113 protein-coding genes, 3 tRNA genes, 1 pseudogene and 1 riboswitch (2 of these 118 running past the window's edge) are annotated in these 110,603 nt (G+C 72.1%); of the genes and pseudogenes, 78 read left to right on the top strand and 39 right to left on the bottom strand.

Annotated elements, in window-relative coordinates; all coding sequences use genetic code 11:
* The 3 genes from IE251_RS19510 to IE251_RS19500 all read left to right on the top strand — a co-directional run.
* Window positions 1-395, top strand: the 3' end of a protein-coding gene (locus tag IE251_RS19510) for a HelD family protein (protein ID WP_189754255.1). Its footprint begins 1,957 nt before the window's first position; only the last 395 of its 2,352 coding nucleotides appear in the window; its start codon lies off the left edge, out of view; its stop codon occupies window positions 393-395.
* A 418-nt stretch (window positions 396-813) separates the two neighbouring features.
* Window positions 814-2,229, top strand: a complete 1,416-nt coding sequence (locus IE251_RS19505) for an NAD-dependent malic enzyme (RefSeq protein WP_189754254.1) — start codon at window positions 814-816, stop codon at window positions 2,227-2,229.
* A gap of 324 nt (window positions 2,230-2,553) precedes the next feature.
* Entirely contained in the window at window positions 2,554-2,835 is a 282-nt protein-coding gene (locus IE251_RS19500; protein ID WP_023550134.1) for an HU family DNA-binding protein, read from the top strand.
* Window positions 2,836-3,024: 189 nt separating this feature from the next.
* Here IE251_RS19500 and murA read toward each other — a convergent pair whose 3' ends face one another.
* Window positions 3,025-4,365 (bottom strand): UDP-N-acetylglucosamine 1-carboxyvinyltransferase, encoded by a 1,341-nt coding sequence (gene murA / locus IE251_RS19495; RefSeq protein WP_189754253.1) that lies wholly within the window; start codon window positions 4,363-4,365, stop codon window positions 3,025-3,027.
* Between the two features lie 275 nt (window positions 4,366-4,640).
* Between murA and IE251_RS19490 the strand changes: the two genes are divergently transcribed.
* The 8 genes from IE251_RS19490 (at window position 4,641) to IE251_RS19455 (ending at window position 15,044) form a co-directional block, all read left to right on the top strand.
* A complete protein-coding gene (locus IE251_RS19490; RefSeq protein WP_030610520.1) occupies window positions 4,641-5,213 on the top strand; it encodes a YqgE/AlgH family protein in 573 nt (190 codons plus the stop codon).
* Window positions 5,214-5,242: 29 nt separating this feature from the next.
* The gene (locus tag IE251_RS19485) at window positions 5,243-5,527 is read left to right on the top strand and encodes a DUF3039 domain-containing protein (RefSeq protein WP_030610517.1); all 285 of its coding nucleotides are present in this window, start codon (window positions 5,243-5,245) and stop codon (window positions 5,525-5,527) included.
* A gap of 191 nt (window positions 5,528-5,718) precedes the next feature.
* The gene (locus IE251_RS19480; RefSeq protein WP_189754252.1) at window positions 5,719-7,356 is read left to right on the top strand and encodes a beta-N-acetylhexosaminidase; all 1,638 of its coding nucleotides are present in this window, start codon (window positions 5,719-5,721) and stop codon (window positions 7,354-7,356) included.
* A 282-nt stretch (window positions 7,357-7,638) separates the two neighbouring features.
* Entirely contained in the window at window positions 7,639-8,532 is an 894-nt protein-coding gene (locus IE251_RS19475) for an FAD binding domain-containing protein (RefSeq protein ID WP_189754251.1), read from the top strand.
* On the top strand, window positions 8,529-11,165 hold the full coding sequence (locus IE251_RS19470; protein WP_189754250.1) for a 2Fe-2S iron-sulfur cluster-binding protein: 2,637 nt from the start codon (window positions 8,529-8,531) through the stop codon (window positions 11,163-11,165). Before IE251_RS19475 ends, IE251_RS19470 begins: the two co-directional genes overlap by 4 nt.
* On the top strand, window positions 11,162-13,471 hold the full coding sequence (locus IE251_RS19465; RefSeq protein ID WP_189754249.1) for a xanthine dehydrogenase family protein molybdopterin-binding subunit: 2,310 nt from the start codon (window positions 11,162-11,164) through the stop codon (window positions 13,469-13,471). The genes IE251_RS19470 and IE251_RS19465 overlap by 4 nt, the downstream gene beginning before the upstream one ends.
* A 65-nt stretch (window positions 13,472-13,536) precedes the next feature.
* Window positions 13,537-13,692, top strand: coding sequence for a hypothetical protein (locus tag IE251_RS19460; RefSeq protein ID WP_189754248.1), 156 nt, complete (start codon window positions 13,537-13,539; stop codon window positions 13,690-13,692).
* A gap of 194 nt (window positions 13,693-13,886) precedes the next feature.
* Complete coding sequence (locus IE251_RS19455; RefSeq protein WP_189754247.1) at window positions 13,887-15,044, top strand: SUKH-4 family immunity protein; 1,158 nt, start codon at window positions 13,887-13,889, stop codon at window positions 15,042-15,044.
* 72 nt (window positions 15,045-15,116) lie between these two features.
* Here IE251_RS19455 and IE251_RS19450 read toward each other — a convergent pair whose 3' ends face one another.
* On the bottom strand, window positions 15,117-16,487 hold the full coding sequence (locus IE251_RS19450; protein ID WP_189754246.1) for an NsdA family TPR-like regulatory protein: 1,371 nt from the start codon (window positions 16,485-16,487) through the stop codon (window positions 15,117-15,119).
* Window positions 16,488-16,701: 214 nt separating this feature from the next.
* Between IE251_RS19450 and IE251_RS19445 the strand changes: the two genes are divergently transcribed.
* The 3 genes from IE251_RS19445 (at window position 16,702) to IE251_RS19435 (ending at window position 18,081) form a co-directional block, all read left to right on the top strand.
* Window positions 16,702-16,902: a hypothetical protein gene (locus IE251_RS19445; RefSeq protein WP_189754245.1), complete on the top strand. Its 201-nt coding sequence runs from the start codon at window positions 16,702-16,704 to the stop codon at window positions 16,900-16,902.
* 219 nt (window positions 16,903-17,121) lie between these two features.
* Window positions 17,122-17,265: a hypothetical protein gene (locus tag IE251_RS19440; RefSeq protein ID WP_189754244.1), complete on the top strand. Its 144-nt coding sequence runs from the start codon at window positions 17,122-17,124 to the stop codon at window positions 17,263-17,265.
* 75 nt (window positions 17,266-17,340) lie between these two features.
* A complete protein-coding gene (locus IE251_RS19435) occupies window positions 17,341-18,081 on the top strand; it encodes a hypothetical protein (protein ID WP_189754243.1) in 741 nt (246 codons plus the stop codon).
* Window positions 18,082-18,099: 18 nt separating this feature from the next.
* Here IE251_RS19435 and IE251_RS19430 read toward each other — a convergent pair whose 3' ends face one another.
* The 3 genes from IE251_RS19430 to IE251_RS19420 all read right to left on the bottom strand — a co-directional run bounded on the left by IE251_RS19430 (window position 18,100) and on the right by IE251_RS19420 (window position 19,636).
* The gene (locus tag IE251_RS19430; protein ID WP_189754242.1) at window positions 18,100-18,621 is read right to left on the bottom strand and encodes a DinB family protein; all 522 of its coding nucleotides are present in this window, start codon (window positions 18,619-18,621) and stop codon (window positions 18,100-18,102) included.
* Window positions 18,622-18,690: 69 nt separating this feature from the next.
* Window positions 18,691-19,458, bottom strand: a complete 768-nt coding sequence (locus IE251_RS19425; RefSeq protein ID WP_229896848.1) for a DUF4365 domain-containing protein — start codon at window positions 19,456-19,458, stop codon at window positions 18,691-18,693.
* Between the two features lie 103 nt (window positions 19,459-19,561).
* Window positions 19,562-19,636 (bottom strand) — tRNA-Cys (locus tag IE251_RS19420).
* A 219-nt stretch (window positions 19,637-19,855) separates the two neighbouring features.
* Between IE251_RS19420 and IE251_RS19415 the strand changes: the two genes are divergently transcribed.
* The 4 genes from IE251_RS19415 (at window position 19,856) to IE251_RS19400 (ending at window position 25,151) form a co-directional block, all read left to right on the top strand.
* Complete coding sequence (locus IE251_RS19415) at window positions 19,856-21,301, top strand: MFS transporter (protein WP_189754241.1); 1,446 nt, start codon at window positions 19,856-19,858, stop codon at window positions 21,299-21,301.
* Window positions 21,302-21,450: 149 nt separating this feature from the next.
* Window positions 21,451-23,259: a DEAD/DEAH box helicase gene (locus IE251_RS19410; RefSeq protein ID WP_189754240.1), complete on the top strand. Its 1,809-nt coding sequence runs from the start codon at window positions 21,451-21,453 to the stop codon at window positions 23,257-23,259.
* A 403-nt stretch (window positions 23,260-23,662) separates the two neighbouring features.
* Window positions 23,663-24,304: an IclR family transcriptional regulator gene (locus tag IE251_RS19405; RefSeq protein WP_030782776.1), complete on the top strand. Its 642-nt coding sequence runs from the start codon at window positions 23,663-23,665 to the stop codon at window positions 24,302-24,304.
* Between the two features lie 55 nt (window positions 24,305-24,359).
* On the top strand, window positions 24,360-25,151 hold the full coding sequence (locus IE251_RS19400) for a S16 family serine protease (protein WP_189754239.1): 792 nt from the start codon (window positions 24,360-24,362) through the stop codon (window positions 25,149-25,151).
* Window positions 25,152-25,185: 34 nt separating this feature from the next.
* Here IE251_RS19400 and IE251_RS19395 read toward each other — a convergent pair whose 3' ends face one another.
* Window positions 25,186-25,680, bottom strand: a complete 495-nt coding sequence (locus tag IE251_RS19395; protein ID WP_229896847.1) for an Lrp/AsnC family transcriptional regulator — start codon at window positions 25,678-25,680, stop codon at window positions 25,186-25,188.
* A gap of 101 nt (window positions 25,681-25,781) precedes the next feature.
* On the opposite strand from IE251_RS19395, the gene hppD reads away from it, so the two are divergent.
* A complete protein-coding gene (gene hppD, locus IE251_RS19390; RefSeq protein WP_189754238.1) occupies window positions 25,782-26,930 on the top strand; it encodes a 4-hydroxyphenylpyruvate dioxygenase in 1,149 nt (382 codons plus the stop codon).
* A 9-nt stretch (window positions 26,931-26,939) separates the two neighbouring features.
* Here hppD and IE251_RS19385 read toward each other — a convergent pair whose 3' ends face one another.
* Window positions 26,940-28,406, bottom strand: a complete 1,467-nt coding sequence (locus IE251_RS19385) for a tetratricopeptide repeat protein (protein WP_189754237.1) — start codon at window positions 28,404-28,406, stop codon at window positions 26,940-26,942.
* A gap of 92 nt (window positions 28,407-28,498) precedes the next feature.
* On the opposite strand from IE251_RS19385, the gene IE251_RS19380 reads away from it, so the two are divergent.
* Entirely contained in the window at window positions 28,499-29,905 is a 1,407-nt protein-coding gene (locus IE251_RS19380) for an FAD-binding oxidoreductase (RefSeq protein ID WP_189754236.1), read from the top strand.
* Window positions 29,906-29,963: 58 nt separating this feature from the next.
* On the opposite strand, the gene IE251_RS19375 is transcribed toward IE251_RS19380, so the two are convergent.
* Entirely contained in the window at window positions 29,964-30,377 is a 414-nt protein-coding gene (locus IE251_RS19375; protein ID WP_189754235.1) for an SsgA family sporulation/cell division regulator, read from the bottom strand.
* Between IE251_RS19375 and IE251_RS42125 the strand changes: the two are divergent.
* The 3 genes and pseudogenes from IE251_RS42125 to IE251_RS19365 form a co-directional block, all read left to right on the top strand.
* Window positions 30,376-30,702: pseudogene (locus tag IE251_RS42125) on the top strand (hypothetical protein); the annotation flags it as partial. The gene IE251_RS19375 and the pseudogene IE251_RS42125 overlap by 2 nt on opposite strands.
* Before the next feature lie 525 nt (window positions 30,703-31,227).
* Entirely contained in the window at window positions 31,228-32,505 is a 1,278-nt protein-coding gene (locus IE251_RS19370; RefSeq protein ID WP_434095162.1) for an RDD family protein, read from the top strand.
* A 123-nt stretch (window positions 32,506-32,628) separates the two neighbouring features.
* On the top strand, window positions 32,629-33,345 hold the full coding sequence (locus tag IE251_RS19365) for an RDD family protein (RefSeq protein ID WP_189754233.1): 717 nt from the start codon (window positions 32,629-32,631) through the stop codon (window positions 33,343-33,345).
* Between the two features lie 21 nt (window positions 33,346-33,366).
* On the opposite strand, the gene IE251_RS19360 is transcribed toward IE251_RS19365, so the two are convergent.
* Entirely contained in the window at window positions 33,367-33,603 is a 237-nt protein-coding gene (locus tag IE251_RS19360; protein WP_189754232.1) for a hypothetical protein, read from the bottom strand.
* 386 nt (window positions 33,604-33,989) lie between these two features.
* Here IE251_RS19360 and IE251_RS19355 point away from each other — a divergent pair, with 386 nt between their 5' ends.
* Complete coding sequence (locus IE251_RS19355) at window positions 33,990-36,347, top strand: immune inhibitor A domain-containing protein (RefSeq protein ID WP_189754231.1); 2,358 nt, start codon at window positions 33,990-33,992, stop codon at window positions 36,345-36,347.
* Window positions 36,348-36,468: 121 nt separating this feature from the next.
* Window positions 36,469-36,801, top strand: coding sequence for a hypothetical protein (locus IE251_RS19350; protein ID WP_189754230.1), 333 nt, complete (start codon window positions 36,469-36,471; stop codon window positions 36,799-36,801).
* 35 nt (window positions 36,802-36,836) lie between these two features.
* On the opposite strand, the gene IE251_RS19345 is transcribed toward IE251_RS19350, so the two are convergent.
* A complete protein-coding gene (locus IE251_RS19345) occupies window positions 36,837-37,430 on the bottom strand; it encodes an isochorismatase family protein (protein WP_189754229.1) in 594 nt (197 codons plus the stop codon).
* A gap of 94 nt (window positions 37,431-37,524) precedes the next feature.
* Window positions 37,525-38,871 (bottom strand): nicotinate phosphoribosyltransferase, encoded by a 1,347-nt coding sequence (locus tag IE251_RS19340; protein WP_189754228.1) that lies wholly within the window; start codon window positions 38,869-38,871, stop codon window positions 37,525-37,527.
* Window positions 38,872-38,928: 57 nt separating this feature from the next.
* Between IE251_RS19340 and clpS the strand changes: the two genes are divergently transcribed.
* From clpS to IE251_RS19305, 8 genes are all read left to right on the top strand, one after another.
* Window positions 38,929-39,246, top strand: a complete 318-nt coding sequence (gene clpS / locus IE251_RS19335; protein ID WP_030782738.1) for an ATP-dependent Clp protease adapter ClpS — start codon at window positions 38,929-38,931, stop codon at window positions 39,244-39,246.
* Between the two features lie 9 nt (window positions 39,247-39,255).
* On the top strand, window positions 39,256-39,861 hold the full coding sequence (locus IE251_RS19330; RefSeq protein ID WP_189754227.1) for a DUF2017 domain-containing protein: 606 nt from the start codon (window positions 39,256-39,258) through the stop codon (window positions 39,859-39,861).
* 328 nt (window positions 39,862-40,189) lie between these two features.
* Window positions 40,190-41,626 carry an amino acid permease gene (locus IE251_RS19325; protein WP_189754226.1) on the top strand — a complete coding sequence of 479 codons (1,437 nt, stop codon included), beginning with the start codon at window positions 40,190-40,192 and terminating at the stop codon, window positions 41,624-41,626.
* 146 nt (window positions 41,627-41,772) lie between these two features.
* Entirely contained in the window at window positions 41,773-42,195 is a 423-nt protein-coding gene (locus tag IE251_RS19320) for a M67 family metallopeptidase (RefSeq protein WP_189754225.1), read from the top strand.
* A gap of 79 nt (window positions 42,196-42,274) precedes the next feature.
* Window positions 42,275-42,370, top strand: coding sequence for a putative leader peptide (locus IE251_RS42120; RefSeq protein WP_342447365.1), 96 nt, complete (start codon window positions 42,275-42,277; stop codon window positions 42,368-42,370).
* A gap of 95 nt (window positions 42,371-42,465) precedes the next feature.
* Window positions 42,466-42,744, top strand: a complete 279-nt coding sequence (locus IE251_RS19315) for a MoaD/ThiS family protein (protein WP_189754224.1) — start codon at window positions 42,466-42,468, stop codon at window positions 42,742-42,744.
* Between the two features lie 17 nt (window positions 42,745-42,761).
* On the top strand, window positions 42,762-43,712 hold the full coding sequence (locus tag IE251_RS19310) for a PLP-dependent cysteine synthase family protein (protein WP_189754223.1): 951 nt from the start codon (window positions 42,762-42,764) through the stop codon (window positions 43,710-43,712).
* Window positions 43,713-43,777: 65 nt separating this feature from the next.
* Window positions 43,778-44,239, top strand: a complete 462-nt coding sequence (locus IE251_RS19305) for a hypothetical protein (protein WP_189754222.1) — start codon at window positions 43,778-43,780, stop codon at window positions 44,237-44,239.
* Here IE251_RS19305 and IE251_RS19300 read toward each other — a convergent pair.
* Entirely contained in the window at window positions 44,236-44,694 is a 459-nt protein-coding gene (locus tag IE251_RS19300; RefSeq protein WP_030782717.1) for a type II toxin-antitoxin system PemK/MazF family toxin, read from the bottom strand. The two genes, IE251_RS19305 and IE251_RS19300, sit on opposite strands and share 4 nt — an antisense overlap.
* Before the next feature lie 238 nt (window positions 44,695-44,932).
* Here IE251_RS19300 and IE251_RS19295 point away from each other — a divergent pair, with 238 nt between their 5' ends.
* Entirely contained in the window at window positions 44,933-45,685 is a 753-nt protein-coding gene (locus tag IE251_RS19295; RefSeq protein ID WP_030782714.1) for an MBL fold metallo-hydrolase, read from the top strand.
* A 59-nt stretch (window positions 45,686-45,744) separates the two neighbouring features.
* Here the strand turns inward: IE251_RS19295 and IE251_RS19290 are convergent, their stop codons facing one another.
* Together IE251_RS19290 and IE251_RS19285 are read right to left on the bottom strand one after the other, a co-directional pair.
* The gene (locus tag IE251_RS19290) at window positions 45,745-47,007 is read right to left on the bottom strand and encodes a PTS transporter subunit EIIC (RefSeq protein ID WP_189754221.1); all 1,263 of its coding nucleotides are present in this window, start codon (window positions 47,005-47,007) and stop codon (window positions 45,745-45,747) included.
* Between the two features lie 178 nt (window positions 47,008-47,185).
* Window positions 47,186-48,472, bottom strand: coding sequence for a PTS transporter subunit EIIC (locus IE251_RS19285; protein WP_189754220.1), 1,287 nt, complete (start codon window positions 48,470-48,472; stop codon window positions 47,186-47,188).
* A 155-nt stretch (window positions 48,473-48,627) separates the two neighbouring features.
* Here IE251_RS19285 and IE251_RS19280 point away from each other — a divergent pair, with 155 nt between their 5' ends.
* The 3 genes from IE251_RS19280 to IE251_RS19270 all read left to right on the top strand — a co-directional run bounded on the left by IE251_RS19280 (window position 48,628) and on the right by IE251_RS19270 (window position 50,225).
* Window positions 48,628-48,861: a PTS sugar transporter subunit IIB gene (locus tag IE251_RS19280; RefSeq protein ID WP_030610403.1), complete on the top strand. Its 234-nt coding sequence runs from the start codon at window positions 48,628-48,630 to the stop codon at window positions 48,859-48,861.
* Window positions 48,862-48,939: 78 nt separating this feature from the next.
* Complete coding sequence (gene rph / locus IE251_RS19275; RefSeq protein WP_189754219.1) at window positions 48,940-49,674, top strand: ribonuclease PH; 735 nt, start codon at window positions 48,940-48,942, stop codon at window positions 49,672-49,674.
* Between the two features lie 137 nt (window positions 49,675-49,811).
* Window positions 49,812-50,225, top strand: coding sequence for a hypothetical protein (locus IE251_RS19270; RefSeq protein ID WP_189754218.1), 414 nt, complete (start codon window positions 49,812-49,814; stop codon window positions 50,223-50,225).
* 33 nt (window positions 50,226-50,258) lie between these two features.
* On the opposite strand, the gene IE251_RS19265 is transcribed toward IE251_RS19270, so the two are convergent.
* The 3 genes from IE251_RS19265 to IE251_RS19255 are packed head-to-tail and all read right to left on the bottom strand — an operon-like array spanning window position 50,259 to window position 52,843.
* On the bottom strand, window positions 50,259-51,242 hold the full coding sequence (locus tag IE251_RS19265) for an ABC transporter ATP-binding protein (RefSeq protein ID WP_373302029.1): 984 nt from the start codon (window positions 51,240-51,242) through the stop codon (window positions 50,259-50,261).
* Window positions 51,223-52,050 carry an ABC transporter permease gene (locus IE251_RS19260; RefSeq protein ID WP_229896846.1) on the bottom strand — a complete coding sequence of 276 codons (828 nt, stop codon included), beginning with the start codon at window positions 52,048-52,050 and terminating at the stop codon, window positions 51,223-51,225. Before IE251_RS19260 ends, IE251_RS19265 begins: the two co-directional genes overlap by 20 nt.
* Entirely contained in the window at window positions 52,043-52,843 is an 801-nt protein-coding gene (locus IE251_RS19255; protein WP_189754216.1) for an ABC transporter permease, read from the bottom strand. The genes IE251_RS19260 and IE251_RS19255 overlap by 8 nt, the downstream gene beginning before the upstream one ends.
* 1,409 nt (window positions 52,844-54,252) lie before the next feature.
* On the opposite strand from IE251_RS19255, the gene IE251_RS19250 reads away from it, so the two are divergent.
* A complete protein-coding gene (locus IE251_RS19250) occupies window positions 54,253-56,661 on the top strand; it encodes a transglycosylase domain-containing protein (RefSeq protein WP_229896856.1) in 2,409 nt (802 codons plus the stop codon).
* 42 nt (window positions 56,662-56,703) lie between these two features.
* Here the strand turns inward: IE251_RS19250 and sugE are convergent, their stop codons facing one another.
* The 3 genes from sugE to IE251_RS19235 all read right to left on the bottom strand — a co-directional run bounded on the left by sugE (window position 56,704) and on the right by IE251_RS19235 (window position 57,892).
* Complete coding sequence (sugE, locus tag IE251_RS19245) at window positions 56,704-57,024, bottom strand: quaternary ammonium compound efflux SMR transporter SugE (RefSeq protein WP_030610391.1); 321 nt, start codon at window positions 57,022-57,024, stop codon at window positions 56,704-56,706.
* A 34-nt stretch (window positions 57,025-57,058) separates the two neighbouring features.
* Window positions 57,059-57,131: riboswitch (guanidine-III (ykkC-III) riboswitch) on the bottom strand.
* 47 nt (window positions 57,132-57,178) lie between these two features.
* Window positions 57,179-57,538 carry a GroES family chaperonin gene (locus IE251_RS19240; protein WP_030610388.1) on the bottom strand — a complete coding sequence of 120 codons (360 nt, stop codon included), beginning with the start codon at window positions 57,536-57,538 and terminating at the stop codon, window positions 57,179-57,181.
* Between the two features lie 24 nt (window positions 57,539-57,562).
* A complete protein-coding gene (locus IE251_RS19235) occupies window positions 57,563-57,892 on the bottom strand; it encodes a DUF3618 domain-containing protein (protein WP_189754215.1) in 330 nt (109 codons plus the stop codon).
* Between the two features lie 103 nt (window positions 57,893-57,995).
* Here IE251_RS19235 and bcp point away from each other — a divergent pair, with 103 nt between their 5' ends.
* Together bcp and IE251_RS19225 are read left to right on the top strand one after the other, a co-directional pair.
* On the top strand, window positions 57,996-58,463 hold the full coding sequence (gene bcp, locus IE251_RS19230) for a thioredoxin-dependent thiol peroxidase (protein WP_189754214.1): 468 nt from the start codon (window positions 57,996-57,998) through the stop codon (window positions 58,461-58,463).
* A gap of 46 nt (window positions 58,464-58,509) precedes the next feature.
* Window positions 58,510-58,596, top strand: a tRNA-Leu gene (locus IE251_RS19225).
* Window positions 58,597-58,600: 4 nt separating this feature from the next.
* Here IE251_RS19225 and rdgB read toward each other — a convergent pair.
* Window positions 58,601-59,203 carry an RdgB/HAM1 family non-canonical purine NTP pyrophosphatase gene (gene rdgB, locus IE251_RS19220; protein ID WP_030782678.1) on the bottom strand — a complete coding sequence of 201 codons (603 nt, stop codon included), beginning with the start codon at window positions 59,201-59,203 and terminating at the stop codon, window positions 58,601-58,603.
* 141 nt (window positions 59,204-59,344) lie between these two features.
* On the opposite strand from rdgB, the gene IE251_RS19215 reads away from it, so the two are divergent.
* On the top strand, window positions 59,345-60,658 hold the full coding sequence (locus IE251_RS19215; RefSeq protein ID WP_229896845.1) for a DUF445 domain-containing protein: 1,314 nt from the start codon (window positions 59,345-59,347) through the stop codon (window positions 60,656-60,658).
* A gap of 62 nt (window positions 60,659-60,720) precedes the next feature.
* Complete coding sequence (locus IE251_RS19210; RefSeq protein ID WP_189754213.1) at window positions 60,721-62,259, top strand: MFS transporter; 1,539 nt, start codon at window positions 60,721-60,723, stop codon at window positions 62,257-62,259.
* Window positions 62,260-62,310: 51 nt separating this feature from the next.
* Here IE251_RS19210 and IE251_RS19205 read toward each other — a convergent pair whose 3' ends face one another.
* Window positions 62,311-62,778 (bottom strand): hypothetical protein, encoded by a 468-nt coding sequence (locus tag IE251_RS19205; RefSeq protein WP_189754212.1) that lies wholly within the window; start codon window positions 62,776-62,778, stop codon window positions 62,311-62,313.
* Between the two features lie 153 nt (window positions 62,779-62,931).
* Between IE251_RS19205 and IE251_RS19200 the strand changes: the two genes are divergently transcribed.
* On the top strand, window positions 62,932-63,888 hold the full coding sequence (locus IE251_RS19200) for a GlxA family transcriptional regulator (protein WP_189754211.1): 957 nt from the start codon (window positions 62,932-62,934) through the stop codon (window positions 63,886-63,888).
* 82 nt (window positions 63,889-63,970) lie between these two features.
* On the opposite strand, the gene IE251_RS19195 is transcribed toward IE251_RS19200, so the two are convergent.
* Window positions 63,971-64,273 carry a hypothetical protein gene (locus IE251_RS19195; protein WP_189754210.1) on the bottom strand — a complete coding sequence of 101 codons (303 nt, stop codon included), beginning with the start codon at window positions 64,271-64,273 and terminating at the stop codon, window positions 63,971-63,973.
* Between the two features lie 167 nt (window positions 64,274-64,440).
* Between IE251_RS19195 and IE251_RS19190 the strand changes: the two genes are divergently transcribed.
* Window positions 64,441-64,869 carry an Hsp20/alpha crystallin family protein gene (locus IE251_RS19190; protein ID WP_189754209.1) on the top strand — a complete coding sequence of 143 codons (429 nt, stop codon included), beginning with the start codon at window positions 64,441-64,443 and terminating at the stop codon, window positions 64,867-64,869.
* Window positions 64,870-65,165: 296 nt separating this feature from the next.
* Window positions 65,166-65,651, top strand: coding sequence for a DUF2267 domain-containing protein (locus IE251_RS19185; RefSeq protein ID WP_189754208.1), 486 nt, complete (start codon window positions 65,166-65,168; stop codon window positions 65,649-65,651).
* Window positions 65,652-65,714: 63 nt separating this feature from the next.
* On the opposite strand, the gene IE251_RS19180 is transcribed toward IE251_RS19185, so the two are convergent.
* The 3 genes from IE251_RS19180 to IE251_RS19170 form a co-directional block, all read right to left on the bottom strand.
* Window positions 65,715-66,041 (bottom strand): Scr1 family TA system antitoxin-like transcriptional regulator, encoded by a 327-nt coding sequence (locus tag IE251_RS19180; protein ID WP_189754207.1) that lies wholly within the window; start codon window positions 66,039-66,041, stop codon window positions 65,715-65,717.
* 69 nt (window positions 66,042-66,110) lie between these two features.
* A complete protein-coding gene (locus IE251_RS19175; protein WP_189754206.1) occupies window positions 66,111-66,326 on the bottom strand; it encodes a DUF397 domain-containing protein in 216 nt (71 codons plus the stop codon).
* Complete coding sequence (locus IE251_RS19170) at window positions 66,327-67,172, bottom strand: helix-turn-helix domain-containing protein (RefSeq protein WP_189754205.1); 846 nt, start codon at window positions 67,170-67,172, stop codon at window positions 66,327-66,329.
* Window positions 67,173-67,389: 217 nt separating this feature from the next.
* On the opposite strand from IE251_RS19170, the gene IE251_RS19165 reads away from it, so the two are divergent.
* The gene (locus IE251_RS19165; RefSeq protein ID WP_189754204.1) at window positions 67,390-68,022 is read left to right on the top strand and encodes an ATP-binding protein; all 633 of its coding nucleotides are present in this window, start codon (window positions 67,390-67,392) and stop codon (window positions 68,020-68,022) included.
* A 23-nt stretch (window positions 68,023-68,045) separates the two neighbouring features.
* On the opposite strand, the gene IE251_RS19160 is transcribed toward IE251_RS19165, so the two are convergent.
* Window positions 68,046-69,050, bottom strand: coding sequence for a helix-turn-helix domain-containing protein (locus tag IE251_RS19160; RefSeq protein WP_189754203.1), 1,005 nt, complete (start codon window positions 69,048-69,050; stop codon window positions 68,046-68,048).
* A gap of 324 nt (window positions 69,051-69,374) precedes the next feature.
* Here IE251_RS19160 and IE251_RS19155 point away from each other — a divergent pair, with 324 nt between their 5' ends.
* The 4 genes from IE251_RS19155 (at window position 69,375) to IE251_RS19140 (ending at window position 74,052) form a co-directional block, all read left to right on the top strand.
* Window positions 69,375-70,094, top strand: a complete 720-nt coding sequence (locus tag IE251_RS19155; protein ID WP_229896844.1) for a KpnI family restriction enzyme N-terminal domain-containing protein — start codon at window positions 69,375-69,377, stop codon at window positions 70,092-70,094.
* A gap of 56 nt (window positions 70,095-70,150) precedes the next feature.
* Window positions 70,151-71,584, top strand: coding sequence for a ParB N-terminal domain-containing protein (locus IE251_RS19150; protein WP_189754202.1), 1,434 nt, complete (start codon window positions 70,151-70,153; stop codon window positions 71,582-71,584).
* A complete protein-coding gene (locus IE251_RS19145; RefSeq protein ID WP_189754201.1) occupies window positions 71,581-73,386 on the top strand; it encodes a DEAD/DEAH box helicase in 1,806 nt (601 codons plus the stop codon). The genes IE251_RS19150 and IE251_RS19145 overlap by 4 nt, the downstream gene beginning before the upstream one ends.
* Before the next feature lie 102 nt (window positions 73,387-73,488).
* Window positions 73,489-74,052, top strand: coding sequence for an HD domain-containing protein (locus IE251_RS19140; protein WP_189754200.1), 564 nt, complete (start codon window positions 73,489-73,491; stop codon window positions 74,050-74,052).
* On the opposite strand, the gene IE251_RS19135 is transcribed toward IE251_RS19140, so the two are convergent.
* Window positions 74,040-74,507 (bottom strand): NUDIX hydrolase, encoded by a 468-nt coding sequence (locus IE251_RS19135; RefSeq protein WP_189754199.1) that lies wholly within the window; start codon window positions 74,505-74,507, stop codon window positions 74,040-74,042. The two genes, IE251_RS19140 and IE251_RS19135, sit on opposite strands and share 13 nt — an antisense overlap.
* A complete protein-coding gene (locus IE251_RS19130; protein ID WP_189754198.1) occupies window positions 74,494-75,267 on the bottom strand; it encodes a helix-turn-helix domain-containing protein in 774 nt (257 codons plus the stop codon). The genes IE251_RS19135 and IE251_RS19130 overlap by 14 nt, the downstream gene beginning before the upstream one ends.
* Before the next feature lie 96 nt (window positions 75,268-75,363).
* On the opposite strand from IE251_RS19130, the gene IE251_RS19125 reads away from it, so the two are divergent.
* The 6 genes from IE251_RS19125 (at window position 75,364) to IE251_RS19100 (ending at window position 80,361) form a co-directional block, all read left to right on the top strand.
* Complete coding sequence (locus IE251_RS19125; protein ID WP_189754197.1) at window positions 75,364-76,056, top strand: HAD family hydrolase; 693 nt, start codon at window positions 75,364-75,366, stop codon at window positions 76,054-76,056.
* Window positions 76,057-76,161: 105 nt separating this feature from the next.
* On the top strand, window positions 76,162-77,064 hold the full coding sequence (locus tag IE251_RS19120; RefSeq protein ID WP_189754196.1) for a radical SAM protein: 903 nt from the start codon (window positions 76,162-76,164) through the stop codon (window positions 77,062-77,064).
* Entirely contained in the window at window positions 77,057-77,698 is a 642-nt protein-coding gene (locus IE251_RS19115) for a P-loop nucleotide/nucleoside kinase family protein (protein ID WP_229896842.1), read from the top strand. Before IE251_RS19120 ends, IE251_RS19115 begins: the two co-directional genes overlap by 8 nt.
* Entirely contained in the window at window positions 77,616-78,278 is a 663-nt protein-coding gene (locus tag IE251_RS19110) for a class I SAM-dependent methyltransferase (RefSeq protein ID WP_189754195.1), read from the top strand. Before IE251_RS19115 ends, IE251_RS19110 begins: the two co-directional genes overlap by 83 nt.
* A 10-nt stretch (window positions 78,279-78,288) precedes the next feature.
* Window positions 78,289-78,852, top strand: a complete 564-nt coding sequence (locus IE251_RS19105; protein WP_189754194.1) for a class IV adenylate cyclase — start codon at window positions 78,289-78,291, stop codon at window positions 78,850-78,852.
* A 165-nt stretch (window positions 78,853-79,017) separates the two neighbouring features.
* Window positions 79,018-80,361, top strand: coding sequence for a DNA cytosine methyltransferase (locus IE251_RS19100; protein ID WP_189754193.1), 1,344 nt, complete (start codon window positions 79,018-79,020; stop codon window positions 80,359-80,361).
* Here IE251_RS19100 and IE251_RS19095 read toward each other — a convergent pair.
* Complete coding sequence (locus tag IE251_RS19095) at window positions 80,290-80,754, bottom strand: very short patch repair endonuclease (RefSeq protein ID WP_189754192.1); 465 nt, start codon at window positions 80,752-80,754, stop codon at window positions 80,290-80,292. The two genes, IE251_RS19100 and IE251_RS19095, sit on opposite strands and share 72 nt — an antisense overlap.
* Window positions 80,755-80,778: 24 nt before the next feature.
* On the bottom strand, window positions 80,779-81,792 hold the full coding sequence (locus IE251_RS19090; protein WP_189754191.1) for a tetratricopeptide repeat protein: 1,014 nt from the start codon (window positions 81,790-81,792) through the stop codon (window positions 80,779-80,781).
* A 306-nt stretch (window positions 81,793-82,098) separates the two neighbouring features.
* Between IE251_RS19090 and IE251_RS19085 the strand changes: the two genes are divergently transcribed.
* Both IE251_RS19085 and IE251_RS19080 read left to right on the top strand, forming a co-directional pair.
* Window positions 82,099-83,076, top strand: coding sequence for a permease (locus tag IE251_RS19085; RefSeq protein ID WP_229896854.1), 978 nt, complete (start codon window positions 82,099-82,101; stop codon window positions 83,074-83,076).
* Window positions 83,077-83,087: 11 nt separating this feature from the next.
* Entirely contained in the window at window positions 83,088-83,810 is a 723-nt protein-coding gene (locus IE251_RS19080; RefSeq protein ID WP_189754189.1) for a TIGR03943 family putative permease subunit, read from the top strand.
* Between the two features lie 76 nt (window positions 83,811-83,886).
* Here the strand turns inward: IE251_RS19080 and IE251_RS19075 are convergent, their stop codons facing one another.
* Both IE251_RS19075 and IE251_RS19070 read right to left on the bottom strand, forming a co-directional pair.
* Window positions 83,887-84,771 (bottom strand): LAETG motif-containing sortase-dependent surface protein, encoded by an 885-nt coding sequence (locus IE251_RS19075; protein WP_189754188.1) that lies wholly within the window; start codon window positions 84,769-84,771, stop codon window positions 83,887-83,889.
* A gap of 104 nt (window positions 84,772-84,875) precedes the next feature.
* Window positions 84,876-86,348, bottom strand: coding sequence for a glycoside hydrolase (locus tag IE251_RS19070; RefSeq protein ID WP_189754187.1), 1,473 nt, complete (start codon window positions 86,346-86,348; stop codon window positions 84,876-84,878).
* A 232-nt stretch (window positions 86,349-86,580) separates the two neighbouring features.
* On the opposite strand from IE251_RS19070, the gene IE251_RS19065 reads away from it, so the two are divergent.
* Window positions 86,581-87,411 (top strand): class E sortase, encoded by an 831-nt coding sequence (locus IE251_RS19065; protein ID WP_189754186.1) that lies wholly within the window; start codon window positions 86,581-86,583, stop codon window positions 87,409-87,411.
* 16 nt (window positions 87,412-87,427) lie between these two features.
* Here the strand turns inward: IE251_RS19065 and IE251_RS19060 are convergent, their stop codons facing one another.
* Window positions 87,428-88,831 carry an MFS transporter gene (locus IE251_RS19060; RefSeq protein ID WP_189754185.1) on the bottom strand — a complete coding sequence of 468 codons (1,404 nt, stop codon included), beginning with the start codon at window positions 88,829-88,831 and terminating at the stop codon, window positions 87,428-87,430.
* Between the two features lie 161 nt (window positions 88,832-88,992).
* On the opposite strand from IE251_RS19060, the gene IE251_RS19055 reads away from it, so the two are divergent.
* The 4 genes from IE251_RS19055 (at window position 88,993) to IE251_RS19040 (ending at window position 91,885) form a co-directional block, all read left to right on the top strand.
* Entirely contained in the window at window positions 88,993-89,532 is a 540-nt protein-coding gene (locus IE251_RS19055) for a winged helix-turn-helix transcriptional regulator (protein ID WP_234471311.1), read from the top strand.
* Window positions 89,533-89,563: 31 nt separating this feature from the next.
* Window positions 89,564-89,890, top strand: a complete 327-nt coding sequence (locus IE251_RS19050; RefSeq protein ID WP_189754183.1) for a DUF6412 domain-containing protein — start codon at window positions 89,564-89,566, stop codon at window positions 89,888-89,890.
* Between the two features lie 288 nt (window positions 89,891-90,178).
* Window positions 90,179-90,889, top strand: coding sequence for a YidC/Oxa1 family membrane protein insertase (locus IE251_RS19045; protein WP_030782623.1), 711 nt, complete (start codon window positions 90,179-90,181; stop codon window positions 90,887-90,889).
* A gap of 138 nt (window positions 90,890-91,027) precedes the next feature.
* Window positions 91,028-91,885 (top strand): fumarylacetoacetate hydrolase family protein, encoded by an 858-nt coding sequence (locus tag IE251_RS19040; protein WP_189754182.1) that lies wholly within the window; start codon window positions 91,028-91,030, stop codon window positions 91,883-91,885.
* A 106-nt stretch (window positions 91,886-91,991) separates the two neighbouring features.
* Here the strand turns inward: IE251_RS19040 and IE251_RS19035 are convergent, their stop codons facing one another.
* The 3 genes from IE251_RS19035 to IE251_RS19025 all read right to left on the bottom strand — a co-directional run bounded on the left by IE251_RS19035 (window position 91,992) and on the right by IE251_RS19025 (window position 94,505).
* Window positions 91,992-92,858, bottom strand: a complete 867-nt coding sequence (locus IE251_RS19035) for an LLM class F420-dependent oxidoreductase (RefSeq protein ID WP_189754181.1) — start codon at window positions 92,856-92,858, stop codon at window positions 91,992-91,994.
* A gap of 94 nt (window positions 92,859-92,952) precedes the next feature.
* Complete coding sequence (locus tag IE251_RS19030) at window positions 92,953-93,435, bottom strand: heme-degrading domain-containing protein (RefSeq protein ID WP_189754180.1); 483 nt, start codon at window positions 93,433-93,435, stop codon at window positions 92,953-92,955.
* Window positions 93,432-94,505 carry a Gfo/Idh/MocA family protein gene (locus IE251_RS19025; RefSeq protein WP_189754179.1) on the bottom strand — a complete coding sequence of 358 codons (1,074 nt, stop codon included), beginning with the start codon at window positions 94,503-94,505 and terminating at the stop codon, window positions 93,432-93,434. The genes IE251_RS19030 and IE251_RS19025 overlap by 4 nt, the downstream gene beginning before the upstream one ends.
* Before the next feature lie 83 nt (window positions 94,506-94,588).
* On the opposite strand from IE251_RS19025, the gene IE251_RS19020 reads away from it, so the two are divergent.
* From IE251_RS19020 to IE251_RS18960, 13 genes are all read left to right on the top strand, one after another.
* Window positions 94,589-95,725, top strand: a complete 1,137-nt coding sequence (locus IE251_RS19020; protein ID WP_189754314.1) for an ROK family transcriptional regulator — start codon at window positions 94,589-94,591, stop codon at window positions 95,723-95,725.
* Between the two features lie 386 nt (window positions 95,726-96,111).
* Window positions 96,112-96,945: a hypothetical protein gene (locus IE251_RS19015; RefSeq protein WP_189754178.1), complete on the top strand. Its 834-nt coding sequence runs from the start codon at window positions 96,112-96,114 to the stop codon at window positions 96,943-96,945.
* 72 nt (window positions 96,946-97,017) lie between these two features.
* Entirely contained in the window at window positions 97,018-97,773 is a 756-nt protein-coding gene (locus tag IE251_RS19010; RefSeq protein ID WP_030782603.1) for a GntR family transcriptional regulator, read from the top strand.
* Window positions 97,774-97,908: 135 nt separating this feature from the next.
* Window positions 97,909-99,033 carry a TIGR03364 family FAD-dependent oxidoreductase gene (locus IE251_RS19005; RefSeq protein WP_189754177.1) on the top strand — a complete coding sequence of 375 codons (1,125 nt, stop codon included), beginning with the start codon at window positions 97,909-97,911 and terminating at the stop codon, window positions 99,031-99,033.
* Window positions 99,034-99,041: 8 nt separating this feature from the next.
* Window positions 99,042-99,758 carry an HAD family hydrolase gene (locus tag IE251_RS19000; RefSeq protein ID WP_189754313.1) on the top strand — a complete coding sequence of 239 codons (717 nt, stop codon included), beginning with the start codon at window positions 99,042-99,044 and terminating at the stop codon, window positions 99,756-99,758.
* A gap of 1 nt (window position 99,759) precedes the next feature.
* Window positions 99,760-100,806, top strand: coding sequence for an ABC transporter ATP-binding protein (locus tag IE251_RS18995; protein WP_189754176.1), 1,047 nt, complete (start codon window positions 99,760-99,762; stop codon window positions 100,804-100,806).
* A complete protein-coding gene (locus IE251_RS18990; protein WP_189754175.1) occupies window positions 100,799-101,668 on the top strand; it encodes a 2-aminoethylphosphonate ABC transporter permease subunit in 870 nt (289 codons plus the stop codon). The genes IE251_RS18995 and IE251_RS18990 overlap by 8 nt, the downstream gene beginning before the upstream one ends.
* Window positions 101,655-102,452: an ABC transporter permease gene (locus IE251_RS18985; RefSeq protein ID WP_189754174.1), complete on the top strand. Its 798-nt coding sequence runs from the start codon at window positions 101,655-101,657 to the stop codon at window positions 102,450-102,452. Before IE251_RS18990 ends, IE251_RS18985 begins: the two co-directional genes overlap by 14 nt.
* A gap of 47 nt (window positions 102,453-102,499) precedes the next feature.
* Window positions 102,500-103,552, top strand: a complete 1,053-nt coding sequence (locus tag IE251_RS18980) for a 2-aminoethylphosphonate ABC transporter substrate-binding protein (RefSeq protein WP_189754173.1) — start codon at window positions 102,500-102,502, stop codon at window positions 103,550-103,552.
* A 73-nt stretch (window positions 103,553-103,625) separates the two neighbouring features.
* Complete coding sequence (locus tag IE251_RS18975; RefSeq protein ID WP_189754172.1) at window positions 103,626-105,155, top strand: alkaline phosphatase family protein; 1,530 nt, start codon at window positions 103,626-103,628, stop codon at window positions 105,153-105,155.
* A 78-nt stretch (window positions 105,156-105,233) separates the two neighbouring features.
* Complete coding sequence (locus IE251_RS18970) at window positions 105,234-106,013, top strand: HAD-IIA family hydrolase (protein ID WP_189754171.1); 780 nt, start codon at window positions 105,234-105,236, stop codon at window positions 106,011-106,013.
* A 138-nt stretch (window positions 106,014-106,151) separates the two neighbouring features.
* Complete coding sequence (locus IE251_RS18965; protein WP_189754170.1) at window positions 106,152-106,718, top strand: hypothetical protein; 567 nt, start codon at window positions 106,152-106,154, stop codon at window positions 106,716-106,718.
* 6 nt (window positions 106,719-106,724) lie between these two features.
* Window positions 106,725-107,396 (top strand): class F sortase, encoded by a 672-nt coding sequence (locus tag IE251_RS18960; RefSeq protein ID WP_189754169.1) that lies wholly within the window; start codon window positions 106,725-106,727, stop codon window positions 107,394-107,396.
* 4 nt (window positions 107,397-107,400) lie between these two features.
* On the opposite strand, the gene IE251_RS18955 is transcribed toward IE251_RS18960, so the two are convergent.
* The gene (locus IE251_RS18955; protein ID WP_189754168.1) at window positions 107,401-108,090 is read right to left on the bottom strand and encodes a FadR/GntR family transcriptional regulator; all 690 of its coding nucleotides are present in this window, start codon (window positions 108,088-108,090) and stop codon (window positions 107,401-107,403) included.
* Window positions 108,091-108,166: 76 nt separating this feature from the next.
* A tRNA-Lys gene (locus IE251_RS18950) sits at window positions 108,167-108,240 on the bottom strand.
* A 186-nt stretch (window positions 108,241-108,426) separates the two neighbouring features.
* Here IE251_RS18950 and IE251_RS18945 point away from each other — a divergent pair.
* Together IE251_RS18945 and IE251_RS18940 are read left to right on the top strand one after the other, a co-directional pair.
* The gene (locus IE251_RS18945) at window positions 108,427-109,428 is read left to right on the top strand and encodes a peptidoglycan-binding protein (RefSeq protein WP_189754167.1); all 1,002 of its coding nucleotides are present in this window, start codon (window positions 108,427-108,429) and stop codon (window positions 109,426-109,428) included.
* A 114-nt stretch (window positions 109,429-109,542) separates the two neighbouring features.
* On the top strand, window positions 109,543-110,603 hold the 5' portion of the coding sequence (locus IE251_RS18940; RefSeq protein ID WP_189754166.1) for an SPFH domain-containing protein. It continues 73 nt past the right edge of the window; 1,061 of the gene's 1,134 nt are visible here — the first part of the coding sequence; the start codon lies at window positions 109,543-109,545; its stop codon lies off the right edge, out of view.

Genomic DNA, 110,603 nt, shown 5'->3' with positions numbered 1-110,603 from the left:
AGTCCCCCTCCGCCGTGCGGTCGACGGGGGTGCGGCCGCGCTTCACCGTCGTGGGGGACTCCCTGGAGCGGACGGTGCGCGCGGAGGCCGAGCGGCTGCTGGGCCTGGTGGACGGCACGGTCGGCGTGGTGGTGGCGATGGGCCGGCGCGAGGAGGCCCGGCGCTGGCTGGCCGGGCTGGGCGACCGGGTGGTGGCCCTCGGCAGCCTGGAGGCCAAGGGTCTGGAGTACGACGCGACGGTCGTCGTCTCGCCCGCGGAGATCGCCGACGAGTCGCCGGCCGGCCTGCGGGTGCTGTACGTGGCGCTGACCCGGGCCACCCAGCAGCTGACGGTGGTCTCGGGCCAGCGGGACGAGCCGGACGCGGCCGGAGTGCCGGACCTGCTCAGGGACTGACGGGCGGGGGCGCGGTCCCGTTCAGGGGCCGATTTCGAGCAATCCCGCGCAGGGGGAATGGCCCTGGGCGAGGGTTTGTTAGCCTTGGTGTGGCACCGGCCCGATCCAAGCCCCCGGGCCCAACCTTCGTCGCTACGAGCGACCACTTGCCGCGAGGCGAGCATGGCGGGTCGGTGTCATAAGCGTGGGAGGCCCACGTCACGGATGTGACGTGGGCCTCTTTCTTTGCTCCGGCGGCCCCTTTTCACGTCCGATCGTTTCTCGTATGGTGGAAGTAGTTTTCCGAAACCACGTATCCCGCAGGGAACGTCGCGTGAACAAAACGTCCGCAACCCAGGGCGACTACCACGTACTGAGTGGTAGGTGCGACGATCGGACGGCACAACTCGCGACACGGTGAAAGCAGAGGAAGTCGGCCATGGCAACGGCGCCCAGCGTCTCCTACTCGATGACGATCCGGCTGGAGGTGCCCGCGAGCGGAACGGCCGTCTCGCAGCTCACCACCGCCGTGGAGTCCTCCGGAGGCTCGGTGACCGGCCTCGACGTCACCGCGTCCGGCCACGAGAAGCTCCGTATCGACGTCACCATCGCGGCCACCTCCACGGCCCACGCCGAGGAGATCGTCGAGAAGCTGCGCGGCATCGAGGGCGTCACGCTCGGGAAGGTCTCCGACCGTACGTTCCTGATGCACCTCGGCGGCAAGATCGAGATGGCGTCGAAGCACCCCATCCGCAACCGTGACGACCTCTCCATGGTCTACACGCCCGGCGTGGCCCGCGTCTGCATGGCCATCGCCGAGAACCCCGAGGACGCCCGCCGCCTCACCATCAAGCGCAACTCCGTTGCGGTCGTGACGGACGGCTCCGCCGTGCTGGGCCTCGGCAACATCGGCCCCAAGGCCGCGCTGCCCGTCATGGAGGGCAAGGCGGCCCTCTTCAAGCGCTTCGCCGGCATCGACGCCTGGCCGATCTGCCTGGACACCCAGGACACCGACGCGATCGTGGAGATCGTCAAGGCGATCGCCCCGGGCTTCGCCGGCATCAACCTGGAGGACATCTCCGCGCCGCGCTGCTTCGAGATCGAGGCCCGGCTGCGCGAGGCCCTGGACATCCCGGTCTTCCACGACGACCAGCACGGCACCGCCATCGTCGTGCTCGCCGCCCTGACCAACGCGCTGCGCGTGACGGACAAGGCGATCCAGAACATCCGGGTCGTCATGTCCGGCGCCGGCGCGGCCGGTACGGCCATCCTCAAGCTGCTGCTGGCGGCCGGCGTGAAGAACGCCGTCGTCGCGGACATCCACGGCGTCGTGCACGCCGGCCGCGAGGACCTGGTGGACGCCCCGGCCGACTCGCCGCTGCGCTGGATCGCCGACAACACCAACCCCGAGGGCCTCACCGGCACCCTGAAGGAGGCCGTGCGCGGCGCCGACGTCTTCATCGGCGTCTCCGCCCCGAACGTCCTGGACGGCGCCGACGTGGCCGCCATGGCCGAGGGCGCCATCGTGTTCGCGCTCGCGAACCCCGACCCCGAGGTGGACCCGGCGATCGCCCGGCAGACGGCGGCCGTCGTGGCCACCGGCCGCTCCGACTTCCCGAACCAGATCAACAACGTGCTGGTCTTCCCGGGCGTCTTCCGCGGCCTGCTGGACGCGCAGTCCCGCACCGTCAACACCGAGATGATGCTCGCCGCCGCCAAGGCCCTGGCCGACGTGGTGAGCGAGGACGAGCTGAACCCGAACTACATCATCCCCAGCGTCTTCAACGACAAGGTCGCGGGCGCCGTGGCCGGGGCGGTCCGGGAGGCCGCCAAGGCGGCCGGCGCGACGGCCTGACCACGGCGTGTCGTACGGTGCAGGGGGCTGTGAGTATCACCACGGCGGCCCCCCGCACCGGCGCGTCGTGGAACCACCGGATGCCGGGCGCACTCTAGGGTGACGGCCGAGCGGGCGCTCTTCGTGTGACTCCCCAGGGTGTTCTCACGACTCCTACGGGTGCCGGATTGGCTTTCCCGCCGCAGGTAGGGGCAGGATGCTCCCCCAGGGACCATGTCCCTCCGGGGGCACCCCCAAGGGCGCGAGCGCATCGGCATCGCAGTGCCTCGGGCGGCACCGCCGCGTGGCACACCCCAACGGCAAGAAAAATACGGGAGTAACAACATGAACCGCAGTGAGCTGGTGGCCGCGCTGGCCGACCGCGCCGAGGTGACCCGCAAGGACGCCGACGCCGTGCTGGCCGCGTTCGCCGAGACCGTCGGCGAGATCGTCGCCAAGGGCGACGAGAAGGTCACCATCCCTGGCTTCCTGACCTTCGAGCGCACCCACCGTGCCGCTCGCACCGCGCGCAACCCGCAGACCGGCGAGCCCATCAACATCCCGGCCGGCTACAGCGTGAAGGTCACCGCGGGCAGCAAGCTCAAGGAAGCCGCCAAGGGCAAGTAATCGCTCCGCTCTGAGCGCCGGCCCACTGAGCGCAGTGGGCTACTGCGGGTCCGCTGTGGTTGATCGCGCCCCGCGGCGGAGCCGCTGATCGACACGGCCCCGCGCCCCTTCGGGGCGCCTCAGGCTCAGGACGCCGAAAAGGGCGGCCCCCTTCCATCGAGGGGGCCGCCCTTTCGGCGTTCGTGGGGTCTAGCCGAGCGCCTTGCCCGGGAGTTCGACCTTCGCGCCGAGTTCGACGAGCTTGTCCATGAAGTTCTCGTAGCCGCGGTTGATCAGCTCGATGCCGTGGACGCGGGAGGTGCCCTCGGCGGCGAGGGCCGCGATGAGGTAGGAGAAGCCGCCGCGCAGGTCGGGGATGACCAGATCGGCGCCCTGGAGCCTGGTCGGGCCGGAGACGACCGCGGAGTGCAGGAAGTTGCGCGCGCCGAAGCGGCAGGCGGAGCCGCCCAGGCACTCGCGGTAGAGCTGGATGTGCGCGCCCATCTGGTTCAGCGCGGAGGTGAAGCCGAGCCGGGACTCGTAGACCGTCTCGTGGATGATGGACAGGCCCGTGGCCTGGGTCAGGGCCACCACCAGCGGCTGCTGCCAGTCCGTCTGGAAACCGGGGTGCACGTCCGTCTCCAGGGCGATGGACTTCAACTGCCCGCCCGGGTGCCAGAAACGGATGCCCTCGTCGTCGATCTCGAAGGCGCCGCCCACCTTGCGGTAGGTGTTCAGGAACGTCATCATCGAGCGCTGCTGGGCGCCGCGGACGTAGATGTCGCCGTTGGTCGCGAGCGCCGCCGAGGCCCAGGAGGCGGCCTCCAGGCGGTCCGGCAGGGCGCGGTGGGTGTAGCCGGACAGCTTGTCCACACCGGTGATGCGGATCGTGCGGTCGGTGTCCATCGCGATGATCGCGCCCATCTTCTGCAGCACGCAGATGAGGTCCTCGATCTCCGGCTCGACGGCCGCGTTGGACAACTCCGTGACGCCTTCGGCCAGTACGGCCGTCAGCAGCACCTGCTCGGTCGCGCCGACGGACGGGTAGGGCAGCCGTATCTTCGTGCCGCGCAGCCGCTGCGGAGCCTCCAGGTACTGCCCGTCGGCCCGCTTCTCGATCGTCGCGCCGAACTGCCGCAGCACGTCGAAGTGGAAGTCGATGGGCCGGCCGCCGATGTCACAGCCGCCGAGACCGGGGATGAACGCGTGGCCGAGACGGTGCAGCAGCGGGCCGCAGAAGAGGATCGGGATGCGGCTGGAACCCGCGTGGGCGTCGATGTCGGCGACGTTGGCGCTCTCCACACGCGTCGGGTCCATCACCAGTTCGCCCGGCTCCTCGCCCGGACGGACCGTCACCCCGTGCAGCTGGAGCAGGCCGCGCACCACGCGCACGTCACGGATGTCCGGAACGTTGCGCAGTCGGCTCGGCTCGCTGCCCAGCAGGGCGGCGACCATGGCCTTCGGCACGAGGTTCTTCGCACCGCGGACACGGATCTCGCCCTCCAGCGGGGTTCCGCCGTGGACAAGCAGGACATCGTCGTTGACGGTCATGAATCTCGCGTTCCGATGAGTTGGTCAGGGGCCGGCCGATCACTGTGCGCAGGGGCCGGGAAGACAGGGTAATCGCCGATTACCCCCCTCCCGTAAGCCCAGTCCCCGGCCAGACCGTCATAGCTGTGTCACAACACGAACCGTTCCCTTTCCGGCACATGGGGTCACCGGTGGTCCGGGCGTGCGCCGGGGGCGTGTCCCGGTCCCGACCTGCTTCACCTGCGTGCCCCCGATTGGCTCCCCACACCCGGGGAAGATGCGGGATCATGTCTGGCATGACCGAGGTGTCCTCGCTCACAGGGCGGCTGCTCGTGGCCACTCCCGCCCTGGCGGACCCGAACTTCGACCGTGCGGTGGTGCTCCTCCTCGACCACGACGAGGAGGGTTCCCTCGGTGTCGTCCTGAACCGTCCCACCCCCGTGGTCGTCGGCGACATCCTGGAGGGCTGGGCCGACCTGGCCGGCGAGCCCGGTGTGGTCTTCCAGGGCGGCCCGGTGTCGCTGGACTCGGCGCTGGGCGTGGCGGTCATCCCGGGCGGCGCCGACGGCGACCGGGCGCCGCTGGGCTGGCGGCGGGTCTACGGCGCGATCGGCCTGGTCGACCTGGAGGCGCCGCCGGAGCTGCTCGCCTCGGCCGTGGGCAGCCTGCGGATCTTCGCCGGGTACGCGGGCTGGGGTCCCGGCCAGCTGGAGGACGAGCTGGTGGAGGGCGCCTGGTACGTCGTGGAGTCCGAGCCGGGCGACGTGTCCTCGCCGGCCCCGGAGCGGCTGTGGCGCGAGGTGCTGCGCCGCCAGCGCAGCGAGCTGGCGATGGTGGCCACGTATCCCGACGACCCTTCGCTCAACTGATGCGTGTGGGCTTCAGTACCCTGGCTGTTATGAGCACTCTCGAGCCCGAGCGCGGGACTGGTACGGGGACCCTCGTAGAGCCGACGCCGCAGGTGTCCCACGGCGACGGTGACCACGAGCGCTTCGCCCACTACGTCCAGAAGGACAAGATCATGGCGAGCGCCCTCGACGGCACCCCCGTCGTGGCGCTGTGCGGCAAGGTCTGGGTGCCGGGCCGCGACCCGAAGAAGTACCCCGTCTGCCCCATGTGCAAGGAGATCTACGAATCCATGGGCAGCGGCGGCGACGACAAGGGCAAGGGCGGCGACAAGTAGGTCCCGGCCCGGCCGAGGCGGTGAGGTCCCCGGGACGCGCGTACGGCGCGTCCCGGGGATCTTCGTGTTTTCCGGCCGCCGACTGGTCCAGACCTCTTGTGGGGGCCCGGCGCAGTGCCTAGCCTTCGAGGTGCCGCTTTGTGCAACGACCGTTGCGCATACTGCAACGACCTCCCCAGGGGGCTGAGGACGTGGAACTGATTCCGGCGCCGCGCGCCGTCGAGGAACCCGCCGGACCGGGCGTGCCGCTCGGCCCGGACACCACACTGTGGGCCGCTCCGGGCACCGAACGCGCCGAACGCTGGCTGCGCGCCACCCTCGGCGCGGCCCTGAACCTGCCGCTGCGCCCCGGGCCGCCGGACGCCCGCGACGGCGTACGGCTGCTCCTGGACGACACCCTCGCCCCCGAGGCGTACCGGCTCACCGCCGCTCCCGGGACCGGCGTGGAGATCCGCGGCGGCGGCCCGGCCGGCGTGTTCTGGGGCGCCCAGACCCTGCGCCAGCTGCTCGGCCCCGACGCCTTCCGCCGCGCCCCCCTGCGCCCGGCCGCGGCACTCTCCGTCCCCGCCGGGGCCGTCGAGGACGCCCCCCGCTTCCGCTGGCGCGGCCTGCTCCTCGACGTCGCCCGGCACTTCATGCCCAAGGAGGGCGTGCTGCGCTATCTGGACCTGATGGCCGCGCACAAACTCAACGTCCTGCACCTGCACCTGACGGACGACCAGGGCTGGCGGATCGAGATCCGGCGCTACCCGAAACTGACCGAAATCGCCTCCTGGCGCTCGCGGACCAAATTCGGCCACCGCGCCTCACCGCTGTGGGACGAGAAACCGCACGGCGGCTACTACACCCAGGACGACATCCGGGAGATCGTCGCCTACGCCGCCGAGCGGCACATCAGCGTCGTCCCCGAGATCGACGTACCGGGCCACTCGCAGGCCGCCATCGCCGCCTACCCCGAACTCGGCAACACCGACGTCGTCGACACCGCCGCCCTCTCCGTCTGGGACACCTGGGGCATCTCGTCCAACGTACTCGCCCCCACCGACACCACCCTGCGCTTCTACGAAGGGGTGTTCGAGGAAGTCCTGGAGCTGTTCCCCGCCGACGCCGCCGAGTTCTCCGGGTTCGTGCACGTCGGCGGCGACGAGTGCCGCAAGGAGCAGTGGACCGAGTCCGTCACGGCCAAGACCCGCATCGCCGACCTCGGCCTCACCGACGAGGACGCGCTCCAGTCCTGGTTCATCGGGCACTTCGACGCCTGGCTCGCCGCGCGCGGACGCCGCCTCATCGGCTGGGACGAGATCCTGGAGGGCGGACTCGCGCCGGGCGCGGCCGTCGCCTCCTGGCGCGGCTACGCGGGCGGCATCGCCGCCGCGCGGGCCGGCCACGACGTGGTCATGTGCCCGGAGCAGTACGTGTACCTGGACCACCGGCAGGCCCCCGGCGACGACGAACCCGTGCCCATCGGCTTCGTACGCACCCTGGAGGACGTCTACCGGTTCGAACCGGTACCGGCCGGGCTCACCGAGGAGGAGGCCCGGCACGTGCTGGGCACCCAGGCCAACGTGTGGACCGAGGTGCTGGAGGACTCCGCGCGCGTCGACTACCAGGCCTTCCCCCGTCTCGCCGCGTTCGCCGAGGTCGCCTGGAGCCCGCTGCCCGCCCCCGCCGACCGGGACTACGCGGACTTCGAACGCCGGATGACCGCCCACTACCGGCGACTTGACGCCCTCGGGGTCGCCTACCGGCCACCCGCCGGACCCCGCCCGTGGCAGCGCCGCCCCGGCGTGCCCGGCCGCCCGATCGAGGGACCGCCCCCGAACCGCTGACCGCACGGCACCCCGCCGGACCTGCCCCGCCCCGCACTCCCCGCCCCCGAACAAGTACCGGAAAAACCCCGGCAGTATCACCGAAGAGTGGCAATCCGCACGCACCTCCGATGCCGTGCGAAACCGGACCAACCCCCCGGTGAGGTGGGCGAAAGCCTCCTAGCGGACCCCCGCGTTCGGGCGTTGCGAAGATGTGCCAGAGTTGCGTCGTCCGCCCTGTCAGCACGTACCGTACGGCAACACAGGCGGGACCAGGTGGGGCAGCGGGAAGGGGCAGCCGGTTTGACCACGCACGCACCGCGGACGGCACAGGCCGTCACGTTGCCCACGACGCTGGACGAGGCGGTGGCGGCCCTCGCGGCCCTGCCCACCGCCGTCCCCGTGGCGGGCGGCACCGACCTGATGGCCGCCGTCAACTCCGGCCAGCTCAGGCCCGCCGCCCTGGTGGGACTGGGCCGCATCAGCGAGATCCGCGGCTGGCAGTACCAGGACGGCCACGCGCTGCTCGGCGCCGGCCTCACCCACGCGCGCATGGGCCGCCCCGACTTCGCGGCCCTCATCCCGGCGCTCGCCGCCGCCGCGCGCGCCGCCGGCCCGCCGCACATCCGCAACGCGGGCACCCTGGGCGGCAACATCGCCTCCGCCGCCCCCACCGGGGACGCGCTGCCGGTGCTGGCCGCGCTGGAAGCGACGCTGGTCATCGCGGGCCCGGGCGGGGCCCGCCGGGAGATCCCGGTGTCGCACCTGCTGGCCGGCGTGGAGATGCTGCGCGGCGGCGAACTCATCGGCTACGTCCGCGTACCGCTGCTGCACGCCCCGCAGGTCTTCCTCAAGGCCACCGGACGCACCGGCCCGGGCCGCGCGCTGGCCTCCGTGGCCCTCGTCCTCGACCCCGCCCGGCGCGGCGTGCGCTGCGCCGTCGGCGCCATAGCGCCGATGCCGCTCAGGCCCCTGGAGGCCGAGCAGTGGATCGCGGGACTCATCGACTGGGACAACGACCGCGCCCTCGTCCCGGAGGCCCTGCACGCCTTCGGCGAGTACGTCGCCGCGGCCTGCATCCCCGACCCGGCCCCCGAGCCCGACGGCACGGTGGTCCCGCTTCCGCCCGCCGTACTGCACCTGCGGCGCACCGTCGCCGCGCTGGCCCGACGAGCACTGGGGAGGGCGCTGTCGTGACCGACGACCAGCACGGAGAGGGCACGCCCCAGGGCGGCGGACGCTGGAACCCGCTGCCCCAGGGCGACTACGACGACGGCGCCACCGCCTTCGTCCAGCTCCCCGAGGGGGGCATCGACGCCCTGCTCACCGGCGACAGCCCGCTGGCCGCGCCGGGCCACGGCTACGTACCGCCGCCGATCACGGCCACCCACACCGACGGCACCGCCGGCTGGCCGGCGCCCGAGGGCGGCCAGTGGCCCGACCCGAACGCCGCGCCGGCCTCCTCGCACGCGGCGGACGACCGGTTCACCTACGAGCCCGGTGCCACCCAGCAGTGGACCTTCGAGGAGCCCGCGGCACCGGCCGCCCCGGGGCACGACGTCACCGGGCAGTGGTCCATCCCCGTCGCCGGGGGCGAGCTTCCGGACGAATCCGGCGAGTACACCACGTCGTCGCTGGTCGAGCAGTGGGGCGGCACCCCGCCGGCCACCCTGCCCGGCGGCGCCCCGGCCCCCTGGGCCACCCCCCACTCCTGGGACACCGTCACCCACCCGTCGGACACGGCCCCGCAGACGTACGGCCCCGAGACCGGCTACGGCCACGGCCCCGCCACGCACGGCGAGGGCTACTCGGACGGCCACGGGATCGGTTACGCGGACGCCGGGCACGTCGAGGGCGGTCACGAGGGGGCTGCCGGGCACGGTGGCGTGGGCTACGCGGAGGCCGGGCAGGTCGGTGGTGGTCTCGCGGACGCCGGGCATGTCGAGGGCGGTCACGAGGGGGCTGCCGGGCATGCCGGTGCGGGGTACGCGGACGCCGGGCAGGCCGGCGGTCACGCGGATCCCGGGCACGTCGAGGGTGGTCACGAGGGCGCTGGGCACGCCGGTGCCGGTTACCCGGAGGCCGGGCAGGTCGGCGGTGGTCACGCGGACGCCGGGCATGTCGCGGGTGGCGATGACGGTGCTGTGCCCGCGGACGCGGGTCACTCCGGCGCCGGGCATCCCGGGAGCGGGCACGAGGGTGCCGCCGGGCATGCCGGTACGGGATACCCGGACACCGGGCACGTCGAGGAGGGGCACGGGGACGCGGAGCACACCGGGCACGCCCTGCCGGACGCCGGGCACCCCGACGGCGGTCACCTCGGCGCCGGTCCCGTCGAGGCGGGGCACGCCCACGCCGGACACGTCGACGCGGCCGACGGCGACACGCCCGGCGGTACGGTCGCGCCCGGTACCGCCGGCACCGCGGGCACGTCCGGCGAACCGGCCGTACCGGCGTCTGGGCCCACCGGCCTCGACGCGGCGCCGGAAGCGGACGCCCACGGCCTCGCGGAAGCCCCCGAGCGCCCCGCGGAAGCGCCGTCGGGCCACGCACAGCCCACCGGCCCGGCCCCGACGCCCCAGTCCGCCACAGCGGCGCCCACGGCCTCCCCGGAGGCCCACGGGGAGGCGGCGACGACGGAGTCGGATCCCGCCGCGCACACCGGCACGCCGACGGCGGCCGAGCAGCCCGCGGCGGACTCCGCCGCGGACCCTGCCGTGGCGCCGCCTCCCGTCACCGATCCCACTGCGGCCCCGGAGCCCGGCGCCGACCCCGCCGTAACCGCGCAGCCCACCGCCCATCCGGCGGAACCCGCCGACCCGGCCGCCGCCGACGCCACCGGTGCCGTCGATGCCGCCGAGACCGCGGAGCGGCCGGCCGGGACCGCCGTACCCGAGGCCGACGCGCCTGCGGCCCCGGCGGAACCCGCCGAGGCGCCCGCCGCCACGGAGCCGTCCGAGGACGACGGCGCCCCCGGCGACGCCCAGCCCGACCAGGAACCCCAGGAACCCAAGGAGCACCCGGAAACCGGCGAGACTCGGGAACCCCGGGAGGCCCAGGAGTTCCAGGAGCCCGTGCCCGACGGCGCCGAAGAGCCCCCCGCCGCCCCCCTGCCGCCGCACGACGACCACCCCCTCGCCTCCTACGTCCTGCGGGTCAACGGCACCGACCGGCCGGTCACGGACGCCTGGATCGGCGAGTCGCTGCTCTACGTGCTGCGCGAACGGCTCGGTCTCGCGGGCGCCAAGGACGGCTGCTCGCAGGGCGAGTGCGGGGCCTGCAACGTCCAGGTGGACGGCCGGCTGGTGGCGTCCTGCCTGGTCCCGGCGGTCACCACGGCCGGCAGCGAGGTCCGCACCGTCGAGGGCCTGGCCGTGGACGGGCAGCCCTCCGACGTCCAGCGCGCGCTGGCCCGCTGCGGCGCCGTGCAGTGCGGCTTCTGCGTGCCCGGCATGGCGATGACCGTGCACGACCTGCTGGAGGGCAACCCGGCGCCCACCGAGCTGGAGGCCCGGCAGGCCCTGTGCGGCAACCTGTGCCGCTGCTCGGGCTACCGGGGCGTCCTGGAGGCCGTCAAGGAGGTCGTCGCCGAGCGCGAGGCGTCGCGTGAGGCGTCCCACGCCGGCCATGAGACGGACGCGGACGAGGCACGTATCCCGCACCAGGCGGCCCCCGGCTCCGGCGGTGTCCACCCGTCGGCCTTCGAGGCCCCCGGCGCGTTCGCCGCCCCCCGGCTCCCGGAGCAGTACGACACGCCGGACCCGTACGGCACCACGCCCCCGGGACCGCAGGACCAGCAGCACTACGGCCAGGACGGAGGCCAGGCGTGAGCAACGAAGCCGGCATCGCGACCACCGCCCCGGAACCCGCCCCCGAGGCCGAGCCGTCGCCGCACGGCCTCGGCGTCTCCCTGCCGCACGCCGACGCCCGCGCCAAGACCGAGGGCACCTTCCCGTACGCCGCCGACCTGTGGGCCGAGGGCCTGCTGTGGGCGGCCGTACTGCGCTCCCCGCACGCGCACGCGCGCATCGTGTCCATCGACACCACGCACGCGCGCGAGATGCCCGGCGTCCGCGCCGTCATCACCCACGAGGACGTGCCCGGCACCCCCCGCCACGGCCGCGGCACGCCCGACCGGCCGGTGTTCGCCTCCGACGTCGTACGCCACCACGGCGAGCCCATCGCGGCCGTGGCCGCCGACCACCCGGACACCGCGCGGATGGCCGCCGCCGCCGTCATCGTCGAGTACGAGATCCTCGACCCCGTCACCGACCCGGAACATGCCTTCGAGGCCGAGCCGTTGCACCCCGACGGCAACCTGATCCGGCACATCCCGCTGCGCCACGGAGACCCGGAGGCGGTCGGCGAGGTCGTGGTCGAGGGCCTGTACCGCATCGGCCGCCAGGACCCGGCCCCCATCGGCGCCGAGGCCGGTCTGGCCGTGCCCCGCCCGGACGGCGGGGTGGAGCTGTACCTGGCCTCCACCGACCCGCACACCGACCGCAACACGGCCGCCGCCTGCTACGGCCTGTCCCCCGATCGGGTGAAGATCGTCGTCACCGGGGTGCCCGGCGCCACGGCCGACCGCGAGGACCAGGGCTTCCAGCTCCCGCTCGGCCTGCTCGCGCTGCGCACCGGCTGCCCGGTGAAGCTGACGGCGACCCGCGAGGAGTCCTTCCTCGGCCACGCCCACCGCCACCCCACCCTGCTGCGCTACCGCCACCACGCCGACGCCGAGGGCCGGCTGGTCAAGGTCGAGGCGCAGATCCTGCTGGACGCGGGCGCGTACGCCGACACCTCCGCCGACGCCCTCGCCGCCGCCGTCTCCTTCGCGTGCGGCCCGTACGTCGTCCCGAACGCGTTCATCGAGGGCTGGGCCGTGCGCACCAACAACCCGCCCTCCGGCCACGTGCGCGGCGAGGGCGCCATGCAGGTGTGCGCCGCGTACGAGGCGCAGATGGACAAACTGGCGCGGAAACTGGGCGTGGACCCGGCCGAGCTGCGGCTGCGCAACGTCCTGGCGACCGGGGACGTCCTGCCCATCGGCCAGACCGTGACCTGCCCGGCACCGGTCGCCGAACTCCTCCAGGCGGTACGGGACTTCCCGCTGCCCGCGCTGCCGAAGGACACGCCCGAGGAGGAGTGGCTGCTGCCCGGCGGCCCCGAGGGCGCGGGCGAACCGGGCGCGGTGCGCCGGGGCGTCGGCTACGGCCTGGGCATGGTGCACATGCTGGGCGCGGAGGGCGCCGACGAGGTGTCCACGGCCACGGTCAAGGTCCACGACGGGGTGGCCACCGTGCTGTGCGCCGCCGTGGAGACCGGCCAGGGCTTCACCACGCTGGCCCGGCAGATCGTCCAGGAGACCCTCGGCGTCGAGGAGGTCCACGTCGCGCCCGTCGACACCGACCAGCCGCCGGCCGGCGCGGGCTGCCGGGGCCGGCACACCTGGGTGTCGGGCGGCGCGGTGGAGCGCGCGGCGAAGATGGTCCGCACCCAGCTCCTCCAGCCGCTCGCGCACAAGTTCGGCATGTCGACGGAGCTGCTCCAGATCACCGACGGCAAGATCACCTCGTACGACGGGGTGCTGTCGACCACCGTCATGGAGGCGCTGGAGGGCAAGGAGCTGTGGGCCACGGCCCAGTGCCGCCCGCACCCGACCGAGCCGCTGAACGCCTCCGGGCAGGGCGACGCCTTCGTGGGCCTCGCGTTCTGCGCGATCCGCGCGGTGGTGGACGTGGACGTCGAGCTGGGCTCGGTACGGGTGGTGGAGCTGGCGGTCGCCCAGGACGTCGGCCGGGTCCTCAACCCGGCCCAGCTGGCGGCCCGGATCGAGGCCGGCGTCACCCAGGGCGTGGGCATCGCCCTCACCGAGAACCTGCGCGCGCCCCGCGGCCTGGTCCGCCACCCCGACCTGACCGGCTACGCCCTCCCGACCGCCCTGGACGCCCCCGACATCCGGATCGTCAAGCTGGTCGAGGAACGGGACGTGGTCGCCCCCTTCGGCGCCAAGTCGGTCAGCGCGGTCCCGGTGGTGACGGCCCCGGCGGCGATCGCCTCCGCGGTACGCGCCGCCACCGGCCGCCCGGTCAACCGCCTCCCGATCCGCCCGCAGGCGGCGGTGGCCGCGGACCGATGAGCACACCGCCGGCCGATGGGGACGAGCCACGCCACGTTCCCTCGTCCGGCGAACCGTGCTCCGCCGTGTCCGTGTCCCCGTCCGGTGGCCCGGATCACGTTCCCCCGCCCGGCGAGCCGCGTTACGAACCCCCTCCCGGGCCGGGCAGGCTGGCCCTGTGGATCCTGCTGTTCGCCGCGGCGGCACTGGCCGTTGTCCTCGGTGGGATCTACTTCACCTGAGCCGGACGGGGTGCGGACCCCTGGACGCCGATCCGGCCGGGCAGGCAACGTGCCCGGCCCGGCCAACGTCTTGCCTGGTGGCGGCCGTTGTCAGTGGGGCGGCGTAGGCTGCGAAGCGGTGGGGGCACCTGCCCGGGACCGCGTACGACGGTGTGCGCGGGTCCGTCACGCACGGGGAAGATCGCGGGGGAGCGATGAGCACGACCGACGCCGGGGTTCCGGCGATCACGCTGACCGAGGCGGAACTGGACCGCTACGTCACCCACGCGCCGACGCGCGGCCTGCTCACGGTCACCGGCCTGCCCCCGGTGACCGACCTGCTGACCTTCTCCCCGCTGCGCACGCACGGCCTGCGCACCCTCGCCGACGCCGCCGACGGCCCCCTGCGCCTGGCGGAGGACCTGCGCGGCCGGCTGGTCATAGGCGAACTGCTCACCCCGGCCGGGATGGAGCGCGAGTCGATCCTGCTCGACGGCGCCACGGGCGAGCTGACCACGGCGTTCCTGCGCGACCCGTACGACGCGCGCCCCTTAGCGTCGTCCCTGCACACGCTGCTGCGCTTCGCGGCGGTCACCGAGGAACTCGCGGGCCTGCGCGGCCGGTTCGCCTCCCTGGCGGGCCAGTACGGCCCGCAGACCGTGACCGAGGCGTCCCGCCGCCTCCTCACCCTCTTCGAGGAGGACTCGGACGGCGAGGTCCCGCCGTACTGGAAGGCGGCGGCCCTGATCCGCCCCCTCGCCCTGGTCGCCGGCCCCGGCACGGCTTCGGGGCTCGCCCTGGACGTGCCCGCGCGGGTGCTGGACCAGGAGTTCGGGCACGGCAGGGTGACCAGGTTCGAGGAGGTCGACTTCCCGCCGACGCTCACCCACGAGCCGACGCGCCGCTTCCTGCGCGAGACGGGACTGCCGGAGTCCGGGGTCCTGTACCAGGCCGACACGGACGTCCCGCTGCCCACGCTCCGGGAGTACTTCACCGAGGAACGCCCCGACCGCCCCGTCACCGACCTCCCGGCCCACTGCGACCACCTGATCCGCCTCGGCCACCTCAGGGACGAGACCAGCCTGGTGGTGGACGGCAGAACGGGCACGGTCCTGACCTTCAGCGAGCCGGACGCGACGCTCCACCCCCTCAACACCGACGTCTCCACACTGGCGTTCACCCTGTGGCTCATCCACCACGAGCGCGTGATCGACACCCACCTGGGCCACGAACTGGCCACCCACGCCTACGACCACCTGGTCGCCCTCATGATCCACACCCTGCAGTCCATAGACCCCACGGCCACCCTCCCGGAAACGACCTGGCACTACTGGACCCACGTGCTCCAGGACGAGACGGGCGGGGTGCTCTGACGCGTCCGGTCACGGCCGACCGCCCGCCCCTGATCGGCCATGCTGCCGGGCTTGGGATGCCGTGACCTGCGATCAGGCGGCGGCTTTCTGCCGGGCCATCTGCCGGGCCCGGTCGTTCAGCTCCCGTACCTTCGGGTTCTTCAGGTACGGGCGGATGCGTCGCCGCATGATGTCGAAGTGTTCATCGGCCCGCGATGAACTGAGCGTCGCGTAGTCGTCCAGGAAGGCGTGCCAGGTCGCACACGCCGCCTCGACGTGACCGACCTCGAACTGCCGCTGGGCGAGCAGTCCGTTCGCGTGGGCGTTGCCCTGCTTCTCCTTCGGCGGGCGGACCCGGTTCGATGCCTGCATGGCCGTGATCGACCCGGGGACATCGCCCAGGGCGTGGAGCACGGCGGACTGGTGGAAGAAGTAGGCGGCCTGGTCATAGCCCCCGACGGCGTCCCGCCGGTTGTCCGCCTTCGCCAGGGCGGCTTCGGTCTCCCTGAGCCGAGAGAAGGCCTGCCGTCGGTCGCCGACCAGCGCGGCCCCGTGCGCTTGCTGCCCCCGCAGGAAGGCGACAAGGCGCGGACCGGCGGAGGGTGCGGCCTCGGCGGCGGAGTCCGCCAGTTCCAGAGCCTTGTTCGCATGCCGGAGGTTGGCGGCCTGGAGCGCCATGCCCCGCAGGGTGCGGCAGTACGTCACCTGATCGTCCGCCGCTTTCGCCAGGCCGAGGGCCTGCCGGTAGTACCGCTGGCCAAGGCCGTGCGCGCGCTCGTACATGGCCATCCACCCGGTCAGGTAGACCAGATCGGACGCGGCGGCCCGCATGTCCTTCTTCACGGCATCGTGGCCATCGGCCCGAAGGTACGAGGCGACCGAGTTCACAAGGAACGCGGCAGCCATGGGCCGCGCGTGCGCGCCTCCCAGTTCGTCGAGAATGCCGGCGATCCTGTCCGTCATGCTCCGGACCACGGCGACGTCCCCGGCGCCGATCCGGACGGTGCGGCCGGCGGCCTGGTGTTCCAGCCGGTCCAGCGTTTCTTCTGCGTCATCGAAGCGCGGTACCGCCAGTGTGGCCGAGTAGAGCGCGGTGGTCAGGACCGTGCGGCGAGATGGGTCCATGTCTGCCCTTCCGGTGTGAACCAGACCCTCAATGGTGTTCAGGTCGTGCTCGCCTGTCGCTACGTCCAATCCGGTCACGGTGGTGGGTGAGCCGAGTCCCGCTTCCTCGAGGGTGACTGGGCGCCCGGTGCGGCGGGCCAAGGCCTCGATGACGACAGGGCGGACATTCTTCCGGGGCATCGTGCCGTCGAGCCAGTGCTTCACGGAGGACTCGTCGTAGGTCAGCCGAAGCCCCCGCTCGGCACCGGTCCGGTTCACGGCCGATGCCAGTTGCCCGTACGTCCAGTCAGCTTCATCGAGCAACCGGGCGAGGCTTTCGTTCGGCTGGCGCTTCGGCATGTCGACCACTCTCCGCGAACTCGAAGTTCAAGTCGTTCAAGTTCTGCCCCGGCTCCCACCGTACCGCTGTGGGCGACGACTTGGTTGCGTAGAGCGACAACGTCAGTGAGAGGCGAGCAATGCGAGCAACTCGAGGAGCCGCCGCGGCTCCAGCCCATCGGTACCGCACTCCGGTCGCTGTCCGGCGACCGCTCCCCGGCGTGTGGGCGGCCCTATGAGGCAGCGGACCTATCCCGGCCCGCCGGTGGATCTGCCGCTGGACGGGTGGCTGTACGAGGCCAGGCCGGAGCCCGGTTGTGCCAGATGCGTGGAGCTGAAGGCGCAACTCGACCGTGCCACGCGGCGGGGCGAGGCGAGCGCGCGCTTCGAGGCGGCCCGCAGCATCCGGCAGTGCGCACACGAGGCCGCCGGGTGACCACGGCGGTGGAACAGAGAAGCCGGCCTTGATCCTCCGCTTCCCGTCTCGGCGGGAACTCCGCTCGCCCTGTGCAGGCCCGAGAGCCGGCAGGGGAGCGGCCAAAAGCGCCCACCCCTCGGTCTAGATCTTCGCGGGACCGGACCGAGGGGTGGGTCGGCAAGTGCACAACGGCCGTGGGAAGGCCCCTCGGCCGCAGCTTGAGAGAGGCAGAAGCCCATGACCCTCAAGGAAGCACTCGGCAGGAAGGCTACCGCGCGCGGTGGCGGCGACGACGGCGGCCACGGGTCCGACAACACGGACATCGAGGACGGCGACGGCCAGGGCGGTTCCGGTTCTCCCGGTCACCTGCACCTCTCCTGACCCCTTCCGAACCCCGAAGGGAGTCCTCCGGTTTCTGCCGGGGGACTCCCCCCCCATGCTCACGAGAGTCACGCCATGCATCTCCTAGTGGTCGACTGGGACTACTTCTTTCCGACTCCCGCATCGGGAGCGCCGGTTGACGAGGACGCGCACTTGTACGCCTGGCCCGTCGCCGAGGACGCCGTACACGTCGAGATGATCTGGCTCCAGCGAGTCCGCGCATTCCTGAAGGCGGGTGTACCCCTGCCGTACTGCGAGGGCTTCTTCGACTTCTGGGACCGGTTCGGCCTCTCCTCGGACGCGACACTCTTCTATGCCGACTCCAACGCGTGGGCCGGACAGCTCTTCCCCTCGAACCTGGGCGGGAACGGGCCGTGGGAATCGGTGCACCTGTACGACGCTCACCACGACTGCGGCTACCCGCCGAACCACCGCACCTTCGATGAGTGGACGGCCAAGGGTCCCATCTCCGCCGAGAATTGGCTCCTCGCCCACTACTGGTACGGATCGAAGGTGTACGTCCACTTCCCGCCATGGCGGGAGTCCATGACGAGACCCGCCGAGCGGCCCCTGATCCCGGTGACCATGACCATCGACGACGGCCGTCCGCCCGGCGTCGTCTTCGACGCCGTGTTCGTCTGCCGCTCCGGGGCATGGGTACCGAGCTGGTGCGACGAACAGTTCGGCACCTTCCTCGCCCGTTGCCCCGCCGCCCGGCGCGTCGAGATCCCCCAGAACCTCTGGAACCAGCCTCGCCCGGACGTCTTGCGCATGGCGGAACTGGAATGGAGGGTGAAGGGGGCACGGCAGCGGTGACGACCGGACCGCGTGGACCTAGGTCAGGACCAGCCAGCGGCGGCCGTCGATCAGTTCGCGTGCGGCGTCCAGGTGGCCGGCGTGGCAGGCGGTCTCGGTGATGACGTGCAGCAGCACGTCACGCAGGGTGTGCAGGTGCGGTTCGCCGAACAGGCCGCGGGGCCACCAGGCCAGGGTGGCGTCGGCAGGTGTCGCGGTGATGACGGCGTCGGCGAGCTTCGCCTCCTGTCGATACCGGTCGAGCACGTCACCGGCCGGCACGTCGGGTTCCACCCGCCACGCCTCGTCACCGCTCGTCAGCCCGGCGATGACCTCCTCGTCACCGGCGACGACGGCACGGAACCAGAACCGCTCCACGTCCAGCGTGAGGTGCTGCACCAGCCCCAGACAATGCCAGCCGGACGGCAGCACGGGCCGCCGCAGGGCCGCCGCGTCGAGCCCGTCGAGGATGCCGAGCACGTGACGCCGCTGCCCGTCCAGGACCCGGAGAAGCGCCCTGATCTCGTTGTCCGGGCCGACTTCACTCGAGTTGCCGATCACTTCCACTCAGGGTTCTCCATTTCCCGTTGCTACGGGGGAAGTCCACCGACACACAGTAGTCAGACGGGATCAGGCGCTCTCGGGCTCGTCTATCGGCCGACGCCACCACTCCGTGGACTTGAAGCAACCCATCAGCCAGTGTGCTTCGGCGTCATTGAGGATGATGTGCCCGACCGACGGGATCGGACGGAAGCGGAGCATGGGCTCCTCGATGGGGATGGGGTCCCAGTCCAAGTCATGGTGGAGCAGGATCGCGTGCGGCTCCCCGCGGCGTTGCCAGAAGACCATGGGCTCGAAGTACTCGTTCTCGAAGGGCTTGACGATGTCGTCCGTGGCGAACTCGACGTCCGCCATGTCCGCCCACCTGCCGACCCCCTTCCGTTCCCAGGCCAGGTACTGCCGCATCGTCCGCACGAACGTGTCGATGTTCGTATCGTCCAGAACGGCATCTCGCGAGATGACGATGGACTTCGCCGTCTTGCGCAACGCCTCGGCCCTGCGGAGCTGACGGGTCGCGTTGGCCCAGAAGAGCCCACCACGCTCGGGGTCGTGGACCACGCACAGCACGGGAAGACTGCCGTCGCGCCAATTTTCCCCGTGATCACCGACCCGTACACGGTGACCGCGTCTGGTCCGGACCGCGACCCCACCCTTGACCTGAACGGCCACGGAGTCCTCCGTCCGCTGTCCGCCGTGGACAAAGGTGACATGAAGATCCTCGCCGTGATCGTTGCCACCGTCGATCTCCTGGACGATGTGTCCGTGCCGCTCCAGCAGCGCGCGCACCTCATTCACAGCCATGCGCCCGATGCGCCGGCTCTCAGGCACCTTCGGCATCCAGCCCCCCTCACGATGTGCGGGGACCAGGTTAGAGCCAACCACTGACAACCGCTGGGCTATCCGGCCGACCACCCGCCAGTGGTCGGCCGTAGCGTCGGTGTGGAGGCCGTGGCGGGAATCGAACCCGCGTAACTCGCTTTGCAGGCGAGTCCCTAAACCACTCGGGCACACGGCCGTGTTGTGTTGTCCCACTCGGCCGCGGTGGAGAGTCGCGGCCGTGTTGGTGAGACGAACGTATGGGGTGGGGTGGGCGGGGCTCAAGGGGGGCGCGGGGGATGCAATGCGACTGCCATACGGCGTTCATGAAGCGGTGGTGGGCGTACGACCAAGGGATGAGGGGAGGTGGGGCTCCTGACAGGGGTCAAAGTTGGTTGTGAGCCTTACCCTGACGGGCATGAGCGCCCTCGAATCCCGCGACCCCGCTGTCCTTGATCCCCCGGCCGGCCAGGCGACCGGTGTGCTGAGCCGGGCCTACCGGGCGCTCAGTGTCGGCATCGTGTCCGTCGTCGTGCTGATCGCGTTCGAGGCGACCGCCGTGGGCACGGCGATGCCGGTCGCCGCGCGGGAGCTGGACGGCCTGGCGCTGTACGCGTTCGCCTTCTCCGGTTACTTCACGACCAGCCTCTTCGGCATGGTGCTCGCCGGCCAGTGGTCCGACCGGCGCGGCCCGCTCGGCGCGCTGACCAGCGGGATCGGGGCCTTCGCCGCGGGCCTCGTCGTCGCCGGGACCGCGCAGGCCATGTGGGTGTTCATCCTCGGCCGCGCCGTGCAGGGGCTGGGCGGCGGGCTGGTCATCGTCGCGTTGTACGTCGTCGTGGGCCGGGCCTACCCCGAGCGGCTGCGGCCCGCGATCATGGCCGCGTTCGCCGCCGGGTGGGTCGTACCGTCCATCGTCGGCCCCCTCGCCTCCGGCGCCGTCACCGAGCAGCTCGGCTGGCGCTGGGTGTTCCTCGGCATTCCGGTCCTCGTCGTGTTCCCGCTCGCCCTCGCCCTGCCCCAGATACGCCGGCGGGCGGCGGGCCCGGTGGACGAGCGGGCCGGTGCCGCCGCCTTCGACCGGCGGCGGATCCGGCTCGCGCTCGGGATCTCCCTCGGCTCCGGGCTCCTCCAGTACGCCGCCCAGGACCTGCGGCTCCTCTCCCTGCTCCCGGGGCTGGCCGGCGCGGCCCTGCTGGTCCCCGCCGTCCTGGGACTGCTGCCCCGGGGCACCTACCGGGCCGCCCGCGGCCTGCCCTCCGTGGTGCTGCTGCGGGGGCTGGCGGCCGGGTCCTTCATCGCCGCCGAGTCCTTCGTCCCGCTGATGCTGGTCACCCAGCGCGGGCTGTCGCCGACCCTCGCAGGGTTCTCGCTCGCGGCCGGCGGCGGCACCTGGGCGCTGGGCTCGTTCGTGCAGTCCCGGCCGCGCCTGGCGCCGTACCGGGAGCGGCTGATGACCCTGGGCATGGTGCTGGTCGCCGCCGCGATCCTGACCGCGCCCAGCGTGCTGATCCACTCCGTGCCCGTGTGGACCGTCGCCGCCGCGTGGGGCGTCGGCTGTTTCGGGATGGGGCTGGTGATCTCCTCCACCAGCGTGCTGCTGCTGAAGCTCTCCGCCCCCGAGGAGGCCGGCACCAACTCCGCCGCGCTCCAGATCTCCGACGCCCTGTCCAACGTCGTCCTGCTGGCGGCGGCCGGCGCGGCCTTCGCCGCCCTGGGCGGTGGCAGCACCGCCGCCACCACGGCGGGCGACGGCGGCCGTCCCGCCGCCTTCGCCGCGGTCTTCCTGCCGATGGCCGTGGTGGCGCTGGTGGGCTCCTGGGTGACGACGCGGCTGCGGGAACGCAGCGCGCACCCCGAGTGACCGGTGGTGGTCATGGTGGTCGCGGGGCCGCTGTGATGTCGCTCCCACCCGGGGGCGACCCCGGCTCGTTCACGCCGTGCGCGCGGGACGGCGCCGGTAGGGTGGCCCGGTTGTCGTACGTAGCCGCCCGACCCTGATCCACGGAGACCGTGACTACCACCGCCGCATCCTCCGCCACCTCCGCTTCCTCCCATCACCTCTCGCCCGCCTTCCCGGGCCGGGCCCCCTGGGGTACCGCCAGCAAGCTGCGTGCCTGGCAGCAGGGGGCGATGGAGAAGTACATCCAGGAGCAGCCGCGCGACTTCCTCGCCGTCGCCACGCCCGGCGCCGGCAAGACGACCTTCGCGCTGACCCTGGCCTCCTGGCTGCTGCACCACCACGTCGTGCAGCAGGTCACCGTGGTCGCCCCCACCGAGCACCTGAAGAAGCAGTGGGCCGAGGCCGCGGGCCGGATCGGGATCAGACTCGACCCGGAGTACAGCGCGGGCCCGCTCGGCCGGGAGTACGACGGCGTCGCCGTGACGTACGCCGGTGTGGGCGTCCGCCCGATGCTGCACCGCAACCGGGTCGAGCAGCGCAAGACCCTGGTGATCCTGGACGAGATCCACCACGCCGGTGACTCCAAGTCCTGGGGCGAGGCATGCCTGGAGGCCTTCGAGCCGGCCACGCGACGGCTCGCGCTGACCGGTACGCCGTTCCGCTCCGACACCAACCCGATCCCCTTCGTGACGTACGAGGAGGACAACGCGGGCATCCGGCGGTCCGCCGCCGACTACACGTACGGGTACGGGTCCGCGCTCGCGGACGGCGTCGTCCGGCCGGTGATCTTCCTCTCCTACAGCGGCAACATGCGCTGGCGCACCAAGGCCGGTGACGAGGTCGCCGCCCGGCTCGGCGAGCCGATGACCAAGGACGCGGTCAGCCAGGCCTGGCGTACGGCCCTCGACCCGCGCGGCGAGTGGATGCCGAGCGTGCTGCGCGCCGCCGACCAGCGGCTGACCGAGGTCCGCAAGGGCATCCCGGACGCGGGCGCGCTCGTCATCGCCTCCGACCAGGACTCCGCGCGCGCGTACGCCAAGCTCATCCGGGAGATCACGGGGACGAAGGCGACGCTCGTGCTCTCGGACGACGCCGGCGCCTCGAAGAGGATCGACGAGTTCAGCGCGAGCGACGACCGGTGGATGGTCGCCGTCCGCATGGTGTCCGAGGGCGTCGACGTGCCGCGGCTCGCGGTCGGGGTGTACGCCACGACGATCTCGACGCCGCTGTTCTTCGCGCAGGCCGTCGGGCGTTTCGTACGGTCCCGGCGGCGCGGCGAGACCGCGTCCGTGTTCCTGCCGACCGTGCCCGACCTGCTGACCTTCGCCAACGAGATGGAGAAGGAACGGGACCACGCCCTCGACAAGCCGAAGAAGGAGGGCGAGGAGGACCCGTACGCCGAGTCCGAGAAGGAGATGGAGGAGGCGAACAAGCAGCAGGACGAGGACACCGGCGAGCAGGACATGCTGCCGTTCGAGGCGCTGGAGTCCGACGCCGTGTTCGACCGGGTGCTGTACGACGGCGCCGAGTTCGGCATGCAGGCCCACCCCGGGAGCGAGGAGGAGCAGGACTACCTGGGGATTCCGGGGCTGCTGGAGCCCGAGCAGGTGCAGTTGCTGCTGCAGAAGCGGCAGGCCCGGCAGATCGCGCACAGCCGGAAGAAGCCGGATACGGAGGCCGACCTGCTGGAGCTGCCGGCCGAGCGGCGGCCGGTGGTGACGCACAAGGAGCTGATGGAGCTGCGGAAGCGGCTGAACACCATGGTCAGCGCGTATGTGCACCAGAGCGGTAAGCCGCACGGGGTGATCCACACCGAGCTGCGGCGGGTGTGCGGGGGGCCGCCGAGCGCGGAGGCCACGGCGGGACAGCTGCGGCAGCGGATCGCCAAGGTCCAGGAGTGGGCGACCCGAATGAAGTGACTGGGTGTGTGCGGTGGGGCCGGCTCGGCGGGTGAGTGGTTGCCGTTGCGGGGCCCTGCCCGGGGCCCCGGCGGTGGGGCGCGTGGGTGGGCTGTGAGGATGCCGTTCGACTCGGTTTCGATGCCGGTCGGTGTGCGTATCCGGACGAATGCAGCCAGGCCGGATCTGCCCTTGCCCGGATTCTGGACTGAGACTTCCGCTCAGCGAACCCGCTTCGCTACTGTCCGGCTACGCACACGCCCCGTGGCAGCGCCGCCGCGGAGCGCAGCCGTGAAGCGACAGGGCCTGGAGCCGCCGGGCCGTCCTGCCGATCGGCGGCCTCTGAAGCGCGTCGCCGACGGGACTCGGTGACGCATCCGCCGCTCAGGGACCCGCCGACCTCACCGCCGAAGGAGTGGGCGTCGTGACCGCGGAGACCTCTCAGACGCTCGACCGGGGACTGCGCGTCCTCAAGCTGCTGGCCGACACCGACCATGGGCTGACCGTCACCGAGTTGTCCACCAAACTGGGCGTGAACCGGACCGTCGTATACCGGTTGCTCGCCACCCTCGAACAACACGCGCTCGTACGACGGGACTTGGGCGGCCGGGCCCGGGTCGGCCTCGGAGTGCTGCGACTCGGCCGGCAGGTGCATCCGCTGGTACGCGAGGCCGCGCTGCCCGCACTGCGTTCCCTCGCCGAGGACATAGGGGCGACCGCGCACCTGACCCTGGTGGACGGCTCGGAGGCGCTCGCCGTCGCCGTGGTCGAGCCCACCTGGACCGACTACCACGTGGCGTACCGGGCCGGTTTCCGGCACCCCCTCGACCGGGGAGCCGCGGGCAGGGCCATCCTGGCCGCGCGCCAGTCGCCGTCCGCCGACCCCGGCTACACCCTCACCCACGGCGAACTGGAGGCCGGCGCGAGCGGGGCCGCCGCGCCGCTGGTCGGGGTCACCGGCGTCGAGGGCAGCGTGGGCGTGGTGATGCTGGCCGACGCCGTACCGGAGCGGGTCGGCGAGCGGGTGGTGGAAGCGGCCCGCGAGGTCGCCGAAGCACTGCGCTGACCGCGCGGCCCGGACACGGCGAGGGCCCCCGCGGCCCTCACGTTAGATTGATTCCGTGCTCTCACGTCTCACACGCCCCCAGGCCCTCGCCGTCAGCGCGCTGCCCGTCGTGGCCCTGCTCGCCACGGCGGCGTTCGCGCCGCTGCCGTTCTCCGTGGCGCAGCCCGGCTCGACGGCGAACGTGCTCGGCGAGAACCAGGGCACCCCGGTGATCACCGTCTCCGGCACGCCGACCCGCAAGACCAGCGGGCAGCTGCGGATGACCACGATCGTGGCGACCGGCCCGGACGCCCGGGTCTCCCTCGGGGACGTGGTCGGCGACTGGTTCCGTACCGACCGGGCCGTCATGCCGCGCGACTCGGTCTATCCGAAGGGCGACACCGTCAAGGAGATCGAGAAGCACAACCTGGCACAGATGCGCGAGTCCCAGGACTCGGCCACCCAGGCGGCCCTGAAGCACCTCGGGCTCAGCGCCGACAAGGTCAAGGTCACGCTGCGCCTCGCCGACGTGGGCGGGCCCAGCGCGGGCCTGCTGTTCAGCCTCGGCATCATCGACAAGCTGGACGGCGACGGCAGCGGTGGCGACCTCACGGGCGGCCGCACCATCGCCGGTACGGGCACGATCGACGGCTCCGGCAAGGTCGGCGCGGTCGGCGGGGTGGGCCTGAAGACCCAGGCCGCGCGCCGGGACGGGGCGACCGTGTTCCTGGTGCCGAAGGCGGAGTGCGCCGAGGCCGAGGCCGAGCTGCCCGAGGGGCTGCGCCTGGTGCCGGTGACCACGCTCAAGGGCGCCGTCGACGCCCTGGTGGTCCTGGAGAAGGGCAAGGGCCCGGTCCCGAGCTGCTGAGCCCCCGCCGAAACCCCGGCCCGCCCCCGCCCGCTCACCTCCCCTCCCGCGCCGCCTGTTCCACCAGCGGGATCACCCGCAGCGGTACCGGTGTCTCCATCACGATCGTCGTGGAGGCCCGGACGATGCCGTCGAAGCCCACCACCCGGTCGATCACCCGTTGCAGATCGGCGTTCGAGCGGGCCACCAGCCGGCACAGCATGTCCCCGTTGCCGGTGGTGGTCAGCAGTTCCAGCACCTCCGGCACGGTCGCCAGGTGCGCGCGGACGTCGGCGCCCTGGCCCTGGCGGATCTGGAGGGTGGCGAACGCGGTGACCGGGTAGCCGAGGGCCGCCGGATCCACCTGCGGGCCGAAGCCCCGGATGACCCCGTTCGACCGCAGCCGGTCCAGCCGGGCCTGCACGGTGCCCCGCGCCACCCCCAGCCGCCGGGACATCTCCAGCACGCCGACGCGCGGTTCCTCGGCCAGCAGCACGATGATCCGCCCGTCCAGATGATCGATCGCCACGGGACCCCCTGAGATGGTCATCCTGTACAGAAAGACCGTATGAACGGCCGTACCGCTGAACAGAATGCCCAGCGGATTCGCGAACTATTGCGCACCTTGCAGGGCGGGGCCACCCTTCGGGTATGACGCAGACCACACACCACACTCCCGACACGACCACCCGGCAGGACGACCCCTTCCCGGTCAAGGGAATGGACGCGGTCGTCTTCGCCGTGGGCAACGCCAAGCAGGCGGCGCACTTCTACTCCACCGCCTTCGGCATGCGGCTGGTCGCCTACTCCGGACCGGAGAACGGCAGCCGCGAGACCGCCAGTTACGTGCTGGAGAACGGCTCCGCGCGGTTCGTCCTCACCTCGGTGATCAAGCCGGTGAGCACCTGGGGCCACTTCCTGGCCCGGCACGTCGCCGAGCACGGTGACGGCGTCATCGACCTGGCCATCGAGGTCCCGGACGCGCGCGCCGCGTACGCGTACGCCGTCGAGCACGGCGCCCGCGGCGTCACCGAGCCGTACGAGGTGAAGGACGAGCACGGCACGGTCGTCCTCGCCGCGATCGCCACCTACGGCGAGACCCGCCACACCCTGGTCGACCGCTCCGGCTACGACGGGCCCTACCTGCCCGGTTACACGGCGGCCGAGCCGCTCGTCGAGCCGCCCGCCGTGCGCACCTTCCAGGCCATCGACCACTGTGTGGGCAACGTCGAACTCGGCAGGATGAACGAGTGGGTGGCCTTCTACAACAAGGTGCTGGGCTTCACGAACATGAAGGAGTTCGTGGGCGACGACATCGCCACCGAGTACAGCGCGCTGATGTCGAAGGTGGTCGCGGACGGCACCCTCAAGGTCAAGTTCCCGATCAACGAGCCCGCCATCGCCAAGAAGAAGTCCCAGATCGACGAGTACCTGGAGTTCTACGGCGGCGCCGGCGTCCAGCACATCGCGCTCAACACCAACGACATCGTGCAGACCGTGCGCACCATGCGCGCGGCCGGCGTCGAGTTCCTCGACACCCCGGACTCCTACTACGACACCCTCGGCGAGTGGGTCGGCGACACCCGGGTGCCGGTCGACACCCTGCGCGAGCTGAAGATCCTCGCCGACCGCGACGAGGACGGCTACCTGCTCCAGATCTTCACCAAGCCGGTCCAGGACCGGCCGACGGTGTTCTTCGAACTCATCGAGCGGCACGGCTCGATGGGCTTCGGCAAGGGCAACTTCAAGGCCCTGTTCGAGGCGATCGAGCGCGAGCAGGCCAAGCGGGGCAACCTGTAACGGCGGGCCCTACTCGCTGGGCGGCGGCTCGTCGGGTACGTCGCCCAGCTCCCGCAGCGCCTCTTGCGCCAGCGGCACCCGCAGCGGCGAGAAGTACGGGTTGATCCTGAGCGCCTCCTGAAGGTGCCGCCGGGCGGGGCCGGTCCGCTCCAGCTCCGCCTCGATCACCCCCAGGTGGTACGCGTACAGCGCGCTGCGCACCCCGCCGCCCTTCGCCTTGTCCGTCGCGACGGCCGCGTACCTCAGCGCCTCCTGGTCCTCGCCGGTGCGGTGCAGCGCCCAGCCCAGCGCGTCGGCCACCTCGATGCCCGGCTGCCGCCGCCACTCCTCCTCCAGCCGCTCCACCGCCTCCCACGGATCCCCGTGGTCCGCCTCGAACCGGCCGGTCAGCAGCTCCTCGTCCACCCCGCCCGCCACCGACCGCGCCACCGCCTCCCGCATCCGCGCGTAACTCTCCTCGGCGGCGGCCGGCTGCCCCAGCGACTCCTGCAGCTCGCCCAGCTCCAGCAGGTCCTCCGGGCGCGGCCGGCTCGCGACGGCGGCCCCGTACGCGGCCAGCGCCTCCGAGGTGCGGCCCAGCGCGGCCAGCGTCCGCGCCCGCCCGGCCGGTGCCGCCCGCTGGTCCGGGTCGAGCCGCAGCGCCGCCTCGAAGTGCCGCAGCGCCTCCGGCAGATCCCCGCGCTCCCAGGCCAGCTGCCCCACCCCGGCCAGCCAGTCGGCCCGCTCCGCCGGAGTGCGCGCGGCGGCCGCCGCGTCGGTCAGCTGCGCCACCGCGTCCTCGCGCCAGCCCCGGTCCCGGTACACCGCCGCCGCCCGCGCCCTCACGGCCGGCCGCGCCGCCGCGTCGGTGCGCAGCGCCAGCAGCTTGTCCAGGGCGGCGCGGGCCTTCTCGTAGTCGCCGAGCCCGGTGTAGGCGTCGATCAGCGCCGGGTACGCCGACCACCGCTTCGGCGCCGCCTTCCCGGCCTCCTCGGCGTACCGTTTCGCCGCCGGGAAGTCCCGGCGCGCCAGTGCCAGCGCGGCCAGCCCGTCCAGCGCCTCGGTGTTCCGCGCGCCCCGCACCTCCAGCGAGGCATTGAGCGCCCGCTCGGCGCGCGGATAGTCGGCCGCGTCACCCGCCCGGCGGCCCCGCTCCACGTACGCCGACCCCAGCACCGCCCAGGCCACGGCGTCCTTCGGCCGCTCCCGCACCCGCTGCTCCTGCCGCCCGATCAGCGTCGTCAGCGCGGGCAGCGCGGCCGGCACGCCGTAGGTCACCGCCGTCAGCGCCTGCTCCCGGGGCCGGGACTGCGGGCCGGCCGCGGGCGGCCGGGCCGGCCGGTGCCGCTGCGGCTCACCGGGCAGCAGCACCAGTACCGCGCCCGTCGCCAGACTGCCCGCCAGCGCGGCGAGCAGCAGCCGCCGCACCACCCGCCGCCGGCGCGGCGCCGGCGGCTCGGAGATCAGGGACGTACCCACGCACTGCCGGTTCTCCATGGCGCTCACTGTGCGTCAATATGACGAGCACATCCGGGTGGCCCAAGGGCGGCGCGGGCGGGGTTCACACCGATGGCCGCGAGTGTCACGCTGTGATCATGAGCCGTATCGAAGCGCCACGCGACGAGCACACCGGTAACCTCGCCGACCGGCTCCTGGCCGGCCTGCCGCCCGAGGCCGTCCTGACCGACCCCGACGTCACCGCCTCCTACACCCACGACATGGCGAGCTTCTGCCCGGCCGGCCGGCCCGCCGCCGTCGTCCTGCCGCGCACCGTGGAGCAGGTCCAGCACGTCATGCGCACCGCCACCGAGCTGCGCGTCCCGGTCGTCCCGCAGGGCGCCCGCACCGGGCTGTCCGGCGGCGCGAACGCCACCGACGGCTGTATCGCGCTGTCGCTGACCAAGATGGACCGGATCCTGGAGATCAGCCCCGTCGACCGGATCGCCGTGGTGGAGCCGGGCGTGGTCAACGCGACCCTCTCCCGCGCGGTCGAGGAACACGGCCTGTACTACCCGCCGGACCCCTCCAGCTGGGAGATGTGCACCATCGGCGGCAACATCGGCACCGCCTCCGGCGGCCTGTGCTGCGTCAAGTACGGCGTCACCGCCGAGTACGTCCTCGGCCTGGACGTCGTCCTCGCCGACGGCCGCCTGATGTCCACCGGCCGGCGCACCGCCAAGGGCGTCGCGGGCTACGACCTCACCCGTCTCTTCGTCGGCTCCGAGGGCTCCCTCGGCATCGTCGTCCGAGCGGTCCTGGCGCTGAAGCCGAAGCCGCCCCGGCAGCTGGTGCTGGCCGCCGAGTTCGCCTCGGCGACCGCCGCCTGCGACGCGGTGTGCCGCATCATGGCCGGCGGTCACGTCCCGTCCCTCCTCGAACTGATGGACCGTACGACGGTCAAGGCGGTCAACGACCTCGCGCACATGGGCCTGCCCGAGACCACCGAGGCGCTGCTGCTGGCCGCCTTCGACACCCCGGACCCCGCCGCCGACCTGGCCGCCGTCGCCGCCCTGTGCGAGGCCGCCGGCGCCACCGAGGTCGTGCCCGCCGACGACGCGGCCGAGTCCGAACTGCTGCTCCAGGCCCGACGGCTCTCGCTGACCGCGCTGGAGGCGGTCAAGGGCACGACGATGATCGACGACGTGTGCGTGCCCCGCTCCCGGCTCGGCGAGATGCTGGCCGGCGTCGAGCGGATCGCCGCCAAGTACGACCTGACGATCGGCGTGTGCGCGCACGCGGGCGACGGCAACACCCATCCCACCGTCTGCTTCGACGCCCGCGACCCCGAGGAGTCCCGCCGGGCCCGCGAGTCCTTCGACGAGATCATGGCCCTCGGTCTGGAGCTGGGCGGCACCATCACCGGGGAACACGGGGTCGGCGTGCTGAAGAAGGAGTGGCTGGCCCGGGAACTGGGGCCGGTCGGGGTGGAGATGCAGCGGGCGGTGAAGCAGGCCTTCGACCCGCTGGGCATCCTCAACCCCGGCAAGCTGTTCTGACCTCCCGGGCCGTTCCGGCCTCCCGAGCCGTTCCGGCCCCGGTTCCCTGGCGTCCGGCTCACCGGGCGAGGAGCTGGTCGAGCGCGTCGTCGAGGCCCGGCTGACCGCCCTCCGTGCCCGGCGGCACCGCCCGCAGCGTCCGCTCCAGCCAGGCCGAGACCTGCGCGACGGGCGCCTGGAGCAGCGCGTCGCCGTCCGGCGCGCTCAGCGCCATCAGGACGACACCGCGCCCGTCCGACCTCCCCGGCCACACCCGCACGTCCCCGTGCCCGCACGGCCGGAACACCCCCTCCACCAGCAGCTCGCGGGCGAACGTCCAGTGCACCGGGTGCTCGGAGTTGATGTGGAAGGCGATGTGGACGGCGTAGGGGTCGTCGCAGCGGTAGGTCAGCCGGGCCGGGACCGGAACGCTCTCCTCCGGCGACAGAACGAGCCTCAGCTCCAGCTCCCGCTCCACCACGGTGTGCCGCATGACGTGTTTCCCTTCTGGTCGGGGCCGCTCGGACCGGGCCCGTACCAGGGGAGAGCGGGCGGGGGCCGGACCATTACGCGGGTCCGGGGAAGTTTTTTCCGCGGGCCCCGGAAAGCGGATGCGGCGTTGCCCGGAAAGGGGTGGGTCCTGCGGGACTGGCGCTGCGGGCAGCCCCGGTCTGATAGATGTGGAGGCCCCCATCCCACCCCCGAGCAGATACGGGACGACGGACATGAGCGCCCCAACCCCGGCACCCGGCGACGACAGGCCCCGCGAGGGCTACTACCCGGACCCGTCCATCCCCGGCTACGTCCGGTACTGGAACGGCGCCTCCTGGGTGCCCGGCACCAGCCGTCCGGCGCCGAAGGACGGCGAGCCGCTCATCCCGCCGCCCGGCATCCGGCCGGCCGCCCCGGCCGTGGAGGAGACGGGCCCCCACTTCTTCGACGAGGACCCGCCCGCCGCCGGCGCGCGGGCGGATCAGTGGGCCCCGGCGGGCGAGAGCGACCAGGCGGGTCCGGCCGGCCAGTGGGCCCGGACCGACCAGGCCGGTCAGTGGGGGGCCGTGGACCAGGCAGGCCGGAGCGGTGAGGCGGGACGGAACGGCCAGGCAGGTCAGTGGGCCCAGGCGGGGCAGGGCGGCCAGGCGGGCGAGGGCGATCCGGCCGCGCAGGGTGGTCAGGCGGAGCCGGGCGGTCCGGCCGCGCAGGGCGGTGTGGTCGCACAGGCGGGCCAAGCCGCGCAGTGGAGCCAGCCGGCCCCGTCACCCCACTCCGGCCAGCCGGGCCAGCCGGGTCAGCCGGGTCAAGTCGACGCCCCCGGTCAGCTCGGCACTCCCGCCCAGCCCGGAGTGTCCGGCCAGTCCGGCACACCCGGTCTGCCCGGCACCCCTGCCCAGCCCGGCGTACCCGCCCAGTCCGGTGGGCCCGGACTGCCCGGGGCCTCCCCCCAGTCCGGCACGCCCGCTCAGCCCGGCGTACCCGGCCGGTCCGGCGGGTCCGCCCTGCCCGGAACCCCCGCTCAGCCCGCCACCCCCGGTCTCCCCGGGCAGCGGGACCGGTCGAGCGGGTTCGGCGGGGACGCCGGGCGTGGCGGGGCCTGGGGGGCCGACCCGCGGGTGCCGATGGACTCCCCGGCCGGTTCCGGCGGCCAGGGTGCCGCCCGCGCCGACGGCGCCGCGACGGTCCCCCCGGCAGAGGCCGGCGACGCCCCGGACCCCGGCACGTTCGTCTTCCGGCGCCCGGTGCCCGGCCCGGCGGCGGCCCGTACCGACGACGGCACGATGACCATCCGCCCGGTGCCCGCCGACCCGCCCGGCCCCGCCGCCGAGGGTGCCCAAGGACCCGTCGGCGCGCCCGCCGCCTCCGGTTTCGGTGCCGGCAAGGCCGCCGCCCAGGCCGCTGCCGCCGCGCAGGCGCCCCTCACCCCTCAGGCACCCCACCCCGCCCCCGCCGTGGCGTCCCCCGTGCCGCAGCAGCCCGGGCCCGCTCCCGTCACCACCCCCGTGACCAGCGGGCCCGGCGGCGGGCAGGCGTCCTGGGCGCAGCAGGTGCATCAGCTGGCCGGCGGCGGGGACGAGCCGTCCGTCGCGCCGTGGAAGCCACCGGTGGAGGACCTCTTCCAGGCCGCCGCGCGCCGGCAGGCCGCCGCCCGCCCCGCCGGACTCGGCAGGCGGCTCGCGGCGCGGCTGATCGACCTGGCGGTGGTGGGTGCCGTGACGGCCGCCGCGGCGGTGCCGCTCGGCATCCGGGCCGTGGACCACGTCCAGCAGAAGATCGACGCGGCCCGGCTGTCCGGCCACCAGGTCACCGTGTGGCTGATCGACGGCACGACCGGCACCGGCCTCGGCATCGTCCTCGCCGTCCTGCTGCTCGCCGGGGTCCTGTACGAGGTGCTGCCCACGGTCCGCTGGGGCCGCACCCTCGGCAAGAAGCTGTGCGGTCTGGAGGTGCGGGACATCGAGGCGCACGAGCCGCCGACGTTCGGCCCGGCGCTGCGCCGCTGGCTGGTGTTCAGCGTGCCGGGTCTGCTGGTCGTCGGTGTCGTGGGCGTGTTGTGGTGTCTGTTCGACCGGCCCTGGCGCCAGTGCTGGCACGACAAGGCGGCGCACACGTTCGTCGCGGGCTGAGCGGGGGAGAGGCGGAGGGAAAGAGCGGGGGAGGGACGGAAGGCGGGACCGGGGGAGGGGCCGGGTACTCCGTCCGGCCGTCTGCCGGATGCGCGGCGGCGGCCCGCGGGTTCCACTCGGGCCATGAGCAGCGAACCGCCCCCCGGCTCCGGAGAGCAGCCCCCCGAGGACGACCCCTTCAGGAAGCGGCCCCCGTCGGACCAGGGGTCGGGCTCGCCGTACGACACCCCGCCCCCGTACGGCGGCGGTCAGCCCCCGCCCGCCGGCGGCCCTTACGGCGGTGGACCCCACGGCGGCGGCCCGTACGGGGGAGGCCCCTACGGCGGTGGGCCGTACGGCGGCGGCCCCTACGGGTCCGGGGCCGGCGGCTATCCCGCCGATCCGCTGGCCGGCATGCCCCCGCTCGCCGACAGCGGCAGGCGGACGCTCGCGCGGATCATCGACATGATCCTGGTCGGCATCGTGTTCTGGCTGGTCACCCTGGGGTTCGACGTGGGTGAATACACCGTCGACAGTGACCGGATCGAGGTCGGCCGGACCGTCGCCCAGTCCTGCATCGGGGCCGTGCTCTATGTCGCCTACGACACCTTCCTGATCAGCCGGTCGGGGCAGACCCTCGGCAAGAAGTGGCTCGGCCTGCGCGTGGCCAATCTGGAGAACGGCGCCACCCCGTCCGTATCGACCTCGCTGATCCGCGCCCTGGTGCTGTGGGTGCCGTTCTCCTTCTGCTGCGCCTGTCTCTGGACGGCCGTCGCGGGCGGCTGGAGCTTCTTCGACAAGCCGTACAAACAGGGCCTGCACGACAAGGCGGCCAAGACGGTGGTGGTCAGCACCCGGTGAGCCGCGCGGGGCCCGGGCGGGTCACCGGGCCGTGGGCATGCGCCCCTCGTTCGCGGCCGGCTCGGCGGGCGTCCGCGTTCCGTGCGTTCCGGGCAGGGGGACCGTCCAGGCGACCAGCAGGCCCAGCGCGAGGGCCGCGAGGGCGATGACGGTGATCCAGGGGCCCGAAGTCGTCTGCGACAGCAGCAGCATGGCGAGCGCCGAGAAGACCACGGTGCAGGAGCCGTAGGCGAACTGTGCGGCGGTCGGACGAGGCATGGCGATCGGGTCCTCGGCAGTCTTCGGGGGGAAGTCGGGACGGGGCCGTTCGATTCTCTGTGCCGTTCGATTCTCCTGGCGTCCCTGCCCGGGGGGAACTCCCGGTAAGCGTGACCTGACCCACGGTGCCGGTGCACGGGGGGCGCACGGAGTCACCGGCCCGTCAGGCGCGGGGTTCCGCAGGGCTGTAGCCATGTCGCCACCTGTCCGTAAAGCGAACTCCACCTCCGCATAGTGCACTTGTCCTGCTCAAGTCAAGGTCTGTCTTTTCTGCCAAACCTCTAGTCAAATGTCGTCACTTGACTACACGCGTTGATCTTGCGCGCACGGATTCCTCCATGCCCGGAACCCCCTGTCCGTGTGCGCGGCGCGGGGGAGGAACTCAAGTGACCAGCAGATCCTGGACGTTCAGAGCGGCCGCCATCGGCGTGACCCTCGCGGCGGCGTCCGCCTCGTTCGCGACGTTCGCCGTCGCCGAGGCGGGCACCCAGCCCCGGCCCGCCGCCGCGAACCGGCACGACCCGGCGCCGGTGAAGCAGCAGAAGCACGACCTGGACGGCCCCCTGAGCAAGACCCAGGACGCCCAGCGTGAAGAGGCCCTGAACCAGCTCATATCCGGCGAGGCCACCGCGCAGGAGCGCAACGGCTCGAAGGTCGTCAAGCTCAAGAGCCGCAAGGGCAAGAGCAAGTACGTCGAGCTGAGCCGCGAGAAGACCGACAAGATCTTCACCATCCTGGTGGAGTTCGGGGACAAGACGGACCCCAAGCTCGGCGGCACGCCCGGCCCGCTGCACAACCAGATCGCCGCGCCGGACCGCACCAAGGACAACTCCACGGCCTGGCAGCAGGACTACGACCAGAAGCACTACCAGGACCTCTACTTCGGCACCGGCGAGAAGACCGAGTCGCTGAAGAAGTACTACGAGAAGCAGTCCTCGGGCCGCTACTCGGTCTCCGGCGAGGTCACCGACTGGGTCAAGGTGCCCTACAACGAGGCCCGTTACGGCAACAACGCGTGCGGTTCCACCAACTGCCCGAGCGTGTGGAACGTCGTCAGCGACGGCCTGAGCGCCTGGGTCGCCCAGCAGAAGGCGGCCGGCCGCACCGACGCCGACATCAAGAAGGACCTCGCCCAGTACGACCAGTGGGACCGGTACGACTACGACGGCGACGGCAACTTCAACGAGCCGGACGGCTACGTCGACCACTTCCAGATCGTGCACGCCGGTGAGGACGAGTCCGCGGGCGGCGGCGCCCAGGGCACGGACGCGATCTGGGCCCACCGCTGGTACGCCTTCGGCACCGACGCCGGTGCCACCGGCCCGCAGGACAACAAGCTCGGCGGCACCCAGGTCGGCGACACCGGCATCTGGGTCGGCGACTACACCATCCAGCCGGAGAACGGCGGCCTCGGCGTCTTCGCCCACGAGTACGGCCACGACCTCGGCCTGCCGGACGAGTACGACACCGCGGGCGGCGACAACTCCACCGGCTTCTGGACCCTGATGTCCTCCGGTTCCTGGCTCGGCCGGGGCGAGGACTCCATCGGCGACCTGCCCGGTGACATGAACTCCTGGGACAAGCTCCAGCTGGGCTGGCTGAACTACGACACCGCCACGGCCGGCAAGCAGTCCACGCACAAGCTGGGCCCGGCCGAGTACAACACCTTCGACAAGCAGGCCCTCGTGGTCAACCTGCCCGACAAGGCGGTCACCACCACGATCACCCAGCCCGCCCAGGGCTCCACCCAGTGGTGGAGCGGCAGCGGCAACGACCTGAAGAACACCCTGACCCGGTCCGTGGATCTGACCGGCAAGACCTCGGCGAGCCTCACCCTGGACGGCTGGTGGGCCACCGAGGACGGCTACGACTACGTCTACACCGAGGTGTCCACCGACGGCGGCGCCAACTGGACCGCGCTGGACGGCACGGCGGACGGCCAGGCCCTGCCGAAGGACGCCAGCGGCAAGCCCGCGCTGAGCGGCTTCTCGCAGACGCACAAGAAGCTGGCGTTCCCGCTCGACGCCTACGCGGGCAAGAAGATCGACCTGCGCTTCCGCTACGCCACCGACGGCGGTGTCGCGGAGAACGGCTTCACCGCCGACGAGATCACCGTGACCGCCGACGGCGCCGCGCTGTTCTCGGACGACGCCGAGAAGGCGGACGCCGGCTGGACCGCGAACGGCTTCTCCCGCATCGGCGCGTCCTTCACCAAGGACTACAAGCAGTACTACATCGCCGAGAACCGGCAGTACGTGTCGTACGACAAGACGCTGAGGACGGGCCCGTACAACTTCGGCTTCGCGTCGCGTCCGGACTGGGTGGAGCACTACCCGTACCAGAACGGCCTGCTGATCTGGAAGTGGGACACTTCCCAGGCGGACAACAACACCAACAGCACCAACGGTCACCCGGGCAGCGGTCTGATCCTCCCCGTCGACTCGCACCCGACGGCGCTGAAGTGGGCCGACGGCACGCTGCTGCGCAACCGCGTCCAGGCCTACGACTCGCCGTTCAGCCTGTACGCCACGGACGGCATCACCCTGCACAAGGCCGATGTCGCGCTGAAGATCAAGGGCTCCAAGGGCGTGCCGGTCTTCAACGACCACACCAGCACCTACTACGACCCGGCGAACCCGACCGGTGGCGTGAAGGTCACTGACACCAACACCAAGATCACGATCGTCAAGGAGGCCAAGGACGGCTCGACGATCTCCCTCAAGGTCGGCCCCGCGGTGAAGTAACCCGTATCACCGCAGGTCATAGGCGTATCGGCGGCAACCCTCTGGCGGGTTGCCGCCGATCGTGTTTAGGTGCGTCCTGTGGACCGCTTATTGACACCGACCGGAACGGGGAAGTGACCGCATGGCCGCTGGAGGCTTCAGCAAGCTGCCGAACGGCACGGTGGTGGTGGCACTCAACCTGCCGTACGGCTCTGCCGCGGTACGGATCCTCGTGCACGCCGCCAACCGCGCACGCGCCCTGACCAGGCTCCGCAACCTGGGTCTGCGGGCGGTGTACCTCCGGGGCAACGCCGAGCCTCCGACACCGGACGAGATCACGGCGGTCCTGCACCACCCCGACGGCCTGGTCTGGCGCACGGCGCCCACGGCCCCCACGGCGGCCGGCGGCGTCATGGCGACGGAACTGTGGCACCCCATCCGGGCGCTGCTGCGGGGGCCGGCGACGGCACGGTGACGCGCTCGCCCCGCCCCGCTCAGCGCCCGCCCCGCTCAGCCGCCGACCACCGGCTTGCCGGTCAGTTCGACGCCCGCCGCCCGCAGCTCCTCCAGGGCGCGCTCGGTCGTCTCGGGGGACACCCCGGCCGTCAGGTCCAGCAGGACCTGGGTGCGGAAGCCCTCGCGGGCCGCGTCCAGGGCGGTGGCCCGTACGCAGTGGTCCGTGGCGATGCCCACCACGTCCACCTCCGTGATCTCCCGGGAGCGCAGCCAGTCGGCCAGGGACACGCCGTGCTCGTCGGTGCCCTCGAAGCCGCTGTACGCCGCCGCGTACGCCCCCTTGTCGAACACGGCGTCCACCGCGCCGGAGGCGACCGCGGGGGCGAAGTTCGGGTGGAAGCCCACGCCCTCCGTGCCCGCGACACAGTGCGCGGGCCAGGAGCGGACGTAGTCGGGGTCGTCGGCGAAGTGACCGCCGGGCGCGATGTGGTGGTCCCGGGTGGCCACCACGTGCCGGTACCCGGTGCCCGCCGCCTCGCCGATCAGTTCCGTGACGGCGGCGGCCACGTCCGCCCCCCCGGCCACCGCGAGGCTGCCCCCCTCGCAGAAGTCGTTCTGCACATCTACGACGATCAAGGCGCGGCGCATGGTGGGTGTCCTTCGACTGAGAGTGAAGTAACCGAGCCTAGAGACTTCCGGGCTCGTGCGGGAGGGGTGGGAAGGGGCGGACGGCGGTCGCGCTTTAGCTACCCGAGCGCCCGTGTACGTACTCCGTCGGGATGACGGGTTCCCCGCGCGAGAGCTGGGTGGCGGACAGCGGCAGATTGGCGCGCGCCGCGATGTGCCGCTCCCGTGGCACGTCCAGCGGCTCCCGGGCCACCACCGTCCCGCCGCGCACCAGCGGCACCAGCAGCTGCCGGTCGGCCAGCTCGGCCGGCACCGGCCCGGTGCCGACGACCTCGGCCTCGGCGATCCCGTCCGCGTCCGGCCGGCGCGCCGCCCACTTGCGGCCGCCGACCGACATCTTGCCGCCGCTGGACTTCTTCGCCACCGGCACCAGCGGCGCCTTCGGGTCGGCGGAGTCGGCGCGGGCGACCAGCTTGTAGACCATGGAGCTGGTGGGGTGCCCGGAGCCGGTCACCAGCTGGGTGCCCACCCCGTAGGCGTCCACGGGCGCGGCGGCCAGCGAGGCGATGGCGTACTCGTCCAGGTCGGAGGTCACGATGATCTTCGTATCGGTGGCGCCCAGCTCGTCCAGCTGCTGCCGCACCCGGTGGGCCACCAGCAGCAGGTCGCCGGAGTCGATGCGCACCGCGCCCAGCTCGGGACCGGCCACCTCCACGGCCGTACGGACGGCCTCGGCGACGTCGTAGGTGTCCACCAGCAGGGTGGTGCCCCGGCCGAGGGTCTCCACCTGTGCCTGGAAGGCGTCCCGCTCGCGGTCGTGCAGCAGGGTGAAGGCGTGGGCCGAGGTGCCCACGGTGGGGATGCCGTAGCGGAAGCCGGCCGCGAGGTCGGAGGTGGTGGCGAAGCCGCCGACGTAGGCGGCGCGGGCGGCGGCCACCGCGGCCAGCTCGTGGGTGCGCCGGGCGCCCATCTCGATCAGCGGCCGGTCACCGGCGGCGGAGGCCATCCGGGAGGCGGCGGCGGCGATCGCGGAGTCGTGGTTGAGGATGGACAGGATCACCGTCTCCAGCAGGACGCACTCGGCGAAGCTGCCCTCGACGCGCAGGATCGGCGAGCCGGGGAAGTACACCTCGCCCTCGGGGTAACCCCATATGTCCCCGCTGAAGCGGTAGTCGGCGAGCCACTTCAGGGTGTCCTCGTCGACGATCTGCCGTTCGCGCAGGAAGCCGAGGACGCCCGGGTCGAAGCGGAAGTTCTCCACCGCGTCCAGGACCCGCCCGGTCCCGGCCACCACGCCGTAGCGGCGCCCGTTCGGCAGCCGCCGGGTGAAGACCTCGAACACGCTCCGCCGTTCGGCCGTACCGGCCTTCAGCGCGGCGCGCAGCATCGTCAGCTCGTACTGGTCCGTGAAGAGCGCCGTCGAGGGAACATCCACCGGCAGCCCAAGGTCCGCTGTGTTCATGTCGGGGAATCGTACTCCCTTTTCGTCGGTGTGACGATTTATGAAGGGCGTGGCAGCATGGGCAGTGTGACGTCACCCGCGCCCGTAGAGATCGAACGCACCGAGTCGGCGGAGGAGATCTCCGCCGTACCCGAACCCGACGTCCCCTGGGTCACCATCGTCCACAACGACCCGGTCAATCTCATGAGCTACGTCACCTACGTCTTCCAGACGTACTTCGGCTACTCCAAGGACAAGGCCACCAAGCTCATGCTCGACGTCCACCACAAGGGCCGGGCGGTCGTCTCCAGCGGGAGCCGCGAGGAGATGGAGCGCGACGTGCAGGCGATGCACGGCTACGGACTGTGGGCCACCCTCCAGCAGGACCGGAAGTAAACGCCGCAGATGCCCGGACACTTCGAACCGCTCCCCGGCGGCGGCGCGGCCGTCGCGCTCGACGACGTCGAGATCTCCATCATCCGCTCGCTGGCCGTGCAGCTCCTGGAGCTGATCGGTCCCGGCCCCGGCGCCGATGCCCCGGCCGACCCGCTGGCCGAGCTGTTTGCCGAGGGCCCGAGCGAGCCGCCGGCCGACCCGGTCCTCAGGAGGCTCTTCCCGGACGCCTACAGCGACCCGGAGCAGGCCCCCGCCTCGCCGGCCGAGGCCGAGGAGCGGCGGGCGCACTCCGCCGAGTTCCGCCGCTACACGGAGAACGACCTGCGCGCGGGCAAGCGGGAGAGCGCGCTCGGCGTGATCCGCTCCCTGGACGCGCTCACCCCGGCCGGGGAGGGCGGCGCGGTGCTGAAGCTGACGCCGGAGGAGTCCCGGCAGTGGCTCGGCGCCCTCAACGACCTGCGGCTGGCGATCGGCGCCCGGCTGGAGATCACCGACGAGGACGACACGGATCTGCTCTACCGGCTGCCGGAGGAGGATCCGCGCAAGCCGATGGTGCTGGCCTACCTCTGGCTGGGCGGGCTCCAGGAGACCTTGGTGTCGACCTTGCTGCCGTGAGGCGGAGTGGCCGGTTCCGATCGGTGTCCGCTCAGAGGACGCTCAAACCCGGATAACGATCGCATTACCATACCGGCCTTTTTTGATACCTTCGGACCATCTTTGTCCGGTTTTGGCTGTGTGGTGCCTCACACTGCCCCTCTGTGATCAGTATTGCGCCCGTGATAAATCTTCACGACCGCCCGGCCAACACCACCCATGTTCGGCCGGGTGCGCCACCGAGCCGACGACCGTCGGCCAGGCAACAGCTCCATCAATCCGGGGGGATCGAGATCCGATCCGAGGCCGACGCAAGGCCCGGTTCGGTATGGAGAAAGGCGCACCACACATGACCTCAGCGCAGGTCGATCAGCATCGCGACGGCAATGAGGCCGCGGGGGCCGAGGGCAGCGAGGGCGGCGAGGGGTATCAGCGCGGGCTCGGAGCCCGGCAGATCCAGATGATCGCCATCGGCGGGGCCATCGGCACCGGCCTGTTCCTCGGCGCGGGCAAGGGCATTTCCAAGGCCGGTCCGAGCCTGATCCTGGCGTACGCCGTCGCGGGCCTCATCATCTTCATGATCATGCGGGCACTCGGCGAACTGCTGATGTACCGCCCCGTGTCGGGTTCGTTCTCCGATTACGCGCGGGAGTTCATCGGCCCGTTCGCCGGTTTCGTGACCGGCTGGACGTACTGGCTGTTCTGGGTGGTCACGGGCATCACCGAGGTCACCGCGGCGGCGAAATACATCACGTACTGGACCGACATCCCGCAATGGCTGTCGGCCCTGGTGTTCACCGTCGTCCTCTACGGCGCCAACCTGATCTCCGTGAAGCTCTTCGGCGAACTGGAGTTCTGGTTCTCCATGGTCAAGGTCACCGCCATCATCGGCATGATCCTGATCTGCGCCGGCATCCTCACCATCGGCTTCTCCGACGCCGGCGACACCGCCTCCGTCGCCCACCTGTGGAACCAGGGCGGCTTCTTCCCGCACGGCGTCGACGACACGCTGATGACGCTGCAGATGGTGATGTTCGCCTTCCTCGCCGTCGAGCTGGTCGGTGTGACCGCGGGCGAGTCCAAGGACCCCAAGACCGTGCTGCCCAAGGCGATCAACACCGTGCCGTGGCGCATCGCCGTCTTCTACGTCGGCGCGCTGATCATGATCCTCTCGGTCGTGCCGTGGACCAGCTTCAGCGCGGGCAACAGCCCCTTCGTGGTCGCCTTCGAGCGGATGGGCCTCCCGGCCGGCGCGGGCATCGTCAACTTCGTCGTGCTCACCGCCGCGCTGTCGTCCTGCAACTCCGGCATGTACTCCACCGGCCGCATGCTGCGCGACCTGGCGCTCAACAGCCAGGGTCCCAAGGCGTTCACCAAGCTGACGTCGAGCGGTACCCCGCTGATCGGCACCACGTTCTCCGCCGCGCTGATGCTGGTCGGCGTCTGGATCAACTACCAGTGGCCGGGCAAGGCGTTCGACTACGTGGTGTCCTTCGCGACCATCTCCGGCATGTGGGCCTGGATCGTCATCCTGATCTGCCAGATCCGCTACCGGGCCAAGGCCGACCGCGGCGAGCTGCCCCGCTCGGAGTTCCGCGCCCCGGGCGCGCCGTGGACCAGCGTGATCGCGCTCGCCTTCATCGGCATGGTGATCGTGCTGATGGGCATCGACAAGGACGCCCGGGTCTCGCTGTACTGCGCGCCGGTGTGGGGCCTGATCCTCGCCGTCGCCTACCTGGTGCTCCGGCGCCGCGACCCGGAGGCCGCCGCCTTCCGCAAGCGCTGAGAGGACCCCGGACCTCCCGGAAAGGGACGTCCGGCCGCCGGGAGCTCTCGTGGCGCCCCCGTCGGCCGCCGCTCAGGACGTCCGGCATGTGGGCCGTTCCGTACCACCCCTCGGTACGGAGCGGCCCTCTGCTTATCCTGACCCCCATGCTGACCATCACCCAGGCCCTGTACGACCAGATCGTCGCCCACGCGCGCGCGGACCACCCCGACGAGGCGTGCGGCGTGGTGGCGGGCCCGGCGGGCTCGGACCGCCCCGAGCGCTTCATCCCCATGCTGAACGCGGCGATGTCGCCCACCTTCTACGAGTTCGACTCCGGTGATCTCCTCAAGCTCTACCGCGAGATGGACGACCGCGACGAGGAGCCGGTGGTCGTCTACCACTCCCACACCGCCACCGAGGCATACCCGTCGCGCACCGACATCTCCTACGCCAACGAACCCGGCGCCCACTACGTCCTGGTCTCCACCGCCGACACCGACGGCCTCGGCGACTTCCAGTTCCGCTCCTTCCGGATCGTGGACGGCCAGGTCACCGAGGAGGAGGTCAGGGTCGTGACGGACTACTGATCTCGCCCAGCGGACGATATCCGTCCGGCATGCGGAATCACACTCCGGGCCGCGGGCCGGGAATCGATACGATGAGCCCATGGTTCTTCTCGACGTGGGCGACAGGGCGCCGGGCACGCTGCTCGTGGCGCGGCTGCACGTCGACCTGTGCAGGCTGAACAGCGCCCTTTGTTGAACCGCGCCGCTGCCGCCGTACGGCCCCGCGCCGCGGCGGGCCGCCGCCGCGCGCCTGACCGAACCGACGACACCTTCCGACAGGAGCCCTGAGCCATGGCCATCGAGGTCCGCATCCCGACCATCCTCCGCCAGTACACCGACGGTCAGAAGGCGGTGGAGGGCAACGGCGACACCCTCGCCGACCTGTTCGCCGACCTCGAGACCCGGCACGCCGGCATCCAGGCCCGCATCGTGGACGGCGACCAGCTGCGCCGCTTCGTCAACGTGTACCTGAACGACGAGGACGTCCGCTTCCTGGACGGCATCAACACCAAGCTGTCCGACGGCGACAGCGTCACGATCCTGCCGGCCGTGGCCGGCGGCATGCGCTGATCGGCTCCCGAGCAGCGATGCGCTACGACTCCCCGCTGGCCGCGGTGGGCAACACCCCCCTGGTGCGCCTGCCGCGGCTGTCGCCGTCCCCCGACGTGCGGATCTGGGCCAAGCTGGAGGACCGCAACCCCACCGGCTCGGTCAAGGACCGCCCCGCGCTGCACATGATCGAGCAGGCGGAGAAGGACGGCCGGCTCACCCCCGGCTGCACGATCCTCGAACCCACCTCCGGCAACACCGGCATCTCCCTCGCCATGGCCGCCAAGCTCAAGGGCTACCGGATGGTGTGCGTGATGCCGGAGAACACCTCGCAGGAACGCCGGGACCTGCTCGGCATGTGGGGCGCCGAGATCATCTCCTCGCCGGCCGCCGGCGGCTCCAACACCGCGGTGCGCGTGGCCAAGGAGCTGGCCGCCGAGCACCCCGACTGGGTGATGCTCTACCAGTACGGCAACCCGGACAACGCGGGCGCCCACTACGCGACCACCGGCCCGGAGATCCTCGCCGACCTGCCCTCGGTCACCCACTTCGTGGCGGGCCTCGGCACCACCGGCACCCTGATGGGCGTCGGCCGCTACTTGCGCGAGCACAAGCCGGACGTGAAGATCGTCGCCGCCGAACCGCGCTACGACGACCTGGTCTACGGCCTGCGCAACCTCGACGAGGGCTTCGTCCCCGAGCTGTACGACGCCTCCGTCCTCACCACCCGCTTCTCGGTCGGCTCGGCCGACGCGGTCACCCGCACCCGCGAACTCCTCCAGCAGGAGGGCATCTTCGCGGGCGTCTCCACCGGCGCCGCCCTGCACGCGGCGATCGGCGTCGGGAACAAGGCCGTCAAGGCGGGCGAAAGCGCCGACATCGTCTTCGTCGTGGCCGACGGCGGCTGGAAGTACCTGTCCACGGGCGTCTACACGGCGGCCACCACCGAGGAAGCGATCGCCACCCTCCAGGGACAGCTCTGGGCGTAGCGGGATCCGGACGCGCCGGTGGTACGTCACATCCGCACCAGTACTCCTGCGGAAAGGCGGATCCCATGCGCCGTACCACGCCCCTCGTCCTCACGGCGGTCGCGCTGCTCCTGGCCGGCTGCGGCTCCCAGCAGGACACCGGGAGCGGCGGCCGGGCGCCGGCGCCGTCCGGCACCGGAGCGCCGTCGGCCGGCCGGAACGCCGGCGACTGCACCGGTCACGCGAACCTGACGGTCGCCGACCAGGACCGCACCGTCTGCGTGGCCGAGGGCGGCGAGCTCCGGCTCACCCTGGACGGCACCAGGGCCCGCCCCTGGAAGCCGGTCACCGTGAGCGGCAGCGGACTGGAGGCGATCAACGCGGGCCTCGTCCTCCAGCCGGGCGACGCCACGGCCGCCTACCGCGCGGTGGCCGCCGGCACGGTGAAACTCAGCTCGTCCCGCCCCCTGTGCCCCGAGCCCACCGCACCGGACCAGGTGTCCTGCAAGGGCGTCGAGGAGTGGACGGTCACCGTCCGGGTCGGCTAACCGGCCAGGTGCCGTACCTGGTCCCACAGGACCGGGTCGACCACGCCCACCCGGCGGCGGAAGCCGTCCACCGGGACCTCGCGCAGCTCGTCGGTCTCCAGGAAGCTGGGGCGGCCCTGGGCGTCGCCGACCGCGCCGGGCGGCAGCGGGATCACCCCGCTGCGCTCGTCGTGGTACCTGCTGGTGATCTTCGCGACCGTGGCCCGGTCGCCGCGCACGGCCAGCACCAGGCAGGGCCGGTCCTTGTGCCCCGGCCGGTCCTCGAAGGGGACGTGCGCCCACCAGATGTCCCCGGGCGACGGCCGCGGCGCGTGCCCGGACCGCGCGCCCGCCCGGCCCGGGGGCCTGAGGCGCCGCCCGGCGGGCCGGCGGCCCCGGCCCCAGCCGTCGACGAGCGTGGCCACCAGTGCGAGCAGCACCACCGCCGCGAGCGCCAGCCACCAGGACGTGTCCATACGACGACGTTACCGGCGCGCGCCGCACATCGCGCGCCCTCCCGGGAACCCGGTGCGCCCCTGGTCCAGCCGAACCGGTGACAGCACAGGTGAGTTCGCCCACAACGGCCCCTGGCGGAGGAGCGACCCGCGCCCTCGCGCCTTACGCTCGACGGACCGCACGACCCCCGACAGCCCTCATCCGAGTGGCTCCGCCATCTCGCCCACAGCTTTTTCCGCCAACGGAGGTTTCTGCTTCATGAAGCTCACCGTCGTCGGCTGCTCGGGGTCGTTCCCGTCCGCGGAATCGGCCTGTTCGAGCTACCTCGTCGAGGCCGACGGCTTCCGGCTGCTTCTCGACATGGGCAACGGCGCCCTGGGCGAGCTGCAGCGCCACTGCGGTCTCTACGACCTCGACGCGATCTTCCTCAGCCATCTGCACGCCGATCACTGCATCGACATGTGCGCGTACTTCGTGGCCCGCTACTACCGCCACGAGGGCGGCCGGTGCGCCCCCCTGCCGGTCTACGGCCCCGAGGGCACCGAACACCGCCTGACCACGGCCTACGCGGACACCCCCTCCGCCTCCTCCATGAGCGAGGTCTTCGACTTCCACACGGTGAAGCCCTCCACCTTCGAGATCGGCCCCTTCACCGTGCACACCGAGCGGGTCCGCCACCCCGTGGAGGCGTACGGCATCCGCGTCGAGCACGGCGGGAAGTCGCTGACGTACTCCGGCGACACGGGGGTCACCGAGGCGCTGGACGAGCTGGCCCGGGACACCGATCTGTTCCTGTGCGAGGCCGCGTTCACGCACGGCAAGGAAAGCATCCCCGACCTGCACCTCAACGGCCGCGAGGCGGGCGAGACGGCGGCCCGCGCGGGCGCCCGCCGACTGGTCCTCACCCACATCCCGCCGTGGACGGACCCCCAGGTCAACCTGCGGCACGCGCGCGAGGTGTTCCCCGGGCCGGTGGAGCTGGCCGTGCCGCGCCACACGTACGAGATCTGACGCCGGGCACGCGAAAAGGCCCCGGAGCCATGGGCTCCGGGGCCTTCCTCACGTCTCGCTCACGCCTTGGTGAGGTCCTCGACCTCCTCCTCGGGCTCGCGGCCCGGGGTCTTCAGGTCGAACTTGAGGATCGCGAACCGGAAGACCGCGTAGTAGATCGCCGCGAACACCAGGCCGACCGGGATGATCAGCCAGGGCTTGGTCGCCAGGTTCCAGTTCAGCAGGTAGTCGATCGCGCCGGCCGAGAAGTTGAAGCCCGCGTGGACGCCCAGCCCCCAGGTGACCGCCATGGACACGGCCGTCAGCACCGCGTGGATGACGTAGAGGACCGGGGCGATGAACATGAAGGTGAACTCGATGGGCTCGGTCACACCGGTCACGAAGGAGGTCAGCGCGAGGGAGACCATCATGCCCATCACGGCCTTGCGGCGCTCGGGGCGGGCGCAGTGCGCGATGGCGATCGCGGCGGCCGGCAGACCGAACATCATGATCGGGAAGAAGCCGGTCTGGAAGAGGCCGGCGGACGGGTCGCCCGCGAGGAACCGGGTGATGTCGCCGTGCACGACCTCACCGGTGGCGTTCTTGAAGTCGCCGAGCTGGAACCACGCCACGGTGTTGACGAACTGGTGCATGCCGACGGGGATCAGACCGCGGTTGACCAGGCCGAACAGGGCCGCGCCACCGGCGCCGAGGCCGGTCATCCACTCGCCGAAGCTGGTGATGCCGTCGCCGATGGGCTCCCAGACGAGGCTGAAGAGGACGCCGACCAGCGCGCCGACGAAGGCCATCAGGATCGGCACCAGCCGGCGGCCGTTGAAGAAGCCGAGCCAGTCCACCAGCTTGGTGCGGTGGAACCGCTGCCACGTCACGGCCGCGAGCAGACCCATGATGATGCCGCCGAGCACCCCGGGGTTGTTGTACGTCGCCGCGACGATCTTGCCGTTCTCGATGTGCTCCTCGGTCACCGGGAAGGCCTGCAGCACCTTGTCGTAGACGAGGAAGCCGACCAGCGCGGCGAGCGCGGTGGAGCCGTCCGCCTTCTTGGCGAAGCCGATGGCCACACCGATGCAGAACAGGATGGGGAGGCTGCCGGTGATGGCACCGCCCGCGGCGCTGAAGACGGTCGCGACCTTGTCCCAGCCCAGGCCGTCCTTGCCGAAGATGTCGTCCTGGCCGAGCCGGACCATGATGCCCGCCGCCGGCAGGACCGCGATCGGGAGCTGTAGGCTGCGGCCGACCTTCTGCAGGCCCTGGAGCAGGCCCGCCCCCTTCTTCTTCGCCGGCTTCTTGGCCGGGGCCGCCGACTCGGTGGCGGTGGTCATACTTCCTCCATCGGGCAGGGCGCCGCCCGGGAACCATGGAAGGGGACGGCAGCGTCTCTGGTCTACACCACCTGTGGTGTAGACCTGTTGTAGCACGATGAAGGCGGCGTAAGGAACCCGTGATTCCGCGACCGGGGCGCTACACGCTGTGCCCCCCCGCACCCGCGCTGACACGGCCTCAGACCTTGGTGACGTCCTCCACCTCCTCCGCCGGCTCCCGCCCCGGTGTCCGCAGGCCGAACCGGGTGATCGCGACGCGGAAGACGACGTAGTACACGGCCGCCAGGCACAGGCCGATCGGGATGATCGCCCAGGGTCGTGTCGCCAGGTTCCAGTTGATCACGTAGTCGATCAGCCCCGCCGAGAAGCTGAACCCGTCGTGCACCCCGAGCGCCCAGGTCACCGCCATCGACACCCCGGTGAGCACGGCGTGCACGGCGTACAGGGCCGGCGCGACGAACAGGAACGAGTACTCCAGCGGTTCGGTGATGCCGGTCACGAACGAGGTCAGCGCCACCGACAGCATCAGCCCGCCGGTCTCCTTGCGCCGCTCCGGCCGCGCGCAGTGCGTGATGGCCAGCGCGGCGGCCGGCAGCGCGAACATCATGACCGGGAAGAAGCCCGAGGTGAACTGGCCGGCGTTCGGGTCGCCCTGGAGGAACATGTTGATGTCGCCGTGCACCACCGTGCCGTCGGGCTTGGTGTAGCTGCCGAACTGGAACCAGATCGGCACGTTGAGGAACTGGTGCAGCCCCACCACCAGCAGCGCCCGGTTGGCCACCCCGAAGACGCCCGCGCCCCAGGCGCCCGCGTCCCGCAGCCACCCGCTGAAGCCCTCCAGGGCGCCCCCGACGGCCGGCCAGACCAGCAGGCACACCACCGCGACCACGATCGCCGTGAACGCCATGATGATCGGCACCAGCCGGCGGCCGTTGAAGAAGCCCAGCCAGTCCACCAGGCGGGTGCGGTGGTAGCGGGCCCAGAAGAAGGCCGCCAGCAGGCCCATGACGATGCCGCCGAAGACACCCGGGTTCTGGTAGGTGAACGCGGTCACCGTGCCGTTCGCCGCCTGGCAGCCGGTCGTCACCACCTTCGCGCCCGCCGGGCACGCCTCGGGGAACTGCCGGAGCACGCCGTAGTAGACGAGGAAACCGGTCACCGCCGCGAGCGCGGTCGAGCCGTCCGCCTTCTTCGCCATGCCGATCGCGACACCCACGCAGAACAGCAGCGGCAGCCCGAGCTGCCCGTCCAGCAGGGCGCCGCCCGCCCCGCTCATCACCTTGGAGACGTCCGTCCAGCCCAGGCCGTCCGCGCCGAACAGGTCCGGCTGGCCCAGCCGGTTCAGGATGCCCGCCGCCGGCAGCACGGCGATGGGCAGCTGGAGGCTGCGGCCCATCTTCTGCAACCCCTGGAACAGGCCGTTCCAGCGGGCCCGGAGCGGGCCGGCCGTGCTCTCGGCGCTCATGGGTTTGGCGACCTTCCCCACGGTGGTGTAGACCAGTCGGCGGACGGTTCCGCTGTTGTGATCGCCATCATTGGGCACGGACGGCACGACCGCTCGCGAAGATGGGCCAACTGTGGGTTACTGCGACCAAGCGGTTCGGAGCAGGGAGAAGGAATATGGCCAGCAAGGCTGAGAAGATCGTCGCCGGGCTCGGTGGCATCGACAACATCGAAGAGATCGAGGGCTGCATCACCCGGCTGCGCACCGAGGTGTCCGACGCGAGCCTGGTCGACGAGGCCGCCCTGAAGGCCGCCGGCGCCCACGGCGTGGTGAAGATGGGCACCGCCATCCAGGTCGTCATCGGCACCGACGCCGACCCGATCGCCGCGGAGATCGAAGACATGATGTGAACCCCACCGGTTCACCCTGAAGGGGCTTCTCCCGACGCGGGAGAAGCCCTTTCGTTTGCTGCGGCTAGGCTCGGCGGCATGTCTCGCATCGACGGCCGTACGCCCGAACAGCTCCGCCCGGTCACCATCGAACGCGGCTGGAGCAAGCACGCCGAGGGCTCCGTCCTCATCTCCTTCGGCGACACCAAGGTCTTCTGCACCGCCTCCGTCACCGAAGGGGTCCCGCGCTGGCGCAAGGGCAGCGGCGAGGGCTGGGTCACCGCGGAGTACGCCATGCTGCCCCGCGCCACCAACACCCGCGGCGACCGCGAGTCCGTCAAGGGCAGGATCGGCGGCCGCACCCATGAGATCTCCCGGCTCATCGGCCGCTCCCTGCGCGCCGTCATCGACTACAAGGCGCTCGGCGAGAACACCGTCGTCCTCGACTGCGACGTCCTCCAGGCCGACGGCGGCACCCGCACGGCGGCCATCACCGGCGCGTACGTCGCCCTGGCCGACGCCGTCGCCTGGGCCCAGGGCAAGAAGCTGGTCAAGGCCGGCCGGCAGCCGCTCACCGGCACCGTCAGCGCCGTCTCCGTCGGCATCGTCGGCGGCGTCCCGCTGCTCGACCTCTGCTACGAGGAGGACGTGCGCGCCGACACGGACATGAACGTCGTCTGCACCGGCGACGGCCGCTTCGTCGAGGTCCAGGGCACCGCCGAGGCCGAGCCCTTCGCCCGCGACGAGCTGAACGCCCTGCTCGACCTCGCCGTCGGCGGCTGCGCCGAACTGGCCGCGATCCAGCGGGCGGCCCTGGAGGCGACGCGCGCCTGACGAGCCCCAGGGGCCCGTCGGCCACTCACCGGCTTCCGCCGGCAACCCGCCGGGGCCCGGTGGCGTCCCTGTGGGTACGGGCGCGCGGCCTCACCGTCGCGCGCCCGGCCGGCCGTCCCAGGGGAGGGGAACCCGCCATGCCCGCCAGCCGACGCCCACGCCCACGCCGGGCCCGGGTCGCCGTCGTCGCCGCCACGGTGGCCGCCGTCGCGCTCACCGCCGGCCTGACCACCGGCTGTGACGCCGTGGACAAGGCACTGGACTGCGTACAGACCGCCGACGCCATCGCCGACAGCGTCACCGACCTCCAGCAGGCCGTGGAGAACGCCGCGAACGACCCCTCCCGGGCCGACGCCTCGCTCGACTCCATCGAGAAGAACCTCCGCCGGATCGGCGACAAGACCGACGACGCCGACGTCGACAAGGCCGTGGACGATCTCGGCAAGGCCGTGGACAACGTCCGTACGGCGATCAGGAACGGCGACGAAACACCGGACGTGAGCCCGGTGACGGACGCGGCCGGCGAACTGACCAAGGTGTGCACGTCCTAGGCGAAGGTGGGCACGTCCTGGCGGACCGGCGGGCTACGGCGCCGTCCGCTCCGCGTACATCCTGGCGATGACCGCCTCGATGTCCGGCTCCCGCACCGACAGGTCCACCAGCGGATAGCGGGCCGCCAGGTGCGCGACGAGCGGTGCCGCCGACTGCCCCGCCGGGAACGCCAGCCACTGCCGCGGCCCCTCCACCCGCACCACCCGGGCCGACGGCACCTCGACCGGCGGCAGCTCCCGCTCCAGGTCCACCACCAGCGTCCGCTCGCTCTCCCCGGCCTCGTGCAGCCCCGCGAGCGGGCCGTCGTACACCAGCCGGCCGTGGTCGATCACCATCACCCGGGAGCACAGCTGCTCGATGTCCTGGAGGTCGTGCGTGGTCAGCAGCACGGTCGTGCCCCGCTCGGCGTTCACCTCCCGCAGGAACTCCCGCACCCTGGCCTTCGACACGACGTCCAGGCCGATCGTCGGCTCGTCCAGGTACAGCACGTCCGGGTCGTGCAGCAGGGCCGCCGCGATGTCCCCGCGCATCCGCTGCCCCAGCGACAGCTGCCGCACCGGCACGTCCAACAGGGCACCCAGATCCAGCAGTTCCACCAGCCGGTCCAGGTTCTGCCGGTAACGGGCGTCCGGGATGCGGTACATGCGGTGCGCCAGCCGGTAGGAGTCGATCAGCGGCAGGTCCCACCACAGCGTGGTCCGCTGCCCGAACACCACCCCGATCCGGTGCGCCAGACGCGTCCGCTCCCGCGCCGGGTCGATCCCCGCCACCCGCAGCCGCCCGGCGCTCGGCGTCAGGATCCCGGTCAGCATCTTGACGGTGGTCGACTTCCCGGCGCCGTTCGGCCCGATGTACCCGACCATCTCCCCGCGGGCCACGGTGAACGACAGCGAGTCCACCGCCCGCACCTCGCGCCTCTCCCGCCGCCACAGCCCGGTCCTGCGGCGCACCTGGAAGACCTTCTCGACGTTCTCCAGCGTGATGAAGTCGCCCACGTCAGCTCCCTGTGCTGCGATACGAACGAAGTCCCGCCCGCCAGGCCAGCCCCGCGAGCGCGCAGCACGCCACCGCCACCAGCGGCGAGGCGAACGCGGTCCACCGCGGCAGGTCCAGCGGATACGGCCGGCCCAGCACATAGGTCGCGGGCAGCCAGTTGACGAAGGCCAGCGGCAGCACGAACGTCACCCCGCGCACCAGCTCCTTCGCGAACACCGTCGGCGGGTACTGCAGCAGCGTCGTCCCGCCGTAGGTGAAGGCGTTCTGCACCTCCGAGGCGTCCTGCGCCAGGAACTGGAACGCGGCCCCCGCCACGAACACCGCGCAGAAGATCCCGCAGCCGCCCGCCACCATCACCGGCATCAGCAGCAGCCGGTCCACCGTCCAGTCGATGTCCACCCGGGTCAGCGACCAGCCCAGCACCAGCGCGCCCTGCGTCACCCGGCCCAGCCGCCGGAGCGCGAACCGGTCGGCGGCCAGCTGCGCCAGCACCGGCGCCGGGCGCACCAGCAGCGTGTCCAGGGTGCCGTCCCGCACCCGCCGGCCCAGCCGCTCCATCGAGCCGATCAGCAGGTCCGCCAGGCCGAAGGAGGTCGCGGACAGCCCGTACAGGAACGCCACCTCGGGCAGCGGGTAGCCGCCGAGCGCGTCCACCCGGGAGAACATCAGCATGATCGCGACGAAGTCGAGGAAGGTCGCCGCGAAGTTCCCGAACGTGGTCATGGCGAAGGACGCGCGGTAGGCCATCGTGGACCGCACCCACATCCCCGCGATCAGCCCGTACGCCCGTACACCCTCGATGATCCGCCGGTCCCGCCCCTCAGCCACCCTGCACCACCACCCGGCGCGTGGCCGCCGACTGCGCGAGCCGCCCGGCACCCAGCAGCACGACCGCCCAGGCGCCCTGGAACAGATAGGTGGGCAGCGGGTCGGCGTGCCCCAGCAGGATGTCCGCCGGGGCCTGCAGCAGCGAGGACCAGGGCAGCACCCGGACGATCTCGCCGAGGGCGCCCGGGATCACGTTCAGCGGCAGCAGCATGCCCGAGCAGAAGTAGCCGAGCAGCCACCCCATCTGCGTGACCCCGGTGCCGTCCAGCAGCCAGAACGCGCTCAGTGCCACCAGGTACCGGATGCCGAACCCGACGAGCATCGCGAGGACCACGGCCACCAGGAACGCCGCCCACCTGCCCGCGTCGGCCGGCAGCGACACCGGGAAGCACAGCGCGCCGAACACGAACGGTACGACGCCCCGGCCCAGCAACTGGAAGAGCGCCCGGCCGAGATCCGCCGCCAGCCACCACAGCTGGAGGTCGGCCGGCCGGTACAGGTCGATCGCCACGTCCCCGGTGCGGATCCGCTCCATCAGCTCGTCCTCGACCCCGCCGCCCCCGATCGCCAGCGTCGACAGGAAGGCCTGGCCCAGCCAGACGTAGGTCACCGCCTGCGCCTGGTCGTAGCCGCCGAGATGGGGCCGCTCGTTCCACAGCGCCTGGTAGGTGTAGACGAGAATGAGGCCGAAGACGGTGTTCGTGAACACCCCTGCCGCAGTGGCGGCACGGTAGGTCGCGTACCGTCGGAACCCCCCTGCCGCGACAGCCGTGTACAACCGTCCCGCGCCCACGCCAGTCGACCTCCTCGGACCACTCGACACCGAAGCGCAGGAGCCTAGTCCGGCGACCCGGCGGCCGGCCACGCGTTTTCCGCCGGAACCGTGCCGGAATCCGGGAACGGAACGCCAGGTGCGAGAGTCTTCAAGCAGGGGGAGCGCAGAAGCGTACGAGGCGTACGGGAACGTACGACGCGAAACAGGAGTCCGTGCACGACATGAGCGACGAGCCGCAGCCGCAGCAGCCGAACGAAGGCGTGGCGCCGGAAAAGCCGCTGCCGGCTGAAGGGCCCGGGAAGCCGGGGGGCCACGAGGAGACGGCCGCCGAACAGCACACCGACCGGTCTCGACGCCCCGAGGGGGCACGCGGGGCCGGCGGCACCGAGGGAACCGGACGGCAGCGCGCCGACCGGCCCGGCGGTGCCCGGGGCGCTGGGGGCACCGACGGCACCGGTGGTGCCGCGGCTGCCGGGGGTGCCCGTAAGGGTCCGGACACGCCGGACCGCGACGACTTCGGCCAGGAGCGCTCCGGGCGCCCGGACGGGCAGTCCGCCGACGGCGCCCGGGCCGCGGGCCGGGCGCCGCAGGACCGGACGGCGTCCGTGGCGCGTGCCCGGCAGGCGGCGCGCGGCGCCCGCGCGGACCAGAAGGGGGGCGCGGACTCCGCCGACGGCGCCGGCGCCCGGAAGGCGGGCGGACCGGCCGGTGCCGGGCCGGCCCAGCCGTCCGAGAGCACCCAGATACTGCGGCGCGTCACCCCGCCCAGGTCCGGCGAGGGCCCCGGGTCCGCGGACCGTACTTCCGGCGGACGGCAGGGCAGCGAGCCCCGGCCCGGCCAGGCGGCCGGCGCCGCTTCGGCCGCCGGCGGGCCGGGTGGCGGTGGGCAGGGTGCCGGTCCGGCGGGCGGTGCCGCCCGTGGTGCCGGTGCCGGTGCCGGGCAGGCGCCCGAGACCACCCAGGTGCTGCGGCGGGTGAGCGCGCCCCGCGCGGGCGAGCCGGGCGCACCCGGTACGAAGACCCCGTCCTCCTCCCCGGCGGAGCCGGGCACCGGCGCGCGCCCCGCCGCCGGGAAGCGCTCCGCCCAGACTCCCGGCACCCAGGGCAGCAAGCCCGCCGGTGCCGCGCCCGCGGCCGGCACCACGAGCACCACCGGCACCTCCTCCCCGGCCGCCGCCCGCGCCGCCCGGGCCGCCCGCGCGGCAGGCACCGCCGGAGCGGCCGGTGCCGGTGCCGCCGCCGGAGCCCAGGGCGCCAAGGCCGCCGGGCTCGCCGGTGCCGCGTCGGCGTCCGCGGCCGGTGCCGGCACCGGTGTTCCTGGGGCCAAGGCAGGCGGTCCCGAGGCCACCCGTGCCGTACCCGGCCCCCGTACCGAATCCGTACCTCCACCGGCGGGCACCCCGGGCGCTCCCGAAGCCGAGACCACCGTGCTCGCCGCGACCGACGGTGACGCGCCCTCGGGCAAGAAGGCCAAGAACGCCAAGAAGGGCAAGCGGCCCAAGCGGACCGGCTGGCGGCGGCTCGTGCCGACCTGGCGCATGGTGCTCGGCACCTGCTTCGTCTTCGTGCTGCTGATCATCGGCGTGTTCTTCGTCGGCTACTCGATGGTGAACATCCCGCCGGCCAACGCGTTCGCGACCAAGCAGAGCAACGTCTACCTGTACGCCGACGGCTCCCAGCTGGCCCGTGACGGCGACGTCAACCGTGAGAACGTCTCCCTCGCGCACGTCTCCAAGGACGCCCAGCACGCCGTCCTGGCCGCCGAGGACCGCGACTTCTACACCGAGTCGGCCGTCGACCCCAAGGCGATGATCCGCGCCGCCTGGAACACCGCGACCGGCAAGGGCAAGCAGTCCGGCTCGACGATCACCCAGCAGTACGTGAAGAACTACTACCTGGCCCAGGAGCAGACGGTCACCCGCAAGGCCAAGGAGTTCTTCATCTCGATCAAGCTCGACCAGAACAAGTCCAAGGACGAGATCCTGGAGGGCTACCTCAACACCAGCTACTTCGGCCGCAACGCCTACGGCATCCAGGCCGCCGCCCAGGCCTACTACGGCCGGGACGCCGACGACCTGGACCCGGCCCGCGCCGCCTACCTCGCCGCGCTCGTCAACGCGCCGAGCGAGTACGACGTCGTGGCCCACCCGGAGAACCGGAAGGCGGCCGTCGCCCGCTGGAACTACGTGCTGGACGGCATGGTCAAGAAGGGCTGGCTGGAGCAGTCCGAGCGGGCCGGGATGAAGTTCCCCATGCCGAAGGAGCAGACGGTCTCCACGGGCCTGTCCGGCCAGCGCGGCTATCTGGTGGAGGCGGTCAACCAGTACCTGACCAGCAACAACATCATCGACACCGACCACCTCGAAGCCGGCGGCTACCGCATCCGGACCACCATTCAGAAGGACCGGCAGGACGCCTTCGTCAAGGCGGTCGACGACCAGCTGATGAGCAAGCTGGACAAGAAGAACAACAAGGTCGACACCTACGTCCGGGCCGGCGGCGCCTCCGTCGACCCCAAGACCGGCGAGGTCGTCGCGCTGTACGGCGGCATCGACTACGTGAAGCAGTACACCAACGGCGCGACCCGCGGTGACTTCCAGGTCGGCTCGACGTTCAAGCCGTTCGTGTTCACCTCCGCGGTGGAGAACGGCTCCACCACCCAGGACGGCCGCACCATCACCCCGAACACGGTCTACGACGGCACCAACAAGCGCCCCATCCAGGGCTGGAGCGGCGGCTTCTACGCCCCCGAGAACGAGGACCAGCGGTCGTACGGCCCGACCACCGTCCGCAAGGCCACCGACCTGTCGGTGAACTCGGTGTACGCGCAGATGGCCACCGACGTCGGCCCGGCCAAGGTCAAGGAGACCGCGGTCGCCCTCGGCGTGCCCGCCGACACCCCGGACCTCTACCCGTCCCCGTCCATCGCGCTCGGCACCGCCACCGCCAGCGTCCTGGAGATGGCGGAGTCGTACGCCACGCTCGCCAACCACGGCAAGCACGGCACGTACAGCCTGGTCCAGGAGGTCACCAAGGACGGCCGGGACGAGATCAGGCTGCCCGAGCGGAACGTGAAGCAGGCCGTCAGCCGGGAGGCCGCCGACACCACCACCTCGGTGCTGCGGAGCGTGGTCGAGAGCGGTACCGCCACCGCCGCGCAGGCCGCGGGCCGTCCGGCGGCCGGCAAGACCGGCACCGCCGAGCGCGACACCGCCGCCTGGTTCGCCGGCTACACCCCCGACCTGGCCACGGTGGTCGCGGTCATGGGCCAGGACCCGGTGACGGCCAAGCACCAGCCGCTGTACGGTGCGCTCGGCCAGGCCCGTATCAACGGTGGCGGCGCGCCCACCGAGATCTGGGCGCAGTACACGCGGCACGCGCTGGAGGGCAAGCCGGTCAAGGACTTCGACCTGCGGCTCCAGCAGGGCGCCGACCGGGTCGAGGAGCCGCCGGCCACCTCGGGCACGGCCGAGCCGGGCACGGACGGCGGCCAGGACACCGGCGGCACCGCCACCGACGGCGGCCAGGACACCGGCGGTCCGTCCGCCACCCCGACCGACGGCGCCACCACGGGCGCGCCCGCCGACGGCGGCCAGACCACCGGCGGCGGGGCCCCCGCGACCGGCGGCACGGCCACCGGCGGTACGCCCACCACGGGCGGGACCACGACGACGACCGGCGGCGGTCCGGCCACGGACGGCGGCGGCACCGCCACCACCGGCGGCGGCACCCCCGGCGGCGGGACGGCCACCGGCGGCGGCACGCCGGGCGGAGGCACCGACGCGGGCGGTGCCACGGCCACGGACGGGGGAGCCGGGGGCGGCCCCGGCCTGTAGATGCGAGGCCCCGGCCCCATGAGGGGCCGGGGCCTCGGCGGTTCAGTGACCGCTGGTCGCCTTCAGTCCCACCACGGCGACCAGCAGCAGGCACACGAAGAAGATCCGGGCGGCGGTGACCGGCTCACCGAGGACCACCATGCCGAGCACCGCCGCGCCGGCCGCGCCGATGCCCACCCAGACGCCGTAGGCCGTGCCGATGGGCAGGGACTTCGCGGCGTAGGACAGCAGGACCATGCTGGCGACGATGCCGGCGCCGGTGAACAGGCTCGGGACCAGGCGGGTGAAACCCTCGCTGTACTTCATCCCGATCGACCAGGCGACTTCCAGCAGACCGGCGACGACGAGCAGGATCCAGGCCATGACGGCACCTCCGAGACGAATGACTCTTCCTGGGGGTGCGTCGTCTTTGCCTTGGACCCGGTACGGCGCGTCTCGTCGGGTTCCTTTCCAACGTAGCAAAGGCACGGCAAAGAGGGCCGGTGACGATGGTCACCGGCCCTCTCGCTGCCGTGTGCTACAGGTACAGCCCCGTGGAGTCCTCCGACCCCTCGAACCGGTCCGCGGCGACGGCGTGCAGATCACGCTCGCGCATGAGGACGTAGGCCACGCCCCGCACCTCGACCTCCGCCCGGTCCTCCGGGTCGAACAGCACCCGGTCGCCGGGCTCCACCGTGCGTACGTTCTGGCCGACCGCGACGACCTCGGCCCAGGCCAGCCGCCGCCCGACGGCCGCGGTGGCGGGAATCAGGATGCCGCCGCCCGACCGCCGCTCGCCCTCACCGGTCTCCTGCCGCACGAGAACCCGGTCGTGCAGCATCCGGATGGGCAGCTTGTCGTGGTGGGGAGTGCTCTGCTCGTTTCTGTTGGCGCTCACGCGTCGAAACCTACCTGTTCCCGGTCAGTCCCTGCGCCGCCGGGCCCCCAGGGCGAGCAGCCCCACGACCCCCACGACGACCATCGCCACGGGCACCACCCGCTCCAGGCGGGGCGCCCCCTCCTCGTCCGTGAACCGCGCCCTCACATCACTCACGACGCGGTTGACCTGCACGTACGCCCGTCCGACCGTGTGATCGACGTTCGCGACGACCTTGGCCTTCGCGTCCCCGACGACGGTCTTCGGATGCACCCGCACCCCGATCTCGTCGAGCGTCTCGGCCAGCACTTCGCGGCGGCGCCTGATGTCCGCCTCGATCTGCGCCGGGGTTCTGGTGTCCGACGTGTCCGCCACCGTACGGCCTCCGAAGTCTGCCGAAATCTGCTGCTGCTTTGACCAACAGTCTGTCAGCTCATGGCCGCACCGCACCGCAAGGGCCCCCGGTTACGCTAGTGCGATGAGCGAGCGACTCCAGCCCGGGGACGTTGCCCCCGCCTTCACCCTCCCCGACGCCGACGGCAACGAGGTGTCCCTTTCGGACCACAAGGGCCGCAAGGTCATCGTCTACTTCTACCCGGCCGCCCTGACCCCCGGCTGCACCAAGCAGGCCTGCGACTTCACCGACAACCTGGAGGTCCTGGCCTCCGCCGGCTACGACGTCATCGGCATCTCGCCGGACAAGCCGGAGAAACTCGCGAAGTTCCGTGAGCAGGAATCCCTGAAGGTCACCCTGCTGGCCGACCCCGACAAGAAGGTGCTGGAGGCGTACGGCGCCTTCGGCGAGAAGAAGCTCTACGGCAAGACGGTCGTCGGCGTCATCCGCTCCACGGTGGTCGTGGACGAGGACGGCAAGGTCGAACGCGCCCTGTACAACGTCAAGGCGACCGGCCACGTGGCCAAGATCATCAAGGATCTGGGCATCTGACGTCCGCGGGCACTGCCCGGCCGCTAGCATGGCCGGGCAGCACCAGGCGGCCGTGGTGGAATTGGCAGTCACGCTGGGTTTAGGTCCCAGTGGGGTAACTCCCGTGAGGGTTCGAGTCCCTCCGGCCGCACCAGAGATCAGCCCAGCAGCTCCCGCACCACGGGGACGAGCGCCCGGAACGCCTTGCCCCGGTGGCTGATGGCGTTCTTCTCCTCTGGGCTCAGCTCCGCGCATGTCCGCGTCTCGCCCTCCGGCTGGAGGATCGGGTCGTAGCCGAAGCCGTTCGTGCCGGCCGGGGCGTGCCGCAGCGTGCCGCGCAGCTGCCCCTCCACCACCCGCTCGGTGCCGTCCGGCAGCGCCAGGGCCGCCGCGCAGGCGAAGTGGGCCGCGCGGTGCTCCTCGGCGATGTCGGAGAGCTGGGCGAGCAGCAGCCTGAGGTTGGCCTCGTCGTCGCCGTGCCGGCCGGCCCAGCGGGCGGAGAAGATGCCGGGGGCGCCGCCCAGGACGTCCACGCACAGCCCGGAGTCGTCGGCGACGGCCGGCAGCCCGGTGGCCCGGGCCAGGGCGTGCGCCTTCAGCAGGGCGTTCTCGGCGAAGGTGACGCCGGTCTCCTTCACGTCGGGGACCTCGGGGAAGGCGTCGGCGCCGACCAGTTCGTGCGGCAGTCCGGCCTCGGCGAGGATCGCCCTCAGCTCGGTGATCTTTCCGGCGTTGCGGGTGGCGAGGATCAAGCGGGTCATGCCCGACAGTATTCCTTCCCGCCCGGCCACCCCCTCGCCTGCCCCGCACTCATCAGGCGACGCCGGGGAACTCCAGTTCTGGTCCGGGAGTCGGACAGGCGGGGACAATTGTGCGCGGGGATCACCGAACGGGTGGAGCTGATGGAACCTACCGAGACGACAACACCGGAGCGGGCCGCGTCGTACCGCACCATGACGGCGTTCACCCCCGCCGACGAGGAGCGCCGGCGCGGGGTGCGGCGCATGAAGCTCACGGCGACGGGCCTGCTGCTGTTCGTCGCGGTGGTCTACGTCCTCGCCAAGGTCGCCCAGAACGCTGGCGCCGGGGCCTGGGCCGGCTATGTCGCGGCGGCGGCCGAGGCCGGCATGGTGGGCGCGCTCGCCGACTGGTTCGCGGTCACCGCCCTGTTCCGGCACCCGCTCGGGCTGCCGATCCCGCACACCGCGATCATCCCCACCAAGAAGGACCAGCTGGGCGTCTCGCTGGGCGAGTTCGTCGGGGAGAACTTCCTCTCCGAGGACGTCGTACGGCAGCGGCTGCGCGCGGTCGGCATCGGCAGCCGGCTCGGCGCCTGGCTGGCCGAACCCGAGCACGCCGACCGGGTGACGGCGGAACTGGCCACCGCCCTGCGCGGCGCCCTGACCGTGCTGCGCGACTCGGACGTGCAGGCGGTCGTCGGCGAGGCGGTCACCCGGCGGGCCGACGCCCAGGAGATCGCGCCGGGCATCGGCAAGATGCTGGAGAAGGTCGTCGCCGACGGCGGGCACCGGCGGATGGTGGACCTGGTCGTGTCCCGCGCCCACGACTGGCTGGAGCTGCACCGGGCCGATGTGATGGTGGCCGTCGAGGGCGGCGCGCCCGGCTGGACGCCCCGCTTCGTGGACCGCAAGGTCGGCGAGCGCGTCTACAAGGAACTGCTGCGGTTCGTCACCGAGATGCGGGACATGCCCTCGCACCCGGCGCGCGGCGCGCTGGACCGCTTCCTCACCGACTTCGCCGGCGACCTCCAGTCCGACACCGACACCCGGGCGCGGGTGGAGCGGCTCAAGAGCGAGGTGCTGGGCCGCGGCGAGGTGCAGGACCTGATCGCGTCCGCCTGGACGGCCGTACGGTCGATGATCGTGGCCGCGGCGGAGGACGAGCGCAGCGAACTGCGCCGCCGGGTGCGGTCCGCGCTGCTGTCCCTGGGCGCCCGGATGGCCACCGAGCAGAAGATGCAGGGCAAGGTGGACGCCTGGGTGGAGGGCGCCGCGGTGCACGTCGTGACGACCTACCGCAAGGAGATCACCTCGCTGATCACGGACACCGTGGCGGGCTGGGACGCCGAGCACACCACCCGCAAGATCGAGGCCCACATCGGCCGCGACCTGCAGTTCATCCGGATCAATGGCACGGTGGTGGGATCCCTCGCGGGACTGCTGATCTACGCGGTCTCGCGCGGCCTGGGAGCCTGACCGGGACTGTTCCGGCGCGGTCGGGGCACCCGCTTTTCCGTCCTTCGACGAGGAGGGAGCCCATGAGCGAAGCGGAGACGCCGACCGCGCGGACCGGCCGGACGATCACCACGAACATCCCCGCCCGGCTGGACCGGCTGCCCTGGTCCCGCTGGCACTGGACCATTGTGATCGGGCTGGGCACCGTATGGATCCTGGACGGCCTGGAGGTCACGGTCGTCGGCAACATCGCCGGCCGGCTGTCGGAGTCCGGCAGCGGCCTGGCGATCTCCTCCGGGCAGGTCACCGGCGTCGCCGCCGCGCTCTACGTCGCGGGCGCCTGCTCCGGAGCCCTGTTCTGGGGCCGGCTGACCGACCGGTTCGGCCGCCGGAACCTCTTCATGATCACCCTGGCGGTGTATCTGGCCGCGACCGCCCTGACCGCCTTCTCCTGGCAGGCCTGGTGGTTCTTCCTGTTCCGCTTCCTGACCGGCTTCGGTATCGGCGGCGAGTACGCGGCGATCAACTCCGCCATCGACGAGCTGATCCCGGCGGCCTACCGCGGCCGGGTCGACCTGGTCATCAACGGCAGCTTCTGGCTGGGCGCGGTCGGCGGCTCCCTGCTGTCGATCGTCGCGCTGAACACCGACCTGCTGGCCGCGAACCTCGGCTGGCGGCTGACCTTCGCGCTCGGCGCCGTCCTCGCGCTGGTCATCCTCCTGGTACGGCGGCACGTCCCGGAAAGCCCGCGCTGGCTGCTGATCCACGGCCGGGACCGGGAGGCCGAGGAGATCGTCTCCGGCATCGAACGCCGGGTGGAGGCCGAGCGCGGCGAACGGCTGCCGGACGCCGAGGGCGAGCTGGAGATCCACCAGCGCAAGAGCGTCTCCTTCCTGGAGATCGCCCGCACCGTCTTCGGCCGCTACCGCAGGCGCGCGGTCCTCGGCTTCTCCCTCTTCATCGGCCAGGCGTTCCTCTACAACGCCATCACCTTCGGCTTCGGCGCCATCCTGACCAAGTTCTACGACGTGCCCGCCGACCACACCGGCTACTACTTCGCGGTGATCGCGGCCGGCAACTTCTGCGGCCCGCTGCTGCTCGGCAAGCTCTTCGACACGGTCGGCCGGCGCGTGATGATCTCCTCGACCTACCTGCTGTCGGGCCTGCTGCTGTTCGGCACGGCCTGGCTGTTCGACCGGGGCGCGCTGAGCGCGGCCACGCTGACCGCCTGCTGGTGCGCGGTGCTCTTCTTCGCCTCGGCGGGCGCCTCCAGCGCCTATCTGACGGTGTCGGAGATCTTCCCGATGGAGACCCGCGCCATGTCCATCGCCTTCTTCTACGCGATCGGCACGGCGGCCGGCGGCATCAGCGGCCCGCTGCTGTTCGCCGACCTCACGGGCACCGGCCGGGTCCGGGACACGGTCCTGGCCTTCTCCATCGGCGCGGCGCTGATGTGCGCGGCCGGCCTGGTCGCGGTGTTCCTGGCGGTACGGGCCGAAGGCCGCTCCCTGGAGGACATCGCCCGCCCGCTGACGGCGGTGGCGAGCCGGGCCAAGGCGGCGGCGCGGCCGGGTTCGCGGGGCGGCGGCCCCTCGGCCCCGCCGGCGGCGAGCAGGCCGTGAGCGTACGGCGCCGGGTCGCCGGGGTCGCCGGGGGGCGGCTGGGTCCGGCTCTCAGGCGCCGGTGGTGGAGCCGGGGCGGACGATCATCAGGACGGTGACGGCGGCCCAGAGGAGGTTGAAGAGGCCGGTGGCCATGGCGAGGCGGGCGGCGGGGTTCCGGGTGCCGCCGCCGTCGGATTCGAGCAGGGCGGTCTGGGCCGGGAGGATCACCGCGGCCAGGACGAGGGCGGCGAGGGCGGTCAGCGCGATGGACACGACCAGCCAGGGGCTGCCGAGCACGCCCATCTCGCTCGCGGTGGCGAAGCCGAAGACCGGGACGACGACGCCGACGACGGCGTAGACCCGGCATATCCGGTGCAGCAGGTGGAGGCTCGCGGTGGCGTCGGCGGAGCCGGAGCCGGGGCCGGTGGCGGCCAGGGCCCGGCGGGCGGCGGGCGGGAACATGCTGGCGGCGACGGCGACGGGCCCGATGGCGAGGATCGCGGCGATGACGTGCACGGCGAGGAGGAACTTGGTCACGGGGCGACGCTAGGAGGCGGCGGGATCACACGGAAGCGGCGGGATTGCCACCTGTCAACGGATTCCCGCCACCGGTGGCGGACGGCGTACACCCCATGTCCGGCCTGCTCGCCGGGGGTTGGCGACAACCGGTCGTACGGCTAGGTTCCTGCCATGCACACCGTGGCCGTACTGGCGCTGGACGGCGTCATCCCGTTCGATCTGTCCGCCCCCGTCGACACCTTCGGCTGGGCCCGGCTGCCCGACGGCCGGGAGCCGTACCGGGTGCGGGTGTGCGGGGTGGGGGAGGAGGTCGCGGCGGGCACCTTCACGGTCCGGGCGCCGTACGGCCTGGAGGCGCTCGCGGAGGCCGACACGATCATCCTGCCGGGCGTCGCGGACCCGCCGGAGACGCTGCCGCCCGGGGTGGCCGAGGCACTGCGCGCGGCGGCGGCGAACGGCACCCGGATCGCGTCGGTCTGCGTGGGCGCGTTCCTCCTCGCGGCGACCGGCCTGCTGGACGGGAAGCGCGCGACGACCCACTGGATCGCGGCCGGTGACCTGGCGGCGCGCTACCCGGAGGTGACCGTCGACCCGAACGTGCTCTACGTCGACAACGGCCAGTTCCTGACGTCGGCGGGCGCGGCGGCGGCGCTCGACATGTGCCTGCACATGATCCGCAAGGACTTCGGCTCGGCGGTCGCGGCGTACGCGGCCCGGATGTCCGTGATGCCGCTGGAACGGGAGGGCGGGCAGGCCCAGTTCATCGTCCGGGACCTGCCCCCGGCACCGGCCGGCGCGACCCTGGAGCCGCTGCTGCGCTGGCTGGAGGACCACTGCGACCGCGATCTGACGCTGGACGAGATGGCGTCGAAGGCGGGCATGAGCACCCGCACCCTCAACCGCCGCTTCCGCGACCAGACCGGTACGACACCGCTGCAGTGGCTGCACCGGGCCCGGGTGCGGCGGGCCCAGTACCTGCTGGAGACGACGGACCACCCCGTGGAACGGATCGCGGCCCAGACGGGTTTCGGTTCCCCCACGGCCTTCCGGGAACGCTTCCGGAGGGTGGTGGGGACGAGCCCGCAGGGGTACCGGAGGGCGTTCCGGGCGGAGGAGAGGGCGTCGTAGGGACAGCCGCCCGCCCCGTGGCCCCCGGTACGTGATGTCCGGTGGCCGTCAGGCCCTGTGCGCGCTGTCGCTCTGCGGCCCGTCAGGCCTTGCGGTCGGCGACGGCCCAGGCGGCGGCGGCGACGGCGCCGGCGACACCGAGGACGGCCGGCCAGGCGCCGACCTTCTTGGCCAGCGGGTGGGAGCCGGCGAAGGCGGCGACGTAGGCGGCGGTGAGCGCACCGGCGGCCTTCCCGCCGGCCCGCGAGCGCCACTGCTGCGCGGCGGCGGCCCCGGCGACGGCCAGCACGGCCCCGCCCAGCTGCCGCTTCTTGGTCCAACGGGCGACGCCGTAGCCGCCGACGAGCCCGGTGGCGGCGACGACCGCGCTGGGAACCCTGGCCATGAGTGCCTCCTGGTAACCCTCGTTGACCGTGATGTCTGTCCCGAGGTTAACGCGCAGGTCGGAGGGCGGAACGAACCTGAGTCGAGGCTTGTCAAGTTTCCAGCGGAGAGTTATATAAGAAGCCGAAGGGCATCGCACGCAGCGCCTGAAGAGAGGAGTGACCTGTGATGCTCATGCGCACGGATCCGTTCCGTGAACTCGACCGGCTCGCGCAGCAGGTGCTCGGCGCGAACGCCGTGAGCCCGGCCGTGATGCCGATGGACGCCTACCGGTCCGGAGACGAGTTCCTTGTCCACTTCGACCTGCCCGGCATCGACCCCGAGACGATCGAACTGGACGTCGAGCGCAACGTCCTGAACGTCCGCGCCGAACGGCGCGGCCCCGCTCCCGAGGACGCGGAGATGCTGGTCGCCGAGCGGCCGACGGGCACCTTCACCCGCCAGCTGTTCCTGGGCGACACGCTCGACACGGACCGCATCGACGCCCCGTACGACGCCGGCGTCCTGACCTTGCGTATCCCGGTGGCCGAACAGGCCAAGCCCCGCCGCATCCAGATCACCGGCGGCGGACCGGGCCGCAGGCAGATCAGCGGCTGAACCCGGCCGCCACCGCCACCGCCGGCGGCCGGCGGCCATGGCCGGTACGGGCGCGCCCCGTGGCCGGAGCGGGACCCGGGACGCGCCCGGGCGCACCCTGCACCCCATCACCCCGCGAGGGGGCCCGTAACCGCCACGCCAACAGGGCGATAAATCAGCACAACACGTCACAAGGAACCACACACCACCAGAGACACCACACGCCGCTCTTTGGCCGAACTACCGCTCATGCCCGCCGCGTTACGGGGTACCCGGTTGCCGGTGCCCCGCAGTGTTCCGGAGGAGGAGCCAGCACGATGACCGTGACCACCCCGCAGCCGAGAATCACCGTCCCCGCCCAGACCCCTCCGCCCCGTCCCCGCCCCCGGGACGCGGCCGAGGACACCGGCTGGCTGGAGCTGACCGAGGCGGTGCGCGAAGCGGGCCAGTACACGACGAGGGCGGAGGCGGAACGCATCACTCGCATCGTCCTGTCGGCCCTGGGCGGCCACGTCACCGGCGACGAACGCGTGGCCCTGGCGCAGGCGCTCCCGCCCGAGGCCGGCCGGGTCATCGCCTCCCAGATCCCCGCGACCCACCCCCTGACGGCCCGCGAGTTCGTCGACTCGGTCGCCACCCGCATCGAGGGCGCGACCCCGGCGACGGCCCGCTGGGACGTCAGCTCGGTCCTGAGCGTCCTCGCCGCCCGAATCGGCGAAACCTTGACGACGCGGGTGCTGTCCCAGCTGCCTCCGGGGTATGCCCTGCTGTTCGGGCGGGCGGAGTTGGCGGCGATGGCGTAGGCGGTACGGGGGTCCTGGGCGCCGCAGAGCAATGGGTGGCGCCCAGCGGAAGGTCTGGAGGTGTCAGCCCTCGCTCCAGAAGGCCAGGGCCTTGCTGGTCAGGCTGCGGGCGGAATCTCCATAACTGGCCGCACGGCTCACGGCGTCGAATGCTTTGTCGTGCAAGGTGACTTCGCCCGGGTCGGTCACGTCGACGCCGGACGAGACGAGTTCGTAGTGGGCTCGCCGGCCGTCGTACATGTCGTACATGTTGAAGCCGGGCATCGGGACGACGTCCACCTCGGCGGTGGCCGGGAGGATGCCGAGACGGAGAGAGGGCAGGGCCATGTCGCGGAGCAGGCGCTTAATCTGCCCGCGCCATGACTCCCGGACCCCGACGTTCGTGTACAAGGCTGACGCTCCATGCTCGTGCCGCGCGGGGCTGGCCGGAGCCACGCGAGCTGCTCCACGCTGAAGCCTTCAGTGCTCCAACGGCCATGGCTGAGCCAAAGACTCCACGAATGAAAGCCAGGCGTCGGCGTGAACGGTGATGCCTGGGCCGTCGGCGCACTTCGAGTCCCGGACGCGGATGCCGGTGCCGGTGCGCGCACACTCAACGCACTCGGTCGTGTTGCCACCGCTGTACGACGACTTGAACCACCTGGGCTCGGACTCGGGCTGAGCGCCGACGTACATTCACAGCTCCTTGAGGGCACCGTGGATCATGGCGGACGAGGCTTCCATGTCCAACGCTTGTGCCTGAAGGTACTCGAACGCAAGTCTGTAGCGGTCCAGTTCCTCGTCCTTCTCCAGGAAGAGAGAGCCGGCGTGGAAGTCGACGTACACCACGTCAAGGGCCGGCTCGGGTCCGCCGATGATGACGAAGCTTCCCAGCGCCGCGGCGTGGGCTCCCTTGGCGAACGGAAGTATCTGGAGCGTGATGTGGGACGACTCGTTCGCTTCGAGCAGCCGACCGAGCTGCTCCTTCATGACGCGGGGCGAACCGACGACGCGGCGGATGACTGACTCATCGAGGATCGCCCACAGCCGCGGCGGCTTCGGACGGGTAAGGATCTCCTGCCGCTTCATGCGGATGTCGACCAGACGCTCGATCTCCTCCTGGCCAAGAGGTACTTCGTTGGCCTTCTGAACTGCGGTGCTGTAGGCCCTCGTCTGGAGGAGACCGGGCACGTAGACGCAGGAGAAGTGGCTCTCGCGGACTGCCTCGTCCTCAAGGGTGAGCAACAGGTTCATGCTCTCGGGGATGGAGTCCGCGAAGGAGTTCCACCAGCCCTGCTGCTTGGCGTCCTTCGCCAGGCCGATTACGGCCTTCGCCTCGGCCTCGGTCGCTCCGTACTCACGGCACAGCGCTTCAACGACGATCCACCTGACCGGTCCCGCCTGGGTTTCGTACCGGCTGACCGTCGCCTTTGAGACGCCGACGAGCCGCCCGGCCTCCTCAAGCGTCAGCCCTTTGCGAGCACGCAGCTTGCGCAAGGTCGCGCCAAGCTGGCGTCTGCGTGTGGTGGTTCGCTCGGACATTCGGCTCCTTCACCGTGGGCCGGGTGCGCGGCCCGGAGATCCCTCAGGCTAGGGAGCGCCGAACCGGCCTCACCACCGGATTCACTCGATCGAGGCCCGTGAGAAGTTGCACGATGAGAGTTCTCCTATGCCATGCTCAAGCCCAGACCGCTACGCACTGCAGCCGTTCGGATACGGCAGGCGCGGGCATGTGCGTGGCCTGGGAGGGAGGGTGGTCATGCCCATCTCCGGAACGACCGATGGCCGGCTGCGCTGCGTCTTGCCCTTCAAAGCGGCGGCAGTTGAGGTAGGCATGCTGCGGCACACGGCCGCCAGGCAGCTGGCGAGGTGGGGGATGCCGGCAGTAGCCGACGAGGCCGAAGTGATCGTCACCGAGCTGGCGACAAATGTCGTCAAGCACGTAGGTGACGGCGCGGCGGCCACGTTGGTGCTGGAATGGAAGAGCGACCGGCTACGGATGGAGGTCCACGACAGGAGCCCCGCCCTTCCATCCGCCAAGAAGGCGGAATGCGACGACGAGTGCGGCCGGGGCCTGCACCTCGTGGCTGGCCTGGCCGCTGACTGGGGCGTGATTCTGACCGCCGTCGGCAAGGCGGTCTGGTGTGAGATCCCGCTCGGCTTGGGCATGGACTGCCGTCGGATTGAGCGGGCTGCCCAGGTACTGGAGAGGTATCAAAGCACCGAGGACGCTCCAAGACGGCAAGGGCGTAGCCGCGAAGCCAGCCTTGATGAGTCCGCAGTCGAGTTGATCGCCGACCTGCTCCACTGGACCGCTGCCCGCGGGCATGACCCGGATGACTTTCTTGACCGTGCCCAGATGCACTACGAGCGCGAGGCGGACGCCGCCTGACGGACGGGGGCAGTGCCGGCGCGTTACCCGAGCGCCGCTCGCAGTACAGCGCCGGCGTCATCTGGCGCACCTGCCTCATGCAACTCCAGGGCTACCGCCATCACATCCTGCTTCTCCTGGTCCCGTCCGTATACGTGGATCAGGTCGTTGGCCAGCCGGTCACGCTGCCGATGCCTCAGTTCCACGAAGACCAGCGCGGTCTCGGCCGGGGTCAGCAACTCGGTTGTGCCCTGTCGGAGCAGGGTGAATGCGAGGTCTTCCCGGCCGGATCCGTCCAGTTCTTCGGCCTGCGCAACCAGCTGCCGTGCCGCCGACACGTCTCTCGCGCTCAGCTGCCGGTCCCCCGGCTGACGGGGGACCGGCAGCTGACCCCCGGTGCCCTGTGCCGCCGCCAGACGTTCTCGCAGGCCGGCTTCAACGGCTAGCTTTTCAGTCAGCTCGGCCTTCAAATCGGCCACGGCTACCTTCAGCTCGGCCCGTTCCAGCCGCAGTCTTGTCTGCTCCCTGCTCGCGGACCGCAACCGGGCGGCGAGCTTTTTCCGCTGCCTCCGACGCGCTTCCTGCTGCCGCTCGTGCGCCGCGCACTGTGGGCAGGGTGCGTTCAGCTGCTGGATGAGCGAATCGATTCGTCCGCTCATCTCCTGGCAGTGCTCGCACCCTTGCTGTTCCGCCAGGGCGCTGGTGCGGAGACTTAGCAGCGCTTCGAGGGTGATACCGACGTCCTGACCGCTGGCGGCGGCGTCGGCGCCAGCTTCCTTGTGCAGGCGTTCCAGGAAATCCTGCGAGGGAATCCGGGTGTCGTTCAGATACCGCGACAGCTCATCAGCGGCGCAGCCTAGTCGGTTTGCTGCCTCTGCCTGCTTGAGGGGCCTTCTTCCCGTTTCCGCCGGTTCATCCAAATGCAGTAGGCGACACAAGGCCCGCAGCGCCAGGCCGAGCTGACGCTTCCTGGGGCGTACGCCGTCCTTGAACGGCTTGCGAGGATCCAGCCAGCCGCCCCTGACCGGACTGTGTCCAGCTGATGACATGCGAATACCCCTCCCTGGAACGCCTGGGCGCGGCCAGTGACTGCACCTCAAGCCTGGTCTCAGACTGGGCAATTGTGCCCCCAGCTAAGGCCTTCTGCACCAGCCTTTCCTGCCACTTTTTTGCGGGCTGGACTTGCTCGCAGCGAGCAAGTCCAGCCCGCAAAAAATGCTTACCCGGCGCAAGTTGGAAAGAGGCTGGACTTCCGTGCTGTTGTGGTGTGAGCTGAATGAGCCGCTGAGGAGCGGGGGGAGCGCGGAGACCGTGTGGCGTGCACTGTCAGTCGCAGTCACAGCACTCTTCGGAATAAAAGGCGTGCCGTTGGCATGGAGTTCACGGAGGCTTTAATGGGAGAAATTCCGTCCTACCAGGACAAGAAGTTCGGCAGCATGGTCCGGGCAGCGCTGTGGCTGGTCTCCGTCGTGGGGGAGGGCAACATCTTCACCAAGGCCCAGCTGCGCGAGGCGTTTCCGGACGTCGCGCAGATCGACCGCAGGCTGCGCGACCTGCGTGACCACGGCTGGCGCATCGACACGAGCCGCGACGACCCCTCCCTGCTTCAGCAGGAACAGCGGTTTGTGACCCGGGGCGCCGATGTCTGGATTCCTGGCGCGTCCAAGGCGCCGAAGCACAAGTCCAGCCTGACCGCCGCCCAGCGCGCCAAGGTTCTGCAGGACGACAACCACCTGTGCCGGTCGTGCGGTATCGGTGCCGGCGAAGCCTATGAGGACGGCGGAATCGAGCTCGCCAAGCTCAACGTCTCCCGGCGTAAGGTGCTCCGGTCTGACGGAACCGCCGACTACCAGCTCGTGACCGAGTGCAAGAAGTGCGGGACCGGCGGCGGGGCGGACCGTGAGGTTGACCTCGGGGCGCTGCTGGACCTCGTGGAGAATCTCTCGTCGGTGGAGCGGCGCCTCTTCGCGAAGTGGATCGACGCCGACCAGCGTTCGTTCAGCCCGATTGAGAAGATCTGGGGCATCTACCGGACGCTGCCCCAGGAGTCGCGCGCCGCCGTCGCGCAGGCCATCGGTGACCTGGCCGACTGATCCAGGACCGGCAACGCAAGCTGACAGGACCGGCAACAGAAGGGACGGGGAAGGACATGGTGCGGGAGTTCCCGCCGCCGCCGCGCGCGGAGACGGTCAGTGAGCTGATCAGGAAGAGGCTGGAGGAGGTGAGGGCCGCTGGAGGTACCCGGGAAACCGTTACGGTTGACTGGAACGGGCAGCAGATCCATGTCGACGTCATCGACCTCCCGTTGAACGACCTCTACCTCAACCCGGGTACGCACCGGATCCGCGCCCAGCGCACCCACAAGCCGGACCAGGACCGGAATCTCGACAAGGACCCCTTCGGAGAGGCCGGCCAGGACTACCTGCGCAGCCTGCTCCAGGCCAAGCCTTCCGACCCGGACCTGCGGGATCCCGACTTCGACAAGCTGAAGGAGGACCTGGACAAGTTCGGCCAGAACGAGCCGGGGCTGGTCACCCACCACGGTGTCCTGGTGAACGGCAACACGCGTGCCGTCGCCCTGCGGGAGCTGGGCAAGCAGTCGATGAGGGTGGGTGTACTCCCGTCGTCCTTCACGCAGGCCGACATCGACGCAGTGGAGCTGGCGCTCCAGCTCCGTCAGGACCAGCGGCGTGACTACTCGTACATCAACCGGCTGATCGCCATGGAAGAGCAGGCGGCGATGGGCCGGACGCCCGAGCAGATCGCCAAGGAATTCCGGATCCGGACCGCGACGTACCACCAGGAGCGGTGGATCCTCAGCACGATCAAGGAGCTGAACGACCGCAGCGCGAGCGGCGGAGGAGTCGCGCTGCGGCTGGTCGACTGGGAGGGCGCACAGGAACGCCTCAAGGAACTCCAGCGCCTCTACGCCAAGTTGGAGAACCTGGACCGGGACCAGGCCGAAATCGTGAAGGAGCGGCGCCTGGCCGCGATCCTGCTGAACTTCTCGAAGACGGACCTGCGTCACATCGACGAGGCGTTCCTGAAGGAGGGATATCTGGAGGAGGTACTGCCGGCTGAGCTGGCTGACAGCGGGTCCACTGCCCAGCCCGCGTCGGTGTCCATCCCCGGGCTGGACCTGGAAGTGCCGGCGGCCACGTCGGCCGTATCGGCGGCCCGCGCGTTGAACGACCGTATCCTCCGGGCGGCAGCTACCGTCCGCGATACGACCGCAGGGCTGCCGGACAGCGAAAAGGCCTCGGCGCAGGCCCTTCTCGACCAGGCCAAGGAAGCCTTTGACCGGGCGATCGAGAACGCTGGCCGTGACGCCCGGCTCCGCAAGCGCAAGCAGCTCGCGCCGGCCCGGCTCGCGGACGCCTGCGTCAACATCGATCAGTGCGTCATCGAGCTGGTTCAGGCCCGTACCTCGAACAGCCTGGACGAGGAGGCCTTCGACGAGGCCGTACTCAAGCTCCGGGGCAGCCTGCGCAAGCTCGCCCAGCAGGCCGGGCGCGGGATCCCGAACCCCGGTGACGGTGTCTCCTGGCTCCTGGCAGCCGCCACCGCGGAGGGCACCCAGTGACGGAAACGTCCCTGCACCTCGGGTTCGACGACTCGCGCACCCGTGTGGTCCTGCGGACCACTGAGCAGTACCGGCAGGACCTCGTCCAGCTGGCCGGCCGGTTCCGTACCGGTGGCCAGCTGGGCCCCCTCTCCGCGTCGGTGGCTCTGGACGAACTGCTGGTGAACCTGGCGCTTCTCAGCAACTGGCCTCACCCGGCCGGTGTCGACTGGGCCCCGGAGCTCCGGAACCTCGTGTCCGGAGTGGTCCAGGACTCCAGGCTGGTCGAAGAGCGGCTGGCCGGCTCCTCGGCACCTGCGGAGGTTGCCGCCGACGACGTACTGAGCATGCTCGGAGACACCTGGAAGGAAGACCTCAACACCTTCCAGCGCCGGGATGTCGCCAAGCTGCTCTCGCTCGGACACGGTGCGAACTTCAGCGTGCCCGGTGCCGGCAAGACGCGTGTGGCACTCGCGGTCTACGCCGCTCAGCGGGCACGGGGCGCCGCTAGCAGGCTGTTGGTCGTCTGCCCCAAGTCGGCGTACGAGTCCTGGCGTTATGAGACCGCCGTCTGCTTCAACTACCCGCTGCGCACCCACGTCCTCGACGGCTCGCTGGATGAGTGGGCCGAGGTGCTCATCGTCAACTATGAGCGGCTGGACCGCTCGCTCCCGCTCCTGGCGAACTGGCTCAAGGCCGCCCCCTCGATGATCATCCTCGACGAGGCCCACCGGATGAAGCTCGGTGCACGCGGCACCTACGGCGCCGCGTGCATGGCGCTAGGACCGCTCGCCGAACGCCGTCTCATCCTGACTGGAACGCCCGCTCCGAACGGCGCCAAGGACCTGGAGAACCTCATGGGCTTCGTCTGGCCGGGCCACGGTCAGCGGGCGGTCACCAGGGCGGTAGCGGGGGGAGACCTCGCCTACGCGAGTACGGTCCTGCGGCCGCTGTTCACCCGGACGACTAAGCAGGAACTCGGTCTCCCGCCGATGACCCTGCGGATGCGTTACGTCGAGATGCCGGCCCTGCACGCCGAGATCTACAGCTCTCTGGTGGGCGGCATGTCCAACGGAACCGCACGCGACGACCTCAGCGCGCTCGGCAAGACAGCGCTGCGCCTGCTGATGGCGGCGACCAGCCCGGCCCTGCTGCTGGAAGGCGCCACCAGGCACGAGCCGCTCGCCTACCAGCTGCCTCCGCTGGAGATCCCGGCCGGCAGTTCCCTGTATTCGCTGATGCAGAACCTGCCGGACTACGAGCTGTCCCCCAAGTACAAGGAAGCCTTGGCGATCATCGCCGAGAATGCCGCACAGGGCCGCAAGACCCTGGTGTGGACGACCTTCGTGCGCAGCCTGACCACTTTGGCCCAGATGCTCGAGAAGTACAGCCCGGCTGTGGTGCACGGGGGCACACCCGACCGGGAGGAGCAGCTGCGCCGTTTCCGTGAGGATCCCAGCTGCATGGTGCTGATCTCCAACCCGGCGACCCTGGGAGAGGGAATCAGCCTTCATCACGTGTGCCACGACGCTGTGTACGTGGACCGGGACTTCATGGCCGGCCGCTACCTGCAGAGCCTGGACCGGATCCACCGCCTGGGGCTCGCACCCGACACGGAAACACGGGTCACCGTGATCGCGGCGCGTGGCACGATCGACGAAGTCGTTGAGGTGCGGCTGGACCAGAAGCTTGAATTCATGGGGAAGATCCTCGATGACCCTACGGTTCAGCAGCTTGCCGATCTGGAGGAAGAGCCGTCCGTAGCGGCTGGACTGGCGCCCGGTGACATCGAGGCGCTGCTCCGGCACATCGGCGGTGCGTGAGGCGGGGCCGGTGCCGGGCCGCGTCGTGCCGGTGGGTTCACCGGCACGACGCAAGCCGCGTGGCCTGAATGGCCCGGGCCCCTTCGGGGCAGGAAGCCCGGCATGGCCGATCTGATGACGGAGTGGGCGACGCGGGTAGCGGAATCCGAGCTCAGCGCCGTGCTTCCACGGAGGTGGGCGCACACGCGAGGAGTGGCCCAGCGCGCGACCGAAGCCCGGCGGCTTCTCGGTAAGAACGGTGATCTTCTCGTCGCTGCCGCCACCCTGCACGACGTCGGATACGCACCTCGGCTGGCCATAACCGGGTTCCACCCGCTGGACGGGGCAAGGTTCCTCCGTGACGAGCACGGGGCCGATGAGCGGCTGGTGCGCCTGGTCGCGAACCACTCTTTTGCCCGGCTGGAGGCCGAGGAGCGTGGGCTGCGGGACGAGTTGGCGTCGGAGTTTCCGTTGCTGGAGGAGCCGTTGCTGGTGGACGCTCTCGTGTACTGCGACATGACGACGACGCCCGACGGCGGCCGGACCAGTGCGCGGGAGCGGATCGCGGAGATCATCAGCCGGTATGGCGCGGACAGTGTGGTCGGCCGGTTCATCCGCCGTGCGGCGCCGGAGATCCTCGTTTCCGTGCGGAGGATCGAGGCAGCGCTGGCGGCTCAGCCCAGGTAGGGGTACGTGCCGGCCAGGTAGTCCCCGATCTGCTGGCGCATGCTCGGGTGGATGTCGTACTGGTCGAGGTCGGCGGGCTGGACGAAGCGCACCCCGTCGGCCTCGTCGTTGATCGTGGGAGTTCCGCCGATGGGGCGGCCGATGTAGGTGTTCTCGTACTGCTGGCGGATCTCTCCGTCGCTGTAGGCGACGATGTGGTGCGGGTTGGTGTAGACGCCGAGGAAGCCGGTGATCTCGGCGATGATGCCGGTCTCTTCCAGGCACTCGCGTACCGCGCACTCCGCCGCGGTCTCGCCGATGTCCTGGGCGCCGCCGGGAAGCGCCCACTGGCCGGTGTCGCGGCGGCGCTGGAGGAGGATGGCGCCGGTGTCGTCGACGACGAGCAGGTTGCTCGCCGGGATGAGGGTGTTTGCCTTCGGGGCGGCCGGGTCGTTGTAGTACTCAGTCCTGCCCATGGGCGGCGGTCCTCTCATGGTCGGGCGTCCACGGCCGTGCGGCGGCCCAGACGCAGTCGAAGCTCTGAGCGTAACTGTCGAACCACCCAGTGCCTTCGGTCCTCTTGAGGTGGAGCAGGGGGTTGGCGCTGGCCGGCTGCCCCCAGATGTGGGGATTGACCAGCAGGTTGTCGTCGTAGCGGAACATGGACGTGTAGAGCGTGGTGTCGTGGAGGCGTACGGCGCACCCGGCCTCGCCCAGCAGGGGCCGGTAATACGTCAGTGATGCGCGGATCTTGGCGGCCAGGGTGTCGCCGATGCCCTCTTCTCGGCCCCGGATCGCGACGGCCTGACCGTCCGGGTCGCCGAAGCACAGGCGTACCCGCACACCCTCCGCGGCGCGCTCGGAGAGCATCTTGGCTACGTGCGGATTGGACTGCGCGAAGAACGTACCGGAGAAGACGAGGACGCTGATCTCGTGCTGGGCCTCTCGCAGCAGTGAGAGCCAGATCTCCCTCGGCACGCTGGCCCGGTTCTGGTAGGTGCCGACCACCCCGGTGCCTGACCCGTCACGCGCCTGGCCGGACCGCCGAGGCGGCGCCGGCCAGAGGAAAGTCTCCTCCACGCGCAGGTGACGTGCGACGCGGAAGCGATGCCGTGCGTGAGGAACACGCCCTCCCAGCCAGCGGCTCACCGTCTTCGGGTCCACCTCGCAGACTTCCGCGAGCGATTCGGGCGAGACACCGCGCTGCGCGAGCACAGAGTGCAGTCGGTCGTTCACAGCAGCCAATCGAAGCGGGGCGCTGCGTGATCACGCAAGGACGTTATGGGACGTTGTCAAGACAGCGGAGCACCGCCACCTGCCTACCCTGGCGCCATGGAGCTCATCGTCCTGTGGGACATCGACCACACCCTCATCGAGAACGCGGGGGTCAGCAAGGAGATATACACTGCTGCCTTCTCCTTGCTCGCGGGACGCGAACCGTCGGAGCCGGCGCGTACCGAGGGGCGCACGGACCGGCTCATCATGCGCGACATGTTCCTTCGCGCCGGGCTGCCCGTGCCCGGCTGGCCCGTGATCGAGAACGCTCTCACACGGGCAGGGCAGGAACGCCTGGATGATCTGCGCATGCGCGGGAGGGTTCTGCCAGGGGTTCACGAGGTGCTGAAGAGCGCTTCGGCGCGAAGCGACTGGGTTTCCTCTGTCCTGACCGGCAACATCGCCGCCAACGCGCGGGTGAAGCTGTCCGCTTTCGGCCTCGACGCACTGCTGGACCTGCCTGTGGGCGCCTACGGAGCGGACGCTGGACACCGCCCCGGACTTGTCGCGATCGCCCGCGAACGCATGCAGCGGCTCCGTGACGTTCCGGCCGGTGTGCCCGCCGTCCTGGTGGGAGACACTCCCCGCGATGTGGAGGCCGCCCTGGCCACGGGGTCCGGGATCCTCGCGGTCGCCTCCGGTGTCCACAGTCCCGAAGAGCTGGCCGCCGCCGGCGCCCAGGAGGTCCTGCCCGACCTGTCAGACACCAGGCGGGTCATCAGCGTCCTGGAGTCCTTCGCGGGCAGGTAAAACGTCCCAGGACGTCCTCGGACCGTCCCCGAACGCGGTGCCGAGGTCCTCGCATGGTCGGCCACCATCAGGGTTCCCACCAGACAGTCAGCCGAAGGAGCCCATGTGATCGGGGATATCACCGGGATCCGGAGAATCCGGATGCTGTATCTGCAGCTGCTGTACCGCTGCAACTTCACATGCCTGCACTGCTTCCACGGCAAGCGGCTTCAGTACTCCGACGCCTTCACCGCCGGGGAAGCCGTCAGCCTGCTCACCCTGATGCGGGACGAGTACGGCACGGAGGCCGTCACCCTCCTCGGCGGGGAACCGTTCGTCTACCGGGAGCTCCCGCAGGTTGTCCGGCACGCCAAGCGGGAACTGGGGCAGCGCGTCGAGATCTGCACCAACGGATACCGGATCGAGCGCCGCCTGACCGAGATCGCTCCACACCTGGACCTGCTCCGGGTCTCCCTGGAGGGTGTCGGCTCGACCAACGACGGCATCCGCAAGCGCGGCAGCTACCAGAGCGCCCTCAGCTCGCTCAGCCTGGCACGGGACCTCGGTGTTCCGACGGGCGCGACCATGACCGTGACCTCTCAGAACATCGGCGAGGTCCTCCCTCTCGCCAGCATCCTCGGGCAGCTCGGAGTCAGGCAGCTGAAGCTCCACCACCTGCGGCTGGTAGGTAATGCCGCCCATCACCCCGAGCTGCTGATCACGGACACGACCGCCTACGGCCGGCTTCGCGAAGCGCTCGCGCAGACCAGGCTGCCGCTTGAGGTGATCGTTGACGAGGACCTCTCCGAGCACGGTGCTCCGGAGGTCTGCGCTCCGTCCGGCGGGCCTCACGAGATCGACCGCATCGAGGCCGACCCGCGCGGTGCGCTCACCATGTCCTGCAAGGCCGTGGGCAAGGACTCCCACGCGTTCTGGTACGAGAAGACCGCGAACCGCATCGTCCACAGGCCCTCTGTCACCGATGAGATCACGCTCCCGGTGCCGGACGTGGTGTACGCCCGTGTCTGACCAGCCGAGGTTCGAAAGCCTGGAAGGCTTACGAGGCACTGGGAAGTCGACGATCGCGCCGATGCTCGCCGCTGCCCGCCAGGCCGTCCTCGTTCCCACAGTGCCTGCCTTCTACCAGCCGCTCAGGCGCGAGATGGACAAGCGCACGAACGTCGAAGCGCGGATGTGTCTCTACCTCTCCGCACTGTTCACAGCGGCAGAAGAGATCCAGCGCCACCTCAGAGGCGGTGTTCCGGTTGTCGTCGAGAGCTACTTCGCCCGGTGCCTCACCAGCCACCACGCCCTGGGCGCCCGGCTCGGAGTCACCCTGCCGGCCTGGCTGCCCGTGCCCGTCACCTACCAACTCCTCTGTGCTGAGGACGAACGCCGACGGCGACTCGCGGCACGGAACAAGCCGGTATCGCGATGGGACGCGCTGACGGAAACGGTCACCGACCGAGTGACAGATGCCTACGCCTCATTCCCGGCGCATCGCATCGATACCACGGGGCTCACCCCCGAAGAGGTCCTCCGCGTGATCACCGCCACCGATACGCAAGGAGCACACTCCCGTGCGGACACAAAGCCTGTGGGAGCACACCCTCACCTTCTTCCCGCAGTTTCTCGCAGTCCTGCGGGAACGCGTTGCGCCTGAATCCACCGTCGCGGTCGTCGGTGCGAGCGACGGCAAGTTCGTCCTGCCTCTGGCCGCGGCTGGGTACCGCGTAGTGGCCATCGAACGCGACGCGCTCGCCGTGCACGGAGGTGAGGTACGCCTCCCGGGTGACAGCCAAGTGCGCGCTATGGGGTTGACCGACCGGCTCAAGCTGGAGGAACTCCATAACCGTGTGCGGGTGATCGAGGAGGACTTCCTTGCGGGGGAACCTCTGGACGTGCCGTGCGAAGCGGTCTGGACGAGCTGCTCGTGGCACTACAGTGCCAACCACCACCGCCCGCTCGCCGAGTTCGTCGACCGCATGCAGCGCCTGGTCCGCCCGGGCGGTGTGTTCGGTGCGGAGTTCATGATGCCCGTCGAAAAGCGCCATCACGTGGTGGAGCACTACACCTCTCCGGAGCGCCTGCGCCGTCACTTCCCCGGCGACTGGGACGTGCTGCTCACCCTGCGCACGAACGAGTTCACCGAGCGGCCCCACATCGGCCAGCCACACGACCACATCCACCGCATGGGCCTGCTCCTGGCGGCCCGTTCGTCCACCCTCACCGACCGTCTCTGAGAGAAGGACCATGAAGCACGAGTACGAGGCGAAGTTCCTGGCCGTCGATGTCGCTGGCCTGCAGGCCAGGCTGGCTGCCCTCGGTGCCGTCCAGGCGCTCCCCCGCACCCTCCTCACCCGGAAGATCTTCGAGAACGACTCCCTCGACGGCGGGGCGTGGCTCCGTCTGCGTAACGAGGGCACCCGCTCCACGCTCACGCTCAAGCAGGTCACCGACGCCACCACGATCGACGGCACCAAGGAGATCGAGACCGAAGTCGCCGACCTGCACGCGATGGCCGGCATCCTCCGCCGGGTCGGCCTCACCGAGGTCCGTTACCAGGAGAACTACCGCGAGGAGTGGCGCCTGGGAGAGGTCGCCTTCGACTTCGACACCTGGCCCGACCTCCCGACGTTCCTGGAGATCGAAGGCCCCGACGAGGCGTCCGTCCGGCAGGCCGCCGATCTTCTGGGGCTCGACTACTCCGAAGCCCGGTTCGGGAGCGTCGACGAGATCTACAAGAGCGAGGCCGGCCGCGACATCCTTGCCGAACCGACCCTGCTGTTCTCCGACACGGACAAGCACCGCGGCTAGAGCGATCGCAGGGTGTAAACGCTCTATGACCTCAGCCCTGGTCCCCTCGGGGCCAGGGCTGAGAAAGTGGGACACTCGTGGGTGTCGAGTGCTCAGGAGCGAGCAAGTGATCAATGGTCTTCTGGGACACTTGACCTGGTTTGAGTCAATCCTGGAAGGAACACTATGAGCGCCAGCGGTCGTGAGCGTCCGCAGTTCGCCCGGCCACTGACCTCGGTGGAGATCTGCGCGGGCGCGGGGGGACAAGCCGTTGGGCTGCATAATGCGGGGTTCGAGCATCTCGATCTCGTGGAGTGGGACTCGCACGCGGTAGCCACCCTCCGGGCGAACGTGGCCAGCTGGCCGGGGTGGGGCGAGGGGCGGGCTGAGGAGCTTAAGCCCAGGGATGTCAAGGAATTTCTTAAGCAAGAGGTAAATGCTGGCCCCGGAATCCAGAAGGGTGACTTGGATCTCCTGGCCGGTGGTGTCCCATGCCCACCCTTCTCGCTGGCCGGGAAGCGGTTGGGTAAGGATGACGAGCGGGACTTGTTCCCGGACGCGCTTAGGATTATCGATGAGCTGCGGCCGCGAGCGGTGATGATTGAGAATGTCCGGGGTATTCTTGAACCGCCGGAGGTATTCATTGACTATCGTCGCGACATTCTCGGTACGCTGCGTCGCCTGGGCTATGTGGTTCCTGAAATCAAGGAAAGCTGGTCTGCTGTAGAGCAGGACCGTGTCATGCGTAAGGTGTGGCGTCGGATGGATGCGAGTAACTTCGGAGTCCCGCAGTTGCGTCCTCGGGCCATCCTGGTCGTGATCCATGAAAGCGTGACCGGTGCTGAGTTTGTGTGGCCATCCGAACTTAAGGGCAAGCGGGCGACCGTAGTCGAAGAGCTTGCGGCCAGCATGGAAGAGCGCTGCCGGATGTACTGGAACAAGAACAAGCACGGGGAGCGGGCGAAGCCGGGAGAGCGTACCGGGGAGCAGGTGTACCTGGACTGGTTGCGCAAGGCTACAGAGGCGGCGGAGCTGGGCCCGGGAGTCGCTCCCACTCTCGTTGGAGGCTCAAGGAAGCATGGCGGCGCGGACCTTGGGCCGACCAGGGCCAAGCGGGCCTGGGCGCAGCTGGGCGTAGACGGGATGGGTGTGGCCAACGAGCCCGACAAGTGCGATCCGGAGCGTGACCTTTTCCGTCCGTCCGGCCCCATGCTGACGGTGCAGCAGGCCGCGATCATCCAGGGGTTCCCGGAGGACTGGAAGTTCCAAGGGCGGAAGACAGCTCAGTACCGCCAGGTAGGCAACGCCTTCCCGCCTCCCGTGGCGGAGGCGGTCGGGCGTGCTATCGCCGCTGTGCTGCGGCCTGAGCACCGCGATGAGCTGCTCCGCGACTACGAGCTCGACACCACGGGTGCCGGTTCGGAAGCCCCTGTGACGGAACAGATGGTTTTCCCGGTATCAGGTACGCCCGCCGTTGACAGCCCTCCGGCGCCGCACAGCCGCGGCGATCTTGTCCGCGCAGGCTTCTGACGGCTCGTGCTCCCAGAAGCGGAGCACGAGCCACCCGGCATTCTCCAGGCGCTGGTTGGTGTCCCGGTCCCGCTCAACATTGCGGAGTACCTTTTCCGACCAGTAGCCGGAGTTAGTTTTCGGCGGGACGTAATGCTCGGGGCAGCCGTGCCAGTAGCAGCCGTCTATAAACACCGCCACCTTAGCCGGACCGAACACCATATCCGCAGTCCGGCGAAGGTCTGGCAAAGGACGTGCGGCCACGCGATAGCGCAGCCCCCGGGCGTGCACCAGCCGCCGGATCAGTGTCTCTGGCTTGGTGTCCCGGCTACGGATCGCCTGCATGTTGCGACGACGTGCCGCGGATGAGGCCCAGGAGCCTGCTGGTGGTTTCCACGGAAGCTCTTCGGACACGTTGATAAGCCTAGCCCGCTGACCTCACACGCCATGGCACTCTGCGTAGGCCTGCTCCGCCCCACACCAACACCCCTCCCCCTCCCCCGGAGGCCAAGCCACCGCCCGCCCCCTGGCCGCAAGGGTGGTCGCGTACTGGGGGAGGAGGGTGGGGTCGGTCGGGGAGGTGGCTTCCGAGGCTGCGAAGGCTTCGTAGGACGGGACCGTGCCGGTGACGATGCCGAGGTTGGGCGTGCCCGAGGAGGCCAGTTCGCGCAAGGAGGACTCTATGGTGGCCAGGTGCTCGGGGTGGGACGGGTACTCCGTGGTCAGGGTGGGGTACGCCGTGAGGAGTTCTTCCAGTTCGGCGGCGGGCCAGTGCAGGACCGCCACCGGGAACGGGCGGGACAGGGCCGCTCGGTAGGCGCCCAGTTCCGCGCGCAGGCGGGAGATCTCCGCCTCCAGTTCCGCCGGGTTGTCCGAGCCCAGCGACCACACCCGTTTCGGGTCGTGGAGTTCGTCGAGGGTGACCGGGCCCGTGTGCACGGTGTCCGCCAGGGTGTCCCAGTCGTCGTGCGGCAGGCCCAGCATGCGGCGGACGCGGTGGCGGCCGTAGAGGAGGGGGTGGGTGGAGGGCAGGGGCGCTTCCGCGGGACCGGGGATCAGCAGGCGGGTTCCCTCCGTGAACGTCTCCGCCGCCGCCTCCAGTTCGTCGTGCGATTCCAGGGCCTCCGCCGCGATCACCCAGGGGGCCGGGTCCCGGGGGGCCGTCGTGCGGATGCCCTCGATGATCGCCCTCGCCTCGGCCTCGTGGCCGTACTCCCACAGGTTCGAGGCCTTCAGGGCGCGGACCAGGGCGGGGTTGGCCAGCCCCGCTGAGGACGACAGCAGGCGGTCGTAGAGCGTGGTGGCCGCGGGGCGGTCGCCGGACAGCTCCAGGTGGGCCGCCGCCCGCAGCAGGAGCGTCTCGGCGTCCTCCGGGTACAGTCCGGCGGTCCGCTCCAGGCGGGCCGCTTCGGTGGCGTGGTCGACATTCTCGGCAGGCGTGTCGGGGCGCATGGGGGACACCGTACTGCCGGGCGCCGGTAAACGTGAGGCGCGCAGGGGGCACGCGACGGGCGGCGGTGGCCGACCGTTATCTTCGGGCGGGCGGAGACAGGGGCCCACCGGGGCCCGGGAGGGCGGGGGCGGGACGTGCGGGAGACGGGTGGGGCGGTTCCGGTGCCGGAGCGGCGGCCGGGCCTCGGGGAGGGAGATCCGCCGGGCGGCGCGGCCGGCCTCCACGCAGTCGACCTCGACCTCCATGCGGCCCACCTCCACGAGGAGCCCGTGTCCGTCCCTGAGGCGCCGGCCGCCGAGCCGCCGGTGCCGGATCCCCGGACGCCCGCCCCGCCCTCCTTCTGGCCCCTGCTCCTCCTCGGCGCCGCCGTCCTCCCCGGGGCCGTCGTCTTCCTGCTCGGGCGGTGGGGGGACGTCCCGGCCGTGCGGACCTGGCGGACCGTGAGTCTCGCCGTGACCGTGCAGGCACTGCCGTTCCTGGTGCTGGGCACCGCCCTGTCGGGGGCGATCAACGCCTTCGTGCCGGAGAGCGTGTTCCGCCGGATCCTGCCGCGCCGGCCCGCGCTCGCCGTTCCGGTGGCCGGTGTCGCGGGGGCCGTGCTGCCCGGGTGCGAGTGCGCCTCCGTGCCGGTCGCCGGCAGTCTCATCAGCCGGGGCGTCACCCCGGCCGCCGCCTTCGCGTTCCTGCTCTCCGCGCCCGCCGTCAACCCGGTCGTGCTCACCGCCACCGCGATCGCCTTCCCCGGGAACCCCGCCATGGTGCTCGCCCGGCTGCTCGCCTCCCTCGCCACCGCCGTCGTCATGGGCTGGCTGTGGCTGCGGTTCGGGCGGGCCGAGTGGCTGCGGCCCGTCGCACGGCACACCGGGCACCGGGCGGGACGCAGCCGGTGGGACGAGTTCCGGCGCGGATTCCAGCACGACTTCCTGCACGCCGGCGGGTTCCTGGTGGTCGGCGCGATGGCCGCGGCCACCTTCAACGTCGCCGTTCCGGGCTCCGTGCTCGACACCTTCTCCGCCTCTCCCTGGCTGTCCGTGCTGTTCCTCGCCGGCCTCGCGGTCCTGCTCGCGGTGTGCTCCGAGGCCGACGCCTTCCTGGCCGTCTCGCTGACCGGGTTCCCGCCCGTGGCGCGGCTGGCGTTCATGGTGGTGGGGCCGATGGTCGACCTGAAGCTCATCGCCCTCCAGGCGGGGACCTTCGGGCGGGCCTTCGCGGTACGGTTCTCCGCCGCGACCCTGGTCGTCGCCGTCGCGTGCTCGGCGCTGGCCGGAGGGGTGCTGCTGTGAGGGGCGGTGCTGTGCGGCGGTCCCTCCAGGCGGGGCTGCTCGTGCTGTGCGGGCTCGGGCTGCTGCGCGTCTCCCTGGTCACGGACCTGTACCTGCGCTACGTCAAGGAGGGCATGCGGCCCCTGCTCATTGCCACCGGGGCCGTGCTGCTCCTGCTGGGGCTCGCGAGTGCCGTCCTCGACAGGGGAGCGAACAGCGGTGACGGGCACGGGCATTCCGGTACGCCCGGGGTCGCCTGGCTGCTGCTCCTTCCCGCCCTCAGCCTGCTCTGCTACGCCCCGCCCGCCCTCGGCGCCTACACCGCGGCCCGGCAGTCGGCGAAGCCCGTCGTCCACCGCGGCGACTTCGATCCGCTGCCGCGCGCCTCGCCCCTGCCCATGACCCTCTCCGACTTCACCAGCCGGGTACGGGAGGACCGCGGTCGGGCCATCGAGGGGCGCGTCGTCCGGATGACCGGCTTCGTGACCCCCCGGGACGGCGGCGGCTGGGACCTGACCCGGCTCGTTCTCAACTGCTGTGCCGCCGACGCCCAGTCGGTCAAGGTGCGCGTCCACGGCGGGTCCGTGCCGCCCGCCGACACCTGGGTGACGGTCACCGGGACCTGGCACCCCGGCGGGACGCTCGGCACCGCGTCCGCGCCGGTCGCGCTGGACGCCCGTACGGTCACGAGGGTCCCCCGGCCCACGAACGGCTACCAGGACGCCCTGCCGCCGGGGGAAACCGTCGTACGGTGACACCGTCACACAGCCCTGCGGTCCTGCCGTCGCACGGTGACACCGTCACGCGGTCACTCCGGCGCCGGCCGGCCCGTCAGCCCCTGCGGCGGCGGGCGAACACCACCGCTCCGGCGCCCAGCACGGCCAGGCCGGCGGCCGCCGCGGCGAGCGGGAGGGTGGCGTCGGAGCCGCCGGTCTCGGCCAGCTCACCGCCAGTGGAGGAGGGGACGGGAACGGGGACGGGGGCGGCCGACGCCGTCGAGGCGGGCGACGGGGTGGACGCCGTGGTGCTCGGGGACGCCGTGGGCCGCGCGGACGTCGGGGTGGGGGAGGCCTGGGACGCGGTCGGCGTGGGCCGCGCGGAACTCGGGGCCGGCTTGGGGGTGGTGGTCGCGCGCCGGACGCGGAACGCGTCGTATCCGATCGCCTCGGCCGCGCACTCCACCTCCTTACCGGTGTCCGGGAAGCGGTACACGTCCGCGAAGGTGCCCGTGAAGTTGAACTCGGAGCCGCCGAGCCCCGCCGGTACGTCCTTGATCACCCGTACCCGCAGGTCGTAGGCGCGGGTCTGGCCGGACGGCAGCGGGGCGGGGACGGTGGACCCGGTGCCGTTCACCGGCTGCCAGGTGCCGTCCTCCGCGCGCACCTCCACCTTCACGAACTTGGTCATGTCCTGGTACTCGGGGTCGTCGGTCTGGAGCCAGGGGTAGGCGCGCACCCCGACCTCCGGGAGGTCCCTCCTGCCCAGGTTGGTCAGGGTGCCCTTGGCCGGGGTCCAGTCGCCGCCCGGCACCAGCTCGGCGGCGGTGATGTCGAGCGACGCCTTCAGGTCACGCTGTTCGTAGTCGCCGTACGCGGTCGACACGTCGGTGCAGGCGGGCAGGGAGTCCAGGCCGCCCTCCGCCGCCCCGGCGGCGTGCGTGCCGGCGAGCAGGGCGACGGAGGCGGCGGCCGCGACCACGGCCGGACGGTACTTCATGGAAGCGGTCCTCACGGTGTGATGAGTGCGTCGATCGGTTGCTTTTCGTACACCTTGAGGACTGGTCAGTGGTGCCCAGGGTTGTACGGCACCGGCCGCGGGACCTACCCGGTGACGCCGTCGACCTGGAGCGTCTGGACCGACTTCGGCGCGAACGGGACCGACACCGACGTGCCGTTCAGGCGGATGTCGGAGTGGGGCGTGTAGCGGTCGCCGCCCGTCGTGACCGTGTTCCAGCGGGGGACCAGGCCGCCCGGGCCGCCGGTGACGGCGGCGAAGCGGGACAGGTCGAAGGTCAGGGTCTGGGCGGAGGCGGAGGTGTTGGCGGCGACGATCACCAGGCGCTTCGCCGGCCGGTCCAGGGCCGCCACCGCGTAGCTCGCGCCGGTGTCCAGGATCGTCATGCCGGGGCGGATGTGCCGGGTGAACTGGGCGAGGACGTAGTACTTCGTCTGCACCGCGCCCGGCTGCCGGGTGGCCGGGTCGTAGGCGATCGCCGCCCAGCCCGCGCTGGGGTCCATCACCTGCCAGTACACCCAGGCCGTCGGGTGCAGCCAGCGGAAGTCGTAGAGGAGGTTGCTCGCCGTGGTCAGGCCGGTGGCGTCGCTGTCGCCGGTCTCGGAGTTCCACAGGGCCTTGCGGCCGGTGGTCACCACGTCCGTGTACAGCAGGTCGCGGCGGCCCCCGGAGCCCTGGTAGCCGTGCACGTTGACCCGGTCGACGTATCCCTTGACCGTGCCGGAGAAGGAGTTCCAGGTGGTGCGGGCCAGGTCGTAGCCCGTCTCGTCGGACGCGGCGATCCGGGTGCCGGTCAGGCCCCGCTTGTCCAACTCCGAGCGCAGGTACGGCAGTACGGACGCCTGGGTGGCCGCGTCGATGTGGCAGCCCTCCTGGGTGCCGGTGGCGGTCCACCACGACGAGGAGGGCTCGTTGAAGGGCTCCACCGTCGCGAAGTCCACGCCCCAGTGCTGCCGGGCGTACAGGGCGACGGCGGCGAGGTGGGCGGCGTGCTGCCGGTGGTTCCAGGACTGGAGGTTGTTGCCGCCGTCGGCCGCGCCGGACGGGTTGTGGTTGGAACACATCCACCACATGGGGGAGTTGGCGAACAGCTCCGAGACCGCTCCGCGCTGGGTGGCCTTCACGAGCATGGCCCGCTGGGCGGCGTCCGCCGTCCACTTCCAGGCCGCGGAGGCCGGGTCCTCGTCGGTCCAGTCCTGCCAGTAGCCCTCGATCTGCTTGAAGGAGGGGATGTTCGGGGAGACGGCCATCGTCGCGCCGCCCACGCTGTTCCAGCCGCAGGCGCCCAGGTTGTAGCGGGCGATGTTCAGGCCGAGGCCGGGCAGCGAGGTGCCGTTGTACGTCGTGTTCCTGGTCGTGAAGAAGATGTCGGCGAAGTCGTCGCGGGTGCCGAAGACGTTCGCCCACCAGGCCAGGGAGGTGCCCCAGCCCTCCCAGGTGCCGTACGACGCCGACGGGTTGACGGCGATCGTCGCGTCCGCCCGGGCCGTGCCCGTGGCCAGTGCGCTGCCGAGCAGGCCGCCGCCCGCGGCGGCCAGCAGTGTTCTGCGTCGGATCATGGGTGCGTTCGCTGCCTCTCCACGCGGCTTGCGGCACCGCGTCCTGGAAGCGGTGCCGCCTCGTACCCCCCCGGCATGCCACCACGAAGCATCGGGGCTGCCGGACGGCGTTGTCGAGGGTTGTGACGGCCCTTTCTCAAACCCGTTGAGAAAGCCGATCGGCCCGCTTCCTCTGGCCAGTCGGGGGCGTCGCGCCTATCGTGCGGGCGGCTTCCGTTGGAGGTGGGGGCGGATGCGGGCCGTCGCGGGCGTACGGGTCGTGGGGCACGGGGACCGGCGCCGGCGTGCCTGGGGCAGGCGGGTGCTGTGGGGCGGGGGCGAGCTGCTGGTGACGGCCGGGCTGGTCCTCCTGCTGCTGGTCGCGCACCAGATGTGGTGGACCAACCGGGAGGCCCGGCGCGGCGCCGAGCGCACGGTGACGGCGCTGGAGCGGCAGTGGGAACGGGAGGGGGAGGAGAGGGAGGGGGAGCGGGGCGACGGGACGGCGGCCGGGCTCGGCGGTGGTCCTTCCGGCGGTGCCGTCACGTCTCCGGCTCCGGCTCCGGACCCGGACCCGGCCACCGACGCCGACCCCGCGCGCCCCGGAACCTCTCCCGCGCCCCCGCCCCGCCCCTCCCGGGCGTACGCCGTCCTCGGCATCCCCCGGCTGGGGCTGCGCGTGCCCGTCGCGGAGGGCGTGGACCGGGCGGGGGTGCTGAACAAGGGGTACGCCGGTCACTACCGCGGCACCCAGCAGCCGGGCCAGGCCGGGAACTTCGCGCTCGCCGGGCACCGCAACACCCACGGCGAGCCCTTCCGGTACCTGCCCCGGCTGCGGCGCGGGGACACCGTCGAGGTGGAGACGCGCTCGGCGACGTACACCTACGGCGTCGACCGGATCCTGCCGCGTACGACGGCCCGGGACGTGGGGGTCGTACGGCCCGTCCCGCGCTCGCTGGTCCGGCCCGGGTACGGGTACGACGAGCCGGGCCACTACCTCACCCTGACCACCTGCACCCCCGAGTTCACCTCCCGCTACCGGCTGGTGGTGTGGGCGAAGCTGGTGTCCGTGCGGCCCAGATGAGCACCCCGGGCGGGTGTCACGCGGCCTCCCGTGACACCAGCACGCCCACCGCGCCCGCCACCGCCAGCCCCGCCGACACCAGCAGGGCGAGGTTCGCGCCCCGGGCCAGGTCGCCGGCCGACGTGGCGAGGGCGATGGTCAGGGCCACGCCCGCGCAGGAGCCGATGTAGCGGAAGGTCTGCTGGGCGCCGGAGCCCATCGCGGTCCGCTCGCGCGGCACCGACTCCACGGCGAGCAGCGGCAGCGCGCCGTTGAGCAGCCCGCTGCCGACCCCGCCGACGATCAGGCCGGGCAGCAGCCGGGGCCAGGAGCCGGAGCCGACGGCACCGAGCATCGTCAGCACGGCGACCGCGTGCAGGGTGAAGCCGAGGGCGAGCTGGGTGCGCGGGGCGAGTCGGCCGGCCAGATGCCTGACCTGGAGGGCGACGGCGAAGCTCAGCCCGGCCCAGAGCAGGAACAGCCAGGCGGTGGCCAGCGGTGACAGGCGCAGGGCCTGCTGGAGCAGCGCCGGCAGATAGCTGAACACGCCGATCACGGCGAGACCGGTGAACAGGCCGCCCGCGGAGGAGGCCAGGAAGCGGGGCCGGCGCAACAGCCCGAGGTCGATCATCGGGGTGGCGGCCCGGCGCTCCACCGCGGTGAAGGCGGCGACGAGCAGCACGGCCGCCGCGAGCAGCAGGCCGACCGGGGCGCGCAGCCAGCCGTCCCGGCCCAGGGTGAGGGCCGCGACCAGGGCGGCGAGCGCCACGCCGAAGGTGAGCGCGCCGAGCACGTCCGGCCGGCCGCCGCGCGGGGCGCGTGACTCGGTGAGGCCCCGGGCGCCGAGCGCGGCCACCACCAGCGCGGCGGCGCCGAGCAGGCCGTAGGCGAGCCGCCAGTCGGGCAGCGCGCCCGCGAGCAGCGGGCCCACGGCGATGCCGCCGCTGACGAACGCGCCCCACACCCCGGTGGCGTGCAGCCGGCCGCGCGGGCTGGGGAAGGCGTGCACGATCAGGCCGAGCGCGCTGGCCAGCAGGGCCGCGCTGGCCGCGCCCTGGGCGACCCGGGCCAGGGTGAACTGCCAGGTCGAGGTGGTCACCGCGGCGAGGGCGGTGGTGAGGCCGAGGCCCAGGGTGCCGGCCAGGAAGATCCGGCGGCGGCCGTGGTCGTCGGCGAGGCTGCCGGCCACCAGCAGCAGGGCGGCGAGGCCGAGCGGGGTGCCGTTCAGCAGCCAGGCCTGGGCGGACAGCGGGGTGCCCAGATCGCGCGCGGTGTCCGGCAGCGTGACCATCGGGGCGGTGTACGACATGAGGGCCACGGCGGTCGCGGCGCTGGTCAGGGCCAGGGTGGCGCGGGGGCGTGCGGGCGCTTCCCCGGGTGCGGCGCGGGAGTTTCCCGGTGGCGTGGCGGGGGTGGTGGTCGCGGAGTCGGGCCGGGGCATGGTCGGTCGTGTCCTTCCGGGGCCGGCGTCCGGTCCGGTCCGGCCCGGCGGAGCCCGTGCGTGTGTCGGTTCGGTCATTGAATCGACCTCGGTCGCCGTCACCGTAACACTGTCGGTTCGTTCACTGAACCCATTCGCTCCGCGCGGTTACAGTGGACGGCATGGCACTGGGCAAGGACTACGCGTCGCAGGAGTGCTCCATCGCCCGCGCGCTGGAGGTCGTCGGCGAGCGCTGGACGCTGCTCGTGGTCCGCGACGCGATCTACGGCGTCCGGCGCTACAACGACTTCCTCGTCCACCTCGGCATCCCGCGCGCCGTCCTCTCCGACCGGCTGCGCACGCTCACCGAGCAGGGCATCCTCGAAAAGCGCCGGTACCAGGAGACACCGCCGCGGGACGAGTACGTCGTCACCGAGCGCGGCACGGCCCTGTGGCCCGCGCTGCGCGCCCTGAGCCAGTGGGGGCGCGAGCACGCCGACGCCGGCCGGCTGCGGTCCTTCCGGCACGCCGACTGCGGCGGGGAGGTCGGGCCGTACGGAACGTGCGCCGACTGCGGAACCGCCGTGCCGGTCGCCGACGTCGTCATGGTGCCGGGACCGGAACTGGACACCTCGCCCCAGGACCCGGTCAGCAGGGCGCTGTCGCGGCCGAAGCGGCTGCTGGAGCCCCTGGAGACCGGACCGGCGCGTCTGGCAGACTGAGGGCGTACGAAGCGGAGAGGGGGGAGTTGTGATGCGCGGCAGTGCGGTCGTCCCGCGTCCCCTCGCCTTCCTGCTGTTCCTGGCGCAGCTGTTGCTGCTCCAGACCGCCCTCCTCGGCAGCGGCGGTCTCACCACGGCCGTCGCCCTCGCCGCGACCGCGACCGCCGCCGCGATGCTCGCCGTCTGTGTCCTGCTGGCCGCGCGGCGCGTGCCCGTCGTCCCGCCGAACCGCGTGCGCACGGCCATCCGCGACCGGGCCCGCCGGACGGCCTTCCTGCCCCAGCGCGACCCCGACGCACCCGGCCGGCGACGGCCCCGGGCCCCCGGACACGCCGGACCGGCGACGACCGCCGCGTAGGACACGTCCGCGTATCCACGCCCAGCGCACCCGTACGTCCACGCGTCCGCGTACCCGTGAGGCCGCGCACCCGCGTACCCGTACGTCCGCGCACCCGTGAGGCCGTAGGGCCGCACGTCCGCGTATCCGCCGACGGTTGATCCCGCGCGCGGCTCGTCCTTGCCGGTTCCCCGCCGAATCCCCTGATTCCCCGCCGGATCCCCGATTCCCCGCCGAATCCCTGATCCCGGCCGAATCCCTGATTCCCCGGCCGCTTCCGGCACGACGAGACCCCCGGAGGGCTCACCCATGTCCGTCTTCGCCCGTCTGGTCGAGCACCTCGCCGACCTGCTGACCCCGCTCTTCCACGCCTCCGCGGCAGCCGCCGCGATCGTCCTGTTCACCGCGCTGGTACGGCTCCTCGTCCACCCGCTGTCCCGGGCCGCCGCCCGCGGCCGGCGTGCCCGCGCCGCGCTCCAGCCGAAGATCGACGCGCTGCGCGCCCGGCACGCCCGCGACCCCGAACGGTTCCAGCGGGCGGTGCTCGAACTGCACGCCCAGGAGAAGGTCTCACCGCTCTCCGGCTGCCTGCCCGGCCTGCTCCAGCTGCCCGCCTTCTTCCTCCTCTACCACCTCTTCTCCAGCACCACGATCGGCGGCGAGAGCAACTCCCTGCTGGACCACCGGCTGTTCGCGGCACCGCTCGGCGGACGCTGGGCCGACGCGCTCGCCGACGGCGGGGTGTTCGGCCCGGCCGGACTGGTCTACCTCGGCCTGTTCGCCCTCGTCGCGGCCGTCGCCACCGTCAACTTCCGGCGCGCCCGGCGGACGATGGCCGCACAGCCCGCCCCGGCCGTCGGCGGCGACCAGGTGCCCGGTCTCGCCGCGGTCACCCGGGTGACCCCGTTCCTGTCCTTCTTCACCCTCGTCTCGGTGGCGTTCGTCCCGCTGGCCGCCGCGCTGTACATCGTCACCAGTACGGCGTGGAGCGCGGCGGAACAGTCCCTGCTGTACCGCTGAGCGGTACAGGGCGTCCCGGTTACGGTCCAGTACCTGAACAGGGTCTTGCGGAGTGGACAGGGGAATTGGAGGATCAGCCAGTCCTTTCGATGGCTGCACCCATCGGCGGGGCGCCCGCGATCGAGGGAGAAGGTGACCATGAAGCTGCTGCGAGTCGGTACGGCCGGGGCCGAGCGCCCCGCACTGCTCGACGCCGAGGGGACCCTCCGGGACCTGTCAGGTCTCGTGGACGACATCGACGGCGCGCTCCTCGCCGACGAGGAGGCGCTCGGCCGGATCCGCGCGGCGGCCGGCTCCGGCGAACTGCCCGCGCTGGACGCCACCGGACTGCGGATCGGCCCCCCGCTCGGCCGCATCGGGAAGGTCGTGTGCATCGGGCTGAACTACCACGACCACGCCCGCGAGACGGGCGCCGAACCGCCCGCCGAGCCGGTCGTCTTCCTCAAGGCGCCGGACACGGTGGTCGGGCCGAACGACACCGTGCTGGTGCCGCGCGGCTCGGCGAAGACGGACTGGGAGGTCGAACTCTCGGTCGTCATCGGCCGTACGGCCCGCTACCTGGACTCGGCGGAGGAGGGCCTCGCGCACGTCGCCGGGTACGCGGTGGCGCACGACGTCTCCGAGCGGGAGTTCCAGATCGAGCGGGGCGGGACCTGGGACAAGGGCAAGAACTGCGAGACGTTCAACCCGCTGGGCCCCTGGCTGGTGACGGCCGACGAGATCGCCGACCCGCAGGACCTGTCGCTGAAGTTGTGGGTGAACGGCGAGCTGAAGCAGGACGGCACGACGGCCGAGCAGATCTTCCCCGTGGGCGAGGTCGTGCGCTACGTAAGCCGGTTCATGACCCTGTACCCCGGCGACGTCATCAACACGGGCACGCCGGCCGGGGTCGCGATGGGCGCGCCCGAGCCCAAGCCGTACCTGCGCGCCGGTGACGTCGTGGAGCTGGAGATCGCGGGGCTCGGCCGGCAGCGGCAGGAACTGAAGGACGCGTAGCGGCTCCGCCGGGAGAACCGGCGGAGCGCCGGGAACCGCGGCGGCGTCCGGGGCCGGTCGCGCGGTTCCCCGTGCGCCGTGCCCCGTGCCCCGCGGTCCGGACCCGCTAGCCCAGGAGCGCGGCGAGGTCGCGCCATTCCTTCCTCGGGAGGGCCTCGCCGGTGTTCGCCGTGACCACCTGGAGGGCGACGTGGTCCGCGCCCGCCTCGTGGAAGGCGGTGACGCGCTCGCGGATCCGGGCCTCGTCGCCCCAGGCGAAGACCGCGTCGATGAGGCGGTCGCTGCCGCCGTCGGCGACGTCCGCCTCCGTGAAGCCCAGCCGGAGGAAGTTGTTGGTGTAGTTGGGCAGTTCCAGATAGCGCGCCAGGTAGGCGCGGGCCGTCTCCCGGGCCCGGGCCGGGTCGGACTCCAGGACCACCTTCAGCTCGGGGGCCAGCAGCGGCCCCGCGCCGAGGATCTCCCGGGCCCGCTCGGTGTGTTCGGGCGTGGTCAGGTACGGGATCGCACCGGCCGCGCGGTCCCGGGCCAGCTCCAGCATCCGCGGGCCCAGCGCCGCCAGCACCCGCCGCTCGGCGGGGACGCCCGCCCGGTCCAGCTCGTCCAGGTACTCGACCATGGCCGCGTACGGGCGGCGGTAGTCCTTCACCAGCGGGCCGTGGCTCACCCCGAGGCCCAGCGCGAACCGGCCCGGGTGGGCCTTCTCCAGCCCGTCGAAACCGGCCGCCGTGGTGGCGGCGTCCTGCTGCCAGACGCTCTGGATGCTGGTGCCGACGACGACACCGCGCGTGGCGCCGATGAGCGGGGCCGCGTGGTCGGCGGTGCTGTTGCCGCCCAGCCAGACCGCGCCGTACCCGAGTTCCTCCAGCTCGGCCGCGGCCTCGTCCAGCTCGCCGCGCCGGGCCGGGTCCTCGGAGCGCAGCTCGAAGCTCCAGACGCCGTACCGGCCGACGCTCTCCTTCAGTGCGGTGGTCATCGGATGGATCCCTCCGGTGGTGGACAGTGCCATGATCGTCAGGCCTTCGGTCCTGCCAACCGGAGGGTGACCCGGGTTGATTCCCGCCGTTCCCTCAGCCGGCCGAACGGCCGAGGAACTCCTCCAGCGTCTCCACCACGAACCGGTGGTCCTCGACCTGCGGCAGGCCGGAGACGGTCACCGCGCCGATCACGCCGGCGCCCTCCACCGTGACGGGGAAGGAGCCGCCGTGCGCCGCGTAGGCGTCCGGGTCCAGGCGGGAGGACTCCTCGAAGGTCCTGCCCTTGGCGCGGCAGCGGGCGCCGACCAGGTAGGACGGGGCGCCGTAGCGCTCCACCACCCGGCGCTTGCGGGTGATCCAGGCGTCGTTGTCCGGGGCGGAGCCCGGCAGGGCGGCGTGGAAGAGCTGCTGGCCGGCCCGGTGGATGTCGATGGCGACCGGCGCCCGGCGCTCCCGGGCCCGCTCGACCAGAAGGCACCCGAGCGCCCAGGCGTCCTCGTGGGTGAACCGCGGGAAGACCAGGCGCCGCTGCTGCTCCTCCAGCTCCTCGACGGTCGGGGTGTTCTCGGGCGTCACAGGGTCACCGTCACCTTCTCGCGGGCGGACCGGCGGGCCGCCTCCAGGACGTCGAGCGCGGCGGCGGCCTCCAGGGCGGTCACCGGGTTGGGCCCGGTGCCGCGCAGGGCGTCGGCGACGGCCGCGTAGTAGGCCGGGTAGTCGCCCGGCAGGGTCGGTACGGGGGTGCCGGCGCCGGTCAGCGGGGACTCCCCGGAGCCGATGCGGCCCCACAGGGACTCGTCCTCGGTGCCCCAGCCGGCGGTGGTGCCGGGACGGCCGCCCTCGCGCAGGGCCGCCTCCTGCGGGTCCAGGCCGTACTTGACGTAGCCCGCGCGGGAGCCGAGCACCCGGAAGCGGGGGCCGAGCTGGGCGGTCGTCGCGGAGACGTAGAGGTGGGAGCGGACGCCGCCGGCGTGGGTGAGCGCGATGAAGGTGTCGTCGTCGGTCTCGGCGCCGGGGCGGCGGATGTCGGTCTCGGCGTAGACCTCGGTGGCCGGGCCGAAGAGCACCAGGGCCTGGTCGACGACGTGGCTGCCGAGGTCGTAGAGCAGACCGCCGATCTCGGCGGGGTCGCCGGACTCGCGCCAGCCGCCCTTGGGCTGCGGGCGCCAGCGTTCGAAGCGGGACTCGAAGCGCCAGGTGTCGCCGAGCGCGCCGTCCGCCAGCAGCGTGCGCAGGGTGAGGAAGTCGTTGTCCCAGCGGCGGTTCTGGAAGACCGACAGCAGCAGACCGCGCTCCTCGGCGAGGGCGGCGAGCTGCCGGGCCTCGGCCGCGGTGCCGGCGACGGGCTTGTCCACGACCACCGGCAGGCCCGCCCGGAGCGCGGTGGTGGCCAGCGGTACGTGCGTCTTGTTCGGGGAGGCCACGACGACGAGGTCCAGTTCGTCCGCCCGGGCGAACAGCTCCTCGGCGGTGGCGGCGAGCCGGACGTCCGGGAACTCGGCGCGGGCCTGCTTCTGCCGCTCCGGGCTGGAGGTGACCACGGTGTCCAGGGCGAGGCCCTCGGTGGCGGCGATCAGCGGGGCGTGGAAGACCGAGCCGGCGAGGCCGTAGCCGATCAGGCCGACGCGGAGGGGGGTTGCAGTCATGCGTCCCACTTTGGCAACGCTGTTGCGAAAGTGCAAGCGGAGGGGAGAATGGGGGCGTGAAGAGGAGCGAGCCGAGGGCGGGGATGACGGGGGACAAGGGCGTGGCGGGGGCGAATCTCGGGCTGGTGCGCAGCCACAACACGGCACTGGTGCTGGGGCTGCTGCGGGATGCCGGGACCGAGGGCATCAGTCGGCTGGAGCTGGCCGAGCGCACCGGGCTGACCCCGCAGGCCGTCAGCAAGATCACCGCGCGGCTGCGGGCGGAGGGGTTCGCCGCGGAGGCCGGGCGGCGGGCGTCGACCGGGGGCAAGCCGCGGACCGTGCTGCGGCTGGTGCCGGAGGCGGGGCACGCCGTCGGGGTGCATCTGGACCGCGACGAACTGCGCGCCGTGCTCGTCGAACTGGACGGGGCGGTGGTGGCCGAGCGGCGTGCGGAACTGGACCTGGGGGCCGGGGCCGAGGCCGTGCTGGGGGCGGTGTGCGCGGCGGTACGCGATGTCGTGCGGGACCTGCCCGGTGCGGGCGGTGAGGACCTCGCCGGGGTCGGGTCGCTGGTCGGGGCGGGGGTGGCGCTGCCCGGCCCGCTGGACCACGCGCGCGGGGTGCTCCACCGGGTCACCGGGTTCCCCGAGTGGGACGGCTTTCCGCTGCGGGACGCGCTCGCGCGGCGGCTGGGGGTGCCGGTGGTGGTCGACAAGGACACCAACGCGGCGGCCCTCGGGCTGGCCGTGGGCGGCGCGCAGGAGGTGGCGGGCCGGTCGTTCGCGTATCTGCACCTCGGTACGGGGCTCGGCGCCGGGCTGGTGATCGACGGCGGCGTCCACCGCGGGGCGCGCACCGGGGCGGGGGAGTTCGGCCACCAGGTGATCCAGCTGGACGGACCGCCGTGCGAGTGCGGGAACCGGGGCTGCGTGGAGGCACTGTGCCTCGGCGCGGCGGCCCGGGGCGAGCTCGCCGAGGCGGCACGGGTACTGGGGGTGGCGGCCGGAAACCTGGTCGGGCTGCTGGACATCGACGGGGTGCTGCTCGGAGGACGTACGGTCGCCGGCGCGCCGGACGTGTACGCACGGGGCGTCGCCGAGGTACTGGCCGCACGCGCCCGACGCGAGGGAGCGGGCGAGGACGTCCCGGTACGCATCGCCCCACGAGCCGAACGCCTGGTCTCCGAGGGAGCCGCCCAACTACTCCTGGCACCGCTGTTCGGCCGGGGGGACGCCTGAGAGCACCCCGAAGGGGCGCGGGGAACTGCGCGCCCGGCCACGATGGTCCCGCGCGTGGCGACCGGCCGGTGGCCCCGTGACGCCGTTCGGTATTCGGCGGGCGGCAGCGCGACTCCCCAGGGGCGCGGGGAACTGCGCGACCGGCCACGGCGGTCCCGTGCATGGCGACCGGCCGGTGGCCCGTGGTGCTGCGCGTGTCGCCGTTGCGTATTCGGCGGGGGGCACCGCGACTTCCTCAGGGGCGCGGGGAACTGCGCGACCGGCCACGGCGGACCCGCGCCTGACGGCCGGCCGGTGCCCGTTGTCCGCTGGTAGGGGGGACCTCCCCCCCGCCCCCGGCATGGCGGCGCCGTCGCCCCCGCCCCACCCGGCAGGGTCATGTGTTCATGCGACTGCGCACGCCCCTGCCCCTCTGCCTCACCGCGACCGCGGCCGCCGCCGCCCTCCTCCCCGCGCCCCCCTCCGCCGCCCACGCCCGTACCGCCGCCCCCGCGCCCCCCTCCGCCGCCCACGCCCGTACCGCCGCCCCCGCGCCCCCCTCCTGCACCGCCGCCGACGCCCGCACCTTCCCGCTGGCCACCCGCATCCGCGGCGGCCCCGCGTCGTACGAGGCCGGCGGCAGGCCCCGCACCTGGTACATCGACCTCACCAACACCACCGACCGGACCTGCGCCGGCATCCACCCGGTCGTGGTCCTCGTCGGCGACGAACGCGCGCTGCGGCCGGACCACTTCCGCCTGGACTTCTACGACGGCCCCCGCGCCCACCGGGTCGCCTTCGAGGCCACCGACGCCCAGGAACTGGTCGGCGTGCTGGAGGGCGCCGGGTTCGCCGGGTTCACCGTGCCGCCCGGCCGGACCGTCGCCGTACGGGTCCGGTTCTCGCTCGCCCCCGACGCCGCGACCGGCCGGGTCACCGCGAACGCCGCCGTCGTACAGCGGCAGGGCCAGGACGGGGACTGGGTCGGGGAGTCCGGCGCCTACCGCTTCTCGGTCACCGAGGACGGGGACGGCGACACCGGCGAGGGGGCGGAGGGCACCGACCCCGTACGGGAGGCGCGGGAGGCCCGCGTCCCGCACCCGCCCGGCACCCCCGCCCCGGCGGCCCCTTCCCCGGCCCCCCGGGCCGCCCGTACGCCGCTCACGGCCGCCCTCGTCCCCCTGTTCACCCTGCTCGGCGCCGCCACCGTCGCCTTCCTCCTGGTCCGCGCCCGCCGCTGACCGCCCCCGCCCCGCACCCGCGCCCCCCTCCCCACCCCCTCCGTCACCGACCCGGTCTGCGACGATCCCCCCGTGGACTACCCCAACGACCAGGCCCCCGGCGCCCCCGTCCGCTCCGGCATCCCCGAGCACGGGCGCATCCCCAAGTACTACGCGGTGAAGGCGCGGATCGCCGCGCTGCTGGAGGAGCTGGGGGAGGGCGGCGTCATCCCCACCGAGCGGGATCTCGCCGAGCGGTACGACGTGGCCCGCGAGACCGTGCGGCAGGCCGTGCGGGACCTGGTGCTGGAGGGCCGGCTGCGGCGCCGGGGCCGGGGCACGGTGGTCGCCGGACCCAAGCTGGCCCAGCCGCTGTCCCTGGCCAGCTACACCGAGGGCGTACGCCGGCAGGGGCGCACACCCGGCCGCAGCCTCGTCACCCTCGACCGGTTCCCGTGCCCGGAGCCGCTCGCCGCCGAGACCGGGATCGGCCGCGGCGAACCCGTCTGGCACCTGGAGCGCGTGCTGCTCGCCGACGACGAGCGGGTGGGCCTGGAGAGCACGTACGTCGCCGTCGCGCGGGTGCCCCGGCTGGACACGGACTTCGACCCGGACTCCTCCTTCTACGGCTATCTCGCCGCCCAGGGCATCTCCTTCGGCGACGCGGACGAGCGGATCGAGACCGTCCTGGCCACGCCCCGCGAGGCCCTGCTCATCGGCACCCCGCCCGCCCTGCCCATGCTGCTGATCCACCGGATCTCCCGGGACACCGGGGGCCGCCCGCTGGAGCGGGTGCGGTCGCTGTACCGGGGCGACCGCTTCTCCTTCACCACCCACCTCCAGGGCTGAGGAACCCCGCCCGCCCCGCACACCACCCACGTATCACAAAAAGATAACGGGTCTAGCCCAAACGTGATGGCTCGTTCACGCTCTCGTTGTCAGCCGGATGTCTCCGGTTCCCGAATCACGAGGAGCGTTGCCGCCGTGAGAGTCACAGTCGTCGGAGCAGGCGTGGTGGGCACCATGCACGCCTGGCACGCAGTGGAACGCGGCCACCAGGTCGTCCAGATCGAGCGCGAGGCCGAGGCGCGCGGCGCCTCGCTGCGCAACTTCGGGCAGATCTGGGTGAGCGGGCGCGCGGGTGGAGAAGAGCTGGAAGCCGCCCTGCGGGCGCGGGAGCTGTGGGAGGGGATCGGCGGCCGGGTGCCGGCGCTGGGCTTCCGCCCCAACGGCTCCCTCACCCCGGTCCGCGGCCCGCTCGAACTCGCCGTCGCGGAGGCGGCCGTGGCCCGCGCGGACGCCGCCGCCCGCGGCTACAAGCTGCTCACCCCCGGCGAGGCCCGCGCCCTGAACCCCGCCCTGCGCGGCGACTTCACCGCCGCCCTGTACTGCGAGCGGGACGCGGCCGTGGAGCCCCGTACCGCCCAGCTCGCCCTGCGCGCGGAGCTGCTGAAGTCCCCGAACTACACCTTCCTGCCGGGCCGGGAGGTGCGCGACGTGACCGGCGCCGGGACCGTCCGCGACGACCACGGGGACATCCACCACGCCGACGCCGTCGTGCTGTGCACCGGCGCCTGGCTCGGCGGACTCGTCCGCGAACTGGCCGGCCCGGATCTCCCGGTGCGCCGCGTCCGCCTCCAGATGATGCAGACCGACCCGCTCGGCGAGCCGCTGACCACCTCCGTCGCCGACGCCGACAGCTTCCGCTACTACCCGGCGTACGCCTCGGAGGCCCTGGACGAGCTGAACGCCCGCCGGCCGCAGCCGGACACCGCCGCCGCGCACAAGATGCAGCTGCTCATGGTGCAGCGCGCCGACGGCGGCCTGACCATCGGCGACACCCACGAGTACGAGCACCCCTTCGCCTTCGACACCGTCGAGGAGCCCTACGAGCACCTCACCGGCGTCGTGGAGTCCCTCCTCGGCCGGCCGCTGCCGCGTGTGCGGCACCGCTGGGCGGGCGTGTACGCGCAGTGCACCGACCCCGGCAAGGTCGTCCACCGCCAGCAGGTGCACGAGGGGGTGTGGCTGGTCACCGGGCCCGGCGGGCGCGGCATGACCTGCGCCCCCGCGATAGCCGAGACCACCGCGAACGAACTGGGCTGGTGAGCACCCCCATGACACCCGTCACCCCGAACACCCCGGCCGGCCCCGGCATCCGCCTCGTCGTCCTCGACATGGCCGGCACCACCGTCGCCGACGGCGGCCTGGTCGAGCGCGCCTTCGCCGCTGCCGCCGCCGAGCTGGGCGTCGAGCCCGGCTCCGCCGAGCACGCCGAGCACCTGGCCTACGTCCGCGCCACCATGGGCGAGTCCAAGATCTCCGTCTTCCGCCACCTCTTCGGCGACGAGGACCGCGCCCGGCGCGCCAACACCGCCTTCGAGAAGGCGTACGGCGACCTGGTCGACCAGGGCCTGATCGCGCCGGTCCCCGGCGCCCGCGAGGCCATCGAGGAACTGACCGGGGCCGGCCGTACCGTCGTCCTCACCACCGGCTTCGCCCGGGTCACCCAGGACGCCATCCTGGACGCCCTCGGCTGGCGCGGCCTGGTGCCGCTCACCCTGTGCCCGGCCGACGCCGGCGGGCGCGGGCGGCCGTACCCGGACATGGTGCTGGAGGCGTTCGTCCGCACCAAGGCGGCCGACGACGTACGGCAGATCGCGGTGGCCGGCGACACCTCGTACGACGTGCTCAGCGGCGTCCGCGCCGGGGCCGGGCTGGTCGCCGGCGTGCGCACCGGCGCACACGGCGACGCCGAGTTCACCGCCGCCGGTGCCACCCATGTCCTCGACTCCGTCGCCGGCCTGCCCGGCCTGCTCGCCGGGGACCGCTGACATGGGCATCCGCTTCGACTCCGTCACGGTCGCCTATGACGGCAACGTCGTCCTCGACTCCCTCGACCTGACCGTCGAGCCCGGCGAGGTCATGGCGCTCCTCGGACCGTCCGGATCCGGCAAGACCACCGCGCTGCGGGCGGTCGCCGGGTTCGTGCGGCCCGCGTCCGGGCGGGTGTACCTCGGCGGCGAGGACGTGACGGACCTCCCGCCGTACCGGCGCGGCATCGGCATGGTCGTCCAGAGCTACGCCCTCTTCCCGCACCTGCGCGTGGACGAGAACGTGGCCTTCGGGCTCAAGGCCCGCCGCACCCCCAAGGGCGAGATACGGCAGCGGGTCGCCGAGGCGCTGGAGCTGACCGGCATGGCCGGCTACGCCCGCCGCCACCCGCGCGAGCTGTCCGGCGGGCAGCAGCAGCGCGTCGCGATCGCCCGCGCGCTCGCCATCCGGCCCCGCGTGCTCCTCCTGGACGAGCCGCTGTCCGCGCTGGACGCCCGGCTGCGCTCCGGCATGCTCACCGAACTCGCCCGGCTGCACCGCGAACTGCCCGACGTGTCGATGCTGTACGTCACCCACGACCAGGTCGAGGCGCTGACCCTGGCCGACCGGATCGCGGTGATGGACTCGGCCCGGCTGCGGGCGTGCGGCACGCCGAGGGAGCTGTACCGGGCGCCTACCGACGCCTTCACCGCGTCCTTCGTGGGCGGCGCCAACCTGGTCCCGGTGACCGTGACGGCCGGCGGGGTGTCCCTCGCGGGCACCGAGCTGAAGCTCGACACGGCCGGGGCCGCCGTGGGCGCCCGTGCCACGCTCTGCGTACGGCCGCACCTGGTCGGGCTGGGCGAGGGACCCAACCGGCTCCCGGGCACCGTACGGGAGATCCAGTGGCGCGGCGCCACGCACCGGCTGTACGTCGAGGTCGACGGGCACACGGTGATGGCGGACGTACGCGAACTGAAGGCTCCGCCGGCCCTCGGGGACACGGTGGACCTGCACTTCGCGCCCGACGACGGGGTGCTGCTGCCCGCGGGAGTCAGCCATGGCTGAGGTTGTCGGGAATCCGAAGGTGGTCCGTGGCCGGGCGCGCCCACGCGGCGGCAGCCGCAAATCGAAGACGGGCCCGCGCCCCTTCGGGGCGCTTGCCTGGGCCCTTCCACCAGTAGCCGCCCTCGTCCTCTTCTTCCTCTACCCCCTCGCCCTCGTCGTCCGCCAGTCCCTGCGGCCCGACACCGGCGGCACCTCCCTCCAGGCGTACGCCGACGTCTTCGCCTCGGAAGCGTTCCGGCACGCGCTGTGGACCACCGTGTGGCTGGCGCTGGCCGCCACCGCCGGCTGTCTGCTCCTGGGGTTCCTGCTGGCGCTGGTCATCGCGTTCGTGCCGTTCCCCGGCGCGAGGGCGGTGGCCCGGTTCATCGACGTGTACCTGTCCTTCCCGTCCTTCCTGATCACGCTGGCGCTGCTGTTCCTGTACGGCGGCACGGGCGTCGTCGGCTCCTTCCAGTTCCTCACCACGCCCTGGGGCGTGCTGCTGGCGGAGGTCACCTACTTCACGCCGTTCGTGATGCGTCCGCTGCTCGCCGCGTTCGCGCAGCTCGACACCGCCCAGCTGGAGGCGGCCAGTTCGCTCGGGGCGCGGGCGCCCCGCATCGTCCGGCGGGTGATCCTGCCCGAGGCGCTGCCCGCGCTCGCGGCCGGCGGCAGCCTGGTCCTGGTGCTGTGCCTGAACGAGTTCGGGATCGTGCTGTTCACCGGCGCGAAGGGGGTCACCACCCTGCCGATGCTCGTCTACGGCAAGGCGATCCTGGAGTCCGACTACCCGGGCGCCTGCGCGGTCGCCGTCGTCAACGTCCTGATCTCCGTGGGCCTGTACGGCCTGTACCGGGTGGTGAGCCGTCGTGCTGGTGCATAGCCGCAAGGCCAGATGGGCCGCCTGGGCGGTGTTCCTCGTCCTGTTCCTGCCGCTGTTCGCGCTGCCGCTGCTGGTCATCCTGGGCGCCTCCTTCGCCACCCACTGGTCCGGTGCCCTGCCCTCCGGCCCCACCCTGGACCACTACCGCTCCGCCACCCGCGGCGAGGCCCTCCAGGCGCTCACCACCAGCCTGGTCACGGCGGTCGCCGCCAGCCTGCTCGCGCTGACCGCAGGCACCTGGGCCGCGCTGGCCGGGGCCGCCCTGAGGAAACGCCACCGCCGGGTACTGGACGCCCTGTTCGTGCTGCCGGTCGCCGTGCCGTCGGTGGTGGTGGGCCTCGCGGTGCTGGTGGCGTTCTCCCAGCCGCCGCTGCTGCTCAACGGCACCCGGTGGATCGTGATCACCGCCCACACCGTGCTGGTCACCGCCTTCGCCCACCAGTCGGTGTCGGCCGCCCTGACCCGCCTGGACCCGGCCTACGAACAGGCCGCCGCCTCCCTCGGCGCCCGCCCCGCCTACATCCTGTTCCGGGTGCGGCTGCCGCTGCTGCTGCCCTCCCTGACCGCCGCCGCCGGCCTGTGCTTCGCCCTGTCCATGGGCGAGCTGAGCGCCACGATGATGCTCTACCCGCCGGACTGGACCCCGCTGCCCGTGCTGGTCTACGCGGCCACCGACCGGGGCGCCCTGTTCACCGGGTCCGCCGTCGCCGTGGTCCTGATGGCGGCAACCCTGCTCGTCCTGTTCGCCGTCTCCCGGGTCCGCACCCGGGCCTCCTACCGCTGAACCCTCCCCGGATCACCCCCGTCACCTCGCCAGGAGACCGCTCCGCCATGCCCAGAAACCGCGTCCCGCTCGCCGTGGCCCTCGCCCTGATCGCCGCGCCCGCGCTGTCCGCCTGCGGCTCCTCCGCCGCCTCCGACGCCAAGGTCGTCACCGTCTACAGCGCCGACGGCCTCAAGGGCGAGAACGGCGACGGCTGGTACGACCAGGTCTTCGAGGACTTCCAGAAGCAGACCGGCATCAAGGTGAAGTACGTCGAGGGCGGCTCCGGCGAGATGGTGCAGCGCGCCGTCCGCGAGCGCGGCAACCCGCAGGCCGATGTGCTGGTCACCCTGCCGCCGTTCATCCAGCAGGCCGCCGGCAAGGGCCTGCTGCAGAAGTACGCCCCGGCCGGCGCCGACCAGGTCGCGGGCGCCGACAAGGCCGCCGACTCCACCTGGACCTCGGTCGTCACCAACTACTTCGGGTTCGTCTACAACAAGAAGGAGCTGAAGCAGCCCCCGAAGACCTGGGACGAACTGCTCGGCGCCCGCTACAGGAACAAGCTCCAGTACTCCACCCCGGGCGTCGCCGGCGACGGAACGGCCGTACTCATCAAGGCGATGCACGACTTCGGCGGCAAGGAGCGGGCCCTCGCCTATCTGAAGAGGCTCCAGACCAACAACGTCGGCCCGTCCGCCTCCACCGGCAAGCTCGCCCCCAAGGTGGACAAGGGCGAACTCCTCGTCGCCAACGGCGATGTGCAGATGAACTACGCCCAGACCAAGACCATGCCGAACCTCGGCATCTGGTTCCCGGCCGGCACCGACGGCAAGCCCACCACGTTCGCCCTGCCGTACGCGGCCGGCCTGGTCACCAAGGCCCCGCACAGCGCCAACGGAAAGAAGCTGCTCGACTTCATGCTCGCCCGCAAGCAGCAGCAGGAGGTCAGCGCGATCGGCGGCGGCTTCACCGCCCGCCAGGACGTCGAGGCCACCGACGCCAACGCGGTCGCGCTGACCCGGCTGATGGACGGCGTGGAGGTCTTCGAACCCGACTGGAACGACATCGAGAAGAACCTCAGCGCCTACGTCGAGGACTGGAAGTCCGCGACCGGCAGTTGATTTCCCCGCCGCGCGGCCGTAGACAGCCCCGCACCGCGGGACCGCACGCCCCTGGCACCACCGGGGCGTCGCCATGCCCGTACGCACGTCCGCCCCTCTTCCTCCGGAGGAACCCGTGCCCCACCTCTCCCGCCGCTCCCTCCTCCTGTCCGCCGCCGCGGCCGCCACCGCCGGGTCGTTCACGGCCGTCGCCCGGGCCGCGGCCCGGGCCCCGAAGGTGCTGGTCATCGGCCTGGACGGGGCCCTGCTCAGCCGGATCAAGGACGCCGACGCGCCGAACCTGGACGCCCTGATGGCGGCCGGGCTCACCGCGCCCAGCAGCATCTACGCCAACCCGCTCGCCCCGACCCTGTCCGGCCCCGGCTGGTCGACGATCATCACCGGTGTCTGGCCCGACAAGCACAACGTGAGGGACAACGCCTTCACCAGCGCCCGGTTCACCCAGTACCCGGACTTCCTCACCCGCGCCGAGACCGCGAACCCGGCCCTGTCCACGTACGCCGTCGCCTCCTGGACGCCGCTCACCGACACCGTGTTCTCCGCGAAGGTCGACACCCGCGTCTCCACCCCGAGCGCCGAGTACGACACCGGCACCACCTCCCGCGCGGTCGCCCGGCTGCGGGACGGGAACCCGGACGCGGTCTTCGTCCACCTGGACAACATCGACCACGCCGGCCACACCTACGGCGCCGCCTCGCAGCAGTACCTCGACGCCATCAAGGGCGCCGACGCCCAGGTGGGGCAGATCGTGGCCGCGGTGAAGGCCCGGCCGTCGTACGCCGCCGAGGACTGGCTGATCATGGTCACCGCCGACCACGGCCACACCGACGCCGGCGGCCACGGCGGCTCCACCCTCCAGGAGCGGCAGACGTTCCTCATCGCCACCGGCTCGGCGCTCGCGCCCGGATCGGTGCGCCACGACGTGAAGATGCCGGACGTCGCCGCCTCCGCCCTCGCCCACCTCGGCATCCCCCTCGACCCCGCCTGGGGGCTGGACGGCCGGCCCGTCCAGCAGCCCACCCCGGACGACTTCGACGCCCTGCGCGGCTCGCTCGCGACCCGCGTGGACGAGACCGGCATCCCGGCGGCCCTCGTCGGCTTCACCCACACCCCGCCGCCCGGCTGGTCCGTCGACAACTCGGCGATGGGCGGCGGCGGGGTCACCGAGTGGCGCGGCTGGTCCTTCACCACCGACGAGTTCTGGACCCAGGCCCAGCGCGACCAGAACCGCGAGTCCAACATCCGCGCCCGGAACGTCTTCGCGGTCGCCGACGGCGACGAGTGGACCGACAAGTCCTTCACCGGCACCTTCGACTCCACCCTGGTCAGCCCCGCCTACCCGGTCACCGGCGGCGGCACGGCCGTGCTGACGTACACCACGTACTACCGGCACGAGTCCCCGCAGAAGGGCGAGGTCCTCGTCTCCTACGACGGCGGCACCCCGGTGACGGTGCGGACGTACACCGCCGACGTGCCCTCGCGCACCGAGACCGTCACCCTCCAGGTCCCGGCGGGCGCCACCAGCGCCCGGGTCCGGTTCCGTTACACCGGCGGCAACAACTGGTACTGGGTGATCGACGGGGTCCGGATCGGCGTGTCCTGACTAGGCTGGGGGCGTCGGTACGCCGTGGTTCCGGCGCCCCCCGTTTTCCGTTCGCACGCAGGCCAGGAGACGCAGCACATGGCAGACCGCAAGCCCATCGAGTCGTGGCTCACCGACATGGACGGCGTCCTGATCCACGAGGGCGTGCCCATTCCCGGGGCCGACGCCTTCCTGAAGAAGCTGCGCGAGTCCGGCCGGCCCTTCCTGGTGCTCACCAACAACTCCATCTACACCGCCCGCGATCTGCACGCCCGGCTGCGCCGGATGGGCCTGGACGTGCCGGTGGAGAACATCTGGACCTCGGCGCTGGCCACCGCCCAGTTCCTGAACGACCAGCGGCCCGGCGGCAGCGCCTACGTCATCGGCGAGGCGGGCCTGACCACCGCCCTGCACGACATCGGCTACATCCTCACCGACCACGAGCCCGACTTCGTGATCCTCGGCGAGACCCGCACCTACTCCTTCGAGGCGCTGACCAAGGCCGTCCGGCTGATCAACAACGGCGCCCGGTTCATCGCCACCAATCCCGACAACGTCGGCCCCTCCACCGAGGGCGACCTGCCCGCCACCGGCTCGGTCGCCGCGCTGATCACCGCCGCCACCGGCAAGAAGCCGTACTTCGTCGGCAAGCCCAACCCGCTGATGATGCGGGCCGGGCTGAACGCGGTCGGCGCGCACTCCGAGACCTCGGCGATGATCGGGGACCGGATGGACACCGACGTGCTCGCGGGCCTGGAGGCCGGGATGCGCACCTTCCTGGTGATGACCGGCGTCACCCAGCCCGCCGACATCGACCGCTACCCGTTCCGCCCGTCCCAGGTCGTCGACTCCATCGCGGACCTGGTCGACCTGGTCTGAGCGGCGCGGCCCGGGCGGTTCCGGCAGCGGGTTCCACCCGGCCGAAACCCCGTCTCACCCGTTCGGAGCAGCAGGGCGCCTCCCGAGGATGCGGAGGCGCCCGGTGCGGGGGAGCCTCCAGATAACTGGAGGTTCACGATGGGCTCACTACGCCTCACTGTCCGTACCGCAATCCTCGCCGCCGCGCTCGCCGCGGCCGTCCCCGCGGCGCACGCGGCGGACGGCGGCGGCTCGGTCGCCGTGACCCCCGCCTCCCCGGCGCCCGGCGCCGATCTCACCGTGCGCACCGAGGGCTGCGCGGGCGGGCAGGGCAGCGCCGCCTCGGCCGCCTTCGTCTCCGACGCCCGCCTGACCGGCGGCGGGGGCGCCCTGACCGGCGAGACCCGGGTCCGCTCCGACCTGGAGCCGGGCGCCTACACCGTGAAGGCCGTCTGCGGCGACCGGGTGATCACCGGCAGCCTCACGGTCGGCGGGCCGGACGGCGCCCGCCCCGCCGCGCCCATCGCCCCGGCCACCGCCGCCGCCTCCCCGATCGCCCCGGTCCCGGCGGGCGGCGGCGGCACCGCGCACTTCGCCACCGTCGCCACCAGCGGCTCCGGCCCCGACACCGGCCAGGCGGTGACCGGCCTGGCGCTGGCCGGCCTCGCCGCGCTCGCCGTCGGACTGCGCGCCCGCCGCACCCGCTCCACCCGCTCCGGCCGCTGACCGCCCGTGTCCGGTGAGCAGGGGCACGGCGGTGGTACCGGGCGGCTGGTCACCGCCCTGACCTGGGCACTGCTGCTGTGCGGACTGTGGCTGTGGGGACGCGGGGTGACCGATGTGACGCGCGGCGCGGACGGCGCCGCCACGGGCGACGTGTTCGCCGCGGGCCGCGCCGGCGACCCCGCCCGGCTGCCCGGCGCGGCCCGGCCGCTGCCCGACGCGGTGCCCCAGCGCGTCGACATCCCCGCGCTGGGCGTGACGGCCCCGGTGGTGACCCGCGGGCTGGACGCCCGGGGCGCGATCGACCCGCCGCCCTACGACCAGCCGGGTGTGGTCGGCTGGTACGGCGCCGGCCCGAAGCCCGGCGCGGCCGGGGCGGCCCTGCTGGTGGGCCACGTCGACACCACGACCCGGCCGGCCGTCTTCTACCGGCTCAGCAGCCTCAAGCCGGGCCACACCGTGCGGGTGGTCCGCGCGGACGGCAAGGTCGCCGAGTTCACCGTGGACGACATCCGGGTCCTGCCCCGCGACGGCTTCGACGCCCACCAGGCGTACGGCCCGCGCCGGCCCGGCCGCGCCGAGCTGCGCCTGATCACCTGCGGGGGTTCCTTCGACCGGGCCGACGGCAGCTACACCGCGAACGTGGTCGTCTCCTCGTACCTGACGGGCGTGTCGGGATGAGCGGTCAGGGGGTGGCCGTCGGCGCCTGGGACAGGCGGGTGCGCAGGTTGCCGAAGTGGTCCCTTATGGCGCGCTCGGCCCGCAGCGAGTCCCCGGAGCGCACCGCGTCCACGATCTCCCGGTGCTGGCGGCAGGTGACCCGGGGGTCCTGCGGTGCCGCCGCCAGATCGCGCCGCACCCGGTGGAAGGCGTCCCAGAACGCCTCCAGCACCTCGCCGAGCAGCACGTTGTCCAGGCCCCGGTACAGCGTGGCGTGAAAGGCGCGGTCGGTCTCGGCGAGCCCGGTGCCCTCGGCGGCCTGCCGTTCCATCCGGTCCACCAGCGCGTCCAGCTCGGCCAGGTCCGCCTCCTCCAGCCGTCCGGCCAGCCGGGACACCAGCCCCGTCTCCACGGCCTCGCGCAGCTCCAGCAGCTGGAGCAGCGAGTCCTCGCCCCGGTAGTGGCCGGCCACGGTCCGGAAGGCCAGCCCCTCGATCATCGGCGCGAACGACATGGAGCCGACGTACGTCCCGAAGCCGTGCCGGATCTCCACGATGCCCATCGCCTGGAGCGCCTTCAGGGCCTCCCGCACCGAGTTCCGGCTCGCCCCGAGCAGCCGCATCAGCTCCGGCTCGGTGGGCAGCGGGGCACCCGAGGGCAGCCGCCGGTCCACGATCAGCTTCTTGATCCGCTCCTGAAGGTCCCGGGCTGCCATGGCCAGAGCGTAACCGCCCGTCCGCACCCCGGGCAGACGAAAAGCCCCCCGCCGAGGCGGGGGGCTTTTCCGTCGGTGCGCCGCCAGGGACTCGAACCCCGGACCCGCTGATTAAGAGTCAGCTGCTCTAACCAACTGAGCTAGCGGCGCCTGCTGACGGAGAAAACTCTACCGGAGGTTTGAGAGTGCTCCGGACCGTTTTTCGGTGGCCCGTACCCCGGGTGGGGGCCCCGCGTACATCATTCGGACCGTCAGAATGCGCGTTTTCAAGGCGGTTGGGAAACTGATCAACGTGCGCACTCGCGGACACATCTCCCAGAATGTGAGGCAGATCGCATGACCGCTCCGATGTTCGAGGAAGTCGACCCCGCGAGCGACTGCCTCTGCCCCGGTTGCCGTCTCTCCCGGCACAGCTCCCCCCGCCCGTACCCCGGCCTCGCCCGCCCGGCGGCCCGCGCCGCCGTGGTCGTGACCGCCGCCTCCGCCGCCCTCGGCGCGCTGCCCCCGGCCGTCGCCATCGCCGCCCCCGGCCAGGCCCCGCACCGCGCGGCGCTGCCCGGCGACGAGGAGTTCGCCACCCCGCAGGGCCCCTGGGCCCCGCTGTACGGCAGACCGGGCGGCCCCGAGAAGACCCCCGCCGAACCGATCCCGGCCACCACCCGCGCCGACATCATCAAGCGCGCCAAGACCTGGGTGGACGCCAAGGTGCCGTACAGCATGACGGCCTTCTGGTCCGACGGCTACCGGCAGGACTGCTCGGGCTATGTCTCCATGGCCTGGGGCCTGCCGAACAACGAGTGGACCGGCAGCCTCGGCGAGTTCGGCGTGAAGATCACCAAGGCGGAGCTGGAACAGGGGGACATCCTGCTGTTCCACAACCCCGACAACCCCGAGAAGGGCTCCCACGTAGTGATCTTCGGCGGCTGGACGGACGACAAGCACACCTCGTACACGGCCTACGAGCAGACACCCCCGCACGCCCGCCGCCAGACCACCCCCTACGCCTACTGGAGCAACTCCGACAAGTACGTCCCCTACCGCTACAAGGGCCTGCCGCAGGGCGCGGCCGGCGCCCGGGCGGCCGGCGGCGCGAGGACGGCGGTGCCCTATCCGGGCGCGGCCTTCTTCCGGCCCGGCGCGGCCAACGACCACGTCGCCCGGCTCCGCGCCCGGCTGGCGCACAAGGGGTACGGCCGGTTCTACGCCGACGACCCCGGCCCGCGCTGGGGCGAGGCGGACCGCAGGGCCGTCGAGGCGTTCCAGCGGTCCCAGGGCTGGCGGGGCGGCGCCGCGGACGGTCATCCGGGGCCGGAGACCTGGCGCCGCCTGTTCGCCTAGGCCCCTTTTTTCTTCCCCGCCCCTTCCCGGACCGCCTTCCCGTTCCCGGACCGGGCACGTTCTCTCGTCCACCCCCCTGTTCATGACGCGTCTGGCGCGGAGGCTGGAGCACGCATGAGTACGACCACATCCCACACCCCGCCCGAGTCCGAGGGGCAGTCGGACGGTGCCGCCCCCGGTGCCGGTGTCCGGCCGCCCCGGCTGATCCAGAACGAGGCGACCACCGAGATCCCCGTCCACCTGCTCTTCCGCGACGGTCCCGACCCGGTGCGGGTGCCGCTCGCACCGGCGCTGGTGGGCCGCCGGCAGGGCACCGGTGAGCGGCCCCGGCCCGGCCGCCCGGTGCCGGTGCGCCGCCGGCCGCTGCCGGAGACCGACCCGGAGCTCGCGGAGCGCCCGGCGCGGGTGCTGCCCGGGGCGGCCGGGCTGTTCGCGGGGGCCTGCGGGCTCACCGGCGCGCTGGTCACCACCTGGTGGGCGGGGCTGCTGCCGCCGGCGGGCCGGGCGCTGGGGCTGCCGGCGGGCACCGGTTCCGGACTCGGCCTGGCCCACTGGGCCGCTTACGCCGGGTCCGGGCTGCTGGGCGCGGCCGGGTTCGGCGGGCTGACCCGGGGGCGGGCCGGGCGGGCCTGGGTGCTGGGGCTGTTCGGGCGGTACCGGGGGACGGTCCGGCGCACCGGGCTGCTGTGGGTGAATCCGCTGGTGCCGCGCCGCCGGGTGGATGTGCGGCTGCGGCACTGGCGCAGCGAGGCGATGCCGGCGGTGGACCCGGACGGGATGGCGCTGCGGGTGGTGGTGCTGGTGGTGTGGCGGGTGCGGGACACCGCGCGGGCCCTGCTTGGCGTCGACGACCACGAGACGTATCTGCGCGCGTGTGTGGAGGCGGCGCTGGCGAGGGTGCCGGTGGAGCCGGCGGGCGGCGCGCGGGGCGGGACGACGGCGGCCGGGGACGCGCTGACCCGGCTGGTGGCCGAGGAGACCGCGCCGGTGGGGGTGGAGGTGTTCTCGGTGCAGCCGGTCCGGGTGGAGTACGCCCCCGAGGTGGCCGCCGCGGTGCACCGGCGCCGGATCGCCGCGCTGGACGCCCGGCAGCGGGCGAGCCTGCTCGGCTCGGTGGTGGACTCGGTGGAGGACACGGTGACCCGGCTGACCACGCGCGGTCTGGTCGAACTGGA

Source organism: Streptomyces eurythermus, from assembly GCF_014649115.1.
Taxonomy (GTDB): domain Bacteria; phylum Actinomycetota; class Actinomycetes; order Streptomycetales; family Streptomycetaceae; genus Streptomyces; species Streptomyces eurythermus.
This window is presented reverse-complemented; position numbering and strand designations above follow the sequence as displayed.

What these genes read in the sequence shown, in the direction of transcription:
- IE251_RS19215 (WP_229896845.1), top strand. Translation starts at nt 59,345, where the DNA reads ATGGAACCTACCGAGACGACAACACCGGAGCGGGCCGCGTCGTACCGC.
- IE251_RS19025 (WP_189754179.1), bottom strand. Translation starts at nt 94,505, where the DNA reads ATGACTGCAACCCCCCTCCGCGTCGGCCTGATCGGCTACGGCCTCGCC.
- IE251_RS19440 (WP_189754244.1), top strand. Translation starts at nt 17,122, where the DNA reads ATGACCCTCAAGGAAGCACTCGGCAGGAAGGCTACCGCGCGCGGTGGC.
- IE251_RS19450 (WP_189754246.1), bottom strand. Translation starts at nt 16,487, where the DNA reads ATGCCGAAGCGCCAGCCGAACGAAAGCCTCGCCCGGTTGCTCGATGAA.
- IE251_RS19165 (WP_189754204.1), top strand. Translation starts at nt 67,390, where the DNA reads ATGCCCATCTCCGGAACGACCGATGGCCGGCTGCGCTGCGTCTTGCCC.
- IE251_RS19285 (WP_189754220.1), bottom strand. Translation starts at nt 48,472, where the DNA reads ATGAGCGCCGAGAGCACGGCCGGCCCGCTCCGGGCCCGCTGGAACGGC.
- IE251_RS19070 (WP_189754187.1), bottom strand. Translation starts at nt 86,348, where the DNA reads ATGATCCGACGCAGAACACTGCTGGCCGCCGCGGGCGGCGGCCTGCTC.
- IE251_RS19435 (WP_189754243.1), top strand. Translation starts at nt 17,341, where the DNA reads ATGCATCTCCTAGTGGTCGACTGGGACTACTTCTTTCCGACTCCCGCA.
- IE251_RS19485 (WP_030610517.1), top strand. Translation starts at nt 5,243, where the DNA reads ATGAGCACTCTCGAGCCCGAGCGCGGGACTGGTACGGGGACCCTCGTA.
- IE251_RS18980 (WP_189754173.1), top strand. Translation starts at nt 102,500, where the DNA reads ATGCCCAGAAACCGCGTCCCGCTCGCCGTGGCCCTCGCCCTGATCGCC.
- IE251_RS18955 (WP_189754168.1), bottom strand. Translation starts at nt 108,090, where the DNA reads ATGGCAGCCCGGGACCTTCAGGAGCGGATCAAGAAGCTGATCGTGGAC.
- IE251_RS19385 (WP_189754237.1), bottom strand. Translation starts at nt 28,406, where the DNA reads ATGGAGAACCGGCAGTGCGTGGGTACGTCCCTGATCTCCGAGCCGCCG.
- IE251_RS19320 (WP_189754225.1), top strand. Translation starts at nt 41,773, where the DNA reads ATGCTGACCATCACCCAGGCCCTGTACGACCAGATCGTCGCCCACGCG.
- hppD (WP_189754238.1), top strand. Translation starts at nt 25,782, where the DNA reads ATGACGCAGACCACACACCACACTCCCGACACGACCACCCGGCAGGAC.
- IE251_RS19270 (WP_189754218.1), top strand. Translation starts at nt 49,812, where the DNA reads ATGCCCGCCAGCCGACGCCCACGCCCACGCCGGGCCCGGGTCGCCGTC.
- IE251_RS19100 (WP_189754193.1), top strand. Translation starts at nt 79,018, where the DNA reads ATGAGCGCCAGCGGTCGTGAGCGTCCGCAGTTCGCCCGGCCACTGACC.
- IE251_RS19175 (WP_189754206.1), bottom strand. Translation starts at nt 66,326, where the DNA reads ATGTACGTCGGCGCTCAGCCCGAGTCCGAGCCCAGGTGGTTCAAGTCG.
- IE251_RS19350 (WP_189754230.1), top strand. Translation starts at nt 36,469, where the DNA reads ATGGCCGCTGGAGGCTTCAGCAAGCTGCCGAACGGCACGGTGGTGGTG.
- IE251_RS19305 (WP_189754222.1), top strand. Translation starts at nt 43,778, where the DNA reads ATGCGCCGTACCACGCCCCTCGTCCTCACGGCGGTCGCGCTGCTCCTG.
- IE251_RS19050 (WP_189754183.1), top strand. Translation starts at nt 89,564, where the DNA reads ATGCGCGGCAGTGCGGTCGTCCCGCGTCCCCTCGCCTTCCTGCTGTTC.
- IE251_RS19505 (WP_189754254.1), top strand. Translation starts at nt 814, where the DNA reads ATGGCAACGGCGCCCAGCGTCTCCTACTCGATGACGATCCGGCTGGAG.
- IE251_RS19415 (WP_189754241.1), top strand. Translation starts at nt 19,856, where the DNA reads ATGAGCGCCCTCGAATCCCGCGACCCCGCTGTCCTTGATCCCCCGGCC.
- IE251_RS18965 (WP_189754170.1), top strand. Translation starts at nt 106,152, where the DNA reads ATGGGCTCACTACGCCTCACTGTCCGTACCGCAATCCTCGCCGCCGCG.
- IE251_RS19185 (WP_189754208.1), top strand. Translation starts at nt 65,166, where the DNA reads ATGACCGTGACCACCCCGCAGCCGAGAATCACCGTCCCCGCCCAGACC.
- IE251_RS19065 (WP_189754186.1), top strand. Translation starts at nt 86,581, where the DNA reads ATGCGGGCCGTCGCGGGCGTACGGGTCGTGGGGCACGGGGACCGGCGC.
- IE251_RS19045 (WP_030782623.1), top strand. Translation starts at nt 90,179, where the DNA reads ATGTCCGTCTTCGCCCGTCTGGTCGAGCACCTCGCCGACCTGCTGACC.
- IE251_RS19135 (WP_189754199.1), bottom strand. Translation starts at nt 74,507, where the DNA reads ATGGGCAGGACTGAGTACTACAACGACCCGGCCGCCCCGAAGGCAAAC.
- IE251_RS19330 (WP_189754227.1), top strand. Translation starts at nt 39,256, where the DNA reads ATGCCCGGACACTTCGAACCGCTCCCCGGCGGCGGCGCGGCCGTCGCG.
- IE251_RS19000 (WP_189754313.1), top strand. Translation starts at nt 99,042, where the DNA reads ATGACACCCGTCACCCCGAACACCCCGGCCGGCCCCGGCATCCGCCTC.
- IE251_RS19425 (WP_229896848.1), bottom strand. Translation starts at nt 19,458, where the DNA reads ATGCCGAAGGTGCCTGAGAGCCGGCGCATCGGGCGCATGGCTGTGAAT.
- IE251_RS19500 (WP_023550134.1), top strand. Translation starts at nt 2,554, where the DNA reads ATGAACCGCAGTGAGCTGGTGGCCGCGCTGGCCGACCGCGCCGAGGTG.
- IE251_RS19315 (WP_189754224.1), top strand. Translation starts at nt 42,466, where the DNA reads ATGGCCATCGAGGTCCGCATCCCGACCATCCTCCGCCAGTACACCGAC.
- IE251_RS19055 (WP_234471311.1), top strand. Translation starts at nt 88,993, where the DNA reads ATGGCACTGGGCAAGGACTACGCGTCGCAGGAGTGCTCCATCGCCCGC.
- IE251_RS19060 (WP_189754185.1), bottom strand. Translation starts at nt 88,831, where the DNA reads ATGCCCCGGCCCGACTCCGCGACCACCACCCCCGCCACGCCACCGGGA.
- IE251_RS18975 (WP_189754172.1), top strand. Translation starts at nt 103,626, where the DNA reads ATGCCCGTACGCACGTCCGCCCCTCTTCCTCCGGAGGAACCCGTGCCC.
- IE251_RS19195 (WP_189754210.1), bottom strand. Translation starts at nt 64,273, where the DNA reads ATGGCCAGGGTTCCCAGCGCGGTCGTCGCCGCCACCGGGCTCGTCGGC.
- IE251_RS19015 (WP_189754178.1), top strand. Translation starts at nt 96,112, where the DNA reads ATGCGACTGCGCACGCCCCTGCCCCTCTGCCTCACCGCGACCGCGGCC.
- murA (WP_189754253.1), bottom strand. Translation starts at nt 4,365, where the DNA reads ATGACCGTCAACGACGATGTCCTGCTTGTCCACGGCGGAACCCCGCTG.
- bcp (WP_189754214.1), top strand. Translation starts at nt 57,996, where the DNA reads ATGAGCGAGCGACTCCAGCCCGGGGACGTTGCCCCCGCCTTCACCCTC.
- IE251_RS19445 (WP_189754245.1), top strand. Translation starts at nt 16,702, where the DNA reads ATGAGGCAGCGGACCTATCCCGGCCCGCCGGTGGATCTGCCGCTGGAC.
- IE251_RS19125 (WP_189754197.1), top strand. Translation starts at nt 75,364, where the DNA reads ATGGAGCTCATCGTCCTGTGGGACATCGACCACACCCTCATCGAGAAC.
- IE251_RS19310 (WP_189754223.1), top strand. Translation starts at nt 42,762, where the DNA reads ATGCGCTACGACTCCCCGCTGGCCGCGGTGGGCAACACCCCCCTGGTG.
- IE251_RS19340 (WP_189754228.1), bottom strand. Translation starts at nt 38,871, where the DNA reads ATGAACACAGCGGACCTTGGGCTGCCGGTGGATGTTCCCTCGACGGCG.
- IE251_RS19295 (WP_030782714.1), top strand. Translation starts at nt 44,933, where the DNA reads ATGAAGCTCACCGTCGTCGGCTGCTCGGGGTCGTTCCCGTCCGCGGAA.
- IE251_RS19090 (WP_189754191.1), bottom strand. Translation starts at nt 81,792, where the DNA reads ATGCGCCCCGACACGCCTGCCGAGAATGTCGACCACGCCACCGAAGCG.
- IE251_RS19210 (WP_189754213.1), top strand. Translation starts at nt 60,721, where the DNA reads ATGAGCGAAGCGGAGACGCCGACCGCGCGGACCGGCCGGACGATCACC.
- IE251_RS19455 (WP_189754247.1), top strand. Translation starts at nt 13,887, where the DNA reads ATGAGCACGACCGACGCCGGGGTTCCGGCGATCACGCTGACCGAGGCG.
- IE251_RS19150 (WP_189754202.1), top strand. Translation starts at nt 70,151, where the DNA reads ATGGTGCGGGAGTTCCCGCCGCCGCCGCGCGCGGAGACGGTCAGTGAG.
- IE251_RS18990 (WP_189754175.1), top strand. Translation starts at nt 100,799, where the DNA reads ATGGCTGAGGTTGTCGGGAATCCGAAGGTGGTCCGTGGCCGGGCGCGC.
- IE251_RS19365 (WP_189754233.1), top strand. Translation starts at nt 32,629, where the DNA reads ATGAGCAGCGAACCGCCCCCCGGCTCCGGAGAGCAGCCCCCCGAGGAC.
- IE251_RS19395 (WP_229896847.1), bottom strand. Translation starts at nt 25,680, where the DNA reads ATGACCATCTCAGGGGGTCCCGTGGCGATCGATCATCTGGACGGGCGG.
- IE251_RS19300 (WP_030782717.1), bottom strand. Translation starts at nt 44,694, where the DNA reads ATGGACACGTCCTGGTGGCTGGCGCTCGCGGCGGTGGTGCTGCTCGCA.
- IE251_RS19075 (WP_189754188.1), bottom strand. Translation starts at nt 84,771, where the DNA reads ATGAAGTACCGTCCGGCCGTGGTCGCGGCCGCCGCCTCCGTCGCCCTG.
- IE251_RS19020 (WP_189754314.1), top strand. Translation starts at nt 94,589, where the DNA reads ATGACGGGGGACAAGGGCGTGGCGGGGGCGAATCTCGGGCTGGTGCGC.
- IE251_RS19170 (WP_189754205.1), bottom strand. Translation starts at nt 67,172, where the DNA reads ATGTCCGAGCGAACCACCACACGCAGACGCCAGCTTGGCGCGACCTTG.
- rph (WP_189754219.1), top strand. Translation starts at nt 48,940, where the DNA reads ATGTCTCGCATCGACGGCCGTACGCCCGAACAGCTCCGCCCGGTCACC.
- IE251_RS19200 (WP_189754211.1), top strand. Translation starts at nt 62,932, where the DNA reads ATGCACACCGTGGCCGTACTGGCGCTGGACGGCGTCATCCCGTTCGAT.
- IE251_RS19140 (WP_189754200.1), top strand. Translation starts at nt 73,489, where the DNA reads ATGGCCGATCTGATGACGGAGTGGGCGACGCGGGTAGCGGAATCCGAG.
- IE251_RS19035 (WP_189754181.1), bottom strand. Translation starts at nt 92,858, where the DNA reads ATGACCACCGCACTGAAGGAGAGCGTCGGCCGGTACGGCGTCTGGAGC.
- clpS (WP_030782738.1), top strand. Translation starts at nt 38,929, where the DNA reads ATGGGCAGTGTGACGTCACCCGCGCCCGTAGAGATCGAACGCACCGAG.
- IE251_RS19155 (WP_229896844.1), top strand. Translation starts at nt 69,375, where the DNA reads ATGGAGTTCACGGAGGCTTTAATGGGAGAAATTCCGTCCTACCAGGAC.
- IE251_RS19105 (WP_189754194.1), top strand. Translation starts at nt 78,289, where the DNA reads ATGAAGCACGAGTACGAGGCGAAGTTCCTGGCCGTCGATGTCGCTGGC.
- IE251_RS19360 (WP_189754232.1), bottom strand. Translation starts at nt 33,603, where the DNA reads ATGCCTCGTCCGACCGCCGCACAGTTCGCCTACGGCTCCTGCACCGTG.
- rdgB (WP_030782678.1), bottom strand. Translation starts at nt 59,203, where the DNA reads ATGACCCGCTTGATCCTCGCCACCCGCAACGCCGGAAAGATCACCGAG.
- IE251_RS19280 (WP_030610403.1), top strand. Translation starts at nt 48,628, where the DNA reads ATGGCCAGCAAGGCTGAGAAGATCGTCGCCGGGCTCGGTGGCATCGAC.
- sugE (WP_030610391.1), bottom strand. Translation starts at nt 57,024, where the DNA reads ATGGCCTGGATCCTGCTCGTCGTCGCCGGTCTGCTGGAAGTCGCCTGG.
- IE251_RS19160 (WP_189754203.1), bottom strand. Translation starts at nt 69,050, where the DNA reads ATGTCATCAGCTGGACACAGTCCGGTCAGGGGCGGCTGGCTGGATCCT.
- IE251_RS19375 (WP_189754235.1), bottom strand. Translation starts at nt 30,377, where the DNA reads ATGCGGCACACCGTGGTGGAGCGGGAGCTGGAGCTGAGGCTCGTTCTG.
- IE251_RS18995 (WP_189754176.1), top strand. Translation starts at nt 99,760, where the DNA reads ATGGGCATCCGCTTCGACTCCGTCACGGTCGCCTATGACGGCAACGTC.
- IE251_RS19190 (WP_189754209.1), top strand. Translation starts at nt 64,441, where the DNA reads ATGCTCATGCGCACGGATCCGTTCCGTGAACTCGACCGGCTCGCGCAG.
- IE251_RS19325 (WP_189754226.1), top strand. Translation starts at nt 40,190, where the DNA reads ATGACCTCAGCGCAGGTCGATCAGCATCGCGACGGCAATGAGGCCGCG.
- IE251_RS42120 (WP_342447365.1), top strand. Translation starts at nt 42,275, where the DNA reads ATGGTTCTTCTCGACGTGGGCGACAGGGCGCCGGGCACGCTGCTCGTG.
- IE251_RS19490 (WP_030610520.1), top strand. Translation starts at nt 4,641, where the DNA reads ATGACCGAGGTGTCCTCGCTCACAGGGCGGCTGCTCGTGGCCACTCCC.
- IE251_RS19290 (WP_189754221.1), bottom strand. Translation starts at nt 47,007, where the DNA reads ATGACCACCGCCACCGAGTCGGCGGCCCCGGCCAAGAAGCCGGCGAAG.
- IE251_RS19345 (WP_189754229.1), bottom strand. Translation starts at nt 37,430, where the DNA reads ATGCGCCGCGCCTTGATCGTCGTAGATGTGCAGAACGACTTCTGCGAG.
- IE251_RS18970 (WP_189754171.1), top strand. Translation starts at nt 105,234, where the DNA reads ATGGCAGACCGCAAGCCCATCGAGTCGTGGCTCACCGACATGGACGGC.
- IE251_RS19040 (WP_189754182.1), top strand. Translation starts at nt 91,028, where the DNA reads ATGAAGCTGCTGCGAGTCGGTACGGCCGGGGCCGAGCGCCCCGCACTG.
- IE251_RS18945 (WP_189754167.1), top strand. Translation starts at nt 108,427, where the DNA reads ATGACCGCTCCGATGTTCGAGGAAGTCGACCCCGCGAGCGACTGCCTC.